Here is an 88,163-nt window from a genome sequence, read left to right as displayed (position 1 = left end):
CGAGGATCGTGCGCGGGCCGACCCGCTGAGCCGGTACCGGCAGCGTCCCCTCACGGAACCAGCGATACGCGGTCTGCGGATGCACACCCTGAGCCTTCGCCCATTCCGTGAGATTCATGCTCTGACAACGACACTCACTCACACATGGTTACGCTCACTCACTCGACTTTGAAGAGCAGCAGTTGAAGACCCCGTCACGTCCCCGTGGTGACCGCGTGCTCGCCGACGCGTCACCGCGAGGATTCCCGCCATGAGGGCGAGCACGAAAAGCGCCAGTCCGCCGATGATCACCGGATTCACCCAGCCGGGCACCAGCTCGGCCGCCAAGCCGCCCTCCGTGACGCACTGCGCGCTGATCGGCAGCGTCGCCCGCGTCACGATGCGATCTCCCGGCAGCCCCCGCACCGCGCACACCTGATCCGGATCCAGGACATAAAACCCCGACATCACCCCCCAGGCGTACGCGCCGAACGCCGCCGCGCCCGCCATGACCATCACCAGCACGCATGTCGTGACGCTCGGCAGATGCCACCCGCTGCCCGGCAGCCGCCTGGAGGCCCGCAGCGCGAGCCCCAGGGCGGCGCCCGCGCACACGAGCGGCATCAGGAGCGGCGCGAAGACCAGGACCAGCAACACAAAGCTCGCCATGCTCACCCGGACACCGCCCGGACGAGGCCGGTTCCCTCAAGCGTCGAGGGGCCGACGGCGCCCCGGAGAAATCGCCGGAAGTTTTTTCCGGGGAGCTGTCGATCCGGGTGTCTCCCGTTCGACGTCAGGGTGAGAGGCGGGGAGTGGCCCCGCCCCGGCGACCGAGGAGACACCATGCCGCGCTTTCTGACCCTGATCCGCATCGACGAGAAGAACGCCCCCGCCGAGGGCCCCAGCCCCGAGCTGATGGAGCGCATGGGCGCCCTGCTGGAGGAGATCACCAAGGCCGGCGTCATGCTCGACACGGCCGGGCTCAAGCCCACCTCCGAGGGCACCCGGGTCACCTGGTCCGGCGGCAAGATCAGCTACACCGACGGGCCGTTCACCGAGAGCAAGGAGGTCATCGGCGGCTACTCCCTCATCCAGGCCAAGGACAAGGCCGAGGCTCTGGAGTGGACCAAGCGGTTCCTGGAGACCCACGAGGACTACTGGACCGTCACCGCCGAGGTCCGCCAGATCGACGAGGGCTGATCAGGCTCCCGGACCGATCCGGTTCCGCTTGCCGCACCACCGGGCGGCTGCTCTGATGGGTGGCCGTGACGGCAGCGAACGCGACCGAAACGGTCGAAGCGGTCTTCAGGATCGAATCCGCGCGCATCATCGCAGGTGTCGCCCGCATCGTGCGGGACGTCGGCATCGCCGAGGAACTCGCGCAGGATGCCCTGATCGCCGCGCTGGAACAGTGGCCGGAGTCGGGCGTCCCGGACAAGCCGGGAGCCTGGCTCATGGCCACCGCCAAGCACCGCGCGATCGACCTCGTACGCCGCAAGGAGACGTACGCGCGGAAGCTGGCCGAGGTCGGGCGGGCCCTGGAGGACGTGCCGCCACCCGATCCGGCGGCCCTCGACGACCCCGACGGCATCGACGACGACCTGCTGCGGCTGATCTTCACCGCCTGCCATCCGGTGCTGTCGCCGGAGGCCCGGATCGCCCTGACCCTGCGGCTGCTGGGCGGGCTGACCACGGAGGAGATCGCCCGCGCGTTCCTGGCCTCCGAGGGGGCCGTCGCCCAGCGGATCGTGCGGGCGAAACGGTCTCTGGCCAAGGCCGGGGTGCCCTTCGAGGTGCCGTACGGCGAGGACCGGACCGCCCGGCTCTCCTCGGTCCTGGAGGTCATCTACCTGATCTTCAACGAGGGCTACTCGGCGACGGCCGGGGACGACCTGGTGCGCCCCGCCCTGTGCGAGGACGCGCTGCGCCTGGCCCGGGTGCTGGCGGGGCTCATGCCCAAGGAACCCGAGGTGCACGGGCTGGCCGCGCTCCTGGAGTTCCAGGCCTCCCGCATCCCGGCCCGCACCGGTCCGGACGGCGCGCCGGTGCTGCTCGCCGACCAGAACCGGGCCAGGTGGAACCGGTTGCTCATCCACCGCGGCGTCGAGGCCCTGCACCGGGCGGGCCACGGCCCGTACGCCCTCCAGGCCGCGATCGCCGCGTGCCACGCGCGGGCGGTCCGCTACGAGGACACCGACTGGGGAACCATCACCACCCTCTACGACCGGCTGGCCGCGCTCACCCCGTCCCCGGTGGTGGAACTGAACCGGGCGGTGGCCGTCTCGATGGCAGAAGGCCCGGCGGCCGCGCTGGAACTGGTCGACGCCCTGGTCGCGGACCCCGCGCTGCGCGACTACCACCTGCTGCCGAGCGTCCGAGGCGATCTGCTGGAGCGCCTGGGGCGGCGGGCGGAGGCCCGCGCCGAGTTCGAGCGCGCCGCCTCCCTCACCCGCAACGCTCCCGAGCGCCGGCTGCTGCGGGAGAGGGCCGAGCGGGTCTGAAACGCGTTCGCCCCGCTGGTGCTCACCCCCGCTTCCTGACATCGTCGGCGTCCATGCGGACGACTCTGCACGGCGCGCGGGTGGGCTTGCGGCCCACCGTCCCCGCCGACATCCCCACGCTCGCCGCCATCCGCGCGAAGCCCGAGGTGTACGCGCGCTGGCGGGGCGGCGAGGACCTGGTGGCGGCGGTGACGGAGGACCTGGCCGAGCCGGACACCGAGACCCTGGCCGTGGTGTACGAGGGGGCCGTGGTCGGCATGATCCAGTGGTCGGCCGAAACGGACCCCGACTACCGGCACGCGAGCATCGACATCTATCTGGACCCGGCGGTACACGGCCGTGGGCTCGGCACCGACGCCGTGCGCACCCTGGCCCGGCACCTCGTCCGCGACCACGGCCACCACCGCATCGTGATCGATCCGGCCGCGGACAACGCCGCCGCCATCCGCGCCTACGGCAAGGCCGGGTTCCGTCCGGTCGGCGTGATGCGCCGCTACGAGCGCGGGCCCGACGGCACCTGGCACGACGGTCTGCTGATGGATCTGCTGGCCGAGGAACTGGCGGATTGACATGCTGTCCTTTTGACATGCTGTCCTTGGATCACCACCAGGGGGAGGCATCGTGGCCGACAACACGACCGAGGACGACCTGCGGCATCTGCGCCGCTGCGTGGAGCTGGCGACCGAGGCCCTGGAGTCGGGCGACGAACCCTTCGGCTCGGTGCTCGTCGCCGCCGACGGGACCGTCCTGGCCGAGGACCACAACCGGGTGGCGGGCGGTGATCACACCCGCCACCCGGAGTTCGCCCTGGCGCGCTGGGCGGCGGGGCGGCTGACGCCCGCGGAGCGGGCCGCGGCCACCGTCTACACCTCGGGCGAGCACTGCCCGATGTGCGCCGCCGCGCACGGCTGGGTCGGGCTCGGCCGCATCGTGTACGCCAGCTCCTCGGAGCAGCTGGCGGGCTGGCTCGCCGAACTCGGCGTGCCGGCGCCGCCGGTCCGGGCCCTGCCGATCCGGGAGGTCGTGCCCGGCGCGGTGGTGGCGGGCCCGTATCCCGTGCTCGCCGAGGAGGTCCGTACGCTGCACCGCCGCTTCCACGGCGCGGCCTGAGCGTGTCCGTGGGGCGTCAGAGGATGAGGTGCACGGTGAGGTTGGTGTCCATCGCGGTGACGCCGACGACGTGGACGAATCCGTGGGCGGTGCGGTAGCGGCGCTCAGCCCGGCGCGCCGCCCTCCACCCGCAGCCGCCACTGCCCGGCGCGGCCGGTGAGGGTGACCGTGGACAGCGGGGTCACCTCGACGTTCCAGTAGCAGTGCGGCGGCGCCTTGATGGCGTACGTCAGGGCGGCGCGTATCACCCCGGGGTCGGCCACCGCGAGCACCTTGACGTGCTCCTCGACCGGCCGGGTGTCCAGCCAGCCGCCGACCCGGGTGATGAACGCCAGCAGCGATTCGCCGCCGTACGGCGCGGAGCGGGGGTCGGCGAGCCACACGTCGACAGCGCGCGGCTCACGCGCCATCACATCGGCGAGGGTACGGCCGCTCCAGCGGCCCATGTCCCAGTCGCGCAGGGCGAGTTGGACGAGCGGGGTGAACCCGAGCACGAGGCCGGTCTCCCGGCTGCGCGGCGACGGCGAGCAGTAGCGCAGCTCGGCCGCGGCCAGCGGCAGGAGGAGAGGCGCCGCGCGCTCGGCGGCGCGGCGCCCCTCCGGATCCAGCGGCCGGTCGTCGCCGAAGCGTTCCCCGAGCCGCGAGGAGGTCGAGGCGGCGGCGACCAGCGTCAGCCGAAACGTCATTCGCGCATCGTACGGTTCGGCGGCCGCGCGGGAGCGGTCCTGTGCGAGAAGTGAGAGGTCCGGGTCCACCGCGTCGTCCCGCCGTGTTCTACTCCAGCACCTCGTCGCACGCGGTGCGCAACCTCCGCGCGCCCTCGGCGAGGTCGCCGGTGCCCGCGACCGAGGCGAAGCTCAGCCGGACGTGCGGCGCGGGCGGCTCGGCGCTGAAGTACGGGCGGCCGGAGGCCACCGCGACTCCGGCGCGCAGCGCGGCGGAGGCGAGCGCGCCCTCGTCGGTGCCGTGCGGCAGACGCAGCCACAGGTGGAAGCCGCCGGGCGGGACGTGCGGGGACGGCAGGCCGGGCAGCTCGCGGCGGACCGCGGTGACCAGCGCCTCGCGGCGGGTGCGCAGTCCGGCGGCGACGGTCCGCAGATGGCGCGTCCAGGACGGCGCGCCGACCAGTTCCAGCGCGGCTTCCTGCAGCGGGCGCGGGACGAAGAAGCTGTCCACGACCTGGATCGCGCGCAGCCGCTCCAGCGCCGGGCCGCGGGCGGCGAGCGCGCCGACCCGGAGGCTGGGCGAGGTGGCCTTGGTGAGGGAGCGGACGTGGACCACCACCCCGTCGGGGTCGTCCGCGGCGAGGGCCGCGGGCAGCGGGGGCGCGTCCTCGTGGACGAGGTAGCGCGCGAAGTCGTCCTCGATCACGAACGCGCCCGCCTCGCGCGCGATCCGGATCACCTCGCGGCGCCGTTCGGCGGAGAGCACCGCGCCGGTCGGGTTCTGGAACAGCGGCTGGCAGACGACGACGCGGGCGCCGCCCGCCCGCAGCGCCTCGGCGAGCAGATCGGTACGGATGCCGTCGGCGTCGGCCGGGACGGGGACCGGGCGCAGCCCGGAGGCGCGGGCGGTGGCGAGCATGCCGGGATAGGTGGGCGACTCGACCAGGATGGGCGCGCCGGGCGGGGCGAGGGCGCGCAGCGCACAGGTCAGCGCGGACTGGCCGCCCGCGGTGACCAGGACGTCGGCGGCGGTGACGGCGCCGCCGCGGCCGCCGATCTGGTGGGCGAACCAGGCGCGCAGCTCGGGCAGGCCCTCCATGGGCGGGCGGCCCCAGGCGCCGGGCCGGCGCCCGGCCCGGGCGAGGGCGGCGGCCAGCGCCCGCTCGGGCTGGAGCGAGGGGTGCGGATAGCCGCTGTTCAGCTCCAGGATTCCGGGCGGCGGGACGGCGAGGGTGGCCAGGACGCCCGAGGCGTCGACCGATCGCGGGACCGATTCACCGGGCGTCTCGACGCTCAGCGCGACCTCCTGCCAGGAGGTGTCCCCGGCCCGCGGCACCTCGACCCGCGGCGCGGCGCGGAAGGCACCGGCGCCGGGCCGGGTGACGACCAGCCCCTCGGCGGCAAGCGCGGCCAGCGCGCGGGAGACGGTGACGGGGCTCACCCGGTGGCGTTCGACCAGGGCACGACTGGACGGCAGCTTCTCACCGGGAGAGTAGCGATTCAGCTCATGCCGCAGAGCTTCTGCCAGTTCAGCGACACTGCTACGCTCGTGCATGAGAACACAGGATAGCGCTACTGCCCACGGCACGATAGCGGTGAGCGGTGCCCCCGACACCGTCGCGGCAACCGCTCCCACCCGGAGCGGGACGCTGTCGGCCGCCCTCGGGGTGGTCGCCTTCTCCCTCACCTTCCCCGGCACCGCCTGGGCCCTGGAAGGGCTCGGCCCCTGGTCGGTGACCACCTGCCGGGTGGTGCTCGCCGCGCTGGTGGCCGGGGGCGCGCTCGCGGCGCGGCGGGTGGCGCCGCCGCAGCGGCGCCATTGGCCCGGGCTGCTGGTGGTCGCGGCCGGGGTGGTGGTCGGGTTCCCGCTGCTGACCACGCTCGCGCTGCAGACCTCCACCACCTCCCACGCCGCCGTGGTCGTGGGGCTGCTGCCGCTGACCACGGCCACCGTGTCCGCCGTACGCACCGGGGCGCGGCCCTCGCGCCGGTTCTGGGCGGCGGCGCTCACCGGGGCCGCGGTGGTGATCGGATTCGCGGTGCAGCAGAGCGGCGGCGCGCCGGCCACCGGCGATCTGTATCTCTTCGGCGCGCTGCTGGTGTGCGCCGCGGGCTACGCGGAGGGCGGGCGGCTGGCCCGCGACATGCCGGGCTGGCAGGTGATCGGCTGGGCGCTGGTGGCCTGCGTTCCGGTGGCGCTCCCGGGCGCGGCGGTCGCGCTGTCCGTTGAGGACGTGCGGCTCGGCGGCCACGCCGTCGCCGGGCTGCTGTGGCTGGCGGTGGGCTCGCAGTTCGTGGGGCTGGTCGTCTGGTACCGCGGCATGGCCGCCATCGGCGTGGCCCGGGCCAGCCAGCTGCAGCTGGCCCAGCCGCTGCTGACCCTGGTGTGGTCGGTGCTGCTGCTCGGCGAACACATCGGCCCCGCCGCGCCGATCGCCGCCGTCGCGGTCCTGGTGTGCATCGGCGTGACCCAACGGGGGTGACCCGCGCGGGCCCGGCGAAATCCGGCGGGCGCGATCCGGGTGGACCGGCCATAGACTGGCCACAGGGATCGCATCGCCCTCCGGGTAGCCGTACTACAGGAGGTCACGCAGATGGAGGCGACCGTAGGCGACAAGCTGCTGGTGCACGGCAGGGTTGTCGGAGTTCACGACCGGACCGCAGAGATCATCGAAGTGCTCGGGGACCACGGTGAACCGCCGTACCGCGTCCGTTACGAGGACGACGGTCACGAATGTCTGTTCTCCCCCGGACCCGACTCCGTCGTACGCCACCTGCCCGCCGGACAGCGGCCGCGGTAGCGGTAACGGTGCCGAGGGCGGCCCGGCCGCGGGCCGGGCTCAGCGGGGCGGACGTACGCGGGACGGATAGTGGTCGGCGACCACGCGCGCCATGGCGCCGTTGCGGTCGGCGGCCACTTCCTTCGCCGAGAAGTACACGTTCCCCCGCACCTGCGGATACTCCGCGCAGAGCGTGAGGTGGCGGGACAGTTCCGCCGGGTCCTGCCAGGGTGCGGGCTGCGCGGGATCGCCCGCCTTGTACAGCGCCTCGCCGATGAAGAGGCCGACGCCGGTGCCCCGCACCACCTCCGCCCACCAGGGCACGAGGGTGGCGTAGTCGGCGGCGGCGAAGCCGATGTTCCAGTACACCTGCGGGACGACGTAATCGATCCAGCCCTCCCGCACCCATCGCCGGGTGTCCGCGTACAGGTCGTCGTAGGTCTGCACCCCGGCCCGGGTGTCGGAGCCGAGCGGATCGGCGGCGCGGTTGCGCCACACGCCGAAGGGGCTGATGCCGAACCGCACGCCCCGCCGCAGCCGCTTGATGCGTACGGCGGTCTCCCGCACCAGCAGGTCGATGTTGTTCCGCCGCCAGGCGGCCCGGTCGGGGAAGCCCGCGCCGTGGCGCGCGTACGCCGCGTCGTCGTCGAAGACCTGGCCCGCCACCGGATAGGGGTAGAAGTAGTCGTCCCAGTGGACGGCGTCGATGTCGTAGCGCGCGACCGCGTGCAGCATCGCGTCCTGGACGAAGCGGCGGACCTCGGGCAGCCCGGGGTTGTAGTAGAGCTTGCCGCCGTAACCCACGACCCACTCCGGGTGCACCCGGGCCGGATGGGTGGGCAGCAGCCTGCCGGGGTCGGCGTGGTTCGCGACGCGGTACGGGTTGAACCAGGCGTGCAACTCCAGGCCGCGCCGGTGCGCCTCGCGCACCGCGGTGCCCAGCGGGTCCCAGCCCGGGTCCTGGCCCTGCGTCCCGGTCAGCCACTCCGACCAGGGCTCGTACGGGGACGGCCACAGCGCGTCGGCGGTGGGCCGGACCTGGAAGACGACCGCGTTGAGCCGCCGCTCGACGGCGGTGTCGAGGAAGGCCAGCAGCGAGGCCCGCTGTTCGGCGGCGGGGAGCCCGGGGCGGGCGGGCCAGTCGCGGTTCGCGACCGTGGCCAGCCACATCCCGCGGAACTCACGTCTGTGCCCCCGCCCGGCCGCCGCCGCCTCGCCCGGCCGGGCGGCCGTGGTCAGCGCCCCGGCGGCCGCGGCCGTCAGGCTTCGTCGTGTGATGCCCGTGATCCGACCCATGCCCACTCCTCACTGAGGCGCAACTCCAGCCGATGATGGGCGCCTTGAGGGCGGGCGGCAATGGGTACCCCGTGACTTCACTCTTCTCGCACGGCCATCCGGCCGTTAACATCAAGACACGCACGCATGGGAGCGCTCCCACATCACCCCCTCACACCCCCACGCCCGGAGAGGAAGTTCCCGTGCGCAGCAGAGGCAGGAGAACCCCGCTCGGCGCGCTCGTCGCCGCGCTGGCACTCGTCGGCGGATTACTCACCGCGGCCGCCGCCCCCGCGGCGGCCCGCCCCGACGACTCCCCCACCACCGCGGCCGGAAGCGCGGCCGACAGCTACAGCTGGAAGAACGTCCGCATCGACGGCGGCGGATTCGTCCCCGGCATCGTCTTCAACCGCAAGGAGAAGAACCTGGCCTACGCCCGCACCGACATCGGCGGCGCGTACCGCTGGGACCAGTCCGGAAAGCGGTGGGTGCCGCTGCTGGACTCGGTGGGCTGGGACCACTGGGGCTGGACCGGCGTGGTCAGCCTGGCCAGCGACCCGGTCGCGCCGGACAAGGTGTACGCGGCGGCCGGTACGTACACCAACAGCTGGGACCCGGGCAACGGCGCGGTCCTGCGCTCCTCCGACCGGGGCGCCACGTGGCAGGCGGCCACGCTCCCCTTCAAGCTCGGCGGCAACATGCCGGGCCGTGGCATGGGCGAACGGCTGGCGGTCGACCCGAACCGCAACAGCGTGCTGTACCTCGGCGCGCCCAGCGGCAACGGCCTGTGGCGCTCCACCGACTCCGGGGTCAGCTGGTCGAAGGTGACCGCCTTCCCCAACCCCGGCAATTACGTCCAGGACCCGAACGACACCAGCGGCTACGCGAGCGACAACCAGGGCGTGGTGTGGGTGACGTTCGACGAGCGCACCGGCTCCTCCGGCAGCGCCACGAAGACCATCTACGTGGGCGTGGCCGACAAGGACAACACGGTCTACCGCTCGACCGACGCGGGCGCCACCTGGTCGCGGCTGGCCGGGCAGCCCACCGGCTACCTGTCCCACAAAGGCGTCCTGGACGCGAAGAACGGCTACCTGTACCTCACCACGAGCGACAAGGGCGGCCCGTACGACGGCGACAAGGGCCAGGTGTGGCGGTATGCGACCGCCACCGGCGAGTGGAAGAACATCAGCCCCATGGCGGACGCCGACACCTCCTTCGGCTACAGCGGGCTCACCGTGGACCGCCAGAAGCCCGGCACCCTCATGGTGACCGGCTACAGCTCCTGGTGGCCGGACACCCAGATCTTCCGCTCCACCGACTCCGGCGCCACCTGGACCCGCGCCTGGGACTACACCAACTACCCGAACCGGTCCTTCCGCTACACCCAGGACATCTCGTCCGTCCCCTGGCTGTCCTTCGGCACCAACCCGACGCCGCCCGAGGTCACCCCGAAGCTGGGCTGGATGACCGAGGCGCTGGAGATCGACCCGTTCGACTCCAACCGCATGATGTACGGCACCGGCGCGACGGTCTACGGCACCGAGAACCTGACCGCGTGGGACTCCGGCGGCCAGGCGAAGATCACGCCGATGGTGAAGGGCCTGGAGGAGACCGCGGTCAACGACCTGGCCAGCCCGCCGTCCGGCGCTCCGCTGCTGAGCGCGCTCGGCGACATCGGCGGCTTCCGCCACACCGATCTCGACGCGGTGCCCGCGAAGATGTACGCCTCACCGTCGTTCACCACGACCACCAGCCTGGACTACGCCGAGAGCAGCCCGAACACCGTGGTGCGGGTGGGCAACAACGACACCGCCCCACGCGTCGCCTTCTCCACCGACAACGGCGCCAACTGGTTCCAGGGCACCGAGCCGCCCGGCGTCACCGGCGGCGGCACGGTGGCCGCTGCGGCGGACGGCAGCGGCTTCGTCTGGAGCCCCGACGGCGCGTCGGCCGTCTACCGCACCACCGGCTTCGGCAACTCCTGGACGGCCTCCAGCGGCATCCCGGCCGGGGCGGTGGTCGAGTCCGACCGCAAGAACCCGAAGAAGTTCTACGGCTACAAGTCCGGCACCTTCTACGTGAGCACCGACGGCGGTGCCACCTTCGCCGCCAGGACGTCGTCCGGGCTGCCCGCCGAGAGCGTGCGCTTCAAGGCGGTACCGGGCGCGGAGGGCGACATCTGGCTCGCGGGCGGCACCGCGAACGGCGCGTACGGGCTGTGGCACTCCACGGACTCCGGCGCGACCTTCACCAAGCTGCCGAGCGTCCAGCAGGCCGACACCATCGGCTTCGGCAAGGCCGCCCCCGGCGCCTCGTACCAGACGCTCTACACCAGCGCGAAGATCGGCGGGGTACGCGGCATCTTCCGCTCCACCGACGCCGGGAAGAGCTGGACCCGGATCAACGACGACACGCGTCAGTGGGGCTGGACCGGCGCCACCATCACCGGCGACCCACGGGTCTACGGCCGGGTCTACGTCGGCACGAACGGCCGCGGGATCCTGCGCGGAGACATCTCGTAACGGAGCCATCAGCACACCGTGAACACGGGCGGGCCGGGGCTTGCCAATGCGGCCCCGGCCCGTCCGCCGCGCCCAACCGGGAGGTAACGTCTGGTCGGCAGGGGGAGCAACACACGACAGCTAGCTCAGCGAAAGGCACGATGTGACCGACATCGAACGCGTCGGAGTAGTGGGCTGCGGCCAGATGGGAGCGGGCATCGCGGAGGTGTGTGCGCGATCCGGCCTGGAGGTCAAGGTCGCCGAGACCACCGGCGAGGCTCTGGAGATCGGCCGCACCCGCCTGACCACCTCTCTCGACAAGGCCGCCGCCCGCGGCAAGATCACCGAGGAGGAGCGGGACGCGACGCTGGAGCGGCTGAGCTTCACCACGGACCTCGGGGAGTTCGCCGACCGCGATCTGGTCATCGAGGCCGTCGTCGAGAGCGAGCAGATCAAGACGCAGATCTTCCAGGTCCTGGACCAGGTGGTGACCCGCCCGGACGCCATCCTCGCCTCGAACACCTCGTCCATCCCGCTGGTCAAGCTGGCCGTCGCGACCTCGCGCCCGGACCAGGTCATCGGCATCCACTTCTTCAACCCGGCCCCGGTGCAGTCGCTGGTCGAGCTGATCCCGGCGCTCACCACCGGTGAGGAGACCATCAAGCGATCCGAGGCGCTGGTCGAGGGCATGCTCGGCAAGCACGCGATCCACGCCCTGGACCGGGCCGGTTTCGTCGTCAACGCGCTGCTGATCCCGTATCTGCTGTCCGCCATCCGGATGTTCTCCTCCGGTGTCGCCACCCGCGAGGACATCGACAACGGCATGGAGATGGGCTGCGCCCATCCGATGGGCCCGCTCAAGCTGTCCGACCTGATCGGTCTGGACACCATCGCGGCCATCGCCGACTCGATGTACTCCGAATACAAGGAGCCGCTGTACGCCGCTCCCCCGCTGCTGCTGCGCATGGTCGACGCGGGCCGGCTGGGCCGCAAGACGGGCTCGGGCTTCTACGAGTACGCGTAGGCGTAGGCGTAGGCGTAGGCGTAGGCGTAGGCGTAGGCGTACGCACACCGGTGGCGACGCCGTTCGCACGGGGTGTGCGCCGGTGACTCACACACAATCCCCACACACTCTCCCGCGCCGCCCGGTCACGCGGTTGACTCGGAGCGTGAACAGTGCAGCACGGACGTACATCCGGAAGGGGAGCAAACCCGTGACCACCGAGCCCGAGCAGACCGCGTTAGCCGTGGAGCTCGCGGAACTCCGCCGGAGCGTCGAAGTGGGCTTCGCCCGCGTCGACGGCCGGCTCATCCTGCACGACCACCGCGGAGAGCAGACGGAGGAGGAGCTGGACCAGTTGGCCGTGCGCATGCGCGTCCTGGAGCACGGACGCTGGCCGTTGCCCTCCATCGCCGCTCTGACGGGGGTATCCGCGCTGGCGCTGGCGGTGTGGCAGGCGGCGGGACACTAGCCGTTCCCGGCCAGTACCCCGCGGCCTGCCGTGGTCCGCGCGGTGGGGCTCAGCCCAGGCGGATGTGGTGGAGCAGCAGCAGGGCAGCCGCCATGTTCGCCGCGGGCACCTCACCGCGCGCGACCAGATCGGGCACCAGCTTCAGCGGAACCCATTCGCGGCGGTCCGACTCGAAGTCGTCCTCCGGGGGTCCGACGTACTCGGCCTCCTCGGCCCAGTAGATGTGGTGCCGGGCGTCGGTGAGCCCGTTGGAGGGCTCCACGGACAGCAGATGGCGCAGCGGGCCGGGGCGCCAGCCGGTCTCCTCCTCCATCTCGCGCGCCGCCGCGATCTCGATGTCCTCACCGTCCTCGACGACCCCCGCGGCCAGTTCCCAGCCCCAGTTGTCGGTGATGAAACGGTGCCGCCACAGCAGCAGTACTTCGTTCGCCTCGTTGACGACCGTCGCCACGGCCACCGGCCGCAGCCGGATCAGATAGTGATCCAGATGACGGCCGTCGGGGAGTCTGACGTCGGCGAGGTTGACCCGGAACCATCGGTTCTCGTACACGGTCTGCTCCGTGAGATTCTTCCATCGCACTGGTCGGCCACCTTCCGTCGGAGAGATGGCAATCCTCGCGGCCAACCGCTGGCGAGAGCGCGGCCACGGGAAGGGGCCGCGGCGGCCACGGTCAGAGCGGAACGCGCAGGGCCCCGTCGATGAGTTCGGCGGCCTCGTGCGTCGCGGCGCACTCGCTGGCGGCCAGGTGTTCACGTACCGCGCGGAGCCGGTCGCGTAACCTCTGGGATTCCATGCCCCGGGCCCTTTCGGTCATCTCGACCGCGGTGGCGCCCGCCCGGTCCGCGTCTCCCTGCCGCAGTTCGATGTGGGTGAGCATGGCGAGCCGGTGCACCCGGCCCCGGTCGTGGGTCGGCGTGCCGACCGCCGCGGCGGCGTGTTCCCGGGCGGCGCCGAGGTCACCGAGGCTGAGCAGCGCCTCCGCCACCTGGATGTTGACCAGGCCCGGCTGCACATAGCCGGTCTCGTCGGGCTCCTGGCCGGGTCTGATCCGGTCGGCGGCCGTCTCGGCACGCCGGATGCAGGCCAGCGCGCTGTGCCCGTCGCCGAGCCGCGCGTAGGACTTGGCCTGCATCGCGTACAGGTCGGCGGCGAGCGCCGGGGTGATCTGGGCCCCCGCGGCGCGCAGCGCCGATTCGGCGAAGGCGACGGCCTGCCGGTACTCCTTCATGAACAGGGACTGGGTGACGAGCAGCGCTATCACATACGCGCCGAGTCCCCGGTCGCCGCTGGCCTTGGCGAGCCGCAGCGCCTGGTGGAAGTAGCGCTGGGCCAGGCCGTGGGCGTTGGAGTCGTACGCGCAGATCCCGGCGATGGCGACCAGTCCGCCGGTCGCCCGGTGCAGTTGACGGCCCATGTCGTCGGCGTAGGCGCCGCGCAGCAGGGGCGCGGTCTCGGAGTTGAGGAAGCCGACGACGCGGGCTCTGGTCGCGACGCCGCCGGCCTTGCGGTACATCTGCTCGTAGTGGGCGCGGCCGGCGCGCAGCATCTCGATGTCGGTCATGGACACGCGGGTGAGGCCGTGGCGGGAGACGTCGGAGTCCTCGGGCGGGTTCTCCCACTCCCACACCGGGATCACGGCGGGCGTGCCGGTGACCGCGGGGGCTCCTATGACGTGCGGGCGCTGCTGTTCGTCGGAGCGCCACAGCGCGGTGGCGCGCTCGACGAAGCCGGACAGCGGGGTGGCGGGGGCGCGCGGGGTGCCGGGTGTGCCGAGTCCGATGTCGTCGAGGGTGAGGGCGCGGTGCAGCCGCTCGCCGAGCACCTCGCAGATGAGGTCCGGCACGTGGCCGCGCGGCCGCTGGCCCTTCAGCCAGCGGGCGACCGCGGTGTGTTCGTACCGCAGCTTCATGCCGCGGGCCCGGCCCGCCTCGTTGATGTGCGCGGCCAGACCGGCGTGGGAGATTCCGGCCTCGTCGAGTACGGAGTCGAGCAGTGTGTTGGGCTCCATGTCGCCCTCCCGGTGGACTTACGCGCCTCTCAGCGTAGTGAAGTCCGTTTCACACGGGGTGTGAAGCTCGCGGGCAGCGGGCAGCGGTCGTTGCGCAGCGCCACCAGGGCGATGTCGTCGGCGAGCCGGCCGCCGGTGTGGCGCAGCACCGCCGTCCGCACCGCCGCGACGACGGCCGCGGGGATGATGGGGCCGCTGCCCGCGGCCTCGCCGAGGGCGTGGCGCAGCGGGAAGAACGTGCCGTGCGCGTCGCGCGCGTCCTCGGCCCCGTCGGTGTGCAGGACCAGTGCGTCCCCGGGGCGCAGCGCGGTGCAGCGGGCCAGGGGCAGTTCGGCGGGCAGCGGGAAGAGGCCGAGCGGGGGCAGGACCTCACCGGGCGTGGTCTGCCGGGCCAACGCCGGGCCCAAGGGCTGCTCGTAGAGCCGGTAGGGCCAGGGGTGGCCGCAGTTGAGCGCGGTCACCTCGCCGCCGGGGCCGATCTCCAGCAGCAGGACGGTCACGAACTCCTCGCCGCGGTCGTCGCCGAGGTGGCGCCGCAGCGCCCGGTCCAGCCTCCTGAGGACACCGGCGAGTTCGGGCTCCTCGTGGGCCGCCTCGCGGAAGCTGCCGAGCACGGCGGCGACGGTGCCGATGGCGGCGAGGCCGTGGCCGCGTACGTCCCCGATGACGGCGCGGACGCCGTGCGCGGTGGCCAGCACCTCGTACAGATCGCCGCCGAGCGCGGCGCCGCGGCTGGCCGACAGACAGCCGCCCGCCAGCTCGATCCCCTCCAGCCGGGACGGCAGCGGCCGCAGCACCACCCCTTGTGCGGCGGCGGCCACTTCGCGGGCCCGCTCCAGCTCGCGGACCAGCCGGGAGCGGCGGGCCCGGACCGCGTACGCGAGGGGGAGGACGGCGGCGAGCAGCGAACCGCAGAGCCCGTGCCACCGCGATACGAGCACACAGCAGAGCAGCCACACCCCCGCCGGCACGAGCCCGAGCTTCCCGCCGCACACCGCCCTGGTCCCGATCATGCGTCGCCCCCACTCGCAGCCACCGGAACGATTCTCGCGACAGCGACTGCCAAAAGGACCACCCCCCTCCGATTCCCACCCGATCGTGTGAACCCTCCAACGAAACGCCGAAGGGACGCACCCCGTAGCGGGGTGCGCCCCTTCGGGGGGTACGGCGTCAGGCGCCGCGCAGGGTGGCGCCGGTGCGCTCGGCCGCCACGGCCACCGCGGCGTCGCGGGCCACCGCGACCTCGTCGGCGGTCAGGGTGCGGTCCGGGGCGCGGAAGCGAAGCGCGTACGCCAGGGACTTCTTGCCCTCGCCCAGCTGCTCGCCGGTGAAGACGTCGAACAGCCGCAGCGATTCGAGCAGTTCGCCCGCGCCCTCGCGCAGCGCCTTCTCGACGTCGGCCGCGGCGGCCGAGTCGTCGACCACCAGGGCGACGTCCTGGGTGGCCACCGGGAAGGCGGACACGTGCGGGGACGTCACCGGGCCGGTGCCCGCCCGCTGCAGGCGGTCCAGCTCGATCTCCATCGCGCAGGTGCGCTCCGGGAGGCCGAGCGCCTTGGTCACGCGCGGGTGCAGCTCACCGGCGTTGCCGACGAGGATCTCCTCGCCGTCGACGACGGCGAGCAGCGCGGCGCAGCGGCCCGGGTGCCAGGGGTCCTGCTGGTCCTGGCGGACGATCAGTTCGACGCCCGCCTCGCGCGCCACGGTACGGCCCGCCTCGACGGCGTCGGCCCAGCTGACCGGGGTGCCCTTGCCCCACCAGCCGGCCTGCTGCCGGTCGCCCGCGAGGACGACGGCGGCGCGCCGCGGCTGGCTCGGGAGGGCGGCGTCGAGCCGGGCGATCTCCTCGTCCGTCGGCCGGTGGTCGACGGGGAGGCGGACGGCCGGGGGCTCGTCGCCGGTGGCGCGGAAGACCAGGCCGGTTTCGAAGAGCGCGAGGTCCAGCTCACCGCGTCCGGCGTTGCGGCGCAGCGCGGCGAGCAGCCCGGGCAGCAGGGTGGTGCGCAGCGCGGGCTCGGCGTCGGAGAGCGGGTTGACCAGGCGGACCAGGTCGCGCCGCGGGTCGTCGGCGGCGAGGCCGAGCTGGTCCAGCACCTCCTCGCCGATGAACGGGTAGTTCAGCGCCTCGACGTAACCGGCCCCGGCCAGCGCCCGGCCGACCCGGCGGTGCAGCCGCTGACGCTCGGTCAGTCCGCGGCCGGAGGGCGGCTGCGGCAGGGTGGAGGGCAGGTTCTCGTAGCCCTCCAGCCGGATGACCTCCTCGGCGAGGTCGTTCGGGTCACGCAGGTCGGGCCGCCAGCTGGGCACGGTGACGGTGAGGTCGTCCGCGCCGTAGACGTCGCAGCCGATCTGCTGGAGGCGCCGCACCACGGTCTCGCGGCCGTACGCCACGCCCGCGACCCGGTCCGGGTGGTCGGCGCGCAGCGTGATGGTGTGCGGGGCGCCGGGCGAGATGATCTCGGTGACGCCCGCCTCGGCGCTGCCGCCCGCGAGCAGCACCAGCAGGTCGACGGCGCGCTGGGCGGCCGCGGAGGCGGCCTCGGGGTCGACACCGCGCTCGAACCGCCGGGACGCCTCGGAGGACAGCTTGTGGCGGCGGGCGGTGCGGGCGATCGGGACCGGGGCGAAGTGCGCGGCCTCGATGACGACGTCGGTGGTGCCCTGGACCCGGCCGGTCCCGGGATCGGCGACGGCGTCGGCGATCTCGGTGTTGGCGCCGCCCATGACCCCGGCGAGGCCGATCGGCCCGCTGTCGTCGGTGATGACCAGGTCCTCGGCGTCCAGGACGCGCTGGGTGCCGTCGAGGGTGGTGAGCTTCTCGCCCGGCTCGGCGCGGCGTACGCCGATCGCGCCCGTGACCCGGGAGCGGTCGTAGGCGTGCAGCGGCTGGCCGATCTCCAGCATCACGTAGTTGGTGACGTCGACGGCGAGCGAGACGGGCCGCAGGCCCGCCTTCTGGAGCCGGCGCCGCAGCCAGATCGGGGAGTGCGCCTCGGGGTCGAGCCCGGTGACCGTACGGGCGGTGAAGCGGTCGCAGCCGACCGGGTCGGCGACCTTGACCGGGTAGCCGTGGCTGTTGGGCGCGGGCACGTCCAGCAGGGCCGGGTCGCGCAGCGGCAGCTCGTAGGCGATGCCGGTCTCCCGGGCGATGCCGCGCATCGACAGGCAGTAGCTGCGGTCGGGGGTGACCGCGATGTCCAGGACCTCGTCGACGAGCTGCAGCAGCTCGATCGCGTCGGTGCCGACCTCGTGCTCCGGCGGCAGCACGATGATGCCGTCGTGGTCGTCGGACATGCCCAGCTCGCCGGCGGAGCAGATCATGCCTTCGGAGGTCTTGCCGTAGGTCTTGCGCGCGGAGATCGCGAAGCCGCCGGGCAGTTCGGCGCCGGGCAGCACGACGACGACCTTGTCGCCCTCGCGGAAGTTCCGGGCGCCGCAGACGATGTTCTGCGGCTCACCGGTGCCGTTGGCCTGGCCGACGTCGACCTGGCAGTAGCGGATGGGCTTCTTGAAACCCTCCAGCTCCTCGATGGCCAGCACCTGGCCGACCACCAGGGGGCCCTTGAGACCGGCGCCGAGCTGCTCGACCGTCTCGACCTCCAGGCCGGCGGCGACGAGTTTGGCCTGCACGTCGCGGCCGGTCTCACCGGCCGGCAGGTCGACGTATTCCCGCAGCCACGAAAGCGGGACCCGCATCAGATCTCCATCCCGAAGGGCCGGGTGAAGCGCACGTCACCCTCGACCATGTCTCGCATGTCTTCCACGTTGTGCCGGAACATCAGCATCCGCTCGATGCCGAAGCCGAAGGCGAACCCGCTGTACTTCTCCGGGTCGACGCCGCAGGCGATGAGCACCCGCGGGTTGACCATGCCGCAGCCGCCCAGCTCGATCCAGCCCTCGCTGGAGCAGGTGCGGCACGGGCGGTCCGGGTTGCCGACGGACTCGCCGCGGCACACGTAGCACCGCATGTCCATCTCGGCGGACGGCTCGGTGAACGGGAAGAAGTTCGGCCGCAGCCGGGTGGTCATGCCCTCGCCGAACAGCGCCCGCACCATGTGGTCGAGGGTGCCCTTGAGGTCGGCCATGGTCAGGCCCTCGTCGATGGCCAGCAGTTCGACCTGGCTGAAGACGGGGGTGTGGGTGGCGTCCAGCTCGTCGGTGCGGAAGGTACGCCCCGGGCAGATCACATAGATCGGCGGCGTGCGCTCGATCATCGACCGGATCTGCACCGGCGAGGTGTGGGTGCGCAGCACCACCCCGGAGGGCTCCCCCTCGTTGGCGCCCCGCACGAAGAAGGTGTCCTGCATCTCCCGGGCGGGGTGGTCCGGCGGGAAGTTGAGGGCGTCGAAGTTGAACCACTCGGCCTCGACCTCCGGGCCCTCGGCCACCTCGTAGCCCATGGCCACGAAGACGTCCTCGATGCGCTCGGAGAGCGTGGTGATGGGGTGGCGGGCGCCGGCCGGGGTGCGGTCGTACGGCAGGGTGACGTCCACCGCCTCCTCGACCAGCACCCGGGCGTCGCGCTCCGCCTCCAGCTCCGTCTGCCGGGCCTTCAGGGCCTGGGTGACCTGGCCGCGGGCCTGGCCGACGCGCTTGCCCGCGTCCGCCTTGGCGTGCGGCGGCAGGGCGCCGATCTCGCGGTTGGCGAGGGCGAGCGGCGAGCGGTCTCCGGTGTGGGCGACCTTCACCTCGCGCAGCGCTTCGAGATCCCCCGCGGCGGCGATGGCGTCCAGCGCCTCGTCCCGCATCCGGGCGATCTCTTCCGGTTTCAGTGCCTCGACCTCGACAGGGTCGTACGACTTATTCGGTGCCGACATCTCTTCCTGTGCTTCCGATTGTCCCCCAGCTACCGCTGGGAGGGGCCCTGAGGCTGCGCGGCCCCGCTCGACGGCTGCGACGCTTGCGACCACATGAGCGACCACAGAGGGACGCCAAAGGTGCCAGGGCCCGAGTCTAAGGGGCGCGGAGGGTCTGCTGTTCCCCGGGAAGCCCGTGGGGACGCTCAGGCCAGGTAGGCCGGGGTGCCCACGGGCAGCGTAAATCGGAACTCGGCGCCGCCCCCGGCGGCCCGTCCGACGGTGATCGTCCCACCGTGCGCCTCGACGATGCCCTTGACGATGTACAGCCCCAGCCCGGTGCCGCCGCGCTTGCTGCCCCGCCAGAAGCGGGTGAAGACGCGGCTCATCGACTCCTCCGGGATGCCCGAGCCTTCGTCGCTCACGGTGATGGCGGTCCTTTCGACGACGGGGCCGCCCGCCGCGGGCCGGTGCGGTGCGGGGGCCACCTCGATGGTGACGGTTCCCTCGCCGTGGCGCACCGCGTTTTCCAGCAGGTTGCCCAGCACCTGGTCGATCTTGTCCGGATCGGCCCACAGACCGGGCAGCGGGCCCCGCACCTTGATCATGAAGCGTTCGGCGGTGTGCCCGGCCGTGGTGAGCGCCTGCACATGGCGGCGCACGGCGGCCGCGACGTCCACCGGCTGGCGGCGCACCTCCAGCCGGCCGGAGTCGATCCGGGAGATGTCCAGCAGCTCGGCGATCAGCCGGGTGACCCGGTTGGCGTCGGAGTCGACCGTCTCCAGCATCAGCCGCTTCTGGTCGTCGGTGAACCGCTCCCACTTCGCCAGCAGCGTCGCCGTGAAGCCTTTCACTGAGGTCAGCGGGGAGCGCAGCTCGTGCGCCACGGTCGCGATCAGCTCGGCGTGGCTGCGCTCGGTGCGCCGCCGGGCCTCGGTGCCGCGCAGCGAGACGACGAGGCGGCGCACGGGTCCGGTCGGCCGCTCGCGCACGTAGCGGGCCGAGACCAGGACCTCGTGGCCGCCGGGCAACAGCAGATTGCGCTCGGGCTGGCCGACGCGGGTGGCCAGCCCTCCGTACGGATCGGTCAGCGCCCACCAGCGCCGGCCGTCCAGGTCCTCTAACGGGAGCGCGCGCTCCAGCCGCTGACCGATCGCGTCGGCGGGGCGGATGGCGGTGATGCGGCCCGCCGCCGCGTTGAAGCAGATGACCCGGCCCGTCTCGTCGGCCACGACCAGGCCGTCGGGCAGATCGTCCGGGTGCAGGCCGAGCGCGCCCAGCGCCTCGTACGGATCGTGCGCGCCGTGCACCGTCCCCGGCTCCCGGCGGTCGTGTCCGCCGGGGCCCGGCAGCGTCCGTCCGGGCGCGTGGGCATCGGCCGCAGCCGCCCTGGCGCCGGAGGTCCTGACGTCCATCCCCACACCCCCTCCTGGGCCTCGTGTGGGGGCAAACCCTACTAGGTCCCGGTCACGGAACGGCACCCTGCGGGAGCGCGCTGCGCACGAGCGGAGGCGTAGAGGCACACGGCGGCGGCCGTCGCGAGGTTGAGGCTTTCGGCTCTGCCGTGGATCGGAACGCGCACCACCTCGTCCGCGAGTGCGCGGGTAGCCTCCGGCAGGCCCCAGGCCTCGTTGCCGAAGATCCAGGCGGTGGGCGCGCCGAGGCTGTCGTCGTCCAGCTCCGCGTCCAGGTCGCGCTCCCCCGCCCCGTCCGCGGCCAGCACCCGCGCCCCGGCCTCCTTCAGACCGCCGACGGCCTCCTCGACGGGCACGCCGGTGGCCACCGGGAGGTGGAAGAGCGACCCCACGGAGGCGCGCACCGCCTTGGGGTTGTACGGGTCCACGGAGGCGTCCGTGAACACGACCGCGTCCGCCCCGGCCGCGTCCGCGCACCGCAGCACGGTCCCGGCGTTGCCGGGGTCCCGCACGTTCGCCAGGACCGCGACCAGCCGGGGGCGGGCCCGCAGGATCTCCTCGAACGGCGCGTCCAGGAAGCGGCAGAGGCCCACGATGCCCTGGGGGGTGACCGTGTCGGACATCTCCGCGATCACGTCCTCGGACGCGGTGAGGACCGGGACGCGGGCGGCGCGGGCGGCCTCGACGATGCCGGTGTGCCGGGCGGCGGCGTCGGGCGTCGCGTACACCTCGACCAGGTGCGCGATCGCCTCGCGGACGGCCTGCGGGCCCTCCACGATGAACCGGCGCTCCTTGCCGCGGAAGCTGCGCTTGGCGAGCCGTCTGGCCGCGGTGACGCGCGGCGATCGCAGGGACGTCAGCTCGGGGGTCGCCATGGGCTGCGCGCTTTCTCGTGCGGTGTGGTGGTGGCGCGGCGTGGGTCGTCCCCACCCCGCCCCTTCCCGAACCCGGGAGCGAGCCCCAGGGGCACCGGCGGGCGCCGAGCGGGCCACCGGGCCGCACCCGGTTACGGAACCGGCGGCGGGGCGCCGACGTGGGCGGGCCCGCAGGTGAGGGATCACCTGCGGGCCCGGTGGCGCGAGGGTCAGGCGGCCTTCGGCGCGTTGACGTCGCTCGGCAGCGCCTTCTGCGCCGCCTCGACCAGCGCGGCGAACGCGTTGGCGTCGTTGACCGCGAGGTCGGCGAGGATCTTGCGGTCCACCTCGATGTTGGCGGCCTTCAGACCCTGGATGAAGCGGTTGTACGTCATGCCGTTGGCGCGGGCAGCGGCGTTGATGCGCTGGATCCACAGCTGCCGGAAGTCGCCCTTGCGCTTCTTGCGGTCGTTGTAGTTGTAGACCAGAGAGTGGGTGACCTGCTCCTTGGCCTTGCGGTACAGGCGGGAGCGCTGGCCCCGGTAGCCGCTGGCCTGCTCGAGGATCGCCCGGCGCTTCTTGTGGGCGTTGACTGCCCGCTTGACGCGTGCCACTTGTTTAACTCCTTGTACGGGGCCGCGGGTGACTCACACGGCCCGGAAACGAATAGGTCCCGGTCGGCCTGACGCGCGCCCCGCCGGTCGGGCGGGGCGGGTGCGTCACTTGCCGAGAAGCTTCTTGATCTTCTTGGCGTCGGCCGGGGCCATCTCGACCTTGCCCTCCAGGCGGCGCGTCAGCGTGGACGGCTTGTGCTCGAGAAGGTGGCGGCGACCGGCGCGCTGGCGCATGACCTTGCCGGAGCCGGTGATCTTGAAACGCTTGCTGGCACCGCTGTGCGTCTTGTTCTTCGGCATGTCGCCGTTCACTCCTCGTCGGGGACGCCGTCCGGGCGGCCGAGGCGCGGCGGTTACCACGATCCGGCGTACGGAAGCGTCATGTGTTTCGGTTGGTGTCCGGAACCGGCGGGGGTCCCGGGCGGGGCGGGCGGTCGAGGCTCACGCCTCACGGTCACGCCTCGGCGGGCTCCTCGGCGGGCTCCTCCGCGTGGCCGGCGCCCTGGCGCTCGGCCTTGCGGGCGGCCTGCGCCTCACGGGCTTCGGCCATCGCCTCGGTCTTCTTCTTGTGCGGACCGAGAACCATGATCATGTTTCGGCCGTCCTGCTTGGGGTTGGACTCCACGAAGCCCAGGTCCTGGACGTCCTCGGCGAGCCGCTGCAACAGCCGGAAGCCGAGCTCCGGCCGGGACTGCTCACGGCCACGGAACATGATCGTGATCTTGACCTTGTCGCCCTGCTTGAGGAACCGGACGACGTGACCCTTCTTGGTGTCATAGTCGTGCGGGTCGATCTTCGGCCGGAGCTTCATCTCCTTGATGACCGTGTGCGCCTGGTTCTTGCGCGCTTCACGGGCCTTCATGGCCGACTCGTATTTGAACTTTCCGTAGTCCATGAGCTTGCAGACCGGCGGGCGAGCGTTCGCCGCCACCTCGACGAGGTCGAGGTCGTACTCCTGCGCAAGCTCCAGGGCCTTGGCAAGCGGCACAATGCCGACCTGCTCGCCACTGGGACCGACGAGTCGCACCTCGGGGACGCGAATCCGGTCGTTGATGCGGGGCTCGGCGCTGATGGATCCTCCTCGGTTGCACCACGCGACCGCCTGGCGGACTGCCGCGTAACGTCTGTTTTGAGACCACCGAGCCGAGAAGCACAAAACGCCCCGGGACGGTACACAGGCGGGGCTCCTCACTGACCGGGAGCACCGCCGCGATGTCACCGCGGGGCGCAGCCTGACCGATGACCTGCCGGCCGTGAGCCGAGAGGTGGGAGTTCGGAGCCTCCACTTGTGGGCCGGACACGCGAGTGACCGGCCGGTCGTTTACCTACGATACCAGGACCCGCGCGGGACGCTCACCGGGCGGTCGCGCGGGAGGGCCGGACGAGGGCCGTCGGGGCCCGTCACCCATGTCACACGGCCGGTTCCCCCGACCGGTACGAGCGGCCGCCGGGCGGCGTCCTAGGGTGGAGGCCATCATCCACCAGGAAGCGAGCCTTCGACCACCATGAGCGACGCCAACAGCGGGCAGCCGGCCCCCGACTTCGACCGTATGACCCGTGACATCGCGGACGTTCCCGCGGTCGAGGTGATCACGACGGTCGCGGTGCACCTGATGAGCGCCGCGGCGGTGAACCTCGGACTGGCCGAGGAGGGCCCGCAGCACAAGGACCTGGACGAGGCACGGAAGCTGATCAACGCGCTCGCCGGTCTGATCACGGCGAGCGCCACCGAGATCAGCTCCTTCCACGCGGCCCCGCTGCGGGACGGCCTCAAATCGCTGCAGCTCGCCTTCCGTGAGGCGTCGGCCGTCCCGGACGAGCCGGGCCAGGGGCCCGGCGAGAAGTTCACCGGCCCGGTCTTCTGACCGGGCCGGGGGCGGGGGCGGCGCCCCCGGTCGGAGGACCGGGGTCACGCCGCCTCCGGTCCCCTCGTCTCGGGGCCGCCCGTCTCGGGGCGGCGCCCGCCGCGCATCCGCCCCCACGGGCCGGGCCGCGGCTGCGCGGCCTGCTCCTCCTCGGCCTGACCCGCCGGGTGGAGGTGGGTGAACCGGTGGGCGACGGCCGCGAGCACCCCGCCGACCATGGGCGCGACCAGGAACAGCCACAGCTGGGAGAGCGCCCCGCCGCCCGCGAACAGCGCCGGGCCCAGGCTGCGCGCCGGGTTCACGGAGGTCCAGGTCAGCGGGATGCCGACCAGGTTGACAGCGGCGAGCGCGAGCCCCACCGGCACCGGTTCGACCCCGGCCGTCTCCGGCTTCCGGGTCACCGTGAGGAAGACGAAGACCAGCAGGAACGTCAGCAGGACCTCGGCGAGGAAGGCCCCGCCCGCGCCGATGCCCAGCGGTGACCGGCCGCCGTAGCCGTTGCTGCCGAACGCGTCGTCCGTGCGCAGTCTCGGCACCTGCTTGGCCAGCAGATAGAGCACCGCGGCGCCCACGATTCCGCCGACCAGCTGCGCGATCCAGTACTGGACGGCCCTGCGGACGTCGATCCGCCCGGCCAGCAGCATCCCCAGGGTGACCGCGGGGTTGATGTGGCAGCCCGAGATGCGGCCGAACGCGTAGGCGATCGCGATGAAGAGGAAGCCGAAGGCGAGCGAGATGCCGACGGCGTTGATGTAGTCGCCCGCCAGGACCAGGGAACCGACTCCGAAGAGGACCAACAGCGCGGTTCCGGTGAACTCCGATACGACCGTTCTCGTCTCCATGGCGTTCTCCTCGCATAGCTCGGATCGCCGGCTGTCCTTATGCATTGTGGGACGTATCGGTGGATTTCGCCTGCCGGTGGCCGTTCCGCCGCAGGTCAGCGGCGGTTTCCAGGGGCCGGTGGCAGCGGTGGGGGCCGGGGTCAGCGGCTGAAGAGGGGCTCCCCGGGCACGGTCGCGTCCGGCGGCAGCAGCGCCAGCGTCAGCCCGCGCACCAGCCTGGCCCGCAACGTCTCATCGGCCGCCAGCGCGCCGGCCACCCGCCGCGCCGTCTCGCGCGCCGGGGCATGCGGGTCCAGGGCGAGGGCCAGCATGCCGTCGGCGTCCGCCGCCGGGGTCAGATGGGCGCGCACCACGCCCGGTTCGGCGGCCAGCACGGTACGCACCGCCTCGGCGACCGCGGGGTCGGCCAGCGGATCGGCGCTGGTCCGGCCCTCGGCGAGGGCGAGCAGGGCGGGCCCGGTGAGCTGGTACGGCACGGGCCCGGCCAGGTCGAGCACCAGGGTGTCCGCCTTCTCGTGCGCGGCCGCCTCCAGCGCCTGCCGCAGCGGTACGGCGACGGGCCGGGCGTCCGGGCGCCAGCGGGCCAGGGTCTCCAGGGAGGTGAAGGCGGGCAGGGCGCGCCGGCCGCCGGGCGCCTCCAGGGTGGGCACGGCCATGTCGCTCGTCTTCTCGCGACGCAGCCCGCCCGCCCGTCGCCCACCACCACCCTCAGCGGACGCTTCGCGCAGCCCCCCTGCCCGTCGCCCACCACCACCCTCAGCGGACGCTTCGCGCAGCCCTTCGGGCGCCTCCTCCACCTCGCCGAGCAGAGCCACCACCGGGACGAGGAGCCGCGCCCCGGTGAGCGCGGCCAGCACCTCGGGTTCGGCGGTGCGGTCGTCGGCCCAGGCGGCGAGCGCCGCGGTCAGACGGGCGTCGGCGGTGCCGTCGTCGTCGGAGAAGCCGGGGTCGGGAATGTTCTTGAGCGCCACTCCACGAGGGTATCGGGGCCGCCGTGAGGTCTCTCTCATGGGTTGTTCATCACCTTGTGTCCCGTCCCGCGGCGGAGCAGTCTAGCCTCCCCCTCCATGAGCACCGACACGTCAGGGGGGATGGACCGGGGCCGCGGCCCCGGTCACAGAGCGCGCCGCCCGGCCGTGATCGCGACCGTGGCGGCGCTCGCGCTGACCCTGCTGGGGTGCGGGGCGGCCACCAGTGCCACCAGTGCGCCGACGAACGCCCGGCTGCGGCCGAGCGTCGGCCCGCGGTGCGCGGCGGGCGACATCCAGGGAGGCGGCGTGGGACAGGTGACCGGGGTCGGGGCGTCCTCGACGGCATCGGCGGCACCGCCCGCCACATCGGCCCGTACGCTGCGCACGGCGCTGACGAACGCGCTGGCCCCGGTGACGCGCGCGTGCGACGGGGAGTTCGCGGTGGCGCTCCTGGACACCCGGTCGGGGGCGAGCGCGACGTACGGCAACCGGCTGTACGACACGGCGAGCGTCGTCAAGGTCGGCATCCTCGCGGCGCTGCTGCTCAAGGCGCAGGACGAGCGGCGCGGGCTGACCGCGAAGGAGGGCGACGCCGCCACCGTGATGATCGAGCGCAGCGACAACGACGCGGCGACGGCGCTGTGGAAGGTGGTGGGCGGCGCGGACGGGTTCGACGCGGCGCAGCACCGGCTGGGGCTCACGCGTACCCGGGGCGGCCGGGCCGGGCTGTGGGGCCTGACCCGGACCACCGCCGCCGACCAGCTGAAGCTGCTGCGCGCGGTGTTCGGGGACGGCTCGGCGCTGAACGCGGACTCCCGGGCGTACATCCGGAGCCTGATGGGGCGGATCACCACCGGCCAGGACTGGGGTGTCTCGGCCGCCGCCGACGCGGGCGCGGGCACGCGGCTGAAGAACGGCTGGCTGCCGCGCAGCACCACCGGGCTGTGGGACGTCAACAGCATCGGCCAGGTCACGGCGAGCGGGCGGAGCTATCTGGTGGCGGTGCTGTCCGACGGCAGCAAGAACATGAACACCGGGGTGGCCCTGGTGGAGCAGGCCGCCCGGGCGGCCGTGGGGGCGGCCACCGCGCTGCGGGCGTGAGCGCCGTCAGTTGGGCGGTGGCGTGCGGGGCGTGGTCGGGCGCCGCAGGAAGCGCGGGGCGCGCAGCGGTCCCGAGCCGCGCCACAGGACGATCGCGGCGGCCACCAGGCCCGCCCCGGCGACGGCGGCGATCAGCGCCGTCTCGTTGACCCCGCCCTCGCCGCCGGAGGCCCGGGTCCGGCCGGGGCCGCTGCCGAAGTAGCGTCGCGGCGACACCGCGGCGGCGGGCTGCTGGGGCTCGGGTTTCATGGCCGCCGCCGCCTTGAGGGCGGCCGCCGCGTCCACCACGCCCGAGCCCAGCTCATCGCTGTGGCCGCCGGACGGGCGGTTCCGGGCGGTCCGCTCCAGCGCCTGCCGGACCTGGCGCGGGCTCAGGTCGGGGTGGGCGGAGCGGACGAGGGCGGCGGCGCCGGAGACGAAGGCGGCCGCCGCGCTGGTGCCCCAGCCCTCGTAGTAGCGCTTGTCGGGGTCGGCTATGACCACGTCGACACCGGGCGCGGAGATGCCGGCGTACCAGCGGCGGGTGGAGAAGCCGGCGCGGTTGCCGTAGCGGTCGACGGCGGTCACCGCGATCACGCCGGGGTAGGCGGCCGGGTAGGAGACGCGGTCGCCCTTGTCGCCTCCGTTGCCCGCGGAGGCGACCACGACGGCGCCCTTGCCCAGCGCGTACTGGACGGCGGCGTCCTCGGCGGGTTCGGGGTGGGCGGAGGCGCTGTCGTCGCCCAGGGACAGGTTGATCACGTCGGCGCCGTGGTCGGCGGCCCAGCGGATGCCCTGGGCGAGCGCGCCGCCCCGGGAGCCGCGCGCCTTGGCGCGCTTCGGGTCGCCGTCCTCCAGGATCACCCGCACCGGCAGGATCCTGGCCTTGGGCGCGACGCCCAGCACGCCGTCGCCGCCACCGGGGCCATGTCCGCTGCCCGCGATGATGCCCGCCATCGCGGTGCCGTGCCGGGCCCAGGGGCGGTCGCCGCGCCGGGCGCCGAAGCCGATGAGGTCCTTGCCCGGCAGCACCTGCCCCGCGAGGTCGGGGTGCTGGTCGTCGACGCCGGTGTCCAGGACGGCGACGGTCGTCCCCGCGCCCTTGGTGGTCTGCCACGCCTGGCGGGTGTGGACGGCGTCGAGCGCCCACTCCTGGGCCTGGATGCCGTCGGCCCGGGCGGGGGCGACGGGCACCAGGGTCAGCCCGGCGGCGGCGAGGCTCACGGTGATGCGCCGCGCGGTCTTCATGAGGCGCTTCCCCGCTTCTCCGGCTCGTCCGGCGCCGCCGGGGCCTTGGACAGGGCGCGGCGGAAGGCGTCCTCGGTGGCGTCGGCGATGCCGCGGGCGTCGTTGCCGAGGCCGGACTGGGCGGGGGCGGTGGTCGCGCCGCGCCGGGTGGCCTCGTACGCCGGCTGCGGGTCGGTGACCTCGCGGCCGTCGGCGAAGCCGGAGACGGCGTAGATGACGGCGGGCGCGTCGGTGAGGATCCGGATGCGCCAGCTCGCGCGCTGATCGTCGCCGAAGCGGGCCGCGGCGGTGCCCTTCGCGGCGTACGGACGGGGCATCAGATCGGCGCGTCCGTCCAGCTTGTCCTCGGTGAAGCGCTGCCGCAGGGCCTTCATCCCGGCGGGGTCGGCCGAGGTGATCAGCAGGCCGACGGTGGTCACGCTGGTGCTGGTGGCGTCGGTGTAGGTGGCGCGCAGCAGCCGTTCGCAGCCCACCGGGGAGAGCGCCTTGGTGAGCAGCGGATCGAAGCCGCCGCCGCAGCTGCTGTCGGGGGCGACCGCGATCCGGGTCCAGAGCCGGTCGGCGCCGCCGGGTCCTTCGCCCTTGCCGCGCAGGGTGCGGGGGAAGAGGTCGTCCGCCGGGACGCTGTGCCAGGCGGCGCGCGCCGTGGCGTAGTCGTCGGCGGCCGAGGCCGTCGCGCCGGGGCTGTCGCCCAGCCAGCTGCCGGCCGCCGCGCCGCCGAGCAGTCCGAGGCCGAGGACGAGGGAGACGGCGGCGGCCACGGTGCGGCCGCGCGCGCGGTGGTGGCCGGTTCCGGCGCCCGGCGGGGCGGCCGGGCGCGGCGGGGCACCGGGGTGGGGCGGTACGCGCGGGCTGTCGGCGGTGAAGGCGCCGCGGCCGGTGTGCCGTACGCCGCGGAAGGCGCCCCGGGGGAAGGGGACCTTCGCCGGGACGCCGAGGACGGGGGTGTCCGGGTCGGGGACGAAGCCGGGCGGACCGAAACCCGGCGGGCCGAAACCCGGCGGGCCGAAACCCGGCGGGCCGAAACCGGGCGGGGCACTGGGCGGGGCGACGGTGCGCGGCGGGGGCGCGGACCGGGGCGTGGGCGCGGTGCGCGGGGGGTGTGCAGGGCGAGGTGGGGGCGTACGACGAGAAGAGTGCGCCTGTTCCGCGTCCGCGCTCACCGGCACCCCCTCGCGCCCATCGAGACCTGCTCCACGTCGCTCCGTCCGGTTCGCCGCGCCGCCCCACCACCTTTCGGGCAGGCGGCCCGAATACGGACATCACGCCGCTGACCTGCCGGTCGTGGCGTGCGCGACACTCTACGGGGCGCCGGGCACCCTCCGCATCGGCCGCCCTCTACCCAGCGGTAATGGCGGTCTGGCAAGCTTCACGACATGTCCCCTTCCGCCGCTGACCGGGCTCGTTACGACCGGGCCACCGCCCATCTCGAGGCACCCATGGCGATTGTCGACCTGAGGGCCTTCGACGACAACGCACGCGATCTGGTACGCCGGGCGGGAGGCAAGCCGATCCGGGTGGCCAGCAAGTCGGTGCGGTGCCGGGCGCTGCTGGAACGGGCCCTGGCGCGGGACGGCTTCGCGGGCATCATGAGCTTCACCCTCTCCGAGTCCCTGTGGCTGGCCCGCGAGGGCTTCGACGACGTCCTGCTCGCCTACCCGTCCACCGACCGGGACGGCTACGCCACCCTGACCGGCGACCCCAAGCTCGCCGCCGCCGTGACCGTCATGGTGGACGACATCGGCCAGCTCGACCTGATCGACAGGGTGCGCGCCGGGACCGAAGAGGTCCGGGTCTGCCTGGAGTTGGACACCTCGCTGCGGCTGCTGGGCGGCCGGGTCCGCGTCGGCGCCCTGCGCTCCCCGCTGCGCACCCCCGAGCAGCTGGCCGGGCTGGCGCGGGCGATCGAGCGCCGCCCCGGCTTCCGGGTGGTCGGGCTCATGGGCTACGAGGGCCATGTCGCGGGGGTGGGGGACGCGGTGACCGGCCATCCGCTGCGCTCCCGCGCGATCCGGCTGATGCAGAGCACGGCGCGCCGGGAGCTGGCGGCCCGCCGGGCGGCGGCGGTCCGGGCGGTCCGGGAGGTGGCGGACCTCGAATTCGTCAACGGCGGCGGCACGGGCAGCGTGCAGCACACCGCCGCCGAGGACGCGGTGACCGAGATCGCCGCCGGGTCCGGGCTCTACCAGCCGCGGCTGTTCGACAACTACACGTCCTTCCGCGGCCGCCCGGCCGCCCTCTTCGCCCAGCCGGTGGTGCGCCGGCCGGGTGTGGGTGTGGTGACCGTACTGGGCGGCGGATATCCGGCGTCCGGGGCGGCGGGCCGGGACCGGCTGCCGGTGCCGTATCTGCCGGAGGGGCTGCGTTACGACCCGCAGGAGGGCCCGGGCGAGGTGCAGACCCCGCTGCTGGGCACGGCCGCCGACGATCTGCTGATCGGCGACAAGGTGTGGTTCCGGCACGCCAAGGCCGGTGAGCTGTGCGAGCGGTTCGCGACGCTCCATCTGGTCGAGGACGACCGGGTGGTGGAGTCGGTGCCGACGTACCGGGGCGAGGGCCGCACGTTCCTGTAGCGGAGTGCGGGCGGGCCTATATGGACCGGCCGTCGCCCGCCAGGGCCTCGATGCCGTCCACGATCTTGTCCATGTCGCCGAGCGGCGGTGCCTTGTCGCTCACGTCGAAGCCGAAGCGCACCAGGACCATGGTGTCGGGGACGGTGGGCGACGGGAAGGCGAGGGACTGGACGTATCCGTCGTCGCCCTTCTTCGTCATCACCTTCCAGCGCACCAGGTAGCCCTTCTCCCCCGCGACGTCGACCGCCTCCTCCTTGATCCGCTTGTGCGACTCGATCCCGCCGTACGCCTTGCGGTCGGTGTCCTCGTCCGTGCCGTAGGACTCCTCGGCGTTCTTGGCTATGTCCTCCTCGGCGATGCCCTTGGCGGTGTCCGCCTTGAAGCCGCTGGCGGTCCCGGAGAAGGCGCCGCCGCGCACGCAGTCGGTGGAGGGGTCGCCCGGGCACGGGTAGCGCGAGGTGGTCACGCCCGCGCCGCCGGAGCTGCTGCGGCCCGCCTGCCAGCCCGTCAGCACGGGCAGGCTGATGCCGCTCGCGGTGTCCGGGGCGATGCTCGGATCGTCGGTGGGCGGCGCGCTGGGGCCGTCGGTGGGCAGGCCGGACGGGCCGTCCGAGGGGGTGTCGCCGCCGCCTCCGGGAGGGGCGGGGGCGGTGGGCAGCGGATTCGCACGATCGCCGTCACCGCTGTCCCCGCTGTCACCCAGCAGCACGATGCCGCCGATGATCGCGGCGACCACGGCCCCCACCGACAGCGCGAGCACCGCGACCCGGGGGCCGCGGCCGAGCCCCCGCCCGCCGTCCGGGCCGGGCGGATAGCCGGGCGCGGGCGGCGGGCCGAAGGGCGAGTCCGCGGGGGCGGTGGCGTCGCGCGTGTACTCGGTCCAGGCGGACCCGTCCCACCACCGATGCAGGGCGGGGCCGTGACCTGTGTAACCGGGATCGGGATACCAGCCCGGGGGCGTGTTCATGCTCACGCCGTCACCTTATGGCCACGGGTCGGCTCCGCGCACCGGGGTCACGTGGACTGCGCGCCCGGCGACAACCGGGCCCGCGACGAGTCCTGTGGCCCGGTCTACAGCGGGGTGACGTACGCCCCCGCGATGCCGCCGTCCACCAGGAACTCGGCCGCGTTGACGAACGACGAGTCGTCGCTGGCCAGGAAGGCGACCGCGGACGCGATCTCCTCCGGCTCGGCGAACCGCCCGACCGGGACGTGCACCAGCCGCCGCGCCGCCCGCTCCGGGTCCTTGGCGAACAGCTCCTTCAGCAGCGGGGTGTTGACCGGCCCCGGGCACAGCGCGTTGACCCGGATGCCCTCGCGCGCGAACTGCACGCCCAGCTCGCGCGACATCGCCAGCACCCCGCCCTTGGACGCGGTGTAGCTGATCTGCGAGGTCGCGGCGCCCATGACGGCCACGAAGGACGCCGTGTTGATGATGGAGCCCCGGCCCTGCCGCCGCATATAGGGCAGCGCGGCCTTGCAGCACAGATAGACGGAGGTGAGGTTGACCTCCTGGACCCGCTTCCAGGCGTCCAGACCGGTGGTGAGGATCGAGTCGTCGTCGGGCGGCGAGATGCCCGCGTTGTTGAACGCCACGTCGACCGAGCCGTAGGTGTCGTACGCGGTCTTGAACAGCGCCTCGACCTGCTCGGGGTCGGTGACGTCCACCCGGACGCAGAGCCCGCCGACCTCGTCGGCGGCGGCCTTGCCCGCGGACTCGTCGATGTCGGCGCACACCACGCGCGCGCCCTCGGAGGCGAAGCGGCGCGCGGTGGCCAGGCCGATGCCGCTGCCCGCTCCGGTGATGACGGCGGTACGGCCCACCAGGCGGCGGCACACGGGGGTCTCGGTCACGGTCTCGCTCACGTCATTGCTCCTCGGTGCTGATGAACACGTTCTTGGTCTCGGTGAAGGCGGTCAGGGCGTCGGGACCCAGCTCCCGGCCGAGACCGGACTGCTTGTAGCCGCCGAACGGGGTCGCGTAGCGCACGCTGCTGTGCGAGTTGACGGACAGGTTCCCGGCGGCGACGGCGCGCGAGACGCGCACCGCGCGGCCCACGTCGCGGGTCCAGATCGAGCCGGAGAGGCCGTAGTCGGTCGCGTTCGCCAGCCGCACGGCGTCGGCCTCGTCGTCGAAGGGGAGGACGACGGCGACGGGTCCGAAGATCTCCTCCACGGCCGCGCGGTCGCCGGGCGCGGTGGCCTCCAGGACGGTCGCCGGGTACCAGAACCCCTTGCCGCCGGGGGCCTCGCCGCGGATCGCGGCGGGCGCGTCCTCGGGTACGTAGGACCGCACGCGCTCCCGTTGCGCGGCCGAGATCAGCGGGCCCATGGCGGTGGCGGGGTCGGCCGGGTCGCCGGCCGTGAAGCCCTTGACGGCGGGTTCCAGCAGCTCCATGAACCGGTCGTAGACGCCGCGCTGGACCAGGATCCGGCTGCGGGCGCAGCAGTCCTGGCCGGTGTTGTCCAGGAACGAGCCGGGCGCGGCGCTCGCCGCCGCCTCGAGGTCGGCGTCGGCGAAGACGATGTTGGGGCTCTTGCCGCCGAGTTCGAGCGTCACGCGCTTCACGCCCGCCGCGCACTTGGCCATGATCTCCTTGCCGACGGCCGTCGACCCGGTGAAGACGACCTTGGCCACGTCCCTGTGCTCGACGAGCGCGGCCCCGGCCACCGGACCGGCGCCGGGCAGCACCTGGAACAGCCCCTCGGGCAGCCCGGCGGCGAGGGCGAGTTCGGCGAGCCGGAGGGCGGTGAGCGGGGTGGTCTCGGCGGGCTTGAGGAGGACGGCGTTGCCCGCGGCGAGGGCGGGCGCGGTGCCCCAGCCCGCGATCGGCATCGGGAAGTTCCACGGCGCGATGACGGCGACCACGCCGAGCGGTTCATGGAAGGTGATGTTCAGGCCGCCGGCGACCGGGATCTGGGCGCCGCTCAGCCGCTCCACGCCCCCGGCCGCGTACTCCAGCAGATCGCGGACGTTGCCCGCCTCCCAGCGGGCGTTGCCGATGGGGTGGCCCGCCTCGCGGACCTCCAGCGCGGCCAGTTCCTCGATGTGGTCGTCCACGGTGGCGGCGAAGCGGCGCAGCAGCCGGGCCCGGTCGGCGGGGGCGAGGGCGGCCCAGCCGCGCTGGGCGGCGGTGGCGCGGGCGACGGCGGCGTCCACGTCGGCGGGCGTGGCGGCCGGGACGGTGGCGATGACCTCCTCGGTCGCCGGGTTGAGGATGTGGTGCTCGGTGGGGTGCTCGTGGGGGTGTTCGGTGCTCACTCGGTGGTTCCTCACATGCGCTCGAAGGACCGGAAGCGTTCCCAGTCGGTGACGGCGGTGTCGTACGCCTCCTGCTCGACGCGGGCCATGTTGAGGTAGTGCTCGACCACCTCGTCGCCGAACGCGGCCCGCGCTATGGGGCTGGCCTGCCACAGCTCGGCGGCGTCGCGCAGCGAGGTCGGCACGTGGTCGGCGTCGCCGGTGTAGGCGTTGCCGGTGCAGGCCTCGGGCAGCTCCAGTTCCCGCTCGACCCCGTACAGCCCGGCGGCCACCATCCCGGCGACGGCGAGGTACGGGTTGACGTCCCCGCCGGGCAGCCGGTTCTCCAGCCGGTGCGCCTGGCCGTGGCCGATGACGCGCAGCGCGCAGGTGCGGTTGTCCGGGCCCCAGGCGACGGCGGTGGGCGCGAAGGAACCGGGGCGGAAGCGCTTGTAGGAGTTGATGTTGGGTGCGTAGAGGAGGGTGAAGTCGCGCATCGCGGCGATCTGCCCGGCCAGGAAGTGGCGCATGGTCTTCGACATGCCGTACGGGCCGTCGTCGTCCGCGAGCACGGGCCGTCCGGCCTCGTCGCGCAGCGAGAGGTGGATGTGGCAGGAGTTGCCCTCGCGCTCGTCGTACTTGGCCATGAAGGTGAGCGCCGTGCCCTCCTGGGCGGCGATCTCCTTGGCGCCGGTCTTGTAGATGACGTGCTGGTCGCAGGTGGTCAGCGCGTCGTCGTAGCGGAAGGCGATCTCGTGCTGGCCGAGATTGCACTCTCCCTTGGCCGACTCCACGGTCATCCCGGCGGCGCCCATCTCGTTGCGGATGCGGCGCAGCAGGGGCTCGACGCGGCCGGTGCCGAGGATGGAGTAGTCGACGTTGTACTGGTTGGCCGGGGTCAGCCCGCGGTAGCCGCTGTCCCACGCCTGCTCGTAGGTGTCCCGGAAGACCATGAACTCCAGCTCGGTCCCGGCGTACGCGGTCCAGCCGCGCTCCGCGAGCCGGTCGAGCTGGCGGCGCAGGATCTGCCGCGGGGAGGCGGCCACGGGCGAGCCGTCGTGCCACGAGAGGTCCGCGGTGAGCATCGCGGTGCCCGGGTTCCAGGGGGTGCGGCGCAGGGTGCGGGTGTCGCCGTGGAGGGCGAAGTCGCCGTAGCCGCGCTCCCAGGAGGACATGGCGTAGCCGCCGACGGTGTTCATGTCGGCGTCGACGGCGAGGAGGTAGTTGCAGCCCTCGGTGCCGTGCTCCAGGGCATCGTCGAGGAAGAAGCGGGCGGCGAACCGCTTGCCCTGCAGTCTGCCCTGCATATCGGTGAAGGCCAGGACGACGGTGTCGATCTCCCCGGCGGCGACGAGCCTGGTCAGCTCGTCGACCGAGAGCGGGGGCGTGCGGTCTGCCACGGTGGTGCCTCCTGGCTTCCGGACTTTCGGACGGGTGTGGGGGCGCGAAGTGGCCTTAAGGTAATACCGCAGACCATTGATTGGGAAGGAGGTGTGGACGGTTCGATGGACGAGACCCATGGCAGTGGGGACCGGCTGGCGCCGGTGCTGCGCCCGGTGCGCGCCGGAAACGGCTTCGAGGAGGCGCTGGAGCAGATACTCCAGGTCGTACGGCTGGGGCTGGTCCCCGACGGCGGCCGCCTCCCGGCCGAGCGCGATCTGGCGGAGCGGCTGCGGATCAGCCGGGTGACCCTGCGCGAGGTGCTGAAGGTCCTCCAGGACCAGGGGATCGTGGAGAGCCGCCGCGGCCGGTACGGCGGCACCTTCGTACGGGCCCGGCCGGAGCCCGCCGCGGGTGACGAGGACGAGCTGCGGCGGCGGATCGGGGCGGTGGACGTCGAGGACACGCTGCGCTTCCGGGAGGTCCTGGAGGTCGGCGCGGCCGGGCTGTGCGCGGCGCACGGCCTGGACGGCGGCCGGGCCGCGCGGCTGCGCGCCGCCCTCGACGCGACGCGGGACGCGCCGCCGGCCGACTACCGGCGCCTGGACACGATGCTGCATCTGACCCTGGCCGAGCTGGCGGGCTCCCCCTCGCTGGCCGCCCAGTACGCGGCCGTCCGCGCCACCGTCAACGACCTGCTGGACTGCATCCCGCTGCTGGTACGGAACCTGGAGCACTCCCAGGCGCAGCACGCGGCGCTGGTCGAGGCGGTGCTCGACGGGGACGCGGACGGGGCGCGCGAGGTGATGCGGGAGCACTGCGAGGGCACGGCGGCGCTGCTGCGCGGATTCCTGCCGTAGGGCGCCCCAGCCCTGTTTTTACGCGGAGGGTCTTGCGCGGAGCCTCCCCCTACGGCAAAGGTATGCCCCCACACCAATCCCCTCCCCACCGCTGTCCCCCTCGTGCGAAGCCAGGAGCGCCCATGGCTGACATGGCCGAAGGAACCGAGACCGCCCGTACCTCCCCCGATCCCGGTGAACCCGGTGATCCCGGCTATCTGGAGCGGCGCACCCTGCGGCGCGGCAGCGCGGGTCCGCTGCTGCTGACCGGCCTCGGCGTCGCCTATGTGGTCTCCGGCGACTTCTCCGGCTGGAACTTCGGCCTCGCGGAGGGCGGTTTCGGTGGCCTGGCCATCGCCGCCGTGCTCATGGGCCTGATGTACACCTGCATGGTCTTCGCCCTCGCCGAACTGGCCGCGATCCTCCCCACGGCGGGCGGCGGCTACGGCTTCGCGCGGCGCGCGCTCGGCCCCTGGGGCGGGTTCCTCACCGGCACGGCGATCCTCATCGAGTACGTCCTCGCGCCCGCCGCCATCTCCATCTTCATCGGCGACTACGTCGAATCGCTCGGCCTCTTCGGCCTGGAGTCCGGCTGGCCCGTCTATCTCGCCTGCTTCGTGATCTTCATCGGGATCCATCTGTGGGGCGTGGGCGAGGCCCTGCGGTTCAGCCTCGCCGTGACCGCCGTCGCCGTCACCGCGCTGCTGATCTTCGCGGTCGCCGCCTTCACCGACTTCGACTCGGGCTCGCTGAACGACATCGCGGTCGACCACTCGGCCTTCGGCGCCAACTCCTGGCTGCCGTTCGGCGTGCTGGGCATCTGGGCGGCGTTCCCCTTCGGCATGTGGTTCTTCCTGGGCGTGGAGGGTGTCCCGCTCGCGGCCGAGGAGACCCGCGAGCCGGCCCGCACCCTGCCCAAGGCCATGGCCTGTTCGATGGGCATCCTGCTGCTCCTGGCCCTGCTCACCTTCCTCGCCGCCACCGGCGCCCGCGGCCCGGACGCCGTACGGGACGCGGGCAACCCGCTGGTCGAGGCGCTGCAGCCGGACGGTGAGGCCACGGCGCTGTCCCGCGTCGTCAACTACGCGGGGCTCGCCGGTCTCGTCGCCTCCTTCTTCTCCCTGATCTTCGCCGGTTCGCGGCAGCTGTTCGCCCTCTCCCGGGCCGGGTACCTGCCCCGCTTCCTCTCCCTGACCAGCCGCCGCAAGGCCCCCTACCTGGGCCTCCTCGTCCCCGGCGCCATCGGTTTCGGCCTCGCCGCCTGGTCCGGCGACGGCGCGCGGATGCTGAACGTCGCGGTCTTCGGCGCCACCATCTCGTACGCCCTGATGTCGCTCTCCCACATCGTCCTGCGCCGCCGGGAGCCGGGACTCGACCGCCCCTACCGCACCCCCGGCGGCATCGTGACCTCGTCCACCGCCTTCGTCCTGGCCTGCTCGGCACTGGTGGCCACCTTCCTGGTGGACAAGGACGCCGCCTTCATCGCCCTCGGCGTCTACGCCGTGGCGCTCGCCTACTTCGCCTTCTACAGCCGCCACCGGCTGGTCGCGTCAGCGCCGGAGGAGGAGTTCGCGGCGCTGGCGGAGGCCGAGGCGGAGTTGTCCCGCGACTGAGAGATTGGACCTGTCCGTGCCCCCTCTGCCACTGATCGGCGTCAGCACCTACCTCGAGGCCACGGCGCACTGGGGCGTCTGGAACCTCCCCGCCGCCCTGCTCCCGGCCGGGTACCACCGCCTCGTCCAGCGCGCCGGGGGCCTGGCCGCGATGCTGCCCCCGGACACCGCCCCGGGATCGGCGGCGGCCGTCGTCTCCCGCCTCGACGGCCTGGTGATCTCCGGCGGCCCGGACGTGGAGCCGATCCGCTACGGCGCCTCCGTCGATCCGCGTACGGGCCCGCCCGCCCGGGAGCGCGACGCCTGGGAACTGGCCCTGATCGAGGCCGCGTTGTCCTCGGGCGTCCCCCTGCTGGGCATCTGCCGCGGCATGCAGCTGCTGAACGTCGCCCTCGGCGGCACCCTCGTCCAGCACCTGGACGGCCACGCGGGCGCGCCCGGTGTCTTCGACTGGCACGAGGTGAAGCCGGTCCCCGGCACGCTGCTGGGCACGGTGCTCCCGGAGCCGGTGTCCGTGCCGACCTTCCACCACCAGGCGGTGGACCGCCTGGCAGACGACCTGATCCCCGGCGCGTACGCGTCCGAGGACGGGACGGTGGAGGCGGTGGAGATGCCGTCCGCGGAGGGCTTCGTGCTGGGCGTGCAGTGGCACCCGGAGGCGGGCGACGACCTGCGGGTCATGCGGGCGCTGGTTGCGGCGGCTGGCCGGGGCTGACCTCCGGTTCGAGATACGCGAACACCTCGTCCCGGACGCGGCGCACCGCGTCCGGGACGAGGCGGACCACGAAGGGGCACCGACATCGACCGACAGCGGCGGTCAGGAGTTGATCTCGAAGGACTCGCCGTAGACCTTCCACTTCAGCGGCGGGTTCAGGTCGAAGTTCTTCGCGTTGAGGAAGACACGCTGCGCGGTGTCGACCCGGCTGGTGTCGCTGTGCGCCTCCTCGCTCTGCATGGCCTTCTTGCGGGCGTCGAGGAAGGCGTTCAGATACGTGCTCCGGTCGCCGCCCTGCGCCGGGGTCCTGGCCTTGGACATGGCCGTCTTGCGGATGCCGCCGAAGCTGTACTTGCTGTCGCCGGGGCCGTGCATGACGATCGCGTCGTAGTAGATGAACTGGCCGAGCGCGCCGAGGCCGTCGTCCTTGCCCTGCTTGACGGACGGGTTGAAGTAGACGCGGTCGCGCTCGTGCTCCTGGGCGTCCTGGAACGCCTTGTCGGCGGCGGCCTTCTTCCAGTCCTTGGTGAAGTTGGGGTCCAGGCCGCTGTGGGAGTCGCTGCCGTTGACCTTGCGCAGGGCGGGGAGGTACTTGGCGAGGACGTTGTCCGGCTTCTGGTCGGTGTAGTACTCGACGAGTTCCAGCATGTCGCCGGTGCCGGAACAGAAGCCGATGATGCCCGCGGTGTAGCCACGGCCGTCGCCGATGTCCTCGATGTACGTGAACTGGCCGCGCCAGTCCAGGGAGGAGTTCTCGGCGCTGGAGACCAGCTTCATGGCGATCTCCTTCTTGGCCGGATCGTCCAGGTTGGCCGCCGCGCCCGCCCGGTGAGCCGGGGACTGTACGGGGGCGGCGGCCGGGGGCGCGGCCGCCTGGCCCACGCCGACTCCGGCGCCGGTGAACACGAGCGCGGCGGGTAACGCCACGGCCGCCGCCGTGAGGCCGATCCTTTTGGACATGGGGGACTCCATTCGCTTGAGGCGGTCCGTTAGGAAGCTTTCCTAACCATTCAAGCGAGCGCACCGCGCCGCCCACAAGGCTTTCGGCGCAACTGGCGTGCTACGGCTGCGGAATGGGCACCGCCGCGTCGGTCCCGTCGGCCGCACCGGCCGTGCCGACCGTACCGACCGTACCGACCGTACCGGCCGTGCCCCCGGGCTCGGCGGCGGTCTCGACGGCCGGCGGCGCGGCGCCCGGCGCCGCCACCGCACGCCACCACGTCTCCAGCGGCAGCCCACCGCCCGGCTCGAAGGGCTGCCCCGGGCGCGGCACGGCCACGCTCGCCCCCGCCGCCCGGGCCGCGGTGACGGTGCCCTCGGCGGGCTCCTCCCACGGGTGCGGCGCCAGATTGAAGGTGCCCCAGTGGATCGGCAGCATGATCCCCTGGGTGGGCTCACCGCCCTGGAGGTCGAGGTGGGCGCGCATGCCCTCCCCGGGGGTCATGTGGATGTCCGGCCAGAACTCGCTGTACGCGCCGATCTGGATCATGGTCGCGTCGAACGGCCCGTACGACTTCCCGATCTCCGCGAAGCCGGAGAAGTACCCGGTGTCCCCGCTGTGGTAGACCCGGTGCTCGGGCCCGGCCACCACCCAGGAGGCCCACAGGGTGTGCTGGGTGTTGCGCAGCGCGCGGCCGCAGAAGTGCCGGGCGGGGGTGGCGGTGAGCAGCAGCCCGGCCACCTCGGTGGACTCGTGCCAGTCCAGCTCCGTCACCCGGTCCGCCGGTACGCCCCAGTGCTCCAGGTGCGCGCCGACCCCGAGCGGAACGACGAACTGGGTGCCGGTGCGCACCAGCGCGCGGATCGTGGGCATGTCCAGGTGGTCGTAGTGGTCATGGGAGATGACCACCGCGTCCACCGGCCCCAGCTCCCGCAGCGGTACCGGGACCGGGTGCAGCCGCTTGGGCCCGACGGACGCGAAGGGGGAACAGCGCTGACCCCACACCGGGTCGAACAGCACCCGCCCCCCGTCGATCTCGGCGAGCACGCTGGAGTGGCCCATCCACGTCAGCCGCAGCCCGGAGGCGGGCGCGGTGGCCAGGTCGGCGAGGGTGGTGGGGTACACCGGCACGGTCCCGGCCGGGGCCCGGCGTATCCGGTTCTCCTTGCGGAAGTACGTGGGCAGGAACTTCAGCATGGACCCGGAGGGGGCGGTGCTGCCGCCGCCGGGGTTGGTGAACACACCGTTCGCGAAGTTCGGGGACCGCCGGATGCGCTCCATCCGCTCCCCGGCCGGGTCCGCGCCGAAGGCGGCGGGGCGCAGGGCTGTGGCGAGCCGGGCACGCCGATGGCTGGAACCGGTCACGGCACCTCCTGGGTGAAGGGGAGCGACGGGGCACCCCATGGCCTGTGCAGTTGTGTTGCTGCACTGTGACAACTCCCGCGACCGGCGGCCTTGTTCCGTAAAGGGGGCTCCGGATCTGCTCGGGCCGTTCTCAGGGGGTGAACGTCAGCCGCAGGTGATCCTCGACCGGGCGGTAGCCGATCCGCTGATAGAGGGCGTTGCTGGTGGGGTTGGCGAGGTCGGCGAAGAGCAGCACCCGCTCGGCTCCCGCGGTACGCGCCGCCCGGCTCACGGCGGCCGTGACCGCGCCGGCGTACCCCTGTCCGCGCAAGCGGGGCGGGGTGTAGACGAGCGAGACGCGGACGGTGGCCGCGACCGCGCGGCTCACCGCGGCGGTGGCCACCGGCTCGCCGTCCACCTCCCACAGCGTGGCGCCGTGGTGGCTGAGCCGGTCGTCCACCGCGCGGGCGGCCTCGTCCCCGGGCAGCGCCCCGGTGTCGCGGCCGAACGCCTCGTACCAGCGCAGCAGCAGATCGCGGTCGGCGGTGGTGGCCGTCCGGGCCCGCCCCCGTAGTACGGGCCCGGACGGGGTCGGGGTGGCGAGCCGGTACAGCCGCTGGACGTGGTCCACCCCGCGGGTCTCCCCGGTGCGCCGCTCCCAGGCGTCGGCGAAGGCCTCGGCGACCGGGCGCGCGCCGTTCACCCCGGTGACCCGCGATCGGTCCGCCCCGGCCGGCCGGTCCGCGTCGGCGAGGGTGCGGGCCAGCGCGTCCGCCGCCTCCGCCGGCATGGCGGAGAGCAGCGGCGGATGGGGCGGGGTGCGGATGTACGCGCCCTCGATCGCGCCCGAGGGCGCCCGCCACCAGCCGTAGAGCGGCGGCTGGTCGCCGTAGCGGCCGCTGCCCGCCGCCGCCAGCGAGGAGACGACGGTGAGGAGCACGGTGTGCCGGACCGGGCGGGCGCGCAGGAACGCGCCCGCGGCGGCCTGGAACGCGTCGAGGTCGTACGTCGTCGTCCACGCCATGCGTTCCAGGCTGGCGCGTGTGGCCCGCCCGGCGCATCTCATTTATGCGGAGGGGGTCCTCAGCAGCTGAGGTTCGAGCCGGGGGTGGTGCCGAGTATCTGGACGAACCGCTGGTACGCGTCGATCCGGCTCTGCACCTGGCCCGGGTTGCCGCCGTTGCACTCCAGGCTGCCGTTGATGCTGCGGATGGTCTCGCCGAAGCCGCGCTGGTTGACCATGGCGTTGTGCGGGGTCATGGTGCCCGGGCCGGTCTGGGTGTTCCAGTACCACAGGGCGGTCTTCCAGGACACCGCGGAGTCGTTCTGCACCAGCCAGGGGTTGTTCAGCAGGTCGATGCCGAGCGCGTCGCCCGCGGCCTTGTAGTTGAAGTTCCAGCTGAGCTGGATCGGTCCGCGGCCGTAGTACGCCGCCTGGCCCGCGGGGCAGCCGTAGGGCCGGCTCCCGTCGCAGTAGTGCGGGTAGTTCGCCGTGTTCTGCTCGACGATGTGGACGAGACCGCCGGTCTCATGGCTGACGTTGGCGAGGAAGGCGGCGGCCTCCTGCCTCTTCACGGTGTCGCTGCCGGTGTTCGCGAAGCCGGGGTAGGCGCTCAGGGCGGCGGTCAGGCCCTGGTAGCTGTAGAAGCCGTTCCGGTTCGGGAACATCTGGTTGAACTGCGCCTCGCTGACGACGAAGCCGGAGGTTCCGCTCCCGCCGCAGTCGTACGGCTCCCAGTACCAGGTGCTGATCACCGGGTCGTAGCCCGGGTTGTCGTGCTCGGCCCGGTAGTACCTGCCGTCGGTGTACCGGACGATGTCACCGGTCGCGTACCACTTGCCCGCGACCCAGTCCGGGTAGTTGCAGGCCGCGCGCGGGGCCGCGCCCGCCGCATCGGCCGATGCGGAAGCCATGGGCATGCCAAACAATAAGGCGCACGCCGCTGCCGGCGCGGCGAACCAGGCCATGACGCGTCTACTCCACATGGGACCACCCCAATCCTCGTGTTGTCGGAGGACACTCAATCGACTTGGTCTATACCAGTCAAGGTCCAGACCAAGTCGATGTGGGGTGTACGTCCGGAAAATCAGGTCTCGCGCTCCGGCACATAGGTCGCGGCGTCCAGACCGAAGGTCCAGGCCACGCCCTCACGGGCGGTCCGGGTGCGGGGCGGTACGCGCAGCCAGTACGTGCGGTGCGTACCGTCCGGCTCGGGCGTGGAGTTGACCACCTCGACCATCACCACCGGCTCGTCGTCGGCGAGGTCGATGCGCCACAGCACACCCGTCTCGTCCCGGTGCACGGGCTGCGCCCCGGACTCGTCGAGATAGCGGTCGTAGCCGTAATGCTCCAGCATCACCCGGCGCAGCTCCGCGTTCTCCTCGGCGCGGATCCGGTCCGGGGTCAGCTCGCCCAGCTGGTCGAGGAAGTCCGGGGGCACCGGCATACCGCGCCAGGCGTACAGCGCGAAGCCGTCGGGGAAGGCGAGCGCGGGGCCGTCGCCGCGGTCGAGGCGGCCGGCCTCGTCACGGTGCAGCCCGACCGGACGCTCCGCGACCACCACGACCTTCTCGTACGGCCACCACCAGCCCGCGGCGCGGGCGACCGCGGCCGGTCCGGCGAGCCCGTCGCCGGAATCGTCCGGACCCCCCTCGGCCACGGAGGCCAGCCAGGGCGCGTCATGCTGCCCCAGCACCGCGTCCAGCAGGGTCAGCCGGACGGCCGTCTCCTGATCCGCCCGCTCCGTGGCCGCCCCTTCCGTCAGGGTCTCGATGACCCCGGTGCGGATGCGCTCGGTCAGCGCCCGGGTGACGTCCCACAGCGGCGCCCCCGTCAGCGCCCAGCGCTGGGCCCACCCGGCCGGGCCCAGCGCGGTGTGCGCCCGCTGCCGGGCGCGCGCCCAGGGACGGGTGCGCACCGCTTCGCGCACCGAGGAGCCCGCGGCGCCCGCCACCGGCTCGACCCCGGCGGCCGCCAGCGCGTCGGCGGCCCGCTCGGCGACCTCGCCCGGCAGCCCCTCCGCCCGCCCGGTGAGCAGCAGCGCGGCCGCCGTGCCCGCGAGCGGCGAGCCGGTCCACACGATCCGCTCCGGCGGCGCCAGCCCCGCCGCCTCGTACGCCAGCCGGATACCCGCCCCGGCCGCCTCGCGGTCCGCGGGACCGGTCGCCGCGGCCACCGCGCGCCAGCGTTCGGTGGTCATGGGGGTCGTCTCCATGGCGCCTGTGGTCATGCTCGTCGTCTCCACTGCCGTAGCCGTCGTCATCCGTCCTCGTCCCCGCTCTCAGTCCGCCACGACGCGCACGGCGCCCGGCACGTACTCCCGCTGGCGCACCACCCGGTACCACCCCTTGGGGAGCGGTATCGCCGCGTGCTCCTCGTGCACCACCCGTCCGCCGTCGGGGAGATGGAGGTACGAGGCGCCGAACGGCCCCGACTCGCGCACCAGCGTGCCCGGCCCGACCACCGCGTGCGCGTGCCCGGTCACCTCGCCGAGGGCCAGCACCAGCCGCCCCCGCCCGTCCCGGGGCTGCCGCGGCAGCGCCTCGGCGCCCGGCGGCAGCGACTCCCGCGCCACCGGCACGATCAGAACGTCACCCTGTCGGTACATGCGCTCCCCTTCCCCGGCCGCTCTCAACGCGGCCACAGCCCGTCATCGGCCCACCGGATCACCCGGCGGCCGTCGATGGTCCTGACGTTACGCAGGGGGTCCGACAACGGCCCCTGGAGCGGCTGTCGGTGGGGCTTGGTACAACTCTTCGCACGCCGTTCGAAGACCGGCACCTCCACTCGAAGCCACTGGGAGAACCCGCGCCATGAACTACCCCGAACACCTGACGGAACTGCACGGCCTTCCGGTGTACGACTTCCCGCTGCCCGACGAGCAGGACCCGCGGCTGCCCGAGGCGGACTCGGTGGCCTGGCGCATCTCCTACGACCCCTACTCCGATGAGTCGGGCGAGAATTTCGAAGGCCGCTTGGAGCGGTTCCTGACCACGGTCGACGCCTCCCGGGTGCGGGCGCTGGTCATCGGTCAGTGGGGCGAGCCGTACGAGGACGACGCCGGGGAGATCGTCGATCAGCTGGTGGCCGCCAAGGACCGGCTGACCTCCCTCGAAGCGGTCTTCATCGGCGATCTGGAGGCGGAGGAGGCCGAGATCTCCTGGATCGAGCAGGCCGATGTGACACCGGTTCTGGACGCCTACCCCGGGCTGCGGGAGCTGAGCACCCGTGGCAACGCGAGCCTGCGGTTCCCCGCCACCAAGCACCAGAACCTGCGCAGGCTCCGTTTCGAGACCGGCGGGCTGCCCGGCGAGGTGGTGCGCGGAGTCGCCGAAAGCGACCTGCCCGCCCTCGAACACCTGGAGATGTGGTTCGGCGTCGAGGCGTACGGAGGCAATGCCACCGCCGGCGACCTCGCGCCGCTGCTGTCCGGTGGCCGCTTCCCCGCGCTGCGCCATCTCGGCCTGCAGAACAGCGAGATCCAGGACGAGATCGCCGCCGCCGTCGCCTCCGCACCGGTCGTCGCCCAGCTGACCTCCCTCGATCTGTCCATGGGCGTGCTCACCGACGAGGGCGCGGCGGCGCTGCTCGACGGTCAGCCGCTCACCCACCTCGACCGGCTCGACCTGGACCACAACTACTTCTCGGAGCCGATGGAGCAGCGGCTGCGCGAGGCCCTGGAGCCGTCCGGGGTGACGCTCGCGCTGTCCGAGAAGGGCGACGAGCACCAATGGGAGGACGGCGACGTGCAGCGCTACACGGCCGTCGCCGAGTGATGACCGTCGCACATCCGGCAACACCAGACATCAGGACCCATACGAGGAGCGCCCGGCCGTGATCGACGACTATCTGGAATCCTTCGCAGGTCTGCCCGTCACCGACTACACCGGCGCGGACACCGGGGCCGACGCCTCCGATCTGCCGCCCGCCGATGCCGTCGCCTGGCGGATCAGCGCCTGTGACGACCGCCCCTTCGCCGAACTGTGGGCGAAGTTCCTGGACACCGTGGCGGCCGACCGCCTCCGCGCGGTGGTCATCGGCAGCTGGTGGGGCGACGGCGACTACTCCGAGGTGCGTCCGGTGCTCGACGCCCTGATCGCGTCCGCGGACCGGCTGCCCGCGCTGCGCGGGCTGTTCCTCGCCGATGTGATGCCCGAGGAGTGCGAGCTGTCCTGGCTGCGGATGGACGACGTCACGCCCGTCCTGGAGGCTTACCCGCTGCTGGAGGAGTTCGCGGTGCGCGGCTGCGGCTCGGGAGGTCTCGCCTTCCGGCCGGTGCGCCACGAGCGGCTGCGGGCGCTGCGGTTCGAGTCCGGCGGGCTGCCGGGCGAGATCGTCCGCGCGGTGGGCGCCAGCGAGCTGCCCCGGCTGGAGCACCTCGCGCTGTGGCTGGGGGTGGAGGAGTACGGCGGGGATGCCACGGTCGCCGATCTGGCACCGGTCCTGTCCGGTGCCCGCTTCCCCCGGCTGACCCATCTCGGGCTCCAGGACAGCGAGATCCAGGACGAGATCGCCGCCGCCGTCGCCTCCGCGCCGGTCGTCGCCCAGCTCACCTCGCTCGCCCTGTCCTTGGGCACGCTCGGCGACGCGGGCGCCGAGTCCCTGCTCACCGGCCAGCCGCTGACCCATCTGCGCGCGCTGGACCTGCACCACCACTATCTGTCCGACGCGATGATGCGGCGGGTGTGCGACGCGCTGGAGCCGTCCGGCGTCGAGGTGAACGTGGCGGAGCAGGAGGAGCCGGAGTGGGACGGGGGCAATGACGGTGAGGAGGAATACCGCTATGTCGCCGTCTCCGAATAGTCCACACGGACCGGACGGCCCGGGCGGCCCGGACGGCCCGGGCGGCCCGGACGGCCCGCGCCTCGCGGTGGTCGGCAACCCCGGCCACCGCCGGGTGGAGCTGTTCACCGACGCCGCCCTGGCCGCCGGGCTGGCCGCGCCCCGGCTGCTGGCCTGGCGCGATGTGCTGTGCGGGGGCGCGGAGTTCGAGCCGGGCGAGACCGTGCGGATCGAGTCGCCCGGCGAGGACCACGAGGTGGACGAGCTGCTGCGGGGCGCCGGGGACCCGGCCCGGGTCGAGGGCACCGCCCGCTGGTACGCGCGGTTCACCGAGGCCGTACGGGGCGTCGCGAAGGCCGCGCGCACGGCGGGCGCGACCCTGCTGGACGACCCCGGCGAGCTGGCCGTCCAGTTCGACAAGCGGCTGTGCCACGGGGTGCTGGACGCGGCCGGTGTCCCCGTGCCGTATTCGCCGACCTCCGGCCCGCAGGCCCTTGAGGTGCGCGGCTGGGACGATGTGCGGGCGGCGCTCGGCGAGGACGGGATGCACCGTGCGTTCGTCAAGCTCGCGCACGGCTCGTCCGCCTCCGGGGTGCTCGCCGTCGAGTACGCGGGCCCCGGCCGCATCCGCGCCACCACCTCGGTGGAGCGCGCGGAGGACGGCTCGCTCTTCAACTCGCTGCGGGTGCGGCGGTATGACGCGGAGCGGGAGATCGCCTCGATCGTGGACACCCTGGCCCCGGACGGGCTGCACATCGAGCGCTGGGTGCCCAAGGCGTCGCAGGCCAGGCGCGCCGCCGATCTGCGGGTGGTGGTGATCGGCGGCCGGGCGACCCACGCGGTCGTGCGGACCAGCCGCTCCCCCATGACCAATCTCCACCTCGGGGGCGTGCGCGGCGATCTGGCTGCCGCCCGCGCGGCCGCGGAGGCGGCCGGAGTGGCGTGGAGCACGGTGCTGGGCACGGCCGAGCGGGCGGCGGCCCGCTTCCCGGGCACCCTGTGCGTCGGGGTGGATCTGCTGCCCGGCACCGGGTGGCGGCGGTTCGTGGTCGGCGAGGTCAACGCGTTCGGCGATCTGCTGCCCCGGCTGACCGGGCTGACCGGCAGCGGCGCCGAGGGCCAGGACACCTACGCGGCGCAGGTCGCCGCCGTGGTCCGCGCACACGAGGAGGCCCGGCACGATGCCCTTCTCTGAGCCCACGCTGCCCGAACGAGTACTGGCCGAACCGGACATGAACGCGATCGTGGGCAGCCATGATCTGCTGCTGATCACCCTCGACACCCTGCGCCACGACGTCGCCGCCGAACTCGCCGCCGCCGGCCGCATCCCGAATCTGACCGCCCGGATGCCCGGCGGGGTCTGGGAGGAGCGGCACGCGCCCGGCAGCTTCACCTACGCCTCCCACCAGGCCATGTTCGCCGGCTTTCTGCCCACCCCGGCCCGGCCGGGCCCGCACCGGCGGCTGTTCGCGGCACGCTTCGCGGGCAGCGAGACCACGGCCGAGGGCACGTACGTCTACGACACCCCGGATCTGGTGACCGGGCTCGCGGCGGCCGGGTACCACACGGTGTGCATCGGCGGCGTCGGCTTCTTCACCAAGCGGAGCCCGATGGGTTCGGTGCTGCCCGGCTACTTCCAGGAGAGCCACTGGGAGCCGGAGTTCGGCGTCCCCTCCCCCACCTCCTTCGAGGCGCAGATCGCGTGCGCGGAGCGGGTGATCGGGGGCCTCGCCCCGGACCGGCGGCTGTTCCTGTTCGTGAACGTGTCCGCGCTGCACCAGCCCAACTGGTTCCACCTGCCGGGCGCGACCCGCGACAGCGGTGACTCGCGCGCCTCCCACGCCGCCGCGCTGGAGTACGTCGACCGCCACATCGGCCGCCTCTTCACCGCGATGGGCGGCCGCGGCCCCGGCTTCGCGATCGTCTGCTCCGACCACGGCACGGCGTACGGCGACGACGGCTACACGGGCCACCGGCTCGGCCATGAATCCGTCTGGACCGTGCCGTACACCCACTTCTTCCTTGGGACCCGATGAACACCGCGATCACCCCCGCCACCAGTGCCCCGGCCGTCCGCCCGTACCAGTCGTACGTCTACGCCTATCCGCACAAGACCGCGTACCACGCGCTGACGGACCGGCCCCCACTGCGCGCGCTGTGGGCGGACGAGCCGAAGGACGCACTGTCGCTGTATCTGCACATCCCGTTCTGCGAGGTGCGCTGCGGCTTCTGCAATCTCTTCACCCGGATCGGCGCCCCGGACGGCCTCACCACGGCCTATCTGGACGCGCTGGAGCGGCAGGCGGACGCGGTGTCCGAGGCGATCGGGGACGGTGCCCGGTTCGCCGCCGCGGCCTTCGGCGGCGGCACCCCGACGTTCCTGGAGGCGGCCGAGCTGGAGCGGCTGTGCGACATCGCCGAGAAGCGGATGGGCGCGGACCTGGCCGCCGTGCCGCTCTCCGTCGAGGCGTCCCCGGCCACCGCCACCGCCGACCGGCTCGCCGTGCTCGCCGCGCGCGGTACGACCCGGCTGAGCCTGGGCGTGCAGAGCTTCGTGGACGCGGAGGCGCGTTCGGCGGTCCGGCCGCAGCGCCGGGCCGATGTCGAGGCCGCGCTGGCCCGGATCCGGGAGGCGGGCATCCCCGTCCTCAACATCGATCTGATCTACGGCATCGACGGCCAGAGTGAGCACAGTTGGCTGCGCTCCCTGGACGCGGCCCTCGCCTGGCGCCCCGAGGAGCTGTATCTCTACCCCCTCTACGTCCGCCCGCTGACCGGCCTCGGCCGCAAGGGAGCGGCGGAGAGCGAGGCGGAGTGGGACGCGCGGCGGCTGCGGCTGTACCGGCTGGGCCGGGACCATCTGCTCGGGCGCGGCTATGAGCAGGTCTCGATGCGCATGTTCCGCCGCGCGGACGCGCCCGCGACCGGCGGCGAGGACCACGCCTGCCAGACGGACGGCATGATCGGCCTGGGCTGCGGCGCCCGCTCCTACACCTCCGGGCTGCACTACTCCTTCGACTACGCGGTCGACATGCGGGAGATACGCGGCATCATCGACGACTACGTGTCCCGCCCCGCGGCCGACTTCGCCCGCGCCGAGCACGGCCGGGCGATCACCGGCGACGAGGCCCGCCGCCGCCATCTGCTGCAGTCCGTGCTGCAGGCCGAGGGCCTGGACGTGGCCGCGTACCGGGCGCGGTTCGCCGCCGATCCGGCCGGGGACTTCCCCGAGGAGCTGTCCCGGTTCGCCGCGCGCGGCTGGCTGGATCCGGCCGCGGGCCCCGGGCGGCTGAGGCTGTCGGCGGAGGGCCTGGCGCACTCCGACGCGCTCGGCCCCGAGCTGTTCTCCCCCGCCGTGCGCGCCGCGATGGCCGCGTACGAGGCGAAGTGAGCGCGGGGGCGGCGCCGTGGACCTGACGATCCTGTACCGGGGCCCGCTGGCCTCGTGCGACTACGACTGTCCGTACTGCCCGTTCGCCAAGCGGCGCGACAGCCGGGAGGCGCTGCGCGCCGACCGGGCCGCACTGGAGCGCTTCACGGCATGGGCCCGGGAGCAGTCGGGCGACCGGCTGTCGGTGCTGTTCACGCCGTGGGGCGAGGGGCTGACGCGCTCCTGGTACCGCCGCGCGCTCATCGAGCTGAGCCGTCTTCCGCACATCGAGCGGGTGGCGATCCAGACCAATCTGAGCTGCCGCACCGACTGGACGGCCGAGGCCGACCGCGACACGCTCGCGCTGTGGTGCACGTACCACCCGGGCCAGACGCCGTACGACCGGTTCCTGGCCAAGTGCGGGGAGCTGGCCGCGCGCGGGGTGCGCCACAGCGTGGGGATCGTCGGTCTGCCCGGCCATCTCGACCAGGCCCGCAGGCTGCGCGCCGAGCTGCCCGAGCAGGTCTATCTGTGGGTGAACGCGGCGGAGGGCCACACCTACACGGACGCCGAGGCCGCCGACTGGACGGCGATCGATCCGCTCTTCGGCTACAGCCGCCATCCGCACCGAAGCGCCGGTCTGCCGTGCCGGACCGGCGCCTCGGTGATCTCGGTGGACGGTGACGGCACGGTGCGCCGCTGCCACTTCGTCGCCACGGAGCTGGGCAATCTGTACGACGGTTCGTACCGCGCGGCGCTGCGGCCCCGGGCCTGTCCGCTCGCGGTGTGCGACTGCCACATCGGCTACGTCCATCTGGAGTCGCTGCCGCTGTACGACGTGTTCGCGGGCGGGGTCCTGGAGCGGATCCCCGCCGCGCGCGGTCAGGAGGTCTTGCGGCCCACCCCGCCGTAGACGCCGACGGGCGCGAGCGCCCCGGCGTCGGGCGGCGGTCCGTCCGGCCGCCACAGCGGCACCCGCACCAGCCCCGGTTCGAGCATCGTGAACCCGTCGAAGAACGGGACGATCTCGGCGTGGCCGCGCAGTCTCAGCGCGGCGGTGGACTTCCGGTACACCTCGGCGGCCACCTCCTCGGGGCCGTGGAAGTCCAGGGTGCCGTGGCTGATGACCAGATGGCTTCCGGGGACCATCGGTTCGGTCAGGGTGGTGATGATCCCCGCCGGGTCCTCCTCGTCCGAGACGAAGTGGAGGACCGCGACCAGCAGCAGCGCCACGGGTTCGGCGAAGTCGATGCGGTCGCGCACCGCCGGATGCGCCAGGATGTCGGCGGGCCTGCGCGCGTCGGCCAGCGCGAAGTCGGTGCCGGGGGTGCTGGTCAGTCTGGCGTCTGCGTGCGCGGCGACGATCGGGTCGTTGTCGATGTACACCACCCGGGTCTCCGGGGCGATCTCCCGGGCCACCTCATGGGTGTTGGGCGAGGTCGGGACGCCCGTACCGAGGTCGATGATCTGCCGTATGCCGCTTGCCACCACCGTACGGACGGCGCGCAGGAGGAACTCGCGGTTGGCGCGGGCGCTGTCGAGGATGTTCGGGGACTGCCCGATGATGTGCTCGGCGGCCTCGCGGTCGATCTCGTAGTTGTCCTTTCCTCCCAGGTAGTAGTCGTACATCCGGGCCGGATGCGGTTTGCTGGTGTCGATGTCCTGGCCGGATATCCGGGCGCCGGGTATGTGCGAGGCGGATAATCGCCGGCCGGCTGATCTCTGCTCTGCCGATCTCTGGTCGGTCACACCATTTCCCCTTGTCGGTCCCCCTCGTTGCCCTTCGGTCGCACGGGCGTCACAGGAGCAGAAAGTCGGCCTCGCCCGCCTTCGCCCCCTGGATGAAGCGTTTCATCTCCAGATTCGTGTAGATCAGGGCCGGTCCATCCGGATCGGTCGACTGGCGCAGCGCCACCCGCCCGTCCTTCAGCCTCATCGCCTCGACGCAGCTTCCCCCATTGCCACCGCTCCACGGCTTGTGCCAGCCCTCGGAACCGAGGTCTCTGGCCGGCATGCCGCTGTAGACGCGGCTCCCGCATATGCGATCCATCGTTCAGATCTCCTTGCGAATGCCACTCAGAATGGCCTGAGTGGTCTGTGCAGGCGCGGCCTGCGCGCACATCCGGTCCAGGGCCTCCAGGAACGCCGAGACATCATCGCGCTGGTCGAAGTAGGAGCCGCTCACGAGCGTCTCCGTATACGCGATATCGGGCAGCTCCGGGATCGGGAACCGGAAGATATGGAAGGGGCCGTACATCGCCGGGTGCGGGCCGGCGTCGAACGGCATGACCTGCAGCCTGACCTGGGGTGAGTCGGCGACCTCGAGCAGCCGGCCGATCTGGGCCCGCATGGTCTCGGGCCCGCCGATGGGGCGGCGCAGCACCGTCTCGTCCATCACGACCCACAGCATCGGCGGATCGGGGCGGCGCAGCAGGGCCTGCCGCTCCATCCGCAGCGCGACGTTGCGCTCGATCTCGGTCTCGGGGGCGTGCGCCATGCCCGCGCGGAGCACCGCGCGGGCGTAGTCCTCGGTCTGCAGCAGCCCGGGGATGTAGTGCGGCTCGTAGGCGCGGATGAGGTTGGCTTCCACCTCAAGGCTCACGAACGTGTTGAACCAGTCGGGCAGGACGTCCCGGAACCGGTGCCACCAGCCGTTCTTGTTGGCCTCCTTGGCAAGGGAGAGGAAGGCCTCGACTTCTTCGGGGTCGGTGACGCCGTAGGTGCGCAGCAGCTTCTCGACGTAGGGGAGCTTCAGGCCGACCTCGGCCTTCTCCATGCGCCGGATCGTGGCATGGGTGACGTCGAGGGCCCGCCCGGCCTGTTCGAAGGACAGCCCGGACTTCTCGCGAAGGTCCTGGAGCCGCTTGCCGAGCACGACCCGCAGGACGGTCGGGGCACCACCCGACCGCGCATCCGCCACTATCGTCCCCCTCCACTTACTGTCACAGCACAGCAGTCTGGCACGGGCTCAGCTTTCGGAACAGTCTGTCCTTGCGATTCTGCAATTTACAGACTGAACCTTGCCACAAGCGATCGTGACAGAGCATAGTGTGAGCGTGGCTCCTTCCTACGAGGCTCTCCGGTTAGGGCACAGCGGCTCGACGGTCGCTGCGTGCCTTCAGGACGCGTTTCGTCTCCCGGCGCTGAGCACGTCCGTCGCGGAGGCGAGAAGGCATGTCGTCCTGCGGCTGCGCTCGTGGGGTGTCGACCAGGACACCCGCGACAGCGCCGAACTCGTGGTCTCCGAGCTGTTCACCAACGCGGTCCGCCACACCTCCAGCGATGAGGTGCGCTGCTCCTTGCAGCTGATGGGGACCCGGCTGCGCCTCGAAGTGGCCGACCAGGGCTGTGCCCGTACGGTGCCGCAGGCGCGGTCGTCGGTGAGCGTGGATCAGGAGGGCGGACGCGGGCTGATGCTGGTGGAGGCCCTGTCCCAGGCGTGGGGCGTACGGCCCCACACGGGCGGCACCGGCCGCGCCGTGTGGGCCTACCTGGCCTGACGGGCCGAAGGACCGGAAGACCAGCCCCTCAGCGCAGCGGCAGCAGATCCGGGCGCTTGGGCTCCACATGGTCCCCCGAGGACACCCCGCGCAGCCGCCGCCCGATCCAGGGCACCAGATACTCCCGCGCCCAGTGGACGTTGTCCCGGCGCACCTCGGCGGGAGTGCGCTGCCCCTCGCCCGGCCACGGCTGGTCGGGGTCGGCGGGCACCTTGAGGCCGAGCACCTGACCGGCCCGCAGCGCGACCCGGGTGTGTCCGTCGGCCGACAGATGGAGCCGGTCGTCGTCCCAGGCCCGCCGGTCCTGCACCGAGCGCAGCGACCACAGGTCGAGCACCGGGCAGTCGTAGCGGTCGGCGATCGCCCGCACATGCGCCGTGTACGTGGCGATCTTGCCCCGCAGATGGCGGAGCACCGGGATCCCGCGGGTGTCGAAGCCGGTGCACAACAGCACGACGGGCACCCGGGAGGTGAGGTCGGCGACGGCGGCCTCGTAGCGCCGGGCGACATCGTCGGGGTCGCTGCCGGGCCGCAGGATGTCGTTGCCGCCCGCGCAGAAGGTGACCAGGTCCGGACCGAGGTCGATCGCGCGCGGCACCTGCTCCTCGACGATCTGGTCCAGGAGCCGGCCGCGCACGGCGAGGTTGGCGTAGCGGAAGTCGTGTTCGGGCCGCTGGTCGGAGAGGAGCACGGCGAGCCGGTCGGCCCATCCGATGTAGACGCCGTCCGGGCCCGGGTCGCCGACGCCCTCGGTGAAACTGTCCCCGATGGCTGCGTACGACCCGATCACGCCGCGCTTGAGTCTTTGCGAATCGTCTGCCACATCCGGACATCATTCACCCCGACACGTGACCTACGCCACCGTAACCAGGCCTTGACCAGGGGTGAGTTATCCCACCTGGTCAGTTCGGCGGAGGTGGAATACGGCGGCGTCCAGGTCGCCGCGCAGCCCGGTGCGCAGGCCCCGATGGCCGAGCACGGCGCCGCGGTGGACGGTTCCGGTGGCCAGGTCCTCGTACGCCGCGGCCGGGTCCAGGCCGCGCAGCCGCAACGGGGGCTGGGGTTCGCCGTAGCCCTGCGCGTGCAGCCACGCCAGCACCACGGTCTCCCCGCCGCGCACGTACTGCACCGCGCTGAGCCCGCCGCCGCCCGGTGGCCGCAGCCGGTACTGCTCACCGTGCTGCACGACGGGCCGGATCCGCTTGTAGAGCGCCACCCAGTCGCGGGCCTCGGTGAGTTCGGCCTCGCTCCACTTCGTCAGGTCGCCGCCGACGCCCAGCACCCCGGCCATGGCGCTGACGAAGCGGAAGCCGAGCCCGCTGCGGCGCTGGTTGCCCGTCACGTTGGGGCTGTCGGTGACCCAGGCGGCCATCACCCGGGCCGGGTGCAGCTGGCTGAAGCCGTGCTGGATGGCGAGGCGGTCCAGCGGGTCGGTGTTGTCCGAGGTCCACACCTGGTCGGTGAGGCCGAGGATGCCCAGGTCGATCCGGCCGCCGCCGCCCGAGCAGGATTCGAAGGCGACCCCCGGGTGGGCGGCGCGCAGCCGCCCCAGCAGGTCGTACAGCCCGCGGACGTGCTCGACGCCCAGCCGCTGCGGATACGGGTCGCCGGGCCAGCCGGGGTCGGTGAAGGAGCGGTTGAAGTCCCACTTCACATAGTCGATGGGGGCGCTGCTCAGCAGCGTGTCCAGCCGTTCCCACAGGTGGGCGCGGACGTCGGGCCGGGCGAGGTTGAGCACCAGCTGGTTGCGGAACTCGGTGCGGGTGCGGCCGGGGTGGTGCTGCACCCAGTCGGGGTGGGCGCGGTACAGGTCGCTGTCGGCGTTGACCATCTCCGGTTCGACCCAGATGCCGAACCGCATGCCCAAGCCGTGCACCTCGTCGGCCAGCGGCTTCAGCCCGTGCGGGAAGCGGTCCGGGTTGGGCGTCCAGTCACCGAGCCCGGCCCGGTCGCTGGTGCGGGCCCCGAACCAGCCGTCGTCCACGACGAACAGCTCGACACCGAGACCGGCGGCGAGCCGGGCGAGCGAGCGCTGCTGCTCCTCGCTCACCTCGAACTCGGTGGCCTCCCAGGAGTTGTAGAGGACGGGCCGCTCCCGGTCGGCGCCGGGGATGACGTGGGCGAGCTGCCAGGCGTGCCAGCCGCGGCTCGCGGCCCCGAAGCCGCGTCGCGTCCACAGGCCCGCGAAGACGGGGGTGGTGAACGACTCGCCGGGGGCGAGGAGCAGCAGCCCCGAGTCGTCGTACCCGGCGCCGCCGACGGTCTGTACGGTGCCGTCGGCGAGCCGCTGGACGGCGATCCGCCAGGACCCGGACCAGGCGAGCGCGCAGCTGTGCACCTCGCCGCTCTCCTCGGTGGCCGTGCCGTCGTCGATCGCGATCCACGGCAGATGCTGATGGCTGGTGTGGCCGCGGCGGCTGCCGATGACCTTCTCGCCGGGGGTGAGGTCGGTGCGGGCGAGCCGGCTCTCGGCGGCCCACCGCCCGTGCAGATGGCTCAGCCGCCGGCGGTCGCCGGCCGGCAGCGACCAGGCGGCGGAGTCGGCCCGCAGCAGTTCCAGCGGGGCGTCGTCCGGGGTGCCGGTGTGCGTGAGGGTGGTCCAGCGTTCGATGACGTCGCCGTCGTCCCGCATCCGGTAGTGGAGGGTGATGTCGAGGTGGTGGAGCGGGTCGTGGAAGCGCAGCCGCAGCTCGTCGCCGCTCGTACTGTCGACGCTCGCGTCCTCGAAGCGCCACTCCGTGCCCCGCACGCCCGCCGCGCGGACGGACAGGGCGGGGCGCACGAAGCGCGGGCCGCCTTCCACCGGGTACTCCTCGCGCCCGTCCAGCGGTGATTCGAACCCTCGCTCAGCGGGCAGGGGCTCGGCGGCGAGGGCCTCGGCGTCCGGGACCGTGAGGCGCGGGCCCCAGTGGAGATGGAGCAGGGTGTCCTCGTCGGTGAGGTGCAGCGCGTAGCTGCTGTAGCGCCCCGAAAGCAGCCAGAGCCGACCGTTTCCGCCGATTTCAATCATCACGCATCCCCAATTCCCCACAGGTGTCAACATCATCGGGCAGCGTTCGGCGCACGGCAATGACCCCGCTCACGGTCGGCAGAACTGATTGCAGCAGGAACGCAATGTCGTATGGTCAGCAGAGCCCGCCTCGTCGACGAGCGGCGCGGCGGCCGATCGTGAGGAGCGCCCGTGACGCAGCCGTCGCCGCAGGTCCCGCAGGCCGAACCCGAGCTGGTGGGGGTACGCAACTTCCGCGACGTCGGCGGTCTGCCGACCGCCGACGGCCGACGCGTACGGCCCGGCGTGCTGTTCCGCAGCGGCCACCTCGCCCATGCCACCGACAGCGACGCGGCCTTCCTCGACTCGCTCGGCCTGCACACGGTCTTCGACTTCCGCAACGCGGCCGACATCAAGCTGGAGGGCCCGGACGTCTCGCTGACCGGCGTGCGGAACGTGAACCTTCCGCTGTCCGACCCGGCCGACGGCGCCGGGTTCTGGACCATGGTGCGCGAGGGCGACCTCAACACCCTGCGCGAGCTGCTGGACGACGGGCGCGCCGAGCGGCGGATGATCAACGCGTACCGGGCCATCATCACCGGCCGCGTCGTCGAGCACGGCCGGGTGCTGGGCGCCATGGCGGAGGACAGCTCCCCGGTGCTGATGCACTGTTCCGCGGGCAAGGACCGGGCCGGGCTCTCGGTCGCGGTGACGCTGCTCGCGCTCGGGGTCGAGCGGGACGCGATCGAGGCCGACTACCTGGAGTCGGCCGCCGCCCACCGGCGCTACAAGATCTGGCGCAAGGGCAATCCGGCGGACGGGTCCGACCCCATGTCCCCGGAGGTGCTGTCGCTGCTGAGTCCGCTCTTCGACGCGCGCCCCGCCTATCTGGCGGAGGCGTTCGAGACGATAGAGGACACCTGGGGCGGCACCGAGCGCTATCTCACCGAGGGGCTGGGGCTGACCGCCCCGCAGCGCGAGCGGCTGCGGGACCGGCTGCTCACCGCCTGACGCGGTCCTGGGGCGTGTTTCGAAAGTCCCGCCTGCCCCACGACGCCTGGCACGCACGCTCGCTGCGTTGTCGGGATCGTCCGAGTAGCCCACTACGAGGACGCCCCTCCGCCTTGCGATCGCACGCACCAGACGCCGCGGGGCCCGCCCTCCGGGCGGCCGGCGCTACTTTCGAAACACGCCCTGGGCGGCCTCGGGCTCGGTGACCCAGCCGGCTGTCAGCACCAGACCGGTGGCCCGGTGCACGGCCAGGAAGCCGAACGGGCGGTCGTAGACGACCTTGACCAGCCTGGCCTTCCGCTGCGGCGGGGCCGAACCCGGAGCCATGGCGAACGCGGTCACGGCCGCCGCCCAGAAGCCCTCGGCGCTGAACGACGCGGTCATGGACTGCTGACCGGAGGACAGCGCCAGCGGGCTCGGGCTGATCCCCGGGAAGTGGCCGCGGGAGGTGTCCTGCGCGGTGCGCAGCCCGAACAGCTCCGCGTGCCGCAGCAGATCGTGCCGTGCGGTCACGGTGAACTGCGGGGTGGTGAGGACGAGCGAGGGGGTGGCGTCCCAGCTGACGGCCTCCATGACCGTGACGCCGGGCCCCGCCTCGCCCCACGCCAGCGCCGAGCCTCCCCGCCCCGAGTACTCCCCGGCCACCGCGCCGATCCCGGCCTCCAGGACCCGGCCGCCCGGTACGTCCTCGGCGCCGAGGACCAGGTGGACGTCGATGCCGTTGCCGCCCGCGACCCCCGACAGGGTGAGCGGCCCGGCCGGGGTGTCGGGCACGACCCGCAGCACCCCGTCGAGGTCGCCGGTCTTCCGGGTGAGCCCGGCCAGCGACCGATCCCGCCACGGGCCGTGTCCCGGCCGCAGGAACCCCGGCTGGAACGGCTGCTGCCAGGCCGTCCGCACCGTGAGCGCCCCGGCCAGCACCAGCTGGGTGACGGGCGTCAGCGGCACCGGCATCCGATCGATCGCGCCATCGGTGCACCGGGAGGCCCACGCGTCCAGCTCCTTGCCGTCGCGCTCGGTGTCGCCGCTGAGCACACCGCGGACGCCCCGCGGCAGCTCCGCCTCCCACTCGGGCCGCACCGGCAGGTCGTGGCGGGTCCACAGTCCGGTGGCCGCCGCGACGCCGTCCATCGCGGCCATCGCCTCGACGGCCTCGCGGCCGAGCGCCGTCGCGCCGGCCGCGCCTCCCGCGCCGACGCCGAGCGCGTCCTCCAGCTCGCCGCGGGCCGGGCCGCCGGCCGCGCCCGCGAGCAGGGCGAGCAGCGGCCAGGCCCCGGCGCCGGTGAGGACGGTGGACTCCGCGCCGCTCACGGCGGCCCGCGCCCATCGTCCGGTCAGCGCGTTGACGGCCCCCACGGCGGTCGCGTCGGTCATCGCCGGTCCCCCATCCGGTCAGCGGTGGGCCACCGCCTGCTTGACGAGGGTCCGGCCGAACTCCCACATCAGGCCGCCGCCCCCGTGTGCGTCATCCATGACCGCTGTGAACGCCTCGACGAAGCGGTCCACTTCCCGCTCGCCGATGATCAACGGTGGAATCAGCTTAATCACCTCCAGATGGTCGCCGGAGACCTGGGTGAGGATGCGATGGCGCTGGAGCAGCGGCGCCACGACCATCTGCGCGAACAGCCCCTTGCGCGCGGCCTGCAGCATCGACCAGCGGCCGCGCAGCCCCAGCGAGACCGGCTTGCCGAACTCGATGCCGATCATCAGCCCGCGGCCTCGGACGTCGTGCAGCAGCTCATAGCGGTCGATGAGCGCGGTGAGCCGGTCGCGCAGCAGCTCGCCGGTGCGGCGGGCGTTCGCGACGATCTGCTCGTCCTCCATGACGGCGAGGACGGCGAGCCCCGCCGCCATGGCCTGGGCGTTGGCCCCGAAGCTGGCCGAGTGCACCAGCACCCGGTCCATGGAGGAGTAGACCCGCTTGAAGATCCAGTCCTTGCCGAGGGTCGCGCCCACCGGCACGTAGCCGCCGGACAGCGCCTTGGCCACGCACACCAGGTCCGGTTCGACGCCGTCCTCGTGGCTGTAGGCGAAGAAGTCCCCGGTGCGGCCGAGCCCCGTCTGCACCTCGTCGGCGATGAGCAGCGCCTTGTGGCGGTGCAGCAGCTCCTGCGCGGCGCGCAGGAAGCCCGGGGGCGCCTCGTGCACCCCCTTGCCCTGGATCGGCTCCACGACGAACCCGGCGACGTCCCCGCGCTTCAGCTCCCGCTCCAGCGCGCCCAGATCGCCCATCGGGATCGCGGTGTCGGGCAGCAGCGGCGCGAAGCCGTCGCGGAAGCCCGTCTCGCCGTTGACCGACAGCGAGCCGGTGGTGAGCCCGTGGAAGGCGTGCGTGCAATACAGGACACGCGGCTTACGGGTCGCGCAGCGGGCGAACTTGAGGGCGGTCTCGACGGCCTCCGTACCGCTGTTGCCGAAGAACACCCGGTCCAGGTGCGGGGCGTGGCCGAGCAGCCGCTCGGCGAGCAGCCCGGGCAGCGGCTGGCAGTCGAAGCGGGTCAGATCGGCCAGCGAGGCGTCCAGGACGTCGTGCAGCGCCTTGCGGACGACCGGATGGTGGCGGCCCAGGCCCATCACCCCGAAACCGGCGAGCATGTCCAGGTAGTCCTGGCCCTCGTCGTCCCAGAAGTACGCGCCCTCGGCCCGCTCGTAGACCTTGTCGAAGCCGATGGTGTGCAGCATCCGCGGCAGTTGGTGGTTGAGGTACCGGGTGTGCAGGTCATAGCGCTCGGACCCGCGCCCGGCCAGGAGCTTGCCCAGGTCGAAACCCGAGCGCTGCTCGGCTGCTGTCATGCGTCCCTCTCCTTGGCGGCGGCCTCCCCGGCGGCGGCGCGCCCATCGATACGGGCCAGGGCCGCGCCGATCCGGCCCGCGATCTCGGCGGGGGTGAGTCCGATGTCGGCGAGCACTTCGCCGCGCTTGGCGTGCGGCAGGAACGCCTCGGGGATGCCGAAGGTCCGCAGCGGCAGGTCGACGCCGGCGTCCCGCAGCGCCTGGCCGATGGCCGCGCCCACCCCGGCGCTGCGCACGTTGTCCTCGACGACGGCCACCGCGCGGTGGCGGGCCGCGAGCGCGGGCAGCTCGGGGTCGACGGGCTTGACCCAGCGCGGATCGACCACGGTGCAGCCGATGCCGCGCTCGGCCAGCAGCTCGGCGGCGCGCAGGCCCACCGGCGCCATGACCCCGGCCACCACCAGCAGTACGTCGTCGCCGCGGCGCAGCACGTCCATCCCGCCGACGCGGTCGAGGGCCGGAATGGGCGGCCCCACCGACTCTTTGGGGAAGCGGACGACGGTCGGCGCGTCGTCCACGTCGATCGCCTCCCTCAGCTGGGCGCGCAACTGGTCCGCGTCGCGCGGGGCGGCGATCCGCAGGCCCGGCACCACCTGGAGGACGGACATGTCCCACATGCCGTTGTGGCTGGGCCCGTCGGTGCCGGTGACGCCGGCCCGGTCCAGGACGAACGTCACCCCGCACTTGTGCATGGCGATGTCCATCAGCAGCTGGTCGACGGCGCGGTTCAGAAAAGTGGCGTAGACGGCGATGACCGGATGCAGCCCGCCGGTGGCGAGCCCGGCCGCGGAGACCGCCGCGTGCTGCTCGGCGATGCCGACGTCCCATACCCGGTCCGGGTACGCCTCGGCGAAGTCCGCGAGGCCGACGGGGTCGAGCATCGCGGCGGTGAGGGCCACCACGTCGGGGCGCTCGGCCCCGATCCGCACCATCTCCTCGCCGAACACCGACGTCCACGACCGGCCCCGGGAGGGGATGAGGGGGGCGCAGGTGAGCGGGTCCATCGCGGCGACGGTGTGGAACCGGTCGGCCTCGTCCTCCAGGGCGGGCCGGTAGCCGTGGCCCTTCTCGGTGATGCAGTGCACCAGGACGGGGCCGTGGAACCGCTTGGCGCGGCGCAGCGCCGCCTCGACGGCCTCCGTGTCGTGCCCGTCGATCGGCCCCACGTACTTCAGCCCCAGGTCCTCGAACATGCCCTGCGGCGCGAAGGCGTCCTTGAACCCCTTCTTCGCGCCGTGCAGCGATCCGTACAGCGGCTGTCCGACGACGGGGGTGCGCTGGAGGACGTCCTTGCCCCAGGCGAGGAAGCGTTCGTAGCCGTCGGTGGTGCGGAGGGTGGCGAGATGGCCGGCGAGGCCGCCGATGGTGGGGGCGTAGGAGCGTTCGTTGTCGTTGACGACGATGATCAGCGGGCGGTCGCGGGCGGCGGCGATGTTGTTGAGCGCCTCCCAGGCCATGCCGCCGGTGAGCGCGCCGTCGCCGATGACCGCGACCACATGGTCGGTGCGGCCGCGGATCTCGCCCGCCTTGGCGAGGCCGTCGGCCCAGCCCAGCACGGTGGAGGCGTGGCTGTTCTCGATGACGTCGTGGCTTGACTCGGCGCGCGACGGATACCCGGAGAGCCCGCCCTTGCCGCGCAGCTTGGAGAAGTCCTGGCGGCCGGTGAGGAGTTTGTGGACGTAGGACTGGTGGCCGGTGTCCCACAGGATGCGGTCCACCGGCGAGTCGAAGACGCGGTGCAGGGCTATGGACAGCTCGACGACGCCCAGGTTGGGGCCCAGATGCCCACCGGTCCTGGCGACGGCTTCGATCAGGAAGTCCCTGATCTCCTGGGCGAGTGCGGCAAGCTCCTCCGTGGTCAGTGCTTTGAGGTCGTGCGGGCCCCGGATGTTCTCCAGCAGCGGCATGCTCGGTTCCCCTCCTCGGGTGTCAGCCCACGGCGCTCTCGCGGGCCGCGCGCAGCGACTCCTTGAGCGAGCCCATGGTGGCCAGGACGGCGGTGGGCTCGTAGCCGCAGTGGGCCATGCAGTTGTCGCAGCGCGGGTCCTTGCCCCGGCCGTACTTGTCCCAGTCGGTCTCCTCGATCAGCTGGCGGTAGGTGGGCACGTAGCCGTCGCTCATCAGGTAGCAGGGCCGCTGCCAGCCGAAGAGCGAGTAGTTGGGGATGCCCCAGGCGGTGCACGGGAAGTCGGTCCTGCCCTCCAGGAAGTCCAGGAAGAGCGGGCTGTGGTTGAGCCGCCAGCGCCTGCGGTTGCCGCCCGCGAACGCCTTCCGGAACAGCTCGCGGGTCTGCTCGACCCCCAGGAAGTGCTCCTGGTCGGGCGCCTTCTCGTACGCGTAGGCGGGCGAGATCATCATCTCGTCCACTTTGAGGTCGTCATTGAGGAAGTCGAGCACCTCGACGATGGTCTGCGGGGTGTCGGTATTGAAGAAGGTGGAATTGGTGGTGACCCGGAAGCCGCGCCGCTTGGCCTCTCTGATCGCCGCCACCGCCTCGTCGAACACCCCCTCCTTCGCCACCGACGCGTCATGCCGCTCGCGCAGCCCGTCGATGTGCACGGCGAACGCGAAGTACGGGGAGGGGGTGAAGTTGTCCATCTTCTTCCGCAGCAGCATCGCGTTGGTGCACAGGAAGACGTACTTCTTCCGTTGCACCAGCTGCCGGACGATCTCGTCGATCTGCGGATGCATCAGGGGCTCACCGCCGGCGATGGAGACCATCGGGGCGCCCGACTCCAGCACCGCGCCGACCGCCTGCGCCACCGGCATGCGCTGCTTGAGCACCCCCGCCGGATGCTGGATCTTGCCGCAGCCCTCGCACTTGAGGTTGCAGGCGAACAGCGGCTCCAATTCCACGATCAGCGGGAACTTGTCCCGGCGCTTGAGCACCTTCTGGTCAAAGAGATACGTCGCGACCCGGATGGTCTGGCGGAGCGGCATGGCCATCTAGCTCACCTCCTGGGAGCAAAGAGGAACGGTGCCAATCGAAAAAAGCGGGAAGAACAGTTCGTAGTACCCGGAAAGCCGATATTCCACCGCGCAGTGTCCCGATGCGGACCAGCTCATGTTCAGGAGCGTCCACGATCACCCGGACGGCCGCAACCGGGCGTGCGCCACCGCGCACCGCGCTGCGCAGGGTGGCGGCGGACTCCATGTCCACCGCGATGGCGCCGGTGGCGTGCAGACCGGCCCGCTCCGCACCCCGCACCACATGGTTGGAGCCGACGACGGGCCCGATGTGCACGGTGCGCCCGGCGCCCCCGCCGGCCCGCCGGGCATGGCGGGCCAGCGCCTCGGCGAGCAGGCCGCTGCCGTGGCACGGGGTGCGGCCGGCCGGGTCGCGGGTCTCGTCGGCCACCACCAGGTCCCCCGGGTGCATCCCCGGAGCGAGACCGGCGCAGAAACCGGTGGCGACGACGGCGGTGGGGACCGGCCGGGCCCGGTCCCGCCCCTCGGCCAGCGCGCGGCGCACCGCCCGCTCGGCCGCCTGCGGTCCCATGCCGGTGCGCAGCACTGTCACCGGCCCGGCGGCGGCGCCGAGACCGGCCCCTCGCAGCGCGAACCGCTCGATGCCGAGCGCGCAGGCGATCAGCAGCGGGGCGCCGCCGGTGTCCGGGGCCGGTCCGGAGGCCATCACGTCCTCCGCGGCCGCGCGCCGGTGGCCTCGCCGCTCACATAGCGCCCGAGCGCGGTGAGCGGGAAGACCAGCCGGTACAGGTGGTAGTTGATGGAGAAGTCCCAGGGGAAGCCGGTGCCGGTGAAGTACGGCTCGTCCCAGGAGCCGTCCTGCTCCTGTGTGGCCGCGAGCCAGCCGACCGCGCGCTCGACCGCCTTGCTCTCCCGCTCCCCCGCCGCCAGCAGCGCCAGCAGCGCCCACGCGGTCTGGGAGGCGGTGGAGGCGCCGCGCCCCATCCACTCGGGGTCGGGATACGAGCGCTGGTCCTCGCCCCAGCCGCCGTCCTCGTTCTGCACGCTCTCCAGCCAGCGCACGGCCCGCCGGATGGCCGGGTGGGAGCCCGGGACCCCGGCGGCGACCAGGGCGGGGACGACGGAGCCGGTCCCGTACACATAGTTGGTGCCCCAGCGGCCGAACCAGGCGCCGCCCGGCTCCTGCTCGGCCAGCAGCCAGCTGACGGCGCGCCGGGTGCGCGGATCGCGGGCGCCGCCCTCGTGGGCCAGCATCTCCACGACATGGGCGGTGACATCGGCCGACGGCGGATCGATGACCTCACCGAAGTCACAGAACGGCAGCCGGTTGGGCAGCGGGCTGGTGTTGTCGACGTCGAACGCGCCCCACGCCCCGTTGCGGCACTGCATGCCCAGCGTCCAGCGCACCCCGCGCCGCACGGCGGCCTGGACCCGGTCCGGCTGGGGGTGGTCGACGCGGCGCAGCGCGAGGATGACCTCGGCGGTGTCGTCGGTGTCGGGATAGTTGTCGTTGTGGAACTCGAACGCCCATCCGCCGGAGGCGAGCCGGGGCCGCTTGACCGACCAGTCGCCGGGCCGGTCGATCTGCTCGGCGAGCATCCAGTCGGCGCTCTTGACCAGGGCGGGGTGGTCGGGGGCGAGTCCGGCGTCGGCGAGCGCGATGACGGCCAGGCAGGTGTCCCAGACCGGGGACTGGCACGCCTCGATCATGCGGCTGCCGTCCTCGCGCCAGACGGCGAAGCGGTCCAGCGACTCCAGCCCGGCGCGCATCACCGGGTGGTCGAGGTCGTAGCCGAGGAGGTGGAGCGCGATCACGGAGTAGACGGCGGGCGGCTGGATGCCGCCCCAGCAGCCGTCGTTCTCCTGCCGCTCCACGATCCAGCGGGCGCAGGAGCGCAGCGCGGCCCGGCGCAGCGGCCGCAGGGCCACCTTGCGGTACAGGTGCAGGGCCCGGTCCAGCCGCTGGAAGGCGCCGTCCCAGGAGGCGAGGGGGGCGGCGGGGCGGGGCGGGTTCGGCCTGCGCGGGTCGGCGTGGAGTTCGTCGAGGGAGAACGGGGCGGGGCGCACCGGGCGCTTCGCGGAGACGATGGTGAGCGGCACGATGGTCTGCCGCGCCCAGCAGCCGAAGTCGTAGAGGTTGAGCGGCAGCCACGCCGGGAAGTAGATGATCTCCGGTGGCAGCTCGGGCAGGTCCTCCCACCGCCACCAGCCGAAGAGCGCCAGCCAGATGCGGGTGAAGACGCGGCTCGCGGCCACTCCGCCGTGGTCGCGCACCCACGCCGAGGCGGCCGCCATATGGGGCGCGTCGGGGGCGTCACCGGCCAGCCGGAGGGCGACGTACGCCTCGATGGTGGCGGACAGCTCCGGCGGACCGCCGTGGAAGGTGGCCCAGGTGCCGTCCGCGCCCTGCTGGGAGCGGATGTGGCGGGCGGCGGCGTCGAGCACGCCGGGGTTCTGGATGCCGAGGAACTGCCGGAGCATCAGGTCCTCGGCGTCCATGGTGACGTTGGTCTCCAGGTCGCCCTTCCACCAGCCCTGCTCGTCCTGGCGGGAGAGCAGATGCCGGACCGCGCGGGCCGTCGCCTCACGGGCGAGGGTTAATGTCTCGGATTCGGATGACTCGGACGGTTGGACGGTTGTCGCTGTCATGGCTTCCCCTCTGCAGTGTGATCTGCCGTCGTTGGGGCTTCCGTCGGCCGGCACCGGGCTGGTGCCGGCCGGCGACTGCGAGCCTGGTCCTACGGGCTCAGGGCCTGGCGCGGTCGGTTGTGATCATCTCTCCCGGACGACGACGAAGTCCGCGAGCGCCACGAACTGATCTCGTACCTCGCCGGGCATGTCCACCTCGTCGAGGGCCTCGATGGCCTTCGCGTACTGCCGGCGGGCCTCCTGCGAGGTCCAGTCCCGGCCGCCGGCCTCCTCGATCAGCGCGGCGCGGGTCGCGAACTCCGCCTCGCTGAAGTCGGCGAACTCGTCCTCCGGCTTGTGCGCGTCGGCCGCGAGGATCTGGGCCAGGTCCTCGGAGGCCCGGCCCCCGGCGGCGAGGGCCGCGACCACCGGCAGCGACTTCTTGCGCTGCCGCAGGTCGCTCCAGGTCTGCTTGCCGGTCGCGACCGGGTCGCCCCAGATGCCCAGCACGTCGTCCACGGCCTGGAAGGCCAGGCCCAGGTGGTAGCCGTAGCGCTCCAGGGTGTCGGCGGCGCGGTCGTCGGCGCCGCCGAGGACGGCGCCGATGGAGGCGGCGCAGGCGAGCAGGGCGCCGGTCTTGTTGCCCTCCATCTCCAGGCACTCCTCGACGGTGACCCGCTCCCGGTGCTCGTAGGAGATGTCCTGCGCCTGGCCGTCGATCAGCTTGCGGGTCGCGGAGGTGAGCCGGCGGGTGGCCCGCCCCGCCTCCACGGTGCCCAGCTCCAGCAGTATTTCCCCGGCGAGGGCGAAGAGCGCGTCCCCGACCAGGATCGCCTGGGCCGGTCCGTGGACCTTCCACACGGTGTCGCGGTGGCGGCGCTGCTCGTCACCGTCCATCAGGTCGTCGTGCAGCAGCGAGAAGTTGTGCACCAGCTCGACCGCGACCGCGCCGGGCACCCCGACCTCCGGGTCGGCGCCGGCCGCCTGCGCGGACAGCAGCGCGAGCGCCGGGCGCACCGCCTTGCCGCCATCCCCCGCGGCGGGGCGGCCGTCGGCGTCGATCCAGCCGAAGTGGTAGGCGGCGACGGTGTCCATGGGCGGGGCCAGCCGGTCCACCGCCGAGCGCAGCACCGGCGTGGCAAGCGTACGGCCGCGCTCCAGCAGCGCGATGACGCCTGCGGAGTCGACAGCTGGGGTCGCCGGGGTCACGGTCTCTCCTCTGGTTTCTGTGGTGGTGCTCATGCCGCCTCCTTGGGCGTCCCCCCGCCGACGGCGGGAAGCGGAATCACGTGCGGGCGGCCGGTTTCCGAGAGCGCCGCGCGGGCCGCGGTGAGCCCGCTGCGCACGGCGCCCTCCATGGTCGCGGGCCAGCCGGTGGCGGTCCACGCGCCGGCCAGGTACAGGCCGGGCGCGTGGGTGGGGGCGCCGGGCCGCAGCCGTCCGACACCGGGGACCGGGGCGAACGTCGCGGTGCGCTCCCGGGTGACGAAGAAGTCCCGTACCCGCGCGCCGCGGGCGCCCGGCAGCAGCCGCTCCAGCTCCGGCAGGTAGCGGGCGCGCAGTTCGGCGACCGGGCGGTCGATGTCGTCCCTCGCGGCGGACTGGGACACCGCCAGGTACTGGCTCTCCCCGGCCCCCGGCGCGTCCCGCAGCCCCGAGGCGTCCGTGCGGTCGAAGACCCACTGGACGGGGCTGCCGAGCGCGGCGAAGAACGGGCGGCGCAGCACGGTGCGGTCGTAGACGACGTGCAGGTTGAGGATGGGCGCGGTGCCGATCCGCAGCAGCCGGTCCGGGTCGTCGAGGGCGCCGTCGGGCAGCAGGGCGTGCGCGTCCCGCTGCGGTACGGCGAGGACGACCGTGTCCACCGGCTCGTGGAGCGGGCCGCGGTCGGTGTGCGCGGTCCAGCGGTCCTCGGCGGCGGTGACGGCGGTGACGCGGGTGCGCAGCTCGGTCGTCACGCCCGCCGCGTCCAGGGCGGCGCGGGTGAGGGTGTCGTGCAGCTCGCCGAGCGGGGCGCGGGCCCAGCCGATGTCGGCGGCACCGGCCTCGGAGAGCAGCCCGGTCTTGAACACCATCGCGGCCAGGCCCAGCGAGGCGTCCCGGGCGGTGGCGTTGAGCGTGGCCACGCCCACCAGGTCCCACAGCGCCTCGACGGCGCGCGGCGACTGGCCGTGGCGGCGCAGCCAGCCCGCGAAGTCCTCCGCGTCCAGCGCCGGATCCAGCGGGTCCAGCCGCCCCAGGGCCAGCGCGGCGCGGCCCACCCGGGCGCGCTCGGCAAGCGAGAGGTGCGGATAGGTGGCGAGGCTCGCGGCCAGGTGCAGCGGCACCGGCAGGGCGGTGCGGCGCAGCCGGCCCAGCCGCCGCCCGGGCCGCGCGGCGGCGTCCACGACGGGTACGTCCAGCCGGCCCTGGAGCGGGGCGAGCCGGGTGGCGCCGACCCGGTCCAGGAACCACTGGTAGGCGGTGCAGCAGCGCAGGTAGACGTGCTGCCCGTTGTCGACGCTCAGCTCACCGGCCGGTGAGGAGCGGCGGAAGGAGAAGGCGAGCCCGCCGAGCCGGGGGCGCCCTTCGAGCAGCGTGACGCGCACACCGGCGTCGGCGAGCGCGAGGGCCGCGGTGGTCCCGGCGATCCCGCCGCCGATCACCACCGCCGTCCGGGCTCCTCCGGTGTGCTCACGGCCGTGCTCGCTCACCTGTGCGCACGGGTCGCGGACGAGCGCGGCCGCCCCCTCCGGGCGGCCTGCCGGGTCCGGTTCCGGGCGGTCGGCGGGGTGTGCGGTGCGGGCTGTCATGGGTTCACCCCCCTCGGGTGAACACGACGCGGCGCGGGCCCGCGAGGTTGCCTGAGTCACCGAATCCCCCCCGCCCCGCGGCGGACGGCGGCGCGGGCGTCGAGCCCGGCGAGGCCGCGCACGGCGACGTACGCCTTTTCGTGGCCCGGCAGCGAAACGCGGCCGCGCAGGACGGCCGCGGGGTCCTGGGCGATCCGTTCCAGGAGTCTGCGGTAGATGCCCGCCATGGCGGCCACGCACGCCCCGCTGCGCCGGTCCAGCATCGGCAGCAGCCGGTAGCCCTCGGCGAAGAGCGCCTTGGCCCGCCGGACCTCGAACTGCACCAGACCGGTGAAGTCGGCGTCGGGCGGGGCGGCCGAGGTGTGGAAGGCGTCGGCGCAGCCGAACTTGGCGAGGTCCTCGGCGGGCAGATAGGTGCGTCCGGTCGTGGCGTCCTCGCGGACGTCGCGCAGGATGTTGGTCAGCTGGAGCGCGAGACCGAGCGTATCGGCGTACTCGGGGGCGCGGTCGGCGTCGCGCGCGCCGGGTACGGTGCCGAACACGCCGAGGGAGAGCCGCCCGATGGCGCCCGCCACACAGCGGCAGTAGTCCTTGAGGTCGTCCCAGGTCTCGTACGACTGCCCGGCCACGTCCTTCAGCACGCCGTCGATCAACTCGTCGAGCCCGCCGAGCGGGATCGGGAAGCGCCGGGCGGCGTGGCTGAGCGCGACGGCCACCGGGTCGGTGTCGTCCTCCTCGATCGCACCGGCCCGGATCCGGTCGAGCAGCCCGCGGGTCTCGGCCAGCCGGGTCCGCTTGGCGTCGGCGGCCAGCGCGCCGTCGCCGATGTCGTCGATGCGACGCGAGAAGGCGTAGAGCGCCGACATCGCGTGGCGCTTCTCGGTGGGCAGCAGCCTGATGCCGTAGGCGAAGTTGCGGGCCTGGTGCCCGGTCACGGCCTCGCAGTAGCGGTATGCCGCGAGCACTGGCGCGGACGCGTGCGGAGAACCGTCCACGGTCCGGCTCACCCCTCTCTTCGCAGTGTCGCCCCCACCTCGCGCAGCAGGCTGAGCTTGGTGGGCCTGGGCGGTCCAGGGAGTACGTCATGGCCCGCGGCCGCGACCGCCCGCAAGGCGGCCCGCCCCCCGGCCACGAATCCGGCGAGCAGCACCTTCAGCCTGCCGTGGACGCTACCCACCAGTGGGGTGCCTTCATTCAGCAGGTCTCGGGCGCGTTCCGCCTCGTACGCGACCAGGGCACACACCGATGCACCGCCCTTCGGGGCGGCGAGGTCGGCCTCGGTCACCCCGAAGCGTTTCATGTCCTCCGCCGGGAGGTAGACGCGGTCCCTGCGAAGGTCCTCGGAGACGTCCTGCAGGTGCTCGATGATCTGCAGGGCGGTGCAGATCGCGTCGGAGCGGCGGACCCGCTCGGGGGTGGTGGTGCCGGTGATGCCGAGGACGAGCCGGCCCACCGGGTTGGCGGACAGCTCGCAGTAGTCCAGCAGCTCCTGGAAGGTGGTGTACCGCCCAACCCGCTGGTCCTGCCGGTTGGCCTCGATCAGGCCGCGGAAGGGGTCCGGGGTGAGGCCGTGGCGGCGGACGGTGGGGCGCAGCGCGCGCAGCAGCGGATGGCGGGGCGCCGCGCGCGAGGTGTCGTCGAAGACCCGGTCGAGGTCGGCCTCGAAGGCGTCGAGCATCGCGAGCGGGTCGTCGGCGAGGGACCGGTCCAGGCCCAGCAGCTCGGCGTCGGCGCCGCCGGGGGGGAGATCGCCGTCGCCGATGTCGTCCACCAGCCGGGCGTAGCCGTAGACGGCCATGAGATCGGCGCGCCAGGCGCGGGGGACGAAGAAGGGGGCCACGGGGAAGTTCTCGTGCGCGGCCTTGTCGAGCACGGCGCGCGCGGCTTCCTGCCCGCCGCTCAGGCTGCCCGACGTGGTGGAGGACCCGCTGCGCTCGTCCTCCACGGTCACCGTGGACAGCCAGGCGTACGGGCGAGGGCCAGGACGCCGCGCGGATCCCGGTGACCGGGGCCCGTGGGCGTACTGGAGATGGGCCGTGGAGCCAATGCCGTCACATCCCCCGTTCTACACCGGTTGCCAGGGTCGGCACGATCCGGACACGCCGCGCCGACATGTCAAGGGTGTCCGGCCGGACACCCCCGAACAGGTGACAGCCGCACACGTCCGAGATGATCCGGTTGGGCATTGCCACAGCTTACGCCCTCGACGCACACGCGTGCGGGGCCATACCCCGGGCGACGCCCCGAGGCCCGCCCGCCGACCGGGTCAGGCGGCCTCGTCGTAGAACTCGGTGATGTCCAGCATGGTGCACAGGTCGCGCAGCTCGAACTCGAAGAACGACTGCCCCTCCGAGAGCCCGAACGACATGTGTCCCAGCGCCTCCATGGAGATCACCCCGTACAGCCGCGCCCAGCAGCGCAGCATGACGGCGATGGCGCCCGGCGGCATGTCCACACCCTGGTCCTCGCTGAGCGCCCCGAGCTGACGGGCCAGCGCCGGGTCCAGCTCCTGCTCCTCGGGGGCCGGGAAGCCCCGCACCCGCCACAGGTCGGAGACCAGGTCGGAGAAGACGGAGCCGAAGACCCAGCCCATGGTGCGCTCCGGCTTGGTCTCCTCGCGCCCGAGGCCCGGGGCCCAGGGTCCGAGGATGAGGCCGAACTCATGCGGGTGCTTGATGGCCCAGACGCGCAACGCCCGGGCGCCGCCGATCAGTCTGCGACCGGGCTCGCCCTCGGGGAGCTGCCCGATGACCCCGCGCATGTAGCGGGCCATTTCCGCGAAGATGTCCACCCGCAGCTGCAGGATCAGCGCGTCCCGGCTGCTGAAGTAGCGGTAGACGGCCGGCGCGGTCATGCCCATCTCCCGCGCGATGGCCCGGATGGTCACATTTTCCGGGCCCTCCTGAACCAGGAGCGTCCGGGCGACGTCCTTGATTTCGCGGATGGTCGCAATGCGCAACCGCTCACGCCGTGAGTACGGTGCGACGTGCGCTTCCCCTGGCGACACGCGTCCCCCTCCCTCATACCCCGCCGCTCGGCAACCCGGCGTACACGCACACGATACAGCGCCTCCGTTTAGTGAACAGCGGCAGCGGCGGTACCACTGCGTCACCTCCGGCTCGCGCACGGCCCACCGGGAGACCGCGCGACCGCGGCCGGAACCGAGGGACGGCCGGTCGGCGGCCTGCCGCCGCGCCCGGGGACGCCCCGGGCGGCCCGCACGCGCCCTGGCGACAGGGCGAAATTCCACCTGGTGGACATGTGTTCACCAGGTCCCTCCCTCGATACGGAACACCGCTTCCGCTTCTCCTGCGCCGATCGACCGGATCGCCATGGTGCTCAATTCCCGGCAGCAGTCGCACGCGTCACCCCCCGTAAGCCCGATGGACCATTCTGACCACCACCTTAGTGGGGAGGGGTGACAGTGCGTGAGCTTTTCCACAGGACGGGTGCGCGCGGAAGGGCCGGACCCGCCCCGCGGCCCCGGCCCCTCCCGGTTTTCGGCTACTTGCCGGTTTCCTTCTCGTAGGCCTTGATGACCTCGTCCGTCGGCCCGTCCATCAGCAGCTCGCCCTTCTCCAGCCACAGCACCCGGTCGCAGGTGTCCCGGATGGACTTGTTGTTGTGGCTGACGAGGAAGACCGTTCCGGCGTCCTTGCGCAGCTCCCGGATGCGGGCCTCGGAGCGCTTCTGGAACTTCCGGTCACCGGTGGCCAGGGCCTCGTCGATCATCAGGACGTCGTGGTCCTTGGCCGCCGCGATGGAGAAGCGGAGGCGGGCCGCCATGCCGGAGGAGTAGGTGCGCATCGGGAGGGTGATGAAGTCACCCTTCTCATTGATGCCCGAGAAGTCCACGATGTCCGCATACCGCTCGCGGACCTGCTCGCGCGACATCCCCATGGCCAGACCGCCCAGAATGACGTTCCGCTCACCGGTGAGGTCGTTCATCAGGGCCGCGTTGACGCCGAGCAGCGACGGCTGGCCGTCGGTGTAGACGCTGCCGCGCTCGGTGGGCAGGAGGCCCGCCACGGCCTTGAGGAGGGTCGACTTGCCGGATCCGTTGGAACCGATGAGGCCGATCGACTCACCCTTGTAGGCCACGAAGGTGACGCCGCGTACGGCGTGCACCTCACGCATACCGGGGGCGCCCTTGCGGCGCAGGATGCGGCTCAGCGCGGCGGTGGCGCTGCCACGGCCCCTGGGACCGCCGTTGACGCGGTAGACGATGTGCACGTCGTCGGCGATGACGGTGGGCACGCGGGCCTCGGCGGGCGCGGCCCGCTCGACGGTTTCGAGTGTCTGCTCAGCCACGGCCGTACTGCTCCTCTGCCTTCCAGAAGTACACGAAACCCCCGACGCCGAAGAGCACCGCCCAGCCCAGGGCGAACGACCAGACGTGCGGCGGCAGGGCCTCGGGCATGCCGTCGATCAGCGCGTACCGCATCAGATCCATGTAGACCGCCGCCGGGTTCGCCAGCAGAACGTCGGAGACCCAGGAGTGCGCTCCCGCCTTCTGGAGCATGTGCTCCAACGGGTACATCACGCCGGAGGCGTACATCCACGTGCGCAGGATGAACGGCAGCAACTGTGCCAGGTCCGGAGTCTTGGCGCCCATCCGGGCCATGATCAGGGCGAGACCGGTGTTGAAGACGAACTGGAGCGCCAGGGCCGGGATGACCAGGAGCCACGAGAAGTCCGGGAAGTGTCCGAAGCCCAGCAGGACCACGACCAGAACGATCATCGAGAACAGCAGCTGCTGGAGCTGCTGGAGCGAGAAGGAGATCGGGAGCGAGGCCCGCGGGAAGTGCAGGGCCCGCACCAGACCCAGGTTCCCGGAAATCGCCCGCACCCCGGCCATGGCGGAGTTCTGCGAGAAGGTGAAGACGAACACCCCCGTCACCAGGAACGGGATGTACTGCTCGTTCCCCATGCCGCCCCTGCCGCCCAGCAGCAGGCCGAAGATGAAGAAGTACACCGCCGCGTTCAGCAGCGGCGTCGCCACCTGCCACAGCTGACCCAGCTTCGCCTGGCTGTACTGGGCAGTGAGCTTGGCCTGCGAAAAGGCCAGGATGAAGTGACGCCGGCCCCACATCTGGCGGATGTACTCGCCGAGGCCCACCCGGGCTCCGCTGACCGACAGCCCGTACTTCTTCGCCAGCTCGGCCGGGGACAGGCCGTCGTCGGGTGATGGCGGGGCGCTCACGGCGACCGCACTGTCGTGCGTAGTCTCGCTCACAGTTGACACTTTCGTCTTCAGGGTGCGCTGAGCGGGGCCGCGCCCCGGGTCGCGCTCGATGCGTATCTGATACGAGCTTGTCAGATGACAGGAGGTCGGCCCAGTCGGGTCAGGCGCCATACCGTACGCCACTTCATGGGCCGTCGTGGACCACAAGGGGTCTTCCAGCCTTCCCGGAACCCTCCCAACCAGGCGCGCAGCGCGGTCCTGGAGGGACGCCTGGCCAGTGTGAGCAGCAGCCAGACGCCCAGGTACACGGGTACGAGCAGGGCCGGAAGGTTACGCCGGGCCAGCCAGACCCGGTTGCGCGCGACCATCCGGTGGTAGACCGCGTGCCTGCTGGGCGCGGTGGTCGGGTGGTACAGGACCATGTCCGACCGGTAGTCGATCATCCATCCGGCGTCCAGCGCCCGCCAGGCCAGATCGGTCTCCTCATGGGCGTAGAAGAAGTCGTCCGGCAAACCGCCGACCTGCTGGAACACCACGGTGCGGACCGCGTTGGCACCACCGAGGAAGGTGGTGACCCGCGAGGACCGCATCGGGTCGGCGGCGCGCAGCCGGGGCACATGGCGGCGCTGGGTGACGCCCGTGTCGGGGTCGGCGATACGGAAGGAGATGATGCCCAGCTCCGGGTCGGCGGCGAACGCCGCACGGCACAGCTCGGCCGTGTCGGTGCCCGGCAGCAGCCCGTCGTCGTCCAGGAACAGCAGGACGTCGACGTCGCGGCCGCCCGGTCCGAACGCCTCGATGCCGACGTTGCGCCCCGCCGGGATGCCCACGTTCTCGGGCAGCTCGATGGTCCGTACGCCCTCGGGGAGCGCCGGAAGGGGCGAGCCGTTGCCCACGACGACCACCTCGATCGGATCGCCGTCCTGCTTGGCTACCGAGTCGAGCAGCGCGCGCAGTTCCTCGGGGCGGTTGCCCATCGTCAGGACAACCGCTCCGACCCTCATCGTGCCGCCCGTCACTTGAGCCTGCTCGACGCGAGGATGGACACGAGGTGAAGCAGGGTTTGCAGCACGGCGATACCGGCCAGTACCGCTACGCCCAGCCGGGTGAAGAACAGGTCGCCGCGCACCTGGTCCACGACCGCCAGCACGAGGATGAGCAGCGACGCCTCGATGCCGAGGATCAGCCGGTGGAACTTCAGCGCCCCGGCCGCCTTGCGGGCCAGCGCCATACCGGACGAGCGCGGCTCGGAGGCCGCCTCCTTGACCGGCGGCAGACCGCCCTGGTGCCGGGCGACCCCGACCAGGTCGGTCTCGGCCTTGATCAGGATGGCGCCGAGCGCGGCGAGCGTGCCCAGGAACGCCCACAGCCAGTCGATCCGCCCCGAGCCCCACAGGTCGGCGGCGCGCAGACCGAAGCCGACGAGCACCGCGGCGTCGCACAGGTAGGCGCCGACCCGGTCCAGATACACACCGCCCAGCGAGAACTGCTTCTTCCAACGGGCTATCTCGCCGTCGACGCAGTCCAGCAGCAGGTAGAGCTGGACCATCAGCACCCCGAGCACGGCTCCCGCGATCCCCGGCACCAGCAGGGCCGGGGCGGCGAGGACGCCGAAGACGGTCATCAGATACGTCAGCTGGTTGGGCGTGACCCGGGTGTTCACCAGGTACCGGTCGCAGCGCAGCGAGATCTCCCGCATGTACAGGCGCCCGGCCCAGTGCTCACCGCTCCGCCGGTCCTTCACCCCAGCGGGGTGAACGACCGGGCGGAGTTCAGCCACTGATGGCTTGACTGACTGCTTTGGCATAGTCGGCGTATGCGTCCCTGATCGCGTCGGATGAGAGGTCGAGGTGTTCGAGGATCGTGTAGCGCCCGGGGCGGGTCTTCGGCGCGTACTCCACGACCTGGACGAACTCGTCCACGGTGAAGCCGATCTCCTCGGGCAGCACCGGAAGACCGTGCCGGCGCAGCACTTCGCCCATGAACGCCGACTGCTCGTGCTCCCCGCGCAGGTACATCGCGAACGCCCCGCCAAGACCGCACTGCTCGCCGTGGCTCGCCGCGCGCTTGGGGAACATGAGGTCGAAGGCGTGGTTGATCTCGTGGCAGGCGCCGGACGCCGGACGGGAGTCGCCCGCGACCGACATCGAGATGCCGGTGAGGACCAGGCCCTCGGCCAGCACCTGCAGGAAGCTGTCGTCGCCGACGCCGCCGGGGTGGCGCAGCACGGCCTCGCCCGCCTGGCGTGCCATGGCGGCGGCGAGTCCGTCGATCTGCTCGCCGGTCTCGCGGTGGGACAGCTCCCAGTCCGCGACCGCGGAGATGTTGGAGAGCGCGTCGCCGATGCCGGCGCGGACGAAGCGGACCGGGGCCTCGCGGATCACATCGAGGTCGATGACCACGGCGATCGGGTTCGGCACGCCGTACGAGCCGCGGCCCGCGTCGTTGTCGAGGGTCGCGACCGGTGAGCACAGTCCGTCGTGCGAGAGGTTCGTGGCGACGGCCACCAGCGGGAGGCCGATGCGCGCCGCGGCGAACTTCGCACAGTCGATGATCTTGCCGCCGCCGAGCCCCACGACCGCGTCGTAGTGCCCGGACTTCATCCGGTCGGCGAGCTTGATCGCGTCATCGAGGGTGCCGCCGCCCACCTCGTACCAGCTCGCACCCGGCAGCGCCGGGGCCAGCCGCTCGCGCAGCAGGGCCCCGGAGCCGCCGCTGATCGCGACGGCGAGCTTGCCGGAGGACGAGATCCGCTGGTCGGCCAGGACGTCCGCCAGGTCGTCCAGGGCGCCCGCGCGGATGTCGACGACGAGCGGCGAGGGGATGAGCCTCGTCAGTACTGGCACGCGATCTCACGGCCCTTCGCCAGGTCGTCGTGGTTGTCGATCTCGACCCACTTGATGTCGCCGATGGGCGCGACGTCGACCTTGAAGCCGCGGTTGACCAGCTCCTGGTAGCCGTCCTCGTAGTAGAGGTCGGGGTCGCGCTCGAAGGTGGTCTTCAGCGCGTCGGCGAGGTCGGCCGCGGCCTCGCCCTCGATGAGGGTGACGCCGATGTACTCGCCGGTCGCCTCGGCCGGGTCCATCAGCTTGGTGATCTTCTGGACGCCCTTGGCCGGGTCCGTGACGACCTTCATCTCCTCGTCGGCGAGCTGCTTCACCGTGTCGAGGGCGAGGATGATCTTCTGGCCGTCGCCGCGCGCGGCGAGCAGGGTCTTCTCGACGGAGACCGGGTGCACGGTGTCGCCGTTGGCGAGGATCACGCTGTGCTTGATCGCGTCACGCGCGCACCACAGGGAGTAGGCGTTGTTCCACTCCTCGGCCTTGTCGTTGTCGATCAGGGTGAGCTTGAGGCCGTACTTCTGCTCCAGGGCCTCCTTGCGCTCGTACACCGCCTCCTTGCGGTAGCCGACCACGATCGCGACCTCGGTCAGGCCGACCTCCGCGAAGTTGCCGAGGGTCAGGTCCAGGACGGTGGTCTCACCGTCGACCGGCACCAGGGCCTTGGGGAGGGTGTCGGTGTAGGGGCGCAGACGCCGTCCGGCGCCGGCCGCCAGCACGAGGCCGATCATGCGGGTTCTCCTGTTTCGTCGTGGACAGCGGGTGCTCCGGAGGACACCCAGAAGCGGATGCTCTCGATGAGCACCGTCAGCGCGATGACCACGGCGAGCGCGGTCAGCGCGATGGTGAAACCTTGGTTCGGGCCGCCCTGGCTCCGGCCGTGCAGCAGCGCGGCGATGGCCGTGACCACCAGGATCCGCCCCTCGTGCCCGCCGATCACCCGCACCAGCCCGTGCGGTGGCGCCCCGGTGCCGCCGCGGATGCGGTACACCGTGTCGTAGTGATGGTAGGCGACGGCCGCCACCAGCCCGAAAGCAGCGGGCAATGCTCCGTTCATCTGCGAGCGGGCGGCGAGGATGAGGACGGTCCCGTACTCGGCGGCCCGGAACAGCGGCGGCACCAGCCAGTCGAGGGGGCCCTTCAGCGGCGCGGCGACGGCGCAGCCCGCGAGGACGCCGTAGAGCGCGGCGCCCGCGACGGCGAGCCAGGAGCCGTACGGCAGCGCGGCGGCACCGGCGACGAGCAGCGCGGCGCCGAGGGCGGCCGCGGCCGGGGCCAGATAGCCGCGGGAGCTACGGGCGGCCGCCTTGGCGACCAGCTCGGCGAGCGGGCCGGAGTCCGCGAGGTCGGCGAGCGCCCGCGCGGCCCGGTCGGTGCGCCGCGCCTTGCGGGTGAGCGAGCGCAGCACCCGCCCGGCGGTGGTGTAGCAGGCGGCCAGGGCGCAGCCGATGAGCAGGACGCAGAAGGTGATGCGGGGCGTGGTGAGCGCGGTCAGCACGGCGATCATCGCCCAGCGCTCGCCGATCGGCAGCACGATCATGCGCCGCACCCAGACCGTCCAGCCGACGCTGTTGAGGCGGTCGGAGAGGGCGGCGGTGGGGCTGCTGTTGCCGGTGGCGTCGTGGTTGGCCTCGTTGAAGGAGAAGTCCACGACATGGCGGCAGGTCTGCAGCACCATCGCGCCCAGCGCCAGCGCCCATACGTCGTCGCCGCCGTGACCGCCTCCGGCGTTGGCCGCGCCGAGGGCGAGGCCCGCGTAGTACGCGTACTCCTTGGCCCGGTCGAACGTGGCGTCCAGCCAGGCGCCGAGAGTGGAGTACTGCAGCGAGTAGCGGGCCAGCTGGCCGTCGGTGCAGTCGAGGACGAACGAGGCGATCAGCAGCACCCCGGCCGCGACGAACCCGGGCCGGGTGCCGGTGGCGGCGCAGCCCGCCGCGATGAGGGCGGTGAGGAGGGAGGCGGTGGTGACCTGGTTGGGCGTCAGTCCGCGGCGGGCGCACCAGCGGGCGATGTAGCGGGAGTAGGGGCTGACGCAGAAGGTCGTGAAGAAGCCGTCCCGCGCCTTCACGGCGCTGCGCAGCCGCACCCGCTCCTCGTCCACGGCCGCGGTCCGCGCCAGCGCCGCCGTCCGCCGCTCCTCGTCCGCGGGCACGGTGGCGACGAGCACGCCCAGCTCGGGCCGGTGCGGGGGGACGCCTTCGGTGTCGAGGGCGGCGGCGATGTCGTCCACGAGGGAGGGCGTACGGGCCTCTGCCGCTTCCCCGGTGTCCGTTTCCTCCGCGCTGCCGACCGTGGCCAGCTGCCCGGCGGCCGTGGCCGCGGCGCCCGCGGGCGCCGGCGTGCGCTCGGCCTGCCCGGCGGCGCCGGGGGCGGCCGCGGCGGCCGTCACCGCTCGGGTCAGCGCGGCCCGGGCCTCCGGCTGCGCCGTCAGCGCGCCGGGCACGGCGGCCGCGGGGAAGCGGGGGTCGGTCAGCGCCAGGCGGAGGGCGTGGCCGTGGCCGACGAAACGGGGGTCGACGAGGGCCACCCGCTCACGCGGCGGGACGGCGGCCAGCTCCGTCGCCACCCCGGCCGGGTCGGTCGCCGTGCGCACGTCGAAACCCAGCGACCGCAGGTCGTCCTGGAGAGACGAGCCGGCGACCGGGGCACCGGTGAGAATCGCGGTCGACAGACGAACTCACTCCTTGGCAGCTGACATGGTGACCGCGCCGCTCTGGCACAGGCCTGGAGCCCGCGAAAATCGGGGCATCGCGCATCCCGGTCCCGGGTGGGGCGGGCGGCGTGTCGGCAGAGGCTATCGGATCGATGGAAGCGACAGTTCACCGCGCATTCACCACACGATCGGGGGAACGACCGCTTCCGCGCGCCGCCGATCATCATGGTGGATGGCGTGTCCCCTCGACAAACGGGCGCCGCCCTGACCTGTGGATAGGGTGCCGTCATGACGTGGCTGATCACAGGTGGTGCCGGATATATCGGGTCGCATGTCGTACGGGCCATGGCCCGGGCGGGCGAGCGGGTGGCCGTGCTCGACGACATCTCCAGCGGGATCCCCGGGCGGCTGCCCGAGGACGTTCCGCTCGTGCGCGGCTCCACCCTGGACCGTGAGCTGCTGGACTGTACGTTCGCGGAGCTGGACATCACCGGTGTGGTGCATCTCGCCGCGAAGAAGCAGGTCGGGGAGTCCGTCGAGCAGCCGCTGCGGTACTACCGGGAGAATGTGCACGGCCTCACGGTGCTGCTGGAGGCCGTGACCGCCGCCGGGATCGGGAGCTTCCTCTTCTCCTCCTCCGCCGCCGTCTACGGCATGCCGGATGTGGAACTGGTCACCGAGGACACCCCGTGTGTGCCGATCAACCCGTACGGAGAGACCAAGCTCACCGGAGAATGGCTGGTCAGGGCCGTGGGGGCGGCGCATTCGGTGTCGACGGCCTGTCTGCGCTACTTCAATGTGGCGGGCGCCACGGGACCGGAGCTGGCCGACACCGGAGTGTTCAACATCATCCCGATGATGTTCGATCGGATCACCCATGGGGAGGCCCCGAGGATCTTCGGTGATGACTATGCGACGCCGGACGGCACCTGCGTCCGCGACTACATCCACGTCGAGGACCTGGCCTCCGCCCATCTCGCCGTGGCCCGCCGCCTGGCCGCGCGGCCGGGCGCGGGCGATCTGACGGTGAACATCGGCACCGGTCAGGGCGTCTCGGTACGCGAGATGGCCGACCTGATCGCCGAGGTCACCGGCCACCCCGAGCTCACGCCCGTGGTCGGGCCCCGCCGTCCGGGCGACCCGGCCCGGGTCGTCGGATCGACCGAACTGATCACCAAGGAACTGGGCTGGACCGCCCGGCACGACGTGCGCGCGATGGTGGAGTCCGCCTGGGAGGGCTGGTGCCTCCACCACCCGTAGGGGGTGCCGGGACTGGCCCCGGGCCCCCGCCACGGGCGGCCCCGGACGGCGGTACGACCCGCCCGGGCCATGGCCCCGGCGTAGTTCACTGGGGACAGGGGCCGCCCCGGGCAGGAGGGCCGTACCGACATGGGCGCAGGTCATGACCACCGCACCGCGGGCGCCGGGCATCGGTGGCGGCTGTGGATCGCGCTCGTCGTCACCCTCACCGTGATGGTCGTGGAGATCGTCGGCGGGCTGCTCGCCGACTCGCTCGCGCTGCTGGCGGACGCCGGGCACATGGCCACCGACGCGCTCGGTCTCGCCATGTCGCTGCTGGCGATCCACTTCGCGGGGCGCCCGCCCAGCCCGTGGCGTACGTACGGATACGCGCGCGCCGAGATCCTGGCGGCGCTGGGGAACTGTCTGCTGCTGTTCGGGGTCGGCGGCTACATCCTCTGCGAGGCGGTGCTGCGCTTCCTCCACCCCGCCGCCACCCAGGGCCGCCTGGTGATCGTCTTCGGGGCGGTCGGGCTGGCCGCGAACCTGGTGTCGCTGGCCCTGCTGCGCGGCGGGCAGCGGGAGAGCCTGAATGTGCGGGGCGCGTTCCTGGAGGTGGTGGCGGACGCCCTGGGGTCGGTCGCGGTGCTGGTGTCGGCGGGGATCATCCTGGCCACGGGGTGGCAGGCGGCCGATCCGATCGCCTCGCTCGGGATCGCGCTCATGATCGTGCCGCGTACGTACACCCTGCTCCGGGAGACCCTGAACGTCCTCCTGGAGGCGGCGCCACGGGATGTCGACATGGCCGCGGTGCGCGCCCACATCCTCGCCCTGCCCGGTGTGGAGGGGCTGCACGATCTCCATGTGTGGACGATCACCTCGGGGATGCCGGTGCTCTCCGCGCATGTGGTGGTCGGCCGGCCGGTGCTCGACGCGGTGGGCCATGAGCGGCTGTTGCACGATCTCCAGGGATGTCTGGGGACACATTTCGACGTCGCGCACTGCACGTTTCAGCTGGAACCGGGTGGACATGCTGATCACGAAGCCCGGCTGTGCCAGTGACACGTGCCTGCGTGCGGCAGACTTGAGGGCCCACGTCGTAACTATGAGGACGGTCATGCCGATCACACCCGCCAACGGCCCTTCCGCCGAGACCACCGCGCCCTCCGCGCCGAACGGCTCGACGGAATCGATCATGCTCGAACTGGTCGATGAGGACGGCACCACGATCGGCACCGAGGAGAAGCTCACGGCACATCAGGCGCCCGGGCAGCTGCACCGGGCGTTCTCCGTCTTCCTCTTCGACGAGCAGGGGCGGCTGCTGCTCCAGCGGCGCGCCCTGGGCAAGTACCACTCCCCCGGCGTCTGGTCGAACACCTGCTGCGGCCATCCGTACCCCGGTGAGCCGCCGTTCGTGGCCGCGGCCCGCCGCACCGGCGAGGAGCTGGGCATCGCGCCCGCGCTGCTCGGCGAGGCGGGCACGGTCCGCTACAACCACCCGGACCCGGCCTCGGGTCTGGTCGAGCAGGAGTACAACCACCTGTTCGTCGGGCTGCTCAAGGAGACGCCGCGGCCCGATCCGCAGGAGATCGGCGAGACCGCCTTCGTCACACCGGACGAGCTGACGAAGCTGCACGCGGAGGGCCCGTTCTCCGCGTGGTTCATGACCGTGCTGGACGCGGCCCGGCCGGCGATCCGGGAGCTGACCGGGGCGGCCGCAGGCTGGTGAGCGGCCGGCCGGCCACCGGTCCGGACACGGAGCCGGACACCGGGCCGGGAGCGGTGGGAGCCAGCGGCAGGGCGGCCCAGACCGCCTTGCCACCGCTCGCCGTGTGGTCCACGTCGTATCCGCCCCCCGACTCCTCCGCGATCGCCCGCACCAGCTGCAGCCCGCGGCCGCCGGTCCGCCCCTGGTCCGTCTCCAGCTCCAGGGGCCTGGGCCGGTAGGGATGGTTGTCCTCCACGGCGACCCGCACCCAGCCCCGGCCGATCGACACCTCGACGGCGATCTGCGGGGAGAGCAGCGCCGCGTGCCGCACCGCGTTGGTGACCAGCTCGGAGACGATCAGCAGCAGATTCGGCACCAGATCGCCGTGCCCGCACACCCCCTGATGGGCCAGCAGTTCGCGCACCGCGTGCCGGGCCTGCGGTACGGAGGACTCCAGGGCCGGAGCGGTGAACCGCCACGCCCCCTCGCCGACCGCCGGTCCGCGCGGCGGGGGGTGCCCCGGTTCGGAGGGGACTCTCCCGACGATCTCCATGCCCGACACCCACCCATCGCCACGGCTCGACTCTCGGATCGAGTGTTGGGAATGGTCTGGTACGGGCCGAGGGAGTGACCACAACTGTTCAGTTATCGACCGCTTTTATTCGTTGGCGTATGCCAGGGTCACTCGCTCGACTGTTCCTGCCCGTCTGGATGACGCCCCCTGGTGCCTATGGCTCGACCCCGGCCTGGTGCCCCGGCCTGGTGCCCCGGCCGGGAGGGCGCGTACCGCCCGGATACGATCCGCCGCATGGAGCCCTGTCTGCGGTACGAGGTCACGGACGGCATAGCGACCGTCGTCATCCGCAATCCCGCCAAGCGCAACGCGCTCACCCCCGCCATGTGGCGGGCGCTGCCCCCGCTGCTCGACGGGCTCGCGGCCGACCCCGCCGTACGGGCGCTCGTGCTCACCGGCCACGGGGACACCTTCTGCGCGGGCGCCGACATCGGCTCGCTGAACGCGACGTACGAGGAGAGCACCGGCCTCGCGCTGCCCGCCGAGGAGGCCCTGGCGGCCTTCCCCAAACCGACGCTGGCCGCGGTGCGCGGCTACTGCGTGGGCGGCGGCTGCCAGCTGGCGGCCGCCTGCGACCTGCGGTTCGCGGAGGAGGGCGCGCTCTTCGGGATCACCCCGGCCAAGCTCGGGATCGTCTACTCCCCCGGCTCCACCCGGCGGCTGGTGGAGCTGATCGGACCGGCCGGCGCCAAATACCTGCTGTTCTCGGGCGAGCTGATCGACACCGCGCGGGCGCTGCGCACCGGGCTGGTCGACGAGGTGCTGCCGGCCGGCGGGCTCGACAAGCGGGTCGAGGAGTTCACCCGGGTGCTGGTGTCCCGCTCGCGGCTGACGCAGGCGGCGGCCAAGGAGTTCGCGGCCGGGCCCGCCGACGCGGAGCGGGTCGCGTACTGGCGCGAGCAGGCGCGGGTCAGCGGGGAGGCCGGGGAGGGCATCGCCGCCTTCCTGGAGCGCCGGGCACCCCGCTTCGGCTGGTCCCCGCCGGTCTCCTGACCACGCCGGGACCGGCCGCCCGGCCCGGCTTCCAACCCCGGCTGCCGGCCTGCCCTACCAGCCGGTAGCGTGCGGTCCATGACCACACTTCCCCAGCACGCCGTACGGCGCTGCCACTCCGTCGTCAATCCGCTGCACTCCTGCGTCTACTTCGCTCCGGACTACGCCAACGAGCTGGCCGAACTGGGCCTGGAGGAGCGCGGCGCCGTCTACTTCGTGGGCCGTGCGGCGGCGTTCGGCCGGGTCGGCGCGGGGACCGTCACCGCGACCTTCTACAACTTCAAGCACGACCTGGTAGCCCGCCACATACCGCGGGCCTGGGACGTGGTCTCCCCCGAGGCCGCGCTGGAGGCCCGGCTGCGGGCCGCCGACTCCGTGCTGCGGCGGCTGCTGGGGGACGACGCGCCGGCGTCGAAGGAGATGGCCGAGGCGGCCGAGCTGGCGCTGCGCGCCACCGAGGCGTGTTCCCGCTCCGCGCGTCCCCTGTACGCCGCCCACGCCGACCTCCCGGTGCCCGAGGCCCCGCACCTGGCCCTGTGGCACGCCGCCACGCTGCTGCGCGAGCACCGCGGCGACACCCATCTGCTGACCCTCGTCGCCGCCGGGCTGGACGGGGTGGAGGCCATGGTCAGCCACGCGGCGACCGGCAAGGGCATGTCCCCGAAGTGGCTCCTGGCCACCCGTGGCTGGACGGCCGAGGAGCTGGCCGCCGGACGGGACCGGCTGCGCGAGCGCGGGCTGCTCGACGAGGAGGGCGAACTGACGCGGGCGGGCGTCGAGCTGCGCGAGTCCCTGGAGGACGACACGGACCGCCTCGACGCCGCCCCGTACGAGCACCTGGGCGCGGCGGGGGTGGCCCGGCTGACGGAACTGGCCGGGGCGTTCACCACGCGGGCCCTGGAGGCGGGCGCCTTCCCGGCGGACCTCCTCGGCAAGCGCTGACGGCGTCCGGGACGCGGGTTTGCGCGGGGCGAGGGGGGATACCCGATCGATGTGTGATCGGCCGCCCTTTCACCGGGCGCCCAACCGCGCGCCGCGCACGCCGGCGAGTGCCCGTGCTCCGCGTACGTGCGGCGCCCGGAGGCGGCTGCCGAACCGCTCCCGACCCGATGGGGGGCCTGAAGTGTCGCGTGCTGTCGCCGATGTACTCCGCGCCATCGGATCCGCGATCGCCACGGTGGTGACGCTGCCGTTCCGTGCCCTTGCCCGGCTGTTCGGCGGGGCCGCCGACACGGCGGGCGGCGCGGGCCGCCGCAGGCACATCTGAGCCCCCGTACGAGCCCTCGGACCCCTTCCGGGGCCCGCCGGACACGTCGTCCGTGACCGCTTCGTCAGTGGCACCTGCCACAATGCAGATGCAGTGCAGACCGAAAGCGGAGCGTGATCGTGACGACGTCCATCGAAGGCAGGATCGCCGAGGAACTCGGCGTACGGGAACGGCAGGTCAAGGCCGCCGTCGAGCTGCTCGACGGCGGCTCCACCGTGCCGTTCATCGCGCGCTACCGCAAGGAAGCGACGGAAATGCTCGACGACGCGCAGCTGCGCTCCCTGGAGGAGCGGCTGCGCTATCTGCGCGAGCTGGAGGAGCGGCGCGCCGCGATCCTCGAATCGGTGCGGTCACAGGGAAAGCTGGACGAGGCGCTGGAGGCGCAGATCCTCGCCGCCGACTCCAAGGCCCGGCTGGAGGACATCTACCTCCCCTTCAAGCCGAAGCGCCGCACGAAGGCGCAGATCGCGCGCGAGGCCGGTCTCGAACCGCTCGCCGACGGGCTGCTCGGCGACCCGACCGTGGAGCCCACGGCGGCGGCCGCCGCGTTCGTGGACGCCGAGAAGGGCGTCGCGGACGCCGCCGCCGCGCTGGAGGGCGCGCGGGCGATCCTCACCGAGCGGTTCGGGGAGGACGCCGACCTCATCGGTGAGCTGCGCGAGCGCATGTGGTCGCGCGGCCGGGTCGCCACCAAGGTGCGGGAGGGCAAGGAGGAGGCCGGCGCCAAGTTCGCCGACTACTTCGATTTCGCCGAGCCCTTCACCGAGCTGCCCTCGCACCGGGTGCTGGCGATGTTCCGCGGCGAGAAGGAAGAGGTCCTGGACCTCACCCTGGAGCCGGAGGAGCCCTCCGAGGACCCCGGCCCCACCTCGTACGAGCGGTCCATCGCGCAGCGCTTCGGCATCGCCGACCGCGGCCGCCCGGGCGACAAGTGGCTGGCCGACACCGTGCGCTGGGCCTGGCGCACCCGCGTCCTGGTCCACCTCGGCATCGACCTGCGGCTGCGGCTGCGGCAGGCCGCCGAGGACGAGGCGGTGCGCGTCTTCGCCGCCAACCTCCGCGATCTGCTGCTCGCCGCCCCGGCCGGCACGCGCGCCACGATGGGTCTCGACCCCGGCTTCCGCACCGGCGTGAAGGTGGCCGTCGTCGACGCGACCGGGAAGGTGGCCGCGACCGACACGATCTATCCGCACGTCCCGCGCAACAAGTGGGACGAGTCGCTGGACCGGCTCGCCAAGCTGGCCCGTGAGCACGACGTCGAGCTGATCGCCATCGGCAACGGCACGGCGTCCCGGGAGACCGACAAGCTCGCGGGCGAGCTGTGCGGCAAGCACCCGGAGCTGAAGCTGACCAAGGTGATGGTCTCCGAGGCGGGCGCCTCGGTGTACTCCGCCTCCGCCTTCGCCTCCCAGGAGCTGCCCGACCTCGACGTCTCGCTGCGCGGTGCGGTGTCGATCGCGCGGCGGCTCCAGGACCCGCTGGCCGAGCTGGTCAAGATCGATCCGAGGTCGATCGGGGTCGGTCAGTACCAGCACGATCTGTCCGAGGTGAAGCTGTCACGCTCGCTCGACGCGGTGGTCGAGGACTGCGTGAACGGTGTCGGGGTGGACGTCAACACCGCCTCCGCCCCGCTCCTCAGCCGGGTCTCCGGCATCGGCGCCGGGCTCGCGGAGAACATCGTCGCCCACCGCGACAGCAACGGGCCCTTCCGCAGCCGCAAGGCCCTCAAGGACGTGGCCCGGCTCGGCCCCAAGGCGTACGAGCAGTGCGCGGGCTTCCTCCGCATCCGCGGCGGCGACGACCCGCTGGACGCCTCCAGCGTCCACCCCGAGGCCTACCCGGTGGTGCGCCGCATGGTCACCTCCGCCGGTGGCGATGTGGCCTCGCTCATCGGCAACACGGCCACGCTGCGGTCTTTGCGGCCGGACGACTTCGTGGACGACGCCTTCGGTCTGCCGACCGTCACCGACATCCTGAAGGAGCTGGAGAAGCCCGGACGCGACCCGCGACCCGCCTTCAAGACGGCGGCCTTCAAGGACGGCGTCGAGAAGATCGGCGACCTGGCGTCCGGAATGATCCTGGAAGGCGTCGTCACGAACGTGGCCGCGTTCGGGGCGTTCGTGGACGTCGGGGTCCACCAGGATGGGCTGGTGCACGTCTCCGCGATGTCCAAGACGTTCGTCAAGGATCCACGGGATGTGGTGAAGCCGGGTGACATCGTGCGGGTAAAGGTCCTCGACGTGGACATTCCGCGCAAGAGGATCTCGCTGACGCTGCGGCTGGATGACGAGGCCACTGCCGGTGGGGGCGGCCGTTCCGACCGCTCGGACCGCTCGGACCGCTCCGAGCAGGGCGGTGGGCCCCGCCGTTCCGCCCCCAAGCAGCGCCAGAGCGGCGGCGGCCGCGGCTCGCGCGGCGGCCAGCGCGGCGGAGGCGGGCGCGACGCGGCTCCCGCCAACGGGGCGATGGCGGACGCGCTGCGGCGGGCGGGGCTGCTGGATCCCAAGAAGCGGTAGCCGTTGCCGGGGGCGGGGGCGGGTTTTCCCCCACCCCGCCCCTTCCCGAACCGGGGGCGAGCCCCCGGCCTCCCGGCAGTGGGGGCTCCGCCCCCACACCCCCGCCGGTGCTCCGCCCCGGACCCCGGCGGGTGACGCGCTTCGCCCGGCCTCAGGGCCCGGGAGACGGGCGGCACGAGCCGCAGGACCGGCTGAAGCGGGGATCCGCGGCCCCGACCGCGACCACCCGTGCGCGGGGCGAGCGGCGAATCCCGCCCTACGAACAGGACGGGCCGAGCCGTAGAGCGGCAGCCCGGGTGGCGCTCCGCCCTGTCCCACGGCTGAGCGGATCGATGACGCCAGGCCGCAGGGCCGGTCGCCGACGAGACCCGCGGCCCCGACCGCGCCCACCGAGCGCGGGACGGGCCGCGCTGCCGCCCGGCCCAGTCCCTGGACGGGGGGAGCGGTGGGGCGGCGGGCTTCCACGCCGGAGCGGTTCGAAGCTGAGGCACCGCCGGACGGGCCGAGCAGCGGTGCCCGCCCGGACCCGGTTCCGAGGCACCGCAAGCCGAACCAACTGGGGCCGTCCCCGGGCGCGGAGCGGGGCGGCGGCCCGGGTTGCGGGCATCGGACACCGCGCGGGTGGGCACGGTGATGGGCCACCGGCCCAGGATCCCGTCTTCGGGCGCGGAGCGGGGCGGCGGCCCGGGTTGCGGGCCTCGGTGGGCCGGGGGTGGGCCCGGGCCGTCTTCGGCGGGTCAGGGCTCGGTCACGTGACCCTCCGTCACGTG

Annotated in this window: 82 protein-coding genes and 1 pseudogene; 30 read left to right on the top strand and 53 right to left on the bottom strand. The window is 72.8% G+C overall.

Going from position 1 to position 88,163, the window contains the following annotated elements; translation table 11 throughout:
- Positions 1 to 118: pseudogene (locus tag ASC60_RS40130) on the bottom strand (IS607 family transposase); the annotation flags it as partial.
- A gap of 20 nt (positions 119 to 138) precedes the next feature.
- Positions 139 to 648, bottom strand: coding sequence for a hypothetical protein (locus tag ASC60_RS33565; protein ID WP_199831118.1), 510 nt, complete (start codon positions 646 to 648; stop codon positions 139 to 141).
- Positions 649 to 822: 174 nt separating this feature from the next.
- Between ASC60_RS33565 and ASC60_RS33560 the strand changes: the two genes are divergently transcribed.
- The 4 genes from ASC60_RS33560 to ASC60_RS33545 all read left to right on the top strand — a co-directional run bounded on the left by ASC60_RS33560 (position 823) and on the right by ASC60_RS33545 (position 3,590).
- Entirely contained in the window at positions 823 to 1,179 is a 357-nt protein-coding gene (locus tag ASC60_RS33560) for a YciI family protein (protein WP_055557472.1), read from the top strand.
- A 65-nt stretch (positions 1,180 to 1,244) separates the two neighbouring features.
- The gene (locus ASC60_RS33555; protein WP_055557483.1) at positions 1,245 to 2,480 is read left to right on the top strand and encodes an RNA polymerase sigma factor; all 1,236 of its coding nucleotides are present in this window, start codon (positions 1,245 to 1,247) and stop codon (positions 2,478 to 2,480) included.
- A gap of 53 nt (positions 2,481 to 2,533) precedes the next feature.
- The gene (locus ASC60_RS33550; RefSeq protein ID WP_055557471.1) at positions 2,534 to 3,049 is read left to right on the top strand and encodes a GNAT family N-acetyltransferase; all 516 of its coding nucleotides are present in this window, start codon (positions 2,534 to 2,536) and stop codon (positions 3,047 to 3,049) included.
- 52 nt (positions 3,050 to 3,101) lie between these two features.
- The gene (locus ASC60_RS33545; RefSeq protein WP_199831117.1) at positions 3,102 to 3,590 is read left to right on the top strand and encodes a nucleoside deaminase; all 489 of its coding nucleotides are present in this window, start codon (positions 3,102 to 3,104) and stop codon (positions 3,588 to 3,590) included.
- Positions 3,591 to 3,694: 104 nt separating this feature from the next.
- On the opposite strand, the gene ASC60_RS33540 is transcribed toward ASC60_RS33545, so the two are convergent.
- A complete protein-coding gene (locus ASC60_RS33540; protein ID WP_055557481.1) occupies positions 3,695 to 4,276 on the bottom strand; it encodes a histidine phosphatase family protein in 582 nt (193 codons plus the stop codon).
- An 88-nt stretch (positions 4,277 to 4,364) separates the two neighbouring features.
- Positions 4,365 to 5,810 (bottom strand): PLP-dependent aminotransferase family protein, encoded by a 1,446-nt coding sequence (locus ASC60_RS33535; RefSeq protein WP_055557470.1) that lies wholly within the window; start codon positions 5,808 to 5,810, stop codon positions 4,365 to 4,367.
- On the opposite strand from ASC60_RS33535, the gene ASC60_RS33530 reads away from it, so the two are divergent.
- On the top strand, positions 5,809 to 6,738 hold the full coding sequence (locus tag ASC60_RS33530) for a DMT family transporter (RefSeq protein WP_055557469.1): 930 nt from the start codon (positions 5,809 to 5,811) through the stop codon (positions 6,736 to 6,738). The two genes, ASC60_RS33535 and ASC60_RS33530, sit on opposite strands and share 2 nt — an antisense overlap.
- Positions 6,739 to 6,849: 111 nt before the next feature.
- Entirely contained in the window at positions 6,850 to 7,056 is a 207-nt protein-coding gene (locus ASC60_RS33525; protein WP_009713813.1) for a DUF1918 domain-containing protein, read from the top strand.
- Positions 7,057 to 7,095: 39 nt separating this feature from the next.
- Here ASC60_RS33525 and ASC60_RS33520 read toward each other — a convergent pair whose 3' ends face one another.
- Positions 7,096 to 8,331: a glycoside hydrolase family 10 protein gene (locus ASC60_RS33520; RefSeq protein ID WP_055557468.1), complete on the bottom strand. Its 1,236-nt coding sequence runs from the start codon at positions 8,329 to 8,331 to the stop codon at positions 7,096 to 7,098.
- 182 nt (positions 8,332 to 8,513) lie between these two features.
- On the opposite strand from ASC60_RS33520, the gene ASC60_RS33515 reads away from it, so the two are divergent.
- The 3 genes from ASC60_RS33515 to ASC60_RS33505 all read left to right on the top strand — a co-directional run bounded on the left by ASC60_RS33515 (position 8,514) and on the right by ASC60_RS33505 (position 12,286).
- On the top strand, positions 8,514 to 10,835 hold the full coding sequence (locus ASC60_RS33515) for a sialidase family protein (RefSeq protein WP_055557467.1): 2,322 nt from the start codon (positions 8,514 to 8,516) through the stop codon (positions 10,833 to 10,835).
- 142 nt (positions 10,836 to 10,977) lie between these two features.
- Positions 10,978 to 11,838, top strand: a complete 861-nt coding sequence (locus ASC60_RS33510; RefSeq protein WP_055557466.1) for a 3-hydroxybutyryl-CoA dehydrogenase — start codon at positions 10,978 to 10,980, stop codon at positions 11,836 to 11,838.
- Positions 11,839 to 12,028: 190 nt separating this feature from the next.
- On the top strand, positions 12,029 to 12,286 hold the full coding sequence (locus ASC60_RS33505; protein ID WP_055557465.1) for a hypothetical protein: 258 nt from the start codon (positions 12,029 to 12,031) through the stop codon (positions 12,284 to 12,286).
- A gap of 49 nt (positions 12,287 to 12,335) precedes the next feature.
- Here the strand turns inward: ASC60_RS33505 and ASC60_RS33500 are convergent, their stop codons facing one another.
- From ASC60_RS33500 to infC, 10 genes are all read right to left on the bottom strand, one after another.
- Complete coding sequence (locus ASC60_RS33500) at positions 12,336 to 12,866, bottom strand: NUDIX hydrolase (protein WP_055557464.1); 531 nt, start codon at positions 12,864 to 12,866, stop codon at positions 12,336 to 12,338.
- Positions 12,867 to 12,957: 91 nt separating this feature from the next.
- Positions 12,958 to 14,295 (bottom strand): hypothetical protein, encoded by a 1,338-nt coding sequence (locus ASC60_RS33495; RefSeq protein WP_055557463.1) that lies wholly within the window; start codon positions 14,293 to 14,295, stop codon positions 12,958 to 12,960.
- Positions 14,296 to 14,324: 29 nt separating this feature from the next.
- Positions 14,325 to 15,308, bottom strand: coding sequence for a PP2C family protein-serine/threonine phosphatase (locus ASC60_RS33490; RefSeq protein WP_055557462.1), 984 nt, complete (start codon positions 15,306 to 15,308; stop codon positions 14,325 to 14,327).
- Positions 15,309 to 15,465: 157 nt separating this feature from the next.
- Complete coding sequence (pheT, locus tag ASC60_RS33485; RefSeq protein WP_055557461.1) at positions 15,466 to 17,991, bottom strand: phenylalanine--tRNA ligase subunit beta; 2,526 nt, start codon at positions 17,989 to 17,991, stop codon at positions 15,466 to 15,468.
- Positions 17,991 to 19,112, bottom strand: coding sequence for a phenylalanine--tRNA ligase subunit alpha (pheS, locus tag ASC60_RS33480; RefSeq protein ID WP_055557460.1), 1,122 nt, complete (start codon positions 19,110 to 19,112; stop codon positions 17,991 to 17,993). Before pheS ends, pheT begins: the two co-directional genes overlap by 1 nt.
- A gap of 185 nt (positions 19,113 to 19,297) precedes the next feature.
- Entirely contained in the window at positions 19,298 to 20,506 is a 1,209-nt protein-coding gene (locus ASC60_RS33475; RefSeq protein ID WP_055557459.1) for an ATP-binding protein, read from the bottom strand.
- A gap of 41 nt (positions 20,507 to 20,547) precedes the next feature.
- A complete protein-coding gene (locus ASC60_RS33470) occupies positions 20,548 to 21,381 on the bottom strand; it encodes an RNA methyltransferase (RefSeq protein ID WP_055557458.1) in 834 nt (277 codons plus the stop codon).
- A 209-nt stretch (positions 21,382 to 21,590) separates the two neighbouring features.
- Positions 21,591 to 21,974: a 50S ribosomal protein L20 gene (rplT, locus tag ASC60_RS33465; RefSeq protein ID WP_009713826.1), complete on the bottom strand. Its 384-nt coding sequence runs from the start codon at positions 21,972 to 21,974 to the stop codon at positions 21,591 to 21,593.
- A gap of 105 nt (positions 21,975 to 22,079) precedes the next feature.
- Complete coding sequence (rpmI, locus tag ASC60_RS33460; RefSeq protein ID WP_055557457.1) at positions 22,080 to 22,274, bottom strand: 50S ribosomal protein L35; 195 nt, start codon at positions 22,272 to 22,274, stop codon at positions 22,080 to 22,082.
- A 154-nt stretch (positions 22,275 to 22,428) separates the two neighbouring features.
- Entirely contained in the window at positions 22,429 to 23,046 is a 618-nt protein-coding gene (infC, locus tag ASC60_RS33455) for a translation initiation factor IF-3 (RefSeq protein ID WP_079038790.1), read from the bottom strand.
- A gap of 433 nt (positions 23,047 to 23,479) precedes the next feature.
- On the opposite strand from infC, the gene ASC60_RS33450 reads away from it, so the two are divergent.
- Positions 23,480 to 23,839 (top strand): DUF1844 domain-containing protein, encoded by a 360-nt coding sequence (locus ASC60_RS33450; protein WP_055557455.1) that lies wholly within the window; start codon positions 23,480 to 23,482, stop codon positions 23,837 to 23,839.
- A gap of 44 nt (positions 23,840 to 23,883) precedes the next feature.
- On the opposite strand, the gene ASC60_RS33445 is transcribed toward ASC60_RS33450, so the two are convergent.
- Together ASC60_RS33445 and ASC60_RS33440 are read right to left on the bottom strand one after the other, a co-directional pair.
- A complete protein-coding gene (locus ASC60_RS33445) occupies positions 23,884 to 24,681 on the bottom strand; it encodes an MIP family channel protein (RefSeq protein WP_055557454.1) in 798 nt (265 codons plus the stop codon).
- A gap of 140 nt (positions 24,682 to 24,821) precedes the next feature.
- Positions 24,822 to 25,652, bottom strand: coding sequence for an SseB family protein (locus ASC60_RS33440; protein WP_055557453.1), 831 nt, complete (start codon positions 25,650 to 25,652; stop codon positions 24,822 to 24,824).
- A 96-nt stretch (positions 25,653 to 25,748) separates the two neighbouring features.
- Between ASC60_RS33440 and ASC60_RS33435 the strand changes: the two genes are divergently transcribed.
- Entirely contained in the window at positions 25,749 to 26,753 is a 1,005-nt protein-coding gene (locus tag ASC60_RS33435) for a serine hydrolase (protein WP_234357238.1), read from the top strand.
- Between the two features lie 6 nt (positions 26,754 to 26,759).
- Here the strand turns inward: ASC60_RS33435 and mycP are convergent, their stop codons facing one another.
- The gene (gene mycP / locus ASC60_RS33430) at positions 26,760 to 27,980 is read right to left on the bottom strand and encodes a type VII secretion-associated serine protease mycosin (RefSeq protein WP_055557451.1); all 1,221 of its coding nucleotides are present in this window, start codon (positions 27,978 to 27,980) and stop codon (positions 26,760 to 26,762) included.
- Positions 27,977 to 29,143 (bottom strand): hypothetical protein, encoded by a 1,167-nt coding sequence (locus ASC60_RS42415; RefSeq protein WP_055557480.1) that lies wholly within the window; start codon positions 29,141 to 29,143, stop codon positions 27,977 to 27,979. Before ASC60_RS42415 ends, mycP begins: the two co-directional genes overlap by 4 nt.
- A gap of 213 nt (positions 29,144 to 29,356) precedes the next feature.
- Here ASC60_RS42415 and ASC60_RS33420 point away from each other — a divergent pair, with 213 nt between their 5' ends.
- Positions 29,357 to 30,553 carry an amino acid deaminase/aldolase gene (locus ASC60_RS33420; protein ID WP_055557450.1) on the top strand — a complete coding sequence of 399 codons (1,197 nt, stop codon included), beginning with the start codon at positions 29,357 to 29,359 and terminating at the stop codon, positions 30,551 to 30,553.
- A 16-nt stretch (positions 30,554 to 30,569) separates the two neighbouring features.
- Here ASC60_RS33420 and ASC60_RS33415 read toward each other — a convergent pair whose 3' ends face one another.
- From ASC60_RS33415 to ASC60_RS33400, 4 genes are all read right to left on the bottom strand, one after another.
- Positions 30,570 to 31,520, bottom strand: coding sequence for a DUF2510 domain-containing protein (locus tag ASC60_RS33415; protein WP_055557449.1), 951 nt, complete (start codon positions 31,518 to 31,520; stop codon positions 30,570 to 30,572).
- Positions 31,521 to 31,624: 104 nt separating this feature from the next.
- The gene (locus ASC60_RS33410; RefSeq protein WP_055557448.1) at positions 31,625 to 32,419 is read right to left on the bottom strand and encodes a 3-oxoacyl-ACP reductase; all 795 of its coding nucleotides are present in this window, start codon (positions 32,417 to 32,419) and stop codon (positions 31,625 to 31,627) included.
- A 1-nt stretch (position 32,420) separates the two neighbouring features.
- Positions 32,421 to 33,815, bottom strand: coding sequence for an aldehyde dehydrogenase (locus ASC60_RS33405; protein WP_055557447.1), 1,395 nt, complete (start codon positions 33,813 to 33,815; stop codon positions 32,421 to 32,423).
- A gap of 11 nt (positions 33,816 to 33,826) precedes the next feature.
- Positions 33,827 to 35,194, bottom strand: coding sequence for a glutamine synthetase family protein (locus ASC60_RS33400; protein WP_055557446.1), 1,368 nt, complete (start codon positions 35,192 to 35,194; stop codon positions 33,827 to 33,829).
- A gap of 105 nt (positions 35,195 to 35,299) precedes the next feature.
- On the opposite strand from ASC60_RS33400, the gene ASC60_RS33395 reads away from it, so the two are divergent.
- The 3 genes from ASC60_RS33395 to ASC60_RS33385 all read left to right on the top strand — a co-directional run bounded on the left by ASC60_RS33395 (position 35,300) and on the right by ASC60_RS33385 (position 38,341).
- On the top strand, positions 35,300 to 36,034 hold the full coding sequence (locus ASC60_RS33395; protein WP_055557445.1) for a FadR/GntR family transcriptional regulator: 735 nt from the start codon (positions 35,300 to 35,302) through the stop codon (positions 36,032 to 36,034).
- 131 nt (positions 36,035 to 36,165) lie between these two features.
- On the top strand, positions 36,166 to 37,626 hold the full coding sequence (gene eat / locus ASC60_RS33390) for an ethanolamine permease (RefSeq protein ID WP_055557479.1): 1,461 nt from the start codon (positions 36,166 to 36,168) through the stop codon (positions 37,624 to 37,626).
- 16 nt (positions 37,627 to 37,642) lie between these two features.
- Entirely contained in the window at positions 37,643 to 38,341 is a 699-nt protein-coding gene (locus ASC60_RS33385) for a gamma-glutamyl-gamma-aminobutyrate hydrolase family protein (RefSeq protein ID WP_107097240.1), read from the top strand.
- Positions 38,342 to 38,443: 102 nt separating this feature from the next.
- On the opposite strand, the gene ASC60_RS33380 is transcribed toward ASC60_RS33385, so the two are convergent.
- The 6 genes from ASC60_RS33380 to ASC60_RS33355 form a co-directional block, all read right to left on the bottom strand.
- Entirely contained in the window at positions 38,444 to 39,301 is an 858-nt protein-coding gene (locus tag ASC60_RS33380) for a chitosanase (RefSeq protein ID WP_063787261.1), read from the bottom strand.
- A gap of 100 nt (positions 39,302 to 39,401) precedes the next feature.
- On the bottom strand, positions 39,402 to 40,646 hold the full coding sequence (locus tag ASC60_RS33375; protein WP_055557443.1) for an MBL fold metallo-hydrolase: 1,245 nt from the start codon (positions 40,644 to 40,646) through the stop codon (positions 39,402 to 39,404).
- Between the two features lie 130 nt (positions 40,647 to 40,776).
- Positions 40,777 to 41,649 carry a GNAT family N-acetyltransferase gene (locus ASC60_RS33370; RefSeq protein WP_055557442.1) on the bottom strand — a complete coding sequence of 291 codons (873 nt, stop codon included), beginning with the start codon at positions 41,647 to 41,649 and terminating at the stop codon, positions 40,777 to 40,779.
- Between the two features lie 59 nt (positions 41,650 to 41,708).
- Entirely contained in the window at positions 41,709 to 42,611 is a 903-nt protein-coding gene (locus ASC60_RS33365) for a glycoside hydrolase family 19 protein (protein WP_055557441.1), read from the bottom strand.
- Positions 42,612 to 42,712: 101 nt separating this feature from the next.
- Positions 42,713 to 43,855, bottom strand: a complete 1,143-nt coding sequence (locus tag ASC60_RS33360; protein WP_234357237.1) for a DUF6745 domain-containing protein — start codon at positions 43,853 to 43,855, stop codon at positions 42,713 to 42,715.
- A gap of 51 nt (positions 43,856 to 43,906) precedes the next feature.
- Complete coding sequence (locus ASC60_RS33355) at positions 43,907 to 44,233, bottom strand: hypothetical protein (RefSeq protein ID WP_055557439.1); 327 nt, start codon at positions 44,231 to 44,233, stop codon at positions 43,907 to 43,909.
- Between the two features lie 205 nt (positions 44,234 to 44,438).
- Here ASC60_RS33355 and ASC60_RS33350 point away from each other — a divergent pair, with 205 nt between their 5' ends.
- From ASC60_RS33350 to ASC60_RS33325, 6 genes are read left to right on the top strand one after another with little or no spacing between them, the layout of a single operon-like run.
- Positions 44,439 to 45,401, top strand: a complete 963-nt coding sequence (locus tag ASC60_RS33350; protein ID WP_055557438.1) for an STM4015 family protein — start codon at positions 44,439 to 44,441, stop codon at positions 45,399 to 45,401.
- A 58-nt stretch (positions 45,402 to 45,459) separates the two neighbouring features.
- Positions 45,460 to 46,428, top strand: a complete 969-nt coding sequence (locus tag ASC60_RS33345; RefSeq protein WP_055557437.1) for an STM4015 family protein — start codon at positions 45,460 to 45,462, stop codon at positions 46,426 to 46,428.
- On the top strand, positions 46,409 to 47,602 hold the full coding sequence (locus ASC60_RS33340) for an STM4014 family protein (protein ID WP_199831115.1): 1,194 nt from the start codon (positions 46,409 to 46,411) through the stop codon (positions 47,600 to 47,602). Before ASC60_RS33345 ends, ASC60_RS33340 begins: the two co-directional genes overlap by 20 nt.
- A gap of 37 nt (positions 47,603 to 47,639) precedes the next feature.
- On the top strand, positions 47,640 to 48,443 hold the full coding sequence (locus tag ASC60_RS33335; RefSeq protein ID WP_199831119.1) for an STM4013/SEN3800 family hydrolase: 804 nt from the start codon (positions 47,640 to 47,642) through the stop codon (positions 48,441 to 48,443).
- The gene (locus ASC60_RS33330) at positions 48,440 to 49,798 is read left to right on the top strand and encodes an STM4012 family radical SAM protein (protein ID WP_055557434.1); all 1,359 of its coding nucleotides are present in this window, start codon (positions 48,440 to 48,442) and stop codon (positions 49,796 to 49,798) included. Before ASC60_RS33335 ends, ASC60_RS33330 begins: the two co-directional genes overlap by 4 nt.
- Positions 49,799 to 49,814: 16 nt before the next feature.
- A complete protein-coding gene (locus ASC60_RS33325; protein WP_055557433.1) occupies positions 49,815 to 50,690 on the top strand; it encodes an STM4011 family radical SAM protein in 876 nt (291 codons plus the stop codon).
- Here the strand turns inward: ASC60_RS33325 and ASC60_RS33320 are convergent.
- The 3 genes from ASC60_RS33320 to ASC60_RS33310 all read right to left on the bottom strand — a co-directional run bounded on the left by ASC60_RS33320 (position 50,660) and on the right by ASC60_RS33310 (position 52,697).
- Positions 50,660 to 51,406, bottom strand: a complete 747-nt coding sequence (locus tag ASC60_RS33320; protein ID WP_107097238.1) for an SAM-dependent methyltransferase — start codon at positions 51,404 to 51,406, stop codon at positions 50,660 to 50,662. The genes ASC60_RS33325 and ASC60_RS33320 overlap by 31 nt on opposite strands.
- Positions 51,407 to 51,575: 169 nt before the next feature.
- Positions 51,576 to 51,827, bottom strand: coding sequence for a DUF397 domain-containing protein (locus ASC60_RS33315; RefSeq protein WP_055557432.1), 252 nt, complete (start codon positions 51,825 to 51,827; stop codon positions 51,576 to 51,578).
- Positions 51,828 to 51,830: 3 nt separating this feature from the next.
- On the bottom strand, positions 51,831 to 52,697 hold the full coding sequence (locus ASC60_RS33310; protein WP_055557431.1) for a helix-turn-helix transcriptional regulator: 867 nt from the start codon (positions 52,695 to 52,697) through the stop codon (positions 51,831 to 51,833).
- Between the two features lie 136 nt (positions 52,698 to 52,833).
- Here ASC60_RS33310 and ASC60_RS33305 point away from each other — a divergent pair, with 136 nt between their 5' ends.
- The gene (locus tag ASC60_RS33305; protein WP_234357236.1) at positions 52,834 to 53,277 is read left to right on the top strand and encodes an ATP-binding protein; all 444 of its coding nucleotides are present in this window, start codon (positions 52,834 to 52,836) and stop codon (positions 53,275 to 53,277) included.
- 28 nt (positions 53,278 to 53,305) lie between these two features.
- Here ASC60_RS33305 and ASC60_RS33300 read toward each other — a convergent pair whose 3' ends face one another.
- Together ASC60_RS33300 and ASC60_RS33295 are read right to left on the bottom strand one after the other, a co-directional pair.
- The gene (locus tag ASC60_RS33300) at positions 53,306 to 54,100 is read right to left on the bottom strand and encodes an SGNH/GDSL hydrolase family protein (protein WP_055557429.1); all 795 of its coding nucleotides are present in this window, start codon (positions 54,098 to 54,100) and stop codon (positions 53,306 to 53,308) included.
- A 66-nt stretch (positions 54,101 to 54,166) separates the two neighbouring features.
- The gene (locus tag ASC60_RS33295; RefSeq protein WP_055557428.1) at positions 54,167 to 56,287 is read right to left on the bottom strand and encodes an alpha-galactosidase; all 2,121 of its coding nucleotides are present in this window, start codon (positions 56,285 to 56,287) and stop codon (positions 54,167 to 54,169) included.
- 171 nt (positions 56,288 to 56,458) lie between these two features.
- On the opposite strand from ASC60_RS33295, the gene ASC60_RS33290 reads away from it, so the two are divergent.
- Entirely contained in the window at positions 56,459 to 57,277 is an 819-nt protein-coding gene (locus tag ASC60_RS33290) for a tyrosine-protein phosphatase (protein ID WP_055557427.1), read from the top strand.
- A gap of 165 nt (positions 57,278 to 57,442) precedes the next feature.
- On the opposite strand, the gene ASC60_RS33285 is transcribed toward ASC60_RS33290, so the two are convergent.
- From ASC60_RS33285 to ASC60_RS33200, 18 genes are all read right to left on the bottom strand, one after another.
- A complete protein-coding gene (locus ASC60_RS33285; RefSeq protein ID WP_055557426.1) occupies positions 57,443 to 58,651 on the bottom strand; it encodes a serpin family protein in 1,209 nt (402 codons plus the stop codon).
- Between the two features lie 18 nt (positions 58,652 to 58,669).
- Positions 58,670 to 60,070, bottom strand: coding sequence for an aspartate aminotransferase family protein (locus ASC60_RS33280; protein WP_055557425.1), 1,401 nt, complete (start codon positions 60,068 to 60,070; stop codon positions 58,670 to 58,672).
- On the bottom strand, positions 60,067 to 61,977 hold the full coding sequence (gene dxs, locus ASC60_RS33275; RefSeq protein ID WP_055557424.1) for a 1-deoxy-D-xylulose-5-phosphate synthase: 1,911 nt from the start codon (positions 61,975 to 61,977) through the stop codon (positions 60,067 to 60,069). The genes ASC60_RS33280 and dxs overlap by 4 nt, the downstream gene beginning before the upstream one ends.
- A 22-nt stretch (positions 61,978 to 61,999) precedes the next feature.
- Complete coding sequence (hpnH, locus tag ASC60_RS33270) at positions 62,000 to 63,016, bottom strand: adenosyl-hopene transferase HpnH (RefSeq protein ID WP_055557423.1); 1,017 nt, start codon at positions 63,014 to 63,016, stop codon at positions 62,000 to 62,002.
- Entirely contained in the window at positions 62,967 to 63,704 is a 738-nt protein-coding gene (locus ASC60_RS33265; RefSeq protein WP_055557422.1) for a 1-hydroxy-2-methyl-2-butenyl 4-diphosphate reductase, read from the bottom strand. The genes hpnH and ASC60_RS33265 overlap by 50 nt, the downstream gene beginning before the upstream one ends.
- Entirely contained in the window at positions 63,704 to 65,647 is a 1,944-nt protein-coding gene (shc, locus tag ASC60_RS33260) for a squalene--hopene cyclase (RefSeq protein ID WP_055557421.1), read from the bottom strand. Before shc ends, ASC60_RS33265 begins: the two co-directional genes overlap by 1 nt.
- A gap of 123 nt (positions 65,648 to 65,770) precedes the next feature.
- Positions 65,771 to 66,868 (bottom strand): polyprenyl synthetase family protein, encoded by a 1,098-nt coding sequence (locus ASC60_RS33255; protein ID WP_055557420.1) that lies wholly within the window; start codon positions 66,866 to 66,868, stop codon positions 65,771 to 65,773.
- Positions 66,865 to 68,418, bottom strand: coding sequence for a hydroxysqualene dehydroxylase HpnE (gene hpnE / locus ASC60_RS33250; RefSeq protein WP_079038786.1), 1,554 nt, complete (start codon positions 68,416 to 68,418; stop codon positions 66,865 to 66,867). Before hpnE ends, ASC60_RS33255 begins: the two co-directional genes overlap by 4 nt.
- Before the next feature lie 56 nt (positions 68,419 to 68,474).
- Positions 68,475 to 69,425 carry a presqualene diphosphate synthase HpnD gene (gene hpnD / locus ASC60_RS33245; RefSeq protein ID WP_055557419.1) on the bottom strand — a complete coding sequence of 317 codons (951 nt, stop codon included), beginning with the start codon at positions 69,423 to 69,425 and terminating at the stop codon, positions 68,475 to 68,477.
- Positions 69,422 to 70,291, bottom strand: coding sequence for a squalene synthase HpnC (gene hpnC / locus ASC60_RS33240; RefSeq protein ID WP_055557475.1), 870 nt, complete (start codon positions 70,289 to 70,291; stop codon positions 69,422 to 69,424). The genes hpnD and hpnC overlap by 4 nt, the downstream gene beginning before the upstream one ends.
- A gap of 393 nt (positions 70,292 to 70,684) precedes the next feature.
- Positions 70,685 to 71,425: a TetR/AcrR family transcriptional regulator gene (locus ASC60_RS33235; protein ID WP_055557418.1), complete on the bottom strand. Its 741-nt coding sequence runs from the start codon at positions 71,423 to 71,425 to the stop codon at positions 70,685 to 70,687.
- Between the two features lie 497 nt (positions 71,426 to 71,922).
- Positions 71,923 to 72,729 carry an ABC transporter ATP-binding protein gene (locus ASC60_RS33230; RefSeq protein WP_055557417.1) on the bottom strand — a complete coding sequence of 269 codons (807 nt, stop codon included), beginning with the start codon at positions 72,727 to 72,729 and terminating at the stop codon, positions 71,923 to 71,925.
- Positions 72,722 to 73,654 carry an ABC transporter permease gene (locus tag ASC60_RS33225; RefSeq protein ID WP_055557416.1) on the bottom strand — a complete coding sequence of 311 codons (933 nt, stop codon included), beginning with the start codon at positions 73,652 to 73,654 and terminating at the stop codon, positions 72,722 to 72,724. Before ASC60_RS33225 ends, ASC60_RS33230 begins: the two co-directional genes overlap by 8 nt.
- 80 nt (positions 73,655 to 73,734) lie before the next feature.
- Positions 73,735 to 74,607 (bottom strand): glycosyltransferase family 2 protein, encoded by an 873-nt coding sequence (locus ASC60_RS33220; RefSeq protein ID WP_055557474.1) that lies wholly within the window; start codon positions 74,605 to 74,607, stop codon positions 73,735 to 73,737.
- A gap of 11 nt (positions 74,608 to 74,618) precedes the next feature.
- Positions 74,619 to 75,410: a CDP-alcohol phosphatidyltransferase family protein gene (locus ASC60_RS33215; protein ID WP_079038785.1), complete on the bottom strand. Its 792-nt coding sequence runs from the start codon at positions 75,408 to 75,410 to the stop codon at positions 74,619 to 74,621.
- A complete protein-coding gene (locus tag ASC60_RS33210) occupies positions 75,376 to 76,449 on the bottom strand; it encodes an iron-containing alcohol dehydrogenase family protein (RefSeq protein WP_055557414.1) in 1,074 nt (357 codons plus the stop codon). The genes ASC60_RS33215 and ASC60_RS33210 overlap by 35 nt, the downstream gene beginning before the upstream one ends.
- Complete coding sequence (locus tag ASC60_RS33205) at positions 76,437 to 77,174, bottom strand: sugar phosphate nucleotidyltransferase (RefSeq protein WP_055557413.1); 738 nt, start codon at positions 77,172 to 77,174, stop codon at positions 76,437 to 76,439. The genes ASC60_RS33210 and ASC60_RS33205 overlap by 13 nt, the downstream gene beginning before the upstream one ends.
- On the bottom strand, positions 77,171 to 79,114 hold the full coding sequence (locus ASC60_RS33200) for a DUF5941 domain-containing protein (protein WP_079038784.1): 1,944 nt from the start codon (positions 79,112 to 79,114) through the stop codon (positions 77,171 to 77,173). The genes ASC60_RS33205 and ASC60_RS33200 overlap by 4 nt, the downstream gene beginning before the upstream one ends.
- 270 nt (positions 79,115 to 79,384) lie before the next feature.
- Here ASC60_RS33200 and galE point away from each other — a divergent pair, with 270 nt between their 5' ends.
- The 3 genes from galE (at position 79,385) to idi (ending at position 82,064) form a co-directional block, all read left to right on the top strand.
- Complete coding sequence (galE, locus tag ASC60_RS33195; RefSeq protein ID WP_055557411.1) at positions 79,385 to 80,356, top strand: UDP-glucose 4-epimerase GalE; 972 nt, start codon at positions 79,385 to 79,387, stop codon at positions 80,354 to 80,356.
- A gap of 129 nt (positions 80,357 to 80,485) precedes the next feature.
- Entirely contained in the window at positions 80,486 to 81,397 is a 912-nt protein-coding gene (locus ASC60_RS33190) for a cation diffusion facilitator family transporter (RefSeq protein WP_055557410.1), read from the top strand.
- A 55-nt stretch (positions 81,398 to 81,452) separates the two neighbouring features.
- Positions 81,453 to 82,064, top strand: a complete 612-nt coding sequence (idi, locus tag ASC60_RS33185) for an isopentenyl-diphosphate Delta-isomerase (protein WP_055557409.1) — start codon at positions 81,453 to 81,455, stop codon at positions 82,062 to 82,064.
- On the opposite strand, the gene ASC60_RS33180 is transcribed toward idi, so the two are convergent.
- Positions 81,997 to 82,596, bottom strand: coding sequence for an ATP-binding protein (locus ASC60_RS33180; protein WP_055557408.1), 600 nt, complete (start codon positions 82,594 to 82,596; stop codon positions 81,997 to 81,999). The two genes, idi and ASC60_RS33180, sit on opposite strands and share 68 nt — an antisense overlap.
- Before the next feature lie 255 nt (positions 82,597 to 82,851).
- On the opposite strand from ASC60_RS33180, the gene ASC60_RS33175 reads away from it, so the two are divergent.
- From ASC60_RS33175 to ASC60_RS33165, 4 genes are all read left to right on the top strand, one after another.
- A complete protein-coding gene (locus ASC60_RS33175; protein ID WP_055557407.1) occupies positions 82,852 to 83,610 on the top strand; it encodes an enoyl-CoA hydratase/isomerase family protein in 759 nt (252 codons plus the stop codon).
- A gap of 78 nt (positions 83,611 to 83,688) precedes the next feature.
- Entirely contained in the window at positions 83,689 to 84,552 is an 864-nt protein-coding gene (locus ASC60_RS33170; protein ID WP_055557406.1) for a hypothetical protein, read from the top strand.
- Between the two features lie 181 nt (positions 84,553 to 84,733).
- Positions 84,734 to 84,877: an LPFR motif small protein gene (locus ASC60_RS42410; protein WP_199831114.1), complete on the top strand. Its 144-nt coding sequence runs from the start codon at positions 84,734 to 84,736 to the stop codon at positions 84,875 to 84,877.
- Positions 84,878 to 84,996: 119 nt separating this feature from the next.
- Complete coding sequence (locus tag ASC60_RS33165; RefSeq protein ID WP_055557473.1) at positions 84,997 to 87,393, top strand: Tex family protein; 2,397 nt, start codon at positions 84,997 to 84,999, stop codon at positions 87,391 to 87,393.
- The last annotated feature ends 770 nt before the right edge of the window (positions 87,394 to 88,163 follow it).

Origin of the sequence: Streptomyces sp. NBRC 110028, from assembly GCF_001417735.1 — a bacterium.
Taxonomy (GTDB): domain Bacteria; phylum Actinomycetota; class Actinomycetes; order Streptomycetales; family Streptomycetaceae; genus Streptomyces.
The sequence above is the reverse complement of the archived record's forward strand: the minus strand, read 5'-3'. Positions and strand labels throughout refer to the sequence as shown.

What these genes read in the sequence shown, in the direction of transcription:
- ASC60_RS33365 (WP_055557441.1), bottom strand. Translation starts at nt 42,611, where the DNA reads ATGTGGAGTAGACGCGTCATGGCCTGGTTCGCCGCGCCGGCAGCGGCG.
- ASC60_RS33360 (WP_234357237.1), bottom strand. Translation starts at nt 43,855, where the DNA reads ATGACCACAGGCGCCATGGAGACGACCCCCATGACCACCGAACGCTGG.
- ASC60_RS33415 (WP_055557449.1), bottom strand. Translation starts at nt 31,520, where the DNA reads ATGAACACGCCCCCGGGCTGGTATCCCGATCCCGGTTACACAGGTCAC.
- ASC60_RS33340 (WP_199831115.1), top strand. Translation starts at nt 46,409, where the DNA reads ATGTCGCCGTCTCCGAATAGTCCACACGGACCGGACGGCCCGGGCGGC.
- ASC60_RS33335 (WP_199831119.1), top strand. Translation starts at nt 47,640, where the DNA reads ATGAACGCGATCGTGGGCAGCCATGATCTGCTGCTGATCACCCTCGAC.
- ASC60_RS33470 (WP_055557458.1), bottom strand. Translation starts at nt 21,381, where the DNA reads ATGGCGACCCCCGAGCTGACGTCCCTGCGATCGCCGCGCGTCACCGCG.
- rpmI (WP_055557457.1), bottom strand. Translation starts at nt 22,274, where the DNA reads ATGCCGAAGAACAAGACGCACAGCGGTGCCAGCAAGCGTTTCAAGATC.
- ASC60_RS33255 (WP_055557420.1), bottom strand. Translation starts at nt 66,868, where the DNA reads ATGAGCACCACCACAGAAACCAGAGGAGAGACCGTGACCCCGGCGACC.
- ASC60_RS33525 (WP_009713813.1), top strand. Translation starts at nt 6,850, where the DNA reads ATGGAGGCGACCGTAGGCGACAAGCTGCTGGTGCACGGCAGGGTTGTC.
- ASC60_RS33265 (WP_055557422.1), bottom strand. Translation starts at nt 63,704, where the DNA reads ATGGCCTCCGGACCGGCCCCGGACACCGGCGGCGCCCCGCTGCTGATC.
- ASC60_RS33280 (WP_055557425.1), bottom strand. Translation starts at nt 60,070, where the DNA reads ATGACAGCAGCCGAGCAGCGCTCGGGTTTCGACCTGGGCAAGCTCCTG.
- ASC60_RS33495 (WP_055557463.1), bottom strand. Translation starts at nt 14,295, where the DNA reads ATGGAGCCCAACACACTGCTCGACTCCGTACTCGACGAGGCCGGAATC.
- ASC60_RS33180 (WP_055557408.1), bottom strand. Translation starts at nt 82,596, where the DNA reads ATGGAGATCGTCGGGAGAGTCCCCTCCGAACCGGGGCACCCCCCGCCG.
- ASC60_RS33475 (WP_055557459.1), bottom strand. Translation starts at nt 20,506, where the DNA reads ATGGACGTCAGGACCTCCGGCGCCAGGGCGGCTGCGGCCGATGCCCAC.
- shc (WP_055557421.1), bottom strand. Translation starts at nt 65,647, where the DNA reads ATGACAGCGACAACCGTCCAACCGTCCGAGTCATCCGAATCCGAGACA.
- ASC60_RS33330 (WP_055557434.1), top strand. Translation starts at nt 48,440, where the DNA reads ATGAACACCGCGATCACCCCCGCCACCAGTGCCCCGGCCGTCCGCCCG.
- ASC60_RS33320 (WP_107097238.1), bottom strand. Translation starts at nt 51,406, where the DNA reads ATGTACGACTACTACCTGGGAGGAAAGGACAACTACGAGATCGACCGC.
- ASC60_RS33565 (WP_199831118.1), bottom strand. Translation starts at nt 648, where the DNA reads ATGGCGAGCTTTGTGTTGCTGGTCCTGGTCTTCGCGCCGCTCCTGATG.
- ASC60_RS33355 (WP_055557439.1), bottom strand. Translation starts at nt 44,233, where the DNA reads ATGTACCGACAGGGTGACGTTCTGATCGTGCCGGTGGCGCGGGAGTCG.
- ASC60_RS33450 (WP_055557455.1), top strand. Translation starts at nt 23,480, where the DNA reads ATGAGCGACGCCAACAGCGGGCAGCCGGCCCCCGACTTCGACCGTATG.
- ASC60_RS33170 (WP_055557406.1), top strand. Translation starts at nt 83,689, where the DNA reads ATGACCACACTTCCCCAGCACGCCGTACGGCGCTGCCACTCCGTCGTC.
- hpnH (WP_055557423.1), bottom strand. Translation starts at nt 63,016, where the DNA reads ATGGCCATGCCGCTCCGCCAGACCATCCGGGTCGCGACGTATCTCTTT.
- mycP (WP_055557451.1), bottom strand. Translation starts at nt 27,980, where the DNA reads ATGAAGACCGCGCGGCGCATCACCGTGAGCCTCGCCGCCGCCGGGCTG.
- ASC60_RS33370 (WP_055557442.1), bottom strand. Translation starts at nt 41,649, where the DNA reads ATGGCGTGGACGACGACGTACGACCTCGACGCGTTCCAGGCCGCCGCG.
- ASC60_RS33530 (WP_055557469.1), top strand. Translation starts at nt 5,809, where the DNA reads ATGAGAACACAGGATAGCGCTACTGCCCACGGCACGATAGCGGTGAGC.
- eat (WP_055557479.1), top strand. Translation starts at nt 36,166, where the DNA reads ATGGCCGAAGGAACCGAGACCGCCCGTACCTCCCCCGATCCCGGTGAA.
- ASC60_RS33285 (WP_055557426.1), bottom strand. Translation starts at nt 58,651, where the DNA reads ATGACCGACGCGACCGCCGTGGGGGCCGTCAACGCGCTGACCGGACGA.
- ASC60_RS33435 (WP_234357238.1), top strand. Translation starts at nt 25,749, where the DNA reads ATGAGCACCGACACGTCAGGGGGGATGGACCGGGGCCGCGGCCCCGGT.
- ASC60_RS33560 (WP_055557472.1), top strand. Translation starts at nt 823, where the DNA reads ATGCCGCGCTTTCTGACCCTGATCCGCATCGACGAGAAGAACGCCCCC.
- ASC60_RS33190 (WP_055557410.1), top strand. Translation starts at nt 80,486, where the DNA reads ATGGGCGCAGGTCATGACCACCGCACCGCGGGCGCCGGGCATCGGTGG.
- pheS (WP_055557460.1), bottom strand. Translation starts at nt 19,112, where the DNA reads ATGTCGGCACCGAATAAGTCGTACGACCCTGTCGAGGTCGAGGCACTG.
- ASC60_RS33445 (WP_055557454.1), bottom strand. Translation starts at nt 24,681, where the DNA reads ATGGAGACGAGAACGGTCGTATCGGAGTTCACCGGAACCGCGCTGTTG.
- ASC60_RS33490 (WP_055557462.1), bottom strand. Translation starts at nt 15,308, where the DNA reads ATGATCGGGACCAGGGCGGTGTGCGGCGGGAAGCTCGGGCTCGTGCCG.
- ASC60_RS33420 (WP_055557450.1), top strand. Translation starts at nt 29,357, where the DNA reads ATGTCCCCTTCCGCCGCTGACCGGGCTCGTTACGACCGGGCCACCGCC.
- ASC60_RS33520 (WP_055557468.1), bottom strand. Translation starts at nt 8,331, where the DNA reads ATGGGTCGGATCACGGGCATCACACGACGAAGCCTGACGGCCGCGGCC.
- ASC60_RS33215 (WP_079038785.1), bottom strand. Translation starts at nt 75,410, where the DNA reads ATGCCAAAGCAGTCAGTCAAGCCATCAGTGGCTGAACTCCGCCCGGTC.
- galE (WP_055557411.1), top strand. Translation starts at nt 79,385, where the DNA reads ATGACGTGGCTGATCACAGGTGGTGCCGGATATATCGGGTCGCATGTC.
- pheT (WP_055557461.1), bottom strand. Translation starts at nt 17,991, where the DNA reads ATGCGGGTCCCGCTTTCGTGGCTGCGGGAATACGTCGACCTGCCGGCC.
- ASC60_RS33540 (WP_055557481.1), bottom strand. Translation starts at nt 4,276, where the DNA reads ATGACGTTTCGGCTGACGCTGGTCGCCGCCGCCTCGACCTCCTCGCGG.
- ASC60_RS33220 (WP_055557474.1), bottom strand. Translation starts at nt 74,607, where the DNA reads ATGAGGGTCGGAGCGGTTGTCCTGACGATGGGCAACCGCCCCGAGGAA.
- ASC60_RS33380 (WP_063787261.1), bottom strand. Translation starts at nt 39,301, where the DNA reads ATGTCCAAAAGGATCGGCCTCACGGCGGCGGCCGTGGCGTTACCCGCC.
- ASC60_RS33205 (WP_055557413.1), bottom strand. Translation starts at nt 77,174, where the DNA reads ATGATCGGCCTCGTGCTGGCGGCCGGCGCCGGACGGCGTCTGCGCCCC.
- ASC60_RS33550 (WP_055557471.1), top strand. Translation starts at nt 2,534, where the DNA reads ATGCGGACGACTCTGCACGGCGCGCGGGTGGGCTTGCGGCCCACCGTC.
- dxs (WP_055557424.1), bottom strand. Translation starts at nt 61,977, where the DNA reads ATGCCGCTGCTGGAGAACATCCGGGGCCCGCACGACCTCAAAGCACTG.
- ASC60_RS33395 (WP_055557445.1), top strand. Translation starts at nt 35,300, where the DNA reads ATGGACGAGACCCATGGCAGTGGGGACCGGCTGGCGCCGGTGCTGCGC.
- hpnE (WP_079038786.1), bottom strand. Translation starts at nt 68,418, where the DNA reads ATGACAGCCCGCACCGCACACCCCGCCGACCGCCCGGAACCGGACCCG.
- ASC60_RS33350 (WP_055557438.1), top strand. Translation starts at nt 44,439, where the DNA reads ATGAACTACCCCGAACACCTGACGGAACTGCACGGCCTTCCGGTGTAC.
- idi (WP_055557409.1), top strand. Translation starts at nt 81,453, where the DNA reads ATGCCGATCACACCCGCCAACGGCCCTTCCGCCGAGACCACCGCGCCC.
- ASC60_RS33295 (WP_055557428.1), bottom strand. Translation starts at nt 56,287, where the DNA reads ATGATTGAAATCGGCGGAAACGGTCGGCTCTGGCTGCTTTCGGGGCGC.
- ASC60_RS33535 (WP_055557470.1), bottom strand. Translation starts at nt 5,810, where the DNA reads ATGCACGAGCGTAGCAGTGTCGCTGAACTGGCAGAAGCTCTGCGGCAT.
- ASC60_RS33315 (WP_055557432.1), bottom strand. Translation starts at nt 51,827, where the DNA reads ATGGATCGCATATGCGGGAGCCGCGTCTACAGCGGCATGCCGGCCAGA.
- ASC60_RS33175 (WP_055557407.1), top strand. Translation starts at nt 82,852, where the DNA reads ATGGAGCCCTGTCTGCGGTACGAGGTCACGGACGGCATAGCGACCGTC.